Source organism: Streptosporangium sp. H16 (assembly GCF_051918855.1).
Taxonomy (GTDB): domain Bacteria; phylum Actinomycetota; class Actinomycetes; order Streptosporangiales; family Streptosporangiaceae; genus Streptosporangium.
Window position 1 is genome coordinate 54,930 of sequence record NZ_JBPXMD010000012.1, and the last position, 115,343, is coordinate 170,272.

Below are 115,343 nucleotides of genomic sequence, written 5' to 3' on the forward strand. Positions count from 1 at the left end.
ATGTTTCAGAAGGGACCATCCCAGCTTGACCGGTTTGGTGGGATCCGGACAGCATGATCCGCCCCCCTCGTTCGGCCCGGAAGGAACTGGCGTGCGCCGCCGCACAAAAGCATTCGCTCTCTGCATCATCCTCCTGACGACCTGCGGCGTCACGGTCGGTACCGCGGAGGCGAGGGAGGCGAAACGCACCGCCGAGTGCCAGGGCGACTGGCTGCCCGCCACGCCGACATCGACGGACATCATGAACGGCGAGGTCGACTTCCTCGACCTCGCCCCGGTGAAGGTCGGCAAGAACGTCGACTGGCGCACCGACCCCTACCGCAACCGCTCGTGGAGCATGGTCTTCCACTCGCTGCGCTGGATGGGCCGTCTCGTCGCCGACTACGAGACGAACGGCAACGAGGCGTACCTGACGCGGGCCGTCGAGATCGCCAAGGACTGGGTGGCCGACAACCCCCGCGGCGGCGCGAAGACCAGCCCGTACGCCTGGCAGGAGCACCCGATCGCGCTGCGCGCCCCCGCGCTGGTCTGCCTCAGCAAGCACGTCGGCGGCTCGTGGCTCTCCGGCAGCCTGGCCGAGCACGCGAAGATGCTCTCCGACCCCAGGCTGTACGAGAAGGGCCACAACCACGGCATCGACCAGGACATCGCGCTGCTCGGCATCGGCTGCCGCTACGGCCGCGACCAGTGGTCCAGCCTCGCGATCAGGCGGCTCACCGAGACCGTGAAGCTCGACGTCGACTCCCAGGGGGTGCTGCGCGAGCAGGCCCCGCGCTACGCGCTCTACGTCCACGACCGCCTGAAGGTCGCGATGGACAACATCAGGGCGTGCGAGCGGAAGGTGCCCGACGACATCTCCCGGCGCTGGGAGTCGCTGGAGGACTTCATCTCCCACTCCACCCAGCCCGACGGGTTCATGGTCCCGATCGGCGACGGCGGCGCGGACGTGCGGCCGGTCGGCTACAGCCACCCGAAGCAGACCGTGCGGGTGTTCGGCGGCGGCTACGTCTACGGGCGCACCGCCTGGGACAAGCCCGAGTCGGCCTTCTACTCCATCCGTTTCGGGCCCGGCATGAAGTACCACGGCCACGAGGACCACCTGGGCGTGACCTACTACGCCCAGGGCCGTGACGTCCTGGTCGACGCCGGCTTCGACTCGTACGAGAACAGCGGCTACCGCAACTGGACGATCTCCCCCGAGGCGCACAACACGTCGATGGTGGCCGGAGCGAGGTTCCGCGGCAAGACCGCCACCGCGCTGAGCAAGTCGTCGATCGGGCAGGACCGGCAGAGCTACCGGCTGACCGACAGGGCCTACGGCGTGCCCAGGACCCGCTCGGTGCTCGTCAACCACCGCCAGGACGTGATGGCCGTGCTGGACACGGTCCCCAAGGGCTCGAAGGTCCGCAACGTCTGGCACTTCTCCCGTGACCTGTCCACCGTCTCCAGCGGTGGCGGCCAGGTCGTGGTGAAGGACAAGGCTGGCTGGAAGGCGACGCTCGCCCAGGTCTCGATGCCGTCCTGCCGGCCGGTCTCCGGGCTGAAGGTGGTCCGCGGCCAGAAGAACCCGTACCAGGGCTGGGTCTCCTCCGCCTACCTGCAGAGACACCCCGCCCCCGCGGTCGTCGCACCCGCCTCGGGCGACTCCGTGCTGACCGTGGTGGTCCCCGGCAGCGGGAAGCCGTCGCTCTCCTGCTCCGGCGGCAAGGTCAGCCTGGAGACCTCCGAGGGCCAGGTGAGCTTCCGCGTCAGCGGCGCCGACCTCTCCTGACGGGCTCGTCCCCCCGGCTCTCGCCGAGGGGCTCTCCGTCCGTCTCCCAGGCGGTGCGCTCCGGCGGGGGGACGGCCGGCGGCCTGGCGATGGGCCGGGGCGGGTGGGTCAGGCGGTGTGGCCCGCGCGCAGGAGACCGTAGGTGACGGCCTGCTCCAGCGCCTGCCAGGAGGCCTCGATGATGTTCTCGTCGACACCGACCGTGGACCACTCCCCAGCCGCGTCGCTGGAGGTGATCAGCACGCGCGTGACGGCGTCGGTGCCGTGCGTGCCCTCCAGGATGCGCACCTTGAAGTCGATCAGCTCGACCCCCGCCAGCTCGGGGTAGAGCCGCTCCAGCCCCAGCCGTACGGCCCGGTCGAGGGCGTTGACCGGGCCGTTGCCCTCGCCGGTGGCGACGATCCGCTCCCCCTTGGCGTGCAGCTTCACGGTGGCCTCGCTGACGACCTCGCCACCCCGTGCCCGCTCGACGATCACCCTCCAGGACTCGACCTGGAAGTGGCGCCTGCGCTCGCCCGCGACGGTGTCGCGCAGCAGCAGCTCGAAGGAGGCGTCGGCGGCCTCGAAGGTGTAGCCCTTCGACTCCATCTCCTTGACCCGGTTCACCAGCTCCCGCGAGGTGTCGGAGGCCAGCTCGTAGCCCAGCTCGCGGCCCTTGAGCTCCACCGAGGCGCGTCCGGCCATGTCGGAGACGAGCATGCGCATGTCGTTGCCGACCTCGGCGGGGTCGATGTGCTGGTAGAGGTTGGGGTCGACCTTGATCGCGCTGGCGTGCAGCCCCGCCTTGTGGGCGAAGGCGGAGACGCCCACGTAGGGGGCGTGGGAGTTGGGGGTGACGTTGGTGACCTCGGTGATCGCGTGGGCGATCCTGGTCATGTCGGCCAGCGCCTCCCGCGGCACGAGATCGAACCCCCGCTTGAGCTGCAGGTTGGCCACCACGGTGAACAGGTTCGCGTTACCCGAGCGCTCACCGTAGCCGTTGGCGCAGCCCTGCACGTGGGTGGCGCCGGCCTTCACCGCGGCCAGGGAGTTGGCGACCGCGCAGCCGGTGTCGTCGTGGCAGTGGATGCCGATCCTGGCCGACGTCCCGACCGCCGCGTGCACGACCTCGGCCAGCTCGTCGGGGAGCATGCCCCCGTTGGTGTCGCACAGCGCGATGACCGAGGCTCCCGCCTCGGCGGCGGTGCGCAGCACCTCCAGCGCGTAGTCCGGGTTGGACTTGTAGCCGTCGAAGAAGTGCTCGGCGTCGAGGAAGACCCTCTGTCCCTCCGCACGAAGGTGGGAGACCGTGTCGCGGATCATCGCGAGGTTCTCCTGGAGGGTCGTGCGAAGGGCCAGCTCCACGTGCCGGTCGTGACTCTTGGCGACAAGGGTCACGACCGGCGCGCCGGATTCGCGCAGCGCGGCCACCAACGGGTCGTCGGCCGCCTTCACACCTGCCCGGCGGGTCGCGCCGAACGCGGCGAGCTGCGCGTGCTTCAGGTCGAGCTCTGTTTGGGCGCGCCTGAAGAATTCCGTGTCCTTGGGGTTGGCGCCGGGCCAGCCTCCCTCGATGAAGCCGACGCCCAGGCCGTCCAGGTGACGCGCGATGGCCAGCTTGTCGGCCACCGTGAGGTTGAGCCCCTCCTGCTGGGCACCGTCACGGAGAGTCGTGTCGTACACGTGGAAGCGATCGTCGGCCATGTCGTTCTCCTTCGCGGGTTCGATGATTCGCCGCGCGCTCATCCGGCTTCTGGAAACAAAAATGACCCCTCACGGACGTGAGAGGTCTGCGCGCCGGCGGTGTCCCTTTTCAGCCAGCGCGCCTGCCGATAATGAGCAGACCGTAGAACATGATGCTTCGGAGTCTGCCATACGCCGACACCATCTGACACATCGATCTCAGGATCCGAGACCTGCGGCGTGTCCGCGCGACCCGGGCACAGGCCGGGCGGGACCCCGGGCACCGGCGCACGCCCGGGCCGGAACGGGCCGGACAGGGCCCGGACACGACCTCGAATCACCCTCCGCCGCCGTCCGGCACCGGCGAGAATGGGCCCCATGAAGGCGACTTATCTCGACCCCACCGTGGGGCAGTATCTGCTCGCGCACACCACCCAGCCCGACGACGTCCTCGACGCGCTCGCGCTCGAGACCCGCGAGCTGACCGGCAACAACGCGTCGATGCAGATCTCCCCCGACCAGGGGCGCTTCCTCACCATGATCGCCCAGCTCGGCGGCGCCAGGAACGCGGTGGAGGTGGGCACCTTCACCGGCTACTCCTCCATCTGCCTGGCCCGCGGGCTCGCCCCGGGCGGCGGGCTCACCTGCTTCGACGTGAGCGAGGAGTGGACGGCGATCGCCCGGAGTTACTGGGACAAGGCACGGGTCGCCGACCGCATCGAGCTGAGGATCGGCCCCGCGGCCGAGCGGCTGCGCGAGCTTCCCGAACACCCGGCCGTCGATCTGGCGTTCATCGACGCCGACAAGATCAACTATCCCGTCTACTACGAGATCCTCATGTCACGCCTGGCCCCCGGCGGGGTGATCCTCGTCGACAACACCCTGTGGAGCGGCCACGTCGCCGATCCCAGCAGGGACGACGAGACCGTCAGGCACATCCGCGAGTTCAACGACATGGTCAGCGCCGACGAGCGGGTCACCTCGATCATGCTCCCCATCGCCGACGGCCTCACCATGATTCGAAAGCACTGACGATAACTTTCCCGGATCGCGGGCGCGCGGAAATCTTTTCGATTACTTTAAGTGATGTGACCAACACGTTGCGCCCACCCGCCTGGAGGGAAGGATGACCGCATGGGAATGCTCACGGAGAGATCGATCGCCTACCAGATCACAGACCAGGAAGAGCTCGAACGGCTCTATCTGGAACTCGCCGAACGATTCGAGAAGCATCGAATCGAGATCGTCAACGGTCGGATCGTGGTGAGGGAGATGCCCACGATCGCCCATGCCGATGTCGTTTACCACCTGATGGCACAGCTCATACCATTCTCGATGGAGAGAGGATGGCGCGTCTACCCGGAAGCCAAGCTCCTCCTGCAGATACAAGCGGATCGCTTCGAGCCCGACCTCATCGTCGTTCCGCCAAATCCGCCCCTCTGGGATCCCAGCCACGTGTACGCCAACGCCACGCTGCTGGTCGCCGAGGTCGTCTCCCCGAGCAGCGTTCACGATGACCATGTGGTCAAGCCCCGGGCCTGCGCGCTCGCGGGAGTTCCGCTCTACCTGGTCATCGACACCTTTGCGAACCGGTTCAGGTTGCTCAGCCGACCGGGTCCGGAGGGTTATGCCGACGAGATCACCGAGTCGCTGGGCAAGCCCCTTGAGCTCCCCGCGCCCTGGGACCTCACGATCGACACCGGCAAGCTGATCGAGGGATAGATCCGCCAGGCAGGAGGCCGGGCCTCCACCGCACGGGACCGGCCGCCCTTTCGGCCGACCGGTCCCCGCGGATCTCCTTCGTGCGGGACTAGCAGATCTTGTGGACCCAGCTGTGCGGGTCGGGACGGGATCCGTACTGGATGCCCACGAGTTCCTCGCGGATCTTCGAGGTGACGGGCCCCTGGGTGCCGTCACCGATCGTCCAGGCGCGGTCGGCGCCCTTGACCGAGCCGACCGGGGTGACCACCGCGGCGGTGCCGCAGGCGAAGACCTCGGTGAGCTCGCCCGTCTCGCAGCCCCGCTGCCACTCCTCGACCGACAGGCGCCCCTCCTCGGACTGGAGGCCGAGGCCGGAGGCGAGGGAGAGGATCGAGTCGCGGGTGATTCCGGGCAGGAGCGTGCCGGTGAGCGCCGGGGTCAGCAGACGGTCGCCGTAGACGAAGAACAGGTTCATCCCGCCCATCTCCTCGACGTAGCGGTGCTCGCCCGCGTCGAGCCAGACCACCTGGTCGCAGCCCTGCTCGACGGCCTGGCGCTGGGCGACGAAGGCCGCCGCGTAGTTTCCGCCGCACTTGGCGAAGCCGGTCCCGCCGGGGGCCGCGCGGGTGTACTCGGTGGAGAGCCAGACCGTAACGGTCTTGCCCCCGCCGAAGTAGGCCGCCGCAGGGGAGGCGATGACCATGTACTTGTAGGTCCTGGACGGGTAGTTGACTCCGAGCGCCGGCTGCGTCGCGATCATGAAGGGGCGCAGGTAGAGGCTGTGTCCCGGCGTGGTCGGCACCCACTCGCGGTCGGTCTGGACGAGCAGTTCCAGCGACTCGACGAACGTCTCCTCGGGCAGTTCGGGCATGGCCATCCGCGCCGCGGAGGTGTTGAAGCGAGCGGCGTTCGCCTCGGGCCGGAAGGTCACGATCGTGCCGTTCTCCTGGCGGTAGGCCTTGAGCCCCTCGAAAAGCTCCTGCGCGTAGTGGAAGACCGACGTCGCGGGGTCGAGGCTGAGCGGGCCGTACGGCATGAGCCTGGCGTCGTGCCAGCCCCGCCCCTCGGTGTAGTCGATCGAGATCATGTGGTCGGTGAAGACCTGACCGAACCCGGGGCTCGCCATTACCTGCTCGCGCTCTGCCGCGGTGCGAGCGTGGTCGGAGAGCTGCACGTCGAAGCTGAGCTTCTGAGCGGTGGTCATCGCACGGATCCTTCTCTTGGTGTCTGGCTTACCCTTGGGTCCATTCTGCGTCGGACCGGGTAACGGGAAACTACTCCATCCATGCCGAAAACCGGCAGTGCTGGAGAAACAAAAACGCACCTGGCGGCTCGGGTGAGCCGCCAGGCGCGTCGGGGTCGAGGAGGGCGGCTTCCTCAGCCGGCTACTCGGGCGGTGATGTCGTCGCCGATCTCGTGGGTGGCCCGGCCGGCCCGGCCGCCCGGCCGCCCGGCCAGGTCGTCGGCGACGGCCCGCTCGACCCTGGCGGCCTCGGCGGCCATGCCCAGGTGGTCGAGGAGCATGGCGACCGACAGGATCGTGGCGGTCGGGTCGGCCTTGCCCTGGCCCGCGATGTCGGGGGCGCTGCCGTGGACCGGCTCGAACATGCTCGGCGCGGTGCGGTCGGGGTTGACGTTGCCGCTGGCCGCCAGGCCGATGCCACCGGCGATCGCCGCGCCGATGTCGGTGAGGATGTCGCCGAAGAGGTTGTCGGTGACGATCACGTCGAAGCGCTCCGGCTGGCTGACGAAGAACATCGAGGCCGCGTCGACGTGGCAGTAGTCGGTCCGGACGTCGGGATACTCCAGGCCGACGCGGTCGAAGGTGCGGGCCCAGAGGTCGCCGGCGTAGGTGAGCACGTTGGTCTTGTGGACCAGCGTCAGCTTCCTGCGGGGGCGGCCCAGCGCCTTGTCGAAGGCGTAGCGCACGACGCGCTCGACGCCGTGGGCGGTGTTCAGCGACTCCTGGGTGGCGATCTCGTGCGGCGTGCCCCGGCGCATGACGCCGCCCGCACCGGCGTACGGGCCCTCGGTGCCCTCGCGGACGACGACCATGTCGATGTCCTCGGGACGGGCCTTGCCCAGCGGCGTCTCGACGCCGGGGAAGAGCTTGACCGGGCGGAGGTTCACGTAGTGGTCGAGCTGGAAGCGGAGCTTGAGCAGCAGGTCGCGCTCCAGGACGCCCGGGGGCACGCTGGGGTCGCCGACCGCGCCGAGCAGGATCGCGTCGTATCCGCGCAGTTCGTCGAGGACCGGGTCGGGCAGGGTCTCGCCGGTCTCGTGGTAGCGCTTGGCCCCGAGGTCGTAGGTGGTGGTCTCCACCTTCGTGCCGACCGCTTCGAGGACCTTCAGACCCTCGGTGACGACCTCGACTCCGATTCCGTCCCCGGGGATGACCGCCAGGCGAATGTTACGCGAATCCATGCAGGCACCTTACCGGTCCGTCTCGGTGATCGAACACCGGTCTCATCCTCCGGACACACTCGTCCGGCGGGACCCCTGATCGTTTTGTCCGCCTTTGCTTGGTATTGACCGTTTCGTGAGGTTTCGTTATGGTCCTCCCATTCACGTCAATGCCTAATCCGTACGGGCCATCCCCTTACCGGGCCCGCACGGAGCCGGGGAACCACTCTTTACGGGATCTACCGGACCCCGGGCACCCCGCTCCTCCCCCGGAGCGCGTTCCCGGCCGTCATCAGGTGGATTCCTTGGGGCGAATCAGCGCGTTCTCGCGCCGTAGGGCGGCCTCCACGCCCGAGCCCGACAGCTCACCCGGCCGGCCTTATGGAAGGAATCATCCTGTCCGGCACAGTTCTCCCCCGTGTCCTGTCCATCTCCGCCTCCATGATCGTCGCCGGCGCCGCGGTGTGCGCGACCTCGACCGCCGCCCTGGCCGCCTCCCCGCCCCCCGCCCCCGGGCCCGCCGCGCTCAACACCCCCGCGCTGAAGGACGCGCTGAAGGCCACGGCCGTCAAGCCCGCCTGGCAGAAAGCCGTGAAGTGGGCCATGTCCAAGCGCGGAACGCCCTACGTCTGGGGCGGCACCGGCCACGGCGGCTTCGACTGCTCAGGCCTGGTGCTCCGCGCCTACGGCGCAGCCGGGATCAAGCTCCCCCGCGTCACCAACGACCAGTACGCCGCCTTCTCCAAGAAGATCACCTGGGAGAATCTCAAGCCTGGTGACCTGGCCTTCTTCAGCGGCCTCGGCCACGTCGGCATGATCACAAAGCCCGGCTACATGGTTCACGCCCCGCGGACCGGCGACGTGGTCAAGGAGGAGAAACTCGACTCCTGGCGCCGCGAATCCTTCGTCGGCGCGGTGCGTCCCGACCCGCAGGGGGTTCAGCTGGCCAAGCGGGTCGAGCTCGCGACCGAAGCCGTGACCGGCGGATGAGACACGCCGGCGGATCACCGCCGGGAGGCCGTGGAGACCCCGGCGGCGGAGAGAACGGGTTCAGCGGGTGGGAGCACCGCCGTTGTCCCTGCGGTCCAGAGCGGTCTGGAGCGCGTCGACGGCCTCGTCCTCGGTCTCCTCGGGACGGTTCCAGGGATACATGTCGTACATGGCGAATCTCGTCTCGGTCGCATACCGGCAAGGAAGGTGGTCGAGACTCCGGTCGGGACTCCGACCAGGCCTGATGTCGCGGGTCCGGATCACGGACCGGCGGCGGGGGCTTGGAGCCGGCACGCGCCACGACACCGCGGCGAGTCGCCGGCCCGCCCCTGTCAGGCCTCGCCGCGGCAGGTAGGAATTACGAGAACCTGGCGCATTTGACTCCAGGTTACCCGGCCGCGGGAAAACCGTCTCGCCCGGCGTACACACTTCTCACATGCTGAGACGAGATGTGGCCGCCGCCCCGGTCTCCGGGGCGGCGGCCACATCGGCGGTACGGCTAGTCGGCCAGGTCGACCGAGCGGCCGCTGTCGGCGCCGATCTCCGAGCCGATCTGGTCGATCACCTCGGCCGGGATGGCGGTGTCGACGGTGAGCGCGATGAGCGCCTTGCCGCCCTTGGCGTCACGGGCCACCTGCATCGAGGCGATGTTGATCGAGTGGTCGCCGAGGATGCGGCCGACCACGCCGACGATGCCGGGGCGGTCGGTGTAGGTGAAGAACGACAGGTGGTCGGTCGGCTCGATCTCCATCTGGTAGCCGTTGACCTCGACGATCTTCGTGATCTGCCTCGGCCCGGACAGGGTGCCGGAGACCGAGACCGCGCGGCCGTCGGCCAGGACGCCCCGGACCGTCACGACGTTGCGCCAGTCGGGGCTGTCGGAGCTGGTGATCAGCTCGACCGACACGCCGCGGTCCTTGGCCAGCAGCGGGGCGTTGACATAGGTGACCGAGTCCTCGACCACGTCGGTGAAGACGCCCTTGAGCGCGGCCAGCTCCAGTACGCGGACGTCGTGGGAGGCGATCTCACCGCGCACCTCGACGTCGAGCTTGGTGGCGACCTCGCCCGCGAGGGCGGTGAACACCCGGCCGAGCTTCTCGGCCAGCGGCAGGCCCGGCTTGACGTCCTCGGCGACGGCGCCGCCCTGGACGTTGACCGCGTCCGGCACGAACTCCCCGGCGAGCGCGAGCTTCACGCTGCGCGCGACCTGGGTGCCGGCCTTCTCCTGGGCCTCGTGGGTGGAGGCGCCCAGGTGCGGGGTGACGACGACCTGGTCGAGCTCGAAGAGCGGGCTGTCGGTGACCGGCTCCTTCGGGAACACGTCGATGCCGGCGCCGGCGACGCGGCCCTCCTTGATCGCGGAGTAGAGGGCGTTCTCGTCGATGATGCCGCCGCGGGCGACGTTGATGAGGCGGACGTTCGGCTTGACCGTGTGGAGCTCCCTGTCACCGATGAGACCGATGGTCTCCTTGGACTTGGGCAGGTGCACGGTGATGAAGTCGGCCTCGCTCAGCGCCTCCTCCAGCGAGACCAGCCGGACGCCCATCTGCGCGGCGCGGGCCGGCTGCAGGTAGGGGTCGTAGGCGATCAGCTCGACGCCGAACGGCTGGAGGCGCTGCGCGACCAGCTGGCCGATCTTGCCGAGGCCGAGGATCGCGACGACCTTCTCGTCGAGCTCCACGCCGGTGTACTTCGAGCGCTTCCACTCGCCGCCCTTGAGCGCGGAGTGCGCCTGGGCGACGTTGCGGGCGGAGGCGAGGATGAGGGCGACGGTGTGCTCGGCGGCACTGGTGATGTTGGAGGTGGGCGCGTTGACGACCATGACTCCGGCCTTGGTGGCGGCCTCCACATCGACGTTGTCCAGGCCGACGCCGGCGCGGGCGACGACACGGAGCCTGGGAGCGTTGGCGATCGCCTCGGCGTCGACCTGCGTGGCGCTGCGCACGATGAGCGCGTCCACGTCGGCGAGGGCGGGCAGGAACTGGGCACGGTCGGCGCCGTCGGTGTGGCGGACTTCGAAGTCCGCGCCCAGAACCGCGAGACCGGCCTCGGAAAGTTCCTCAGCGACCAGTACGACAGGCTTGTTCACAGGCTGGATCCTTACTAGGCGGTGAGGGGTGCACGGACCTCACGTAGTCTATCGGCGCTTGTGAACGCGTTCACGAGTGTCCCGCGATCCGAGACGCCCCACGCTGTCCCGGGTGCCTTCCGGTACCTTCCGGAAGCCCCTGGGAGGCTCGCGGGACGCGAGAGGGCTCCGCGACCCATGAGGCGGTTACCCGTCCTTGACAGATCTCATGCACCCAAAATTCAAGTTGGTATTGATCCCAAGAAAACTTCGCGATTACCCTGATAAGCCGTGGTCCACTACCTATCGTTCCTCATATGAGCATCGGGAACCCCGCTCTCGGCAACGTGCTCGCGCAGCACGGCGATCCGCACCGGCTGCTTGCGGCGCTGGCCGAATGGGGACTCCTGGTTGCCGTGCGACCCGACCGCTCCGTCGTGCTCGGCACGACCCAGGCCGGTGATCGTGTCCTGCTCGGTTACACCTCGGCGGACACCTACGCGCGGCACCGTGGCAGCCACTCGCTGTCGGCGTGCGACGCCGACACCATCCTCGACATCCAGCGCGTCACCGGCGTGCGGGAGATCGTGATCGACGCGGCGGGCCCCGCGGCCGCGGCCGTGCCGATCGAGGATCTCCAGCGCTACCTGCTCTCGACGCGCAGCGGCCCCACGCCCGCGCTGTCGAGCGCGGCGCCGACGGCGTACGCGACCGGGGCGATGGCCACGGTCTCGCGTCCCGCGCCCGCGCGCCCGCCGAGAGCGCCGGTGCCCGCCGCGCCCTCCCAGCCGTGGATCCCGGCGCCCCGGCCGCACCTGTCGGGCCCGATGCAGATGGTGGACCCGGGATACCGCCGGTGCGACCACCCGATCCTGCCCGCGCTGCGCGCCGCGATCTCGCAGCTGCTCGTCGACTATCCGCTCGTCCACCACGTGTGGATCTCCGAGGCCAGCACCTCCTCGGGCGCGCCGGGAATCATGCTGCACGTGAAGGTGCACATGTCGGCCGCCGAGGACGTGGTCAGGGACATCCATCGCGGGGTGCGCGCCCGGCTGCCGCAGCTCGCCGCGAGCGAGGCGCCGATCCTGATGGCCAGGGTCGCCGACGCGCGCAGCGAGCAGCGGATGGTCGAGCTGGGCGCTCACGTGGTCTGCGCCGACGTCACCGACTGAGCGCCCCGACCGGCCGGGCGGTGGTGGGCCGGGGCGTGCCGATGGGGAGGTCCCGCGATCCGGCCTGATCACCGCCATCCGGATCCCGCGTACGCGCGCCGATGCCCGGCCGTCCCCGAAGTGCCGGGCGGCGGCCGGGTGCGGCCCGGAACGGCGGGTCAGGTCAGGCGGCGGGTGAGCACCACCCTCGTCCGGACGCACAGCCCGGCCAGCAGCGCGGTCAGCAGTGGCAGGCCGACCAGCACGCCCGCCACCAGGAGCCAGGGCACGTCGATCACGAGAGTGACCAGGTCGGACGACACGTCGTTCACCGTTCCGATCCCGGAGGCCCGGGCGCGATGGAACCCGCTGAAGACGCTCGCCACCCCGGCGACCAGCCCGACGAACGTCCCCGCCCCCACCCCCAGGCCGGAGACGAACGCGGCCTGTCCGGCGACGAGAAGGCGCTGGACGCGGCCCGCCGCCCCCACCGCCGCCAGCGTGGCGCGGTCGGGACGGCCCTCCGCCACGGCCAGGCCGGTCGCCGCGAACGTGCCCCCGAGAACGAGGACCGACGCGCCGACGGCGAAGGCGAGGAGCGTCGCCATGTCGTCGCCACGGAAACCCCGCTCGACCTCGGCGGCGGTGGTGGAGTCGACCTCCCGGACGGCGGCGTTCAGCCGCTCCTCCTGCTGCGGCGTCGTACTCACCGCGGCGGGATCGGCGACGAGGGTGTCGTGGCGGACGGCGAGGCCCAGCTCGGCCGCCAACGAGACGGGTAGTACCGCGGTCACCAGCGGCTCGCCCGGGGGCCGCCGGACGACGGCGGGCACCGAGTGCGTGACGCGTTTCGTGATCTCGGTCGTGAAGACCAGCTTCCCGTCGCGCAACACCCTCGGGTCGAACACCACCGCCTTGCCCGCGGCGAGAGCGGTCTCGGCGACGGGATCGGGACCACGCAGGAAATAGCGGACCAGGTCGGCGCCGCCTATCGGTGGGGGCCGGAACAGCGCGCGGGAGAGGAACGCCCCGCAATCCCTCGCGCAGCCGGGCTGGACCACGACGTTGACAGGTCGCGAGCCGGGCCCGGCGAACTTTCCCGCCTCGATCAACGGCACTCCGGGCAGGGCGGAGGCGACGACTTTCTTGATCTCCCGCCAGATCGCGGGATTGGCCGCGTAGGAGGACACGACGGTGCTTCCCCCCACGTACTGGGGCGTGTAGCGCTCCCGATCCCGGGCGGTCTGGCTGGAAACTATCACCGCCACAGTGGCGAAGACGGCGGTCGCGACGAGCACCGCGGCCACGGCGGGGGCCGTGCGGCCACGGTTGCGCGCGGCGTCCCTGGCGGCCATCCGGAACGGCAGCGGCAGCCGCGCGGCCAGGCGCGCGGCGACGCCGACCAGCCACGGCGTCAGCAGGATCAGCCCGAACTGCCCGAGCACCGCGCCCAGCAGCATGCTGATCGGCTGCCACGGCACGCGCTGATCCCACCGTTGCAGGAAGGTGGCGCCGAGAAGGATGACCGCCATCGCCACCGCCAGGAGCACCACTCCCAGCACCGGCAGGCCACGGCGTTCCCTCGCCCGGCTCCGGCGACCGGCCAGCACCTCCGCCACGTCGGCCCGTGACGCCTGGACGGCGGGGACGACCGCCGCGAGCAGCGCGCTCACCACCCCAAGAAGCACGGCGAGCGCGACCAGGCCGGCAGGTACCTCCAGGGGGCCGCGGTGGACGAACGGCGCGGCGGCCGCGCCGATCCCGATCCCGCCCGCGGCTCCGAGCAGGGAGGCCGTGAGCCCGAGGGTGAGCCCGTCCGCGAGGACGACGCCGCGCAGGTGGCGGGGAGAGCCGCCCTGCGCGGCGATCAGCGCGAGTTCGCGCCGGCGTCGCCGGATGCCGACGGCGAACGCCGGTCCGGCCAGGAAGACGACCTCCAACACGACGACGACCGCGCCCAGGACGGTCATCACGACGTCGGAGGTCCGCACCGACACGTGGGGGACCGGATCCTCCGGACCGTTCCCCGCGGGAGGCGGATCGTTGACCACCGCTCGCGAGAGGACCTTGACACCGTGCTGGTTGATCTCGCGAACCCGCTGCCAGGAGACCGGGGCGGAGGTATCGACAAGCCAGCTCGTAGCGGCCTCCCGGGTGTCGTCGGGCGCGGTTCCCGGGGGCGCGACGATCTCGAGGCTTTCGGGCTCGCTCTGGGACTCGACGACGCCGACCACGCTGACGACGGTGCTCATACCGGTCAGGGTCAGGGTTCTCCCCTCTTGCAACCCCAGCCCGGCGCCTGCCGCGACCTCCCCCGCCACCCGCGGCAGGCGCCCTGACCGGAGCGTGTACATGCCCGTGGTGATCGGGTCGTGCAGGTCGATCTCCCGGAGTTCGGCCTCCCGGTAGGCGCCGGCCGCCTCGTAGCCGGTCCAGAGGCCGCGCAGGGGGACCGCGCGACTGCCCGGCCCGAAGAGAGCGAGGACCTCCTGTTCGGTGAGCGTCCGCTGCTTGACGCCGCGGCCCGCCGTGTGGGAGATCTCGGCGCCGGCGCTCTGCCGCACCGGCCTGTCGAAGGCCATACCCCGCACGTGCGCGTCGGCCGTGCCGATGTTCCAGTCCAGCCCTTCCCTGAGCGTGACGTCCCCGGTGGCCTGCCAGGTCAGTCCCGCCGCGAGCAGCAGGACCGGCAGGCCGATCATGACCATGATGAGCGCGCTGCGCCCCCTGGCCCGGCCGATTTCCCGGCGGGAGAGGCGCAGGGCGGCGATGATCGCGCTCATGCGGCCACCCCCGCCCGCCGCGGGCCCGTGAACGCGCCCCGCGCGTCCGGTCGCTCGCTCATCGGGCGCTCTCCAGGGGGGTGGCGGTGGAGTCGGCGATCTCGCCGTCGCGCAGGAAGATCACTCGGTCGGCCCAGGCGGCGTAGCGGGGTTCGTGGGTGACGAGCAGTACGGCGGTTCCCGCGTCGCAGCGGGTGCGCAGGAGCTGGAGGATGTCGTCGCCGGTCGGAGTGTCGAGCGCGCCGGTGGGCTCGTCGGCCAGGATCAGCCGCCGCTCCCCCGCCAGCGCGCGGGCGATGGCGACCCGCTGGCGCTGGCCGCCGGAGATCTCGTCGGGGAAGCGGTCGGCGACCTCGCCGAGACCGACCTCGGTGAGCACCTCCATCGCCTCGCGGCGGGCGTTCCTGAAGGCGATCCCGTCCAGCTCGCGCGGAAGGGTCACGTTCTCCAGCGCGGTGAGCGAGGGGATCAGGTTGAGGTCCTGGAAGACGTAGCCCACGTGCCTGCGCCGGAGCCCGGCCAGTTCCCTGGCCGGCAGGCTCGCCAGCGGCGTGCCCTCCACGACCACGGAGCCGGAGGTGGGCAGGTCGAGGCCCCCGGCGAGGTTGAGCAGGGTGGACTTGCCGGACCCCGAGGGGCCCATCACCGCGACGAGCTCCCCGGCGCCGACGTCGAGGCTCACACCGCGCAGCGCCGCCACGCTCTGCGGCCCGTCGCCGTGCGTGCGGGTCACGTCCGTGAGCCGGACGACCGGGTCCAAGGTCATCTGGGTCCCCCCGGTGTGCGGATCCCTGGCTGTGGTTGTGGAAAAGAGGTCAACTGTCCGTCTCCTACGTCTGGGGATCACGCGTCGGGAGATCACACGCGTGGGGATCCCGTGTCCGAGGGCTCCGTGTCCAAGGGCTCCGTGTCCGGGACCTCCGCGTTCGGGTGTTCCGCGTCCGCGGGCCTCCGTGGCCGGGGGGAGGCCGCGAGCACGGCCTCGCAGTGGTCGAGCCAGCGTTGCTCGGCCTCGGCCTGGAAGATCATCGAGTCGAGCACCAGCCGCTGGGCGGGGCTCTCGACGCTCGCGCGCCTGGCCTGGACGAACGCCTGCAGCGTGCGCATGGTCGCGGTGCGCTGGGCCTGGATGATCGGCCGCACGTCCGCGGCGGCGGTGACCGCCAGGGCGAGCTTGATGACCAGCTCGTCCCGGGGCCGGTCCGACTGGGCGACGGGGGTGCCGAACCATCGCCCCATCTCGGCCAGACCGGCCTCGGTGATCGAGTAGACGACCCGGCCCTGCTCGTCCTGCTCGCCGGGGCTCACCAGGCCGTCGCGTTCCAGGCGCGAGAGCGTCGTGTAGACCTGGCCGATGTTGAGCGGCCAGGTCGCCCCTGTCGACGCCTCGAACTCGGCACGCAACTGGTAGCCGTAACGAGGCCCCTGACTCAGCAGGGCCAGGAGCCCCTGTCGGATCGCCATGGATACTGAGTATGCATACGCAGTATCCATGGGGCAAGAGATCTGCATATTCTGGACAGGTTCCGCCCCTGGGGCCGATACTCGGAGGATGAGCTCGACGCATCCCCCGGCCCGCGCCTCCGACGGGGACCGCGATCGCGCGATCAACGAGCTGCGTGACCGTGCCGTCGAGGGGCGCCTGTCGCACGACACCTTCCTCGGCCGCGTCGACATGGCCCTGCGTGCGCGCAACCAGGGTGAGCTCGACAACCTGGTCGCCGACCTGCCGCAACGTGGCCGGTTCCGCCGCATGGTCACCGAGGCCGTCGCCTCCGCCTCCGACTTCACCAAGCGTGTCGAGTCGGCCTGGCGACGCCCCAGGCTGCCCCGGCTCGCGCTGCCCGGTGACGGCAGGACCCGCTACGTGGTGGGCCGGGGCTCCGCCTGCGACCTGGTTCTCGCCGACCTAACCGTCTCCCGGGTGCACGCCGAGCTGCGCCGCGACGAGGAGGGCTGGGTCCTGGTCGATCTCGGCTCGCTGAACGGCACCCGGCTGAACGACTGGCGCCTGGTCGGCCCGGCCAAGGTCCGGCCGGGCGACGTCGTCTCCTTCGGGGACTGCGGCTTCCTGATGATCACACCCCAGATGCTCTGACCGGCCGCGCCCAGGCCGTCCCGGGCCGCACACCGGCCCCGGGCCGCACCACGATCACCCCGGGCCGCGCCACGATCACTTCGGACCATGGCGCGGTCACCTCGGACCGTGGCGCGGGCTCCGGGCGGAAACAGCCTCAGCCCTCCTGTGCCTCAACGGTGCCGGCCGGGGTCTCGGCGGCGTCCTGGGCCTCCTTGATCCTCGCGGCCGTCAGGGTGTAGCGCATGGTCAGCAGGATGCTGATCCCCATCAGGATCGCGGGCAGCAGCGTCGAGCCGTACAGAGCCGCCGTGGTCGCCGACTCGGGCTGCGCGACCGGCGTCGAGGGGTCGGACTCGACGAACCCGGTCGCGGCCAGCAGCCAGCCGAGCACGAGCGCGCCGAACGCGAAGACCACGGTCTCCGCGGCCGTCCAGAGCCCGGTGAACACCCCGGCCCGGCGCTTGCCGGTGACCAGGGCGTCGTGGACGATCACGTCGGAGAGCATCGAGAACTGCAGCAGCTGGAACCCCGCGTAGCCGATGCCGACGAGGAGCACGCACGCGTGCGCGTACGCCGAACCGAGCGGGCCGGAGAAGGCCATCCCGGCGGCGCCCGCCAGGAACAGCGCCGACGACAGGACCATCGCGCCGCGCTTGTCGTAGCGCTTGGACAGCCAGACCCAGAGCGGCATGGTGATCAGCAGCGGGCCGACGATGCCCAGGAAGAGCGTGGTGGTCGCCGCCGGGTCGCCCAGCGTGTAGGTGGCGAAGTACGGGGCGCCGGCCAGCATGACACCGGCCGCGAACATCTGGGCACAGCTGAAGCCGAGCAGCACCATGAACGTCTTGTTCGAGCGGGCGGCGGCGAACTGGGCGGCGATCGACGGCTCCGCCTCGGCCCGCCCGATCACCGGGGCGCGGGCCGTGCCGAAGAAGGCGGCGAGCATCGACACCAGCAGCACGGCGCCGATGAGCAGCCCCATGGTCCGGTGGCCGGAGACGTCGGTGCCCGCGATCGCCGGCGCGCCGGCCCCGGAGAGCAGGATCCCCAGGCCGACGAAGACCATCTTCCACTGCAGGAGCGAGGAGCGCTCGTGGTAGTCGTCGGTCATCTCCGCCGGCATCGCCTTGTACGGGACCTCGTAGAAGGCGTAGGCCGTCGCGGTGAGGAAGTAGAAGAAGGCGACGTACAGGGCGGCCTGGACACCGGTGAGCGGGGGGCCCGCGAAGGTGAGGGCGAACGTCACCGGCAGGGTGACCGCACCCAGGAGCATCCAGGGGCGGCGGGCGCCGAAGCGGGAGACCGTCCGGTCGGAGCGCTGGCCCACCCAGGGGTTGATGAACATGTCCCAGAGCTTGGGCAGGAAGACCACGACGCCGGCGATCCAGGCGGGAACCGCGAGCACGTTCGTCATGTAGAACAGCAGCAGCAGTCCGGGGACCGTGGAGAAGGTGGCGGTGCAGACGGAGCCGACACCGTAGCCGACGCGCACGCCGCGCGACACGGTGACGACGGCGGGGGAGGGCGCCGGGGAGACCATGCCACATTCAATCGCAGCGAGTGGGCGCCCGGTAGGTCCCGAGGCGGGGCGCTCCGCGAAAGGCGAGGATATTTCGGCTCCGCCCGGCCGGGGGGTGCCGGGCGGCGGGACCGCCGTCCGTCCCGCGCGATCCGGCGGCAGGCCCCCCACCCACGTGGCATACATCCAGCTCAGGCTGCCCATAAACGGAAATATCGGGATTAAGTGGGCTGGAGAGCGACCCGAGCACCATCGACCCCCGACGCCTCTGCCACCACTCTGGTTTACCTGGGGCCCACAGTTAATGTCCGGAATTTGCTGACAAGAGCGATCCGTCCCCGACAGAATGCGGAGTCCATCCAGCGCCTAACCAACTGGAGGAACCGACATGCGCAGACCGCTAGGGGCACTTCTCTGCCTCGGGAGCCTGGCGGCCCTCAGCACGCCGATCGCCACGGCTCACGCCGCGGCCGCTCCCCAGGCCGAGTGCCGTGTGTACGCCGCCAAGCCGCACGTCAACGCCGCCGGACGGATCCAGGCCTCCGCCGCGCGGCTGGGCTGCGACGACACCGCCCTGGTCCGCATCCGCATCAAGCGCGCCGTCCCCGGAACCGACCCGATCGTCAAGAGCGCGTCCCGGCAGGGGACCAACGGGCGGGTGACGGTGAAGCTGCGCTGTGCCCCCGGCGTCTACTACGCCGTCGTCACCGACTACCGGGGCAACAGCGGCCGTTCCAGGCCCGTCAGGCTCAGCTGCTCCCCCACCGGCACCCCCACCCCCACGCCGACCGGCACCACCAAGCCGACTCCGGCGCCGACCCCCTCGTCCGGCACCACCCCCACCACGGCGCCCAGCTCCGCGCCGGGCTCCTCCCTGTCCGAGGAAGTGGTGCGCCTGACCAACGTCGAGCGGCAGAAGAACGGTTGCGGTCCGCTCGTCTCCGACCCGCAGCTGCGCTCGGCCGCGCAGGGCCACTCGGACGACATGGCGGCCAAGAACTACTTCAGCCACACCTCGCAGGACGGCCGCGACATGACCGCCCGGATCAGGGCGAGCGGGTTCAGCCCGATGCGGGCCTGGGCCGAGAACATCGCGATGGGCCAGCGCACCCCGGCCGAGGTGGTAACCGCCTGGATGAACAGCTCCGGCCACCGGGCCAACATCGTGAACTGCGCCTACACCCACCTCGGGGTGGGCGTGGCCAACAGCTCCCGGGGCATCTACTGGACCCAGAACTTCGCCAGGCACTAGGCATCTTCCGGTTCCCGGAAAAACCTGGAAGGCACCCGGTGCGAAACGGCCCGTGCCCCCCGCGACGTGAACTCGTCGCGGGGGGGCACGGGCCGTTGCTCTCCCCGAGCGCGGCCACCTGACCGCGGTGACCTGAACGCTGCGAATCGGGCGTGTGAACCCGAGCGCGGTGAGACCGGGCGCCGTTACTTGAGCCAGCTCATCATCGGGCGGAGCTTGGCGCCGGTCTTCTCGATCGGGTGCTCGGCGATCTCCTCGCGGTAGGCGGTGAACTTCTTCTGCCCGCCGTCGAACTCCTCCACCAGCTCCTTGGCGAACTCGCCGGACTGGATCTCGGCGAGGATGCGCTGCATCTCCTTCTTCGTCTCCGGCGTCACGATGCGCGGGCCGCGGGAGTAGCCGCCGTACTCGGCGGTGTCGGAGACCGACCAGTACATCTTGGAGATGCCGCCCTCGTACATCAGGTCGACGATCAGCTTCATCTCGTGCAGGCACTCGAAGTAGGCGACCTCGGGCTGGTAGCCCGCCTCGATCAGGGTCTCGAAACCGACCTTGATCAGCTCGGACACACCGCCGCAGAGCACGGCCTGCTCACCGAACAGGTCGGTCTCGGTCTCCTCCTTGAAGGTCGTCTTCAGCGCGCCGGCGCGGGTGCCGCCGATGCCCTTGGCGTACGACAGCGCGAGCTCCAGGGCGTTTCCGCTGGCGTCCTTCTCCACCGCGACGAGACACGGCACGCCGCGACCCGCCGTGTACTGGCGGCGCACGAGGTGACCGGGACCCTTGGGAGCGACCATGGCCACGTCCACGCCCTCGGGAGCCTCGATGAGGCCGTAGCGGATGTTGAGGCCGTGCCCGAAGAAGAGCGCGTCGCCCTCGACCAGGTTCGGGGCCACGTGGTCGGCGTACAGGTGGCGCTGGATGTGGTCCGGCGCGAGGATCATGGTCAGGTCGGCCTCTTCGACGGCCTCCGAGGGGGTGAGCACGCGCAGGCCGTCGGCCTCCGCCTTCTCCCGGCTCTTGGAACCCTCGGGCAGGCCCACCCGGACGTCCACGCCGGAGTCGCGCAGCGAGAGCGCGTGGGCGTGGCCCTGGCTGCCGTACCCCAGAACGGCGACGTGCCGGCCCTGGATGATCGACAGGTCGGCCTGGTCGTCGTAGAAGATCTCAGTCACTTGCTTAACCTTTCGGGTTTCTCGTACGCGTTACGCGGTCCGGTCCAGGGCCCGGAGAGAACGGTCGGTGATGGAACGGGCTCCGCGGCCGATGGCCACCATGCCCGACTGGACAAGCTCCTTGATGCCGAACGGCTCCAGGACCTTGATGAAGGCCTGCAGCTTGTCCGGCGTGCCGGTGACCTCGATGGTCACCGCGTCCGAGGAGACGTCGACGCAACGTGCCCGGAACAGGTTGACCAGCTCCAGCACGCTGGACCGGTTCTCCGCGTCGGCCCGCACCTTGATCAGGGTGAGCTCGCGCTGCACCGACTGCGCCGGGTCGAGCTCCACGATCTTCAGCACGTTGACGAGCTTGTTGAGCTGCTTGGTGACCTGCTCCAGCGGCAGGTCGGCGACGTTGACCACGATGGTCATCCTGGAGATGTCCGCGTGCTCGGTCGGCCCGACCGCCAGCGAGTCGATGTTGAACCCCCTGCGGCTGAACAGTGACGCGACGCGTGCGAGCACGCCCGGCTTGTTCTCCACCAGCACGGAGAGCGTGTGCCTGCTCATGCCTAGTCCTCGCTGTCCCAGACGGGCGCCATGTCGCGCGCGAACTTGATCTCGTCGTTACTGGTCCCGGCGGCGACCATCGGCCACACCATGGCGTCCTGGTGCACCACGAAGTCGATGACCACCGGCACGTCGTTGATCTCCATGGCCTTCTTGATCGTCGCGTCCACGTCCTCCGGGCGCTCGCACCGCAGCCCCACGCAACCGTACGCCTCGGCGAGCTTGACGAAGTCGGGGATCCGGCGGACCGTCTGCAGGTCGGTGTTGGAGTAACGCTGGTTGTAGAACAGCGTCTGCCACTGCCTGACCATGCCCAGGTTACCGTTGTTGATGATCGCGACCTTGATCGGCACGCCCTCGATGGTGCAGGTGGCGAGCTCCTGGTTGGTCATCTGGAAGCAGCCGTCGCCGTCGATGGCCCAGACCGTGGTGTCGGGGCGGCCCATCTTGGCGCCCATCGCCGCAGGCAGGGCGAAGCCCATCGTGCCCGCGCCGCCGGAGTTGATGAACGTGCCGGGGTTCTCGTAGCCGATGAACTGCGCGGCCCACATCTGGTGCTGGCCGACGCCCGCGGTGTAGATCGCGTCCGGGCCGACGAGCGCGCCCAGCCGCTCCATGACGTACTGCGGGGCGAGGGAGCCGTCCTCGAACTCGGTGTAGCCCAGCGGGTAGGTCGCCTTGTAGGCGTTGAGCGCCGTCCACCAGTCGGCGTAGTCGCCCTTGCGCTCCTCGTTGCGCACCACGTTGATCAGGTCGGAGAGGACCTCCTTGCAGTCGCCCACGATCGGGACGTCCGCGTGCCGGTTCTTGGAGATCTCCGCCGGGTCGATGTCCGCGTGGACGACCTTCGCGTGCGGCGCGAAGCTGGACAGCTGGCCGGTGACCCGGTCGTCGAAGCGGACACCGAGCCCGATGATCAGGTCGGACCTCTGCAGCGCGCCGACCGCCGACACCGAGCCGTGCATGCCGGGCATCCCCATGTGCTGCGGGTGGCTGTCGGGGAAGGTGCCCCGGGCCATCAGGGTGGTGACCACCGGGATGCCGGTCAGCTCGGCGAACTCCAGCAGCTGCGCCGACGCGCCCGCTCTGTGCACGCCGCCGCCGACGTAGAGGACGGGCCGCCTGGCCTCGACGATCAGCTTCGCCGCCTCGCGGATCTGCTTGGAGTGCGGCCGGGTCACCGGGCGGTAGCCGGGCAGCTGCATGACGACCGGCCACTCGAACGTCATCATCGCCTGGAGCGTGTCTTTGGCGATGTCGACCAGCACCGGCCCCGGCCGCCCGGTCGAGGCGATGTGGAAGGCCTCGACGATCGTCCTGGGGATGTCGTTCGGGTCGGTGACCAGGAAGTTGTGCTTCGTGATCGGCATGGTGATGCCGGAGATGTCGGCTTCCTGGAAGGCGTCCGTGCCGATGGCGCCGCTCGGCACCTGGCCGGTGATCGCGACCATCGGAACCGAGTCCATGTACGCGTCGGCGATCGGGGTGACCAGGTTGGTCGCGCCGGGACCGCTGGTGGCCATGCAGACGCCGACCCTGCCGGTGGCCTGCGCGTAGCCCTGGGCCGCGTGACCCGCGCCCTGCTCGTGCCGTACAAGCACGTGCCGGACCTTGACCGAGTCGTAGAGCGGATCGTAGGCGGGGAGAATCGCGCCGCCCGGGATCCCGAACACGGTGTCGACCCCGACGTGCTCCAGCGCCCTCACGAGGGCCTGGGCTCCTGTCATCTGTTCGGTCATCGGCTCGTTCCTTGTGGCTGAGCATGCGTAATGGCATAAAAAATGCCCCATTCCGCCTGGTCGGCGGAGCTGGGGCGGCGCGCAGGTCGTAGTGCTTCGGCTATCGGCCCGCGCGCCGGCGAAGTACTACGAGAATCCCACGGTGAAGCTGCATGGCTCCACCATGGCCGACGCGGCACCCCCGCGTCAAATTCATGGGACACATATCTCAGAGTCCGAGATGCGAGGTCACGCGGGAGTGCCGAGGCTGGAGAGGCTGGTGCGCATCAGCGAGTCGACGCCGCGCGCGGCCATCGGGCGCGCCACCAGGAACCCCTGGCCGCGGGTGCAGCCCATCTCGCGCAGCAGTTCCAGCTGCTCGGGCCGCTCGATGCCCTCTGCGACGACGATCAGCCCCAGGTCGTGACCGAGCCGCACGATCGTGCGGGTCAGCAGGGTCAGCGTCTCGTCACGGCCGAGCCCGGACACGAAGGACGGGTCGATCTTGATCATGTCGACCGGAAGCTGCCGTAGGAACGCCAGCGAGGCGTACCCGGTGCCGAAGTCGTCGATGGCGAGCCGGACCCCGAGGGTGCGCAGCTCGGAGAGCCGGGTGATGGTCTCCTCCGCGTCCTCGACCAGCATCTCCTCGATGACCTCCAGGGTCAGCGCGCTGGGCGGCAGCCCGCTCTCGACCAGGGCAGCCTCGACGGTCTCCACGAAGCGCGGCGCCATGATCTGCCGGGCCGACAGGTTGAGCGAGAGCCCGATCTCCCAGGCGGAGGCGCGCCAGGCGGCCACCTCCCGGCAGGACTCGCGCAGGATCCACTCGCTCAGCGGGACGATCAGGCCGGTGTCCTCGGCCGGGCCGAGGAACTGCTCCGGCGGGACGAACTCGCCGCCCCGGCACCAGCGCACCAGCGCCTCGACGGCGGTGACGCGCGAGGTGGCCAGGTCGACGACCGGCTGGTACTCGATCGCGAACTGGTTCTCCAGCAGGGCCCGCTGCAGGTCGGCGGCGAGCTCCAGGCGCCGCACCACGTCGGCGTGCATGTGCGCGGCGAACACCTCCACCCGGCGCCCGCCCAGCTCCTTCGCCCTCGCCATCGCCACGTCGGCGTTGCGGATCAGGTCGGCGGAGGAGACGTCGTCGGCGGCGAAGGCCACCCCGACGCTCGCGGTCAGCGCGACGTCGCGGTCGGCCACCCGGAACGGCTCGGACGAGACCGTGCGGACCAGCAGCTCGGCCAGGTCGACCGCCGTCTGGGCGTCGACCGGCGCCTCCAGCAGCACCGCGAACTCGTCACCGCCCCAGCGCGCCAGGGTGTCGTCGGTCCGTACGGCGGCGCGCAGCCTGCGGGCCGCCTGGCCGAGCAGGTAGTCGCCGCTGGCGTGACCCACCGAGTCGTTCACCGCGGTGAAGCCGTCCAGGTCCAGGAAGACCACCGCGACGTTGCACGCGCCCGGACGGGCCAGCACCTCCCGGGTGCGCTCCTCGAAGTAGGCCCGGTTGGGCAGGCCGGTGATGCCGTCGTGGAAGGTGAGGTGTGCGACCTGGCTGCGCAGGGCCTCCTGGTCGCTGATGTCGCGGGTGGTGACGAGCAGCAGGTCCTCGCCGCGCACGTGCCGGGTGGCCACCGACTCGGCCGGCCGCCAGGTCCCGTCGGAGGCCCGGACCCGGCAGGCGACCATGCACGCGCCCGGCCCCTCCTCGGCCTCCTCCTCCAGGCTCATCGCGCTCAGCGCCGCCTGGATTCCCGGCACGTCCTCGGGGTGGATGTAGTCGAAGATCCTCCCGCCGACCAGGTCGTCGGGGCGGTAGCCGTACGTGATCTCGACGCCCTCGCCGATCTGCCGCACCACACCGTCGTAGTCGCACAGCAAGACCACGTCCCCCGCGCTCTCGGCGAGGTCGTGCAGCTGCCGCTCGCCGAGGTGGAGCAGGCTCCGCAGCCGCCCGGTCTCCAGCAGCGTCACGAACAGGCGTACCAGCAGGACGGCGACGATCGACGCGCACACCGAGGCCAGGACCGCCGGAGGTCCCTGCACCCCGCCGCTGATCACGTGGAGGAGCACCACGACGGTGGCCACGCCGACGAGGAACAGCGGCACGGCCGCGATCAGCGACGACGTGCTCTCGCGGACGGACGGCTCGTCGTTCGCGGGCTCGGGCGGCCGGGTCGCGGGCCCGCTCCACGGGACCGCGGCGAGCACCAGGAACGCGGCGGGGGCGAGCCACACCCAGGTCAGGGAGGGCGTGTCGCCGCTCACCCGGGCGAGCGCGGTGATCGTCTCAGAGGTCGCGACGGCGGCGAGCACGGCCAGCGCGGCCAGGCCGACCGGCCAGGCCGACCGCCGGATCGGCACCACCGCGGGGCCCACGACGCAGGCGAGGATCAGGCAGAACAGCGGCGAGGCGAAGCTGACCGCGGCGTCGCCCGCGTCACCGGCGTCGCCGTAGACCGGGCCCACCAGCCACACCCAGAGGATCACCAGGATGGCGGCGGCGCACACGTAGGAGTCGGCGAGGTCGCGCAGCAGGGCGTGCCCGCGCGCGGGCCTGGCCGCCGACAGCGCGGTGCCGACCGCGATCATGGCCGTACCGGCCAGGAGCACCAGGTCGGCGAAGGTCACCACGAAGGGCGCGCCGTCCGCGATCGGCCGCACCCCCACCCCGGCCAGCCAGGTGAGCGAGCCCCCGGCCAGCCAGCGCCAGGCCAGCGCCCTGCGCCGGTCGATCACCTTGGAGGCGGCGGCGAACAGCGAGCCCGCGGCGGCCGCGGCGGTGACGACGCCCGCCACCGCCTCGACGACCACTGCGGGAGCGCCGCTGACCAGAGCGGCAACGAGCCCCACCACGCCTATGGCGGCGGTCAGCGGTACCCGGGGGTCACGCCAGCGGATCAATGTCGTCTGCCCATCAGTGTCGTTTGGTGTGTCTCGTCGATGTGTTTCGCTTTCGCAGCATCCCTTGCTCGCCGCACTCGCGCTGCCGGCGTGAGCGCGTCGTCCTTCGTCCTCGGCGCTCGCACCGGCACAGGGCCAGTGTGTGCCGTCCGGTCCGCGCGAGGGGCGACAACGCCGTAGTCGTCACCGATCTGATAACCGCGCGAGCCCCGGAGATCACTTTTAACCGACGGTACGCACCGCAGGTCACGAGGCAGCCACGGTCCGGATTCCTTTGCCGGTCAGTACGAACCCGTGATCACATTTTTGAGCGGCTCGCCCGCGAGGTAGCGCAGCAGCTGGGAGCGGAGCAGCTTCAGCGTGCGCCGTACCGAGGCCGGATTGCTGCCCGCGACGTGCGGGGTGATGAGAACTCCCGGCGCCGTCCACAGCGGGTGGTCCGCGGGCAGGGGTTCGGGGGCGGTGACGTCGAGCGCGGCGAGGATCCGGCCGCCCCGCAGCTCGGCGACGAGCGCGTCCGTGTCGACCACCGGGCCCCTGGCCGCGTTCACCAGGAGGGCGCCGTCCTTCATCGCGGCCAGGAACCCGGCGTCCACCATGCCGGTGGTCTCGGGTGTCGAGGGAACGAGCAGCACCACCACGTCCGCCCCGGGCAGCAGGCCGGGCAGCTCGTCCAGGCCGTGCACACCGGGCCTGGCGGTCCTGGCCACCCGGACGACGTCGACCTCGAAGCCGTCGAGCCGCCGTTCCAGCGCCTCGCCGATCGAGCCGTAGCCGACGACCAGGACCGTGGAGTCGGCCAGCACCCCGGTGTGGTGATAGGTCCACTCGCCCCGGAGCTGGGCACGGACGAACCCGGGGAACTCCCTGAGCACGGAGATCATCGCTCCCACCACCCACTCGGCGGTGCCCGCGTCGTGCACGCCCCTGGCGTTGCACAACGTCACCCCCTCCCGCAGGTGCGGCCGGTAGGCGTCGACTCCCGCCGTGACGGTCTGCAGCAGCCGCAGGCCGGTCATCCGGGCGAGCAGCCCGGGGAGGTCCGCCACCGGCATCAGCGGCGGGATCCACACCTCGGCCTCGTGCGCGCCCTCGGGCACCGGCTCCGTGCCGTCGTAGACGACGCACTCCACTTCAGGGAGGTCGCACAGGACATCGGCCGCGGCTTTGGAAGGGACCCAGATCTTCATGGACGCATTATCCAGCCGCACATCCGTGCCGCCGCCCCGCCGGCCACTCCGGAGACCGGATGGAGGAAAGGAGAGGCGTGGTGAGGAGCGGACGCGGCCCCGTTACTCGGGCACGCACTTCAGGTTGAGCTCGGGGCGGTAGACCGTGGTCTTCTTGACGCGCTTGATCTCCTTGCCGTCCTGCTTGAAGACGCGCCAGACGTCGATCGTGAAACCGTTCTGGCCGACCATCTCGATGCAGTCGGGACCGCTGTCGGTCTCGTCCTTGAACGGGGTGATGTTGTATCTCTCGGACGAGATCGACTCGATCTCGTAGCGCTTGGTGCTCCAGAAGGCGACGGTCACCCCGGTGTCGCTGGTGGAGGTCTTCACCAGCACGCCGTACGGCGAGTCGTTCTTCCAGCGGAAGTCGGGCTCGGGCCAGGAGACCGTGGACTCGCGCCCGGCCGGGTAGCGGGAGATGTAGAACTCGTGCGCCACGTGCTGGACGTCCTCGAGACCGCCGAAGAACACCGCGTTGTACATGGTGGTGACGAACTGGGAGATGCCGCCGCCGACCGAGTCGACCAGCCTGCCGCCCTGGATCATGGGGGCGGGGACGAAGCCGCGGGCCGTGTCGCGCTGGCCGATGACGCCGTTGAGCGAGAAGGTCTCGCCCGGCTTCACCAGGTAGCCGTCCAGGAGCCTGGCGATCGTCTTGATGTTGGTGACCCGGGGCACGCAGCACGCGTAGGGCGTGGTGAACTGGCTGATCCGCTCCTTGATGCCGAGCTTGCGCGCCTCGGCGTCGGACATCCGCGGCTTGACGGTGGTCAGGAGCACCGGGATCGTCCGGTCGCCGTCGCCGGCGATCATCTCGGCCACGTCGGAGGCGAGCTTCTCGTCGTTGATGCCCTTCCCCCTGCGGCCGGGCACCAGCTTCGGCTTTCCCCCGACGATCTGGAACGTGGGGTCGCGCGGGGCCAGGACCGGGTCGACGAGGTCGCCCTCCACGGAGGCGACCGCGCTCCTGGCGTCGAACTCCGGCTCCATGCCGCCGGAGCCGTCCGGCTTGAAGGACAGGTGGGCGGCGAGGGTCTCCGCCGGCAGCTGGGCCTGCTTGCCGGCGAAGGTCAGGGTGACCGGCCCGGACAGGGCCCTGCCGGCGTCGGCCGCGGCCTTCTCGACCGCCTCCCGCCCGGCCATCGGCTTGATCACCGAGACCGGCAGGCGGACCTCCTTCGACGGGCCGAGGAAGGCGTTCGTGATCGCGGTGACCGCGGCCTCCCGCTCCAGCTCCCTGCCGTCGCGGGGCCTCACGACGACGGGCTTGACGCCCTCGAACGTGACCGAACCCTCGCGGACCTTGAGGTCGATCTTCCTGGCCAGGCTCGCGACCGCGGTCCGCAGGCTCTCGGAGTCGGCGGAGACCTTGGGCTCCAGCTCGGTGGTGCCGGTGAAGGCCCGCCAGACCTGGGAGGGGCTGGGGAAGCCGCTGGGTGCCTGGTTGATGGTGGCGACCACGTCGAACTCCAGCCCGGCCTTGCCGGGGTCGAAGTCGTAGCGCTTGCCCGCGGCCAGGAGGGTCATCTCCCCGGAGGCCTCGCCCGCCAGGCGGTCCCTGAGCTTGTCGGCCGCCTCGGTCGCGGTCAGGCCGCCGATGTCGATGCCCCGCACCGTGGTGCCCGGCAGCATCCTGCCGGACATGATGACCGCGGGCACCGCGTAGGCGAGCCCGACGACGAACAGCACGGTGAGGACGATCAGGAAGAACCTGCGGGCCCCGCGGCGGCGCGGGGGCGGCTCCTCGTAGCGGAGCCCGCCGGGTTGCGGGAACCCTCCGTCGCCGCCGGGGACGAGCGTGGGCTCGTCACGCTGGAAGGGGCGTTCCGGCGGGGAGGCCATCTGCCAGGGCTGCGGGGGGCGGGGGGCGGGAGGGAGCGTCGTCCCGCGGGCCGGTGCGGCGGGGCCTCCGGGACCGGGAGGACCGCCGAGACCGGGAGATCCTCCGGCCCCGGTGGGGCCGAAGATGTCGGGTGAGACCCCCGGCGGAAGGCCGGGGCCGCCCTGGGAACGGGCTCCCTGCACGCCGGGAGGGAGCCGCGGGTCGCGGGCGCCCGGCGGGACGGGGCCCGAGGGAAGGGGCATTGCCTCAAAGGGGTCAGGTGGCGGGTTCACAGACGCTCCGGCGTTCCGCACGGCCTCCGCATCCTCCTGCTTCGCAGCTTCCACCTCCGGCAACCTTAAACCACATTGGTCAACCGCCGTCCCAAAAGGAGTAACAAATCAGCCTGTCCAGCGGTAACGGTGTTCCGGCCTTCCCGCGGTGCCGTACTTCGGGCGGAGTTCCGCCTGGCCCGCCGCGCACAGGTGTTCCAGGTACCGGCGGGCGCTGACCCTGGAGAGACCGGTGATCGTCGCCGCCTCGGCCGCGGACAGGTCGCCGCCGCTCTCCCTGAGCGCCGCGGCGACCAGGGAGCACGTGGTGCCGGACAGTCCCTTGGGAAGCGGCGGCGGCACCCCCCTGACCGCGCCGAAGAGCCGGTCGATCTCGTCCTGGCGGGCCTCGTCCCCGAGGGTGGCGAGCTGCCTGCGGATCTCGGCGTACTGTCCGAGGCGCTCGGCCAGGGCGCGCGCGGTGAAGGGTTTGATCAGGTAGTTGACCGCGCCGCCGCGCATCGCCGCCCGGACCGTGGCCACGTCCCGCGCGGCGGTGATCACCAGGATGTCCACCGGGTGCACGGCCTTCCTGAGCTTCGCGAGGACGTCGAGTCCCGACATGTCCGGCAGGTAGATGTCGAGCAGGACCAGGTCGGGCCTGCGCACCGCGGCCGACGCGATCGCGGCGCCCCCGGTGTGGACGACGTCGGCGACCGTGAAGCCGGGCGTCCTGGCGACGTAGCCGCCGTGGATCCTGGCCACCATGAAGTCGTCGTCCACGACCAGGACGCGGATCTCCCCCATGTGCCCGTTCCCGGTCACCTCGGCACCTTCCGTTCGGCGGACCCCCCGGCGGGGGGCGGCGCGGGTTCACCGGTGCGGGACGGACCGGTGCGGGACGAGGAAGGCTCTCCGGCGGGCGGGACGGAGGGCTCGCCGGTGGGCAGGAGCGCGGTGAAGACGGCTCCGCCCGCGTTGTGCACCCGCACCCAGCCGCCCCGGCGCGCGCACGCCTGGCGGGTCAGGGCCAGGCCCAGGCCGCGCGGCCCGGCGTGGGCGGCCTTGGTGGTGAAGCCCTCCCTGAACACCTCGTGGACCAGGCCCGGGGTGATTCCCGGACCGGAGTCGCCGACCCGGACGCGCAGGCCGTCCGCCTCGGTACGGACCGAGACCTCCACCGTCCCCCCGGTCTCCTGCAGCGCGTCGAGGGCGTTGGCGACCAGGTTGCCGACGACCAGGACCGCGTCGTGCGGGTCGCCGAGCATGCCCGCCTCCACCCGGGAGTCGTCGGACAGCACCAGGGTGGCGCCCCGCTCGGCCGCCTCGGCCGACTTGGCCAGCAGCAGGGCGGCCAGCGTCGGGTCGGCGACCTTCTCCCTGATGCCCGAGGCGTGCCTGCTGTAGGCCTCGGTGGTCTGGGTGATGTAGCTGACGGCCGTCTCGTGCTCGCCGAGTTCCAGCAGGCCGACCACCGTGTGCATCCGGTTGGCGAACTCGTGGGCCTGCGCGCGCAGCGCGCCGGTCGTGGTGCTGGCCTGGTCGAGCTCGCGTGCCAGCCGCACCAGCTCGGTGCGGTCCCGCAGGGTGACCACCCAGCCGCTCTGCCGCTCCCGTACCGCCACCGGGGTCCGGTTGAGCACCAGCACCCGGTCTCGGTGGAGCACCACCCGGTCGTCGCCGGAGTCCACGCCGTCCAGCACGTCCCGCATCCGGTCGGACAGGGGCATCTCCCGCAGGCTCCGGCCGACGTCGTGCTGGGAGAGTCCGAGCAGGTCGCGTGCCGCGTCGTTGACCAGCGTCACCCGCCCCTGGAGGTCGAGGGCGAGCACCCCCTCCTTGACGCCGTGCAGCACGCCCTCGCGCTGTTCGAGCAGGGCCGCGATCTCCCCCGGTTCCAGGCCGAACGTCTGGCGGCGTACCCGCCGGGCTATCAGCGCGGCGGCGGCCGACCCGGCGACGAGGACCGCGAGGACCGTCCACAGCAGCGGCGGGAGCGCCTCGCCGAGCTGGTCGGCGACGGTCCCCTCCAGGATCCCGACCGAGGCCAGGCCGATGACCTGCCCCGAGGAGTCGAAGATCGGGGCCTTGCCGCGTACCGAACGGCCGAGGGTGCCCGTCTGGACACCGGTCCAGTGCCGCCCGTTCGTCATCACCTCCGAGCCGTCGGTGGACAGCCTCCTGCCGATCAGGGCCGCGTTGGGGTGGGCGTAACGGATCTGGTCGCGATTCGCGATCACCACGTAGTCGGCGCCGGTGGCCGCCTGCACCCCGAGCGCGATCGGCTGCAGGCTCAGCTCGGGCCGGGGCCGGCCGAACGCCTCACGCACCTGGGGAAGCCCCGCCACCGACTCGGCGATCGCCAGGGCGCGCTGCTGGTACTGGCGGTCCAGCAGGACGCGGGTGTGCTCCATCCAGACGCCCGCCGTACCGCCGACCGCGAGGAACACGATCACGGTCTGCAACGCGAAAAGCTGGGTGCCGAGCGAGGCGTTGAGTAAGCGTCGCACGAGTCAACTCCCTGGTCAGGGCCTCGATGAAAGCAGCCTGAGATAACGGCGAGGTCGCGAGGAGGTGTGACCAATATGACCGATACGACGGCAACCACGCAAAGGATCGACAGGGCTGCCTCCTGAGGTCACGATCCTCACCACGCTTTCTTCACGTTTGTTTGGAGCTGACCATGCGTCTTCGGAGACTGGCCGCCCTCGCGGCGCTGTCCCTCGCCGCCCTCACCGCCTGCGGTTCCGGCGGCGGCTCAGGTACGAGCGCGCTGAGAATCATGGCGCCGGCCTCACCGGGAGGCGGCTGGGACCAGACCTCCCGCGTCGCCGGGGAGGCGCTCAAGGCCGCCGAGCCGTCCCGCAAGGTCGAGGTCTACAACGTGCCCGGTGCGGGCGGCACCATCGGCCTGGCCCAGCTCGCGGGCGAGAAGGGCAACGGAGACCTGTTGATGACCATGGGCCTGGTCATGGTCGGCGCGGTCGAGCAGAACAAGTCGAAGGTCACCCTGGCCGACACCACGCCGATCGCGAAGCTCACCGAGGAGTACGAGATCGTCGTGGTTCCCGCGGGATCGCCGTACCAGACGCTGGGCGACCTGGTGACGGCGTGGAAGGCGGACCCGACGAAGATCGCCATCGCGGGCGGCTCCGCCGGGGGCACCGACCACATCGTGGCGGGCCTGATGGCCAAGGCCGCGGGTATCGATCCCAAGCAGGTCAACTACATCGCCCACTCCGGCGGCGGCGAGGCGCTCAACGCGCTGCTCGGCGAGAAGGTCGCGATGGGGATCTCCGGCATCGGCGAGTTCGCCGAGCACGTGAAGTCCGGCAAGCTGCGCGCCCTCGGCGTCAGCTCTCCCGAGCGGCTCGGCAACGTGGACGCCCCCACCATCAAGGAGGCGGGTCTGGACGTGGAGCTGGCCAACTGGCGGGGTTTCGTCGCGCCCAGCGGGCTGGACGACGAGAAGAAGAAGGCCCTCACCGACCTGGTCACCAAGATGCACGACTCCCCGGCGTGGAAGGACGCGGTGATGAAGAACGGCTGGACCGACGTCTTCCAGACCGGGCAGCCGTTCGCCGACTTCCTCGCGGCGGAGCAGACCAAGGTCAAGGCCGTCATCGCGGAGATGGGCCTCGTCTCCTGATGGCTCCCGCAGAAGACCCGTCCGGTCCCACCGGCACCGACACCGGCGCCACCGGCACGGCTCCCGAGGGCGAGACCGGGTGGTCGTGGCGGCGGCCGGAGCTGGGGCTGGCGGTGCTGGTCCTCGCGCTGGGCGCGTTCGTGATCGCCGGCACCGCCGACGTGACCGCCGCCGGCTCCGCCCTCGGTCTCGGACCCCGGTTCTTCCCGGCCCTGGTCGGGGGCGCGATGCTGCTGATCGGGCTGTTCTACGTGGTCGACGTGCTCAGGGGAGGCCACGGCGACCCCGAGGCCGCCGAGGACGCCGAGGACATCGACTCCGGCGCGCGGGCCGACTGGCGGACGGTCGCGCTGGTCAGCGTGATCTTCCTCGCCTTCGCCGGGCTGCTCGACCTGCTCGGCTGGGTCATCGCGGGCGCGCTGCTCTTCTTCGGCCTGTCCGTGACGCTCGGGGCGGCCCACCGGCTGCGCGCGGGCGTCATCGCGATCGTGCTGTCCACTCTCACCTACCTGATGTTCGTCAGGGGCCTCGGCGTGACGCTGCCGGCCGGGCTGCTGTCCGGGGTGATCTGAGTGGAGTCCTTCCAGCTGTTGATGGACGGCTTCGCGACCGCCCTCACCCCGGTCAACCTGCTCTACGCGCTGGTGGGCGTCACGCTGGGCACGCTGGTGGGCGTGCTGCCCGGCATCGGCCCGGCCATGACCGTGGCGCTGCTGCTGCCGATCACGTTCACCGTCCCCCCGGCGAGCGCGTTCATCATGTTCGCGGGCATCTACTACGGCGGCATGTACGGCGGGTCGACCACCTCGATCCTGCTCAACACGCCCGGTGAGAGCTCCTCGATGATCACCGCGCTCGAGGGCAACAAGATGGCCAAACGCGGCCGGGCGGCCCAGGCGCTGGCGACGGCCGCGATCGGCTCGTTCGTCGCGGGCACCATCGCCACCGGGCTGCTGGTCGTCGCGGCGCCCCTGGTGGTTGACTTCGCGATCTCCTTCGGTCCCGAGGACTACTTCGCGCTGGCCGTCCTGGCCTTCACCGCGGTGTCGTCGGTGCTGTCCCGCTCCGTCGTACGAGGGCTGGCCTCGCTGGGTCTCGGCCTGGTCATCGGGCTGGTCGGCATCGACCAGCAAACCGGGCAGGCCAGGCTGACCCTGGGCATCCCGCAACTGCTCGACGGCATCGACGTGGTGATCGTCGCGGTCGGGCTGTTCGCCCTGGGCGAGGTGCTCTACGTCGCCTCGCGGCTGCGGCGCGGCCGGCCCGAGGTGATCCCGGTCGGCCGGGCGTTCCTCGGCCGCTCCGACTGGTCGCGTTCCTGGCGGCCGTGGCTGCGCGGCACCGCGCTCGGCTTCCCGTTCGGCGCCCTGCCCGGTGGCGGAGCGGAGATCCCCACGTTCCTGTCGTACTCGATCGAGAAGCGCCTGGCGCGCGGGATCGCCCGCGAGGAGTACGGCAAGGGCGCCATCGAGGGGGTCGCCGGTCCCGAGGCCGCGAACAACGCCTCGGCGGCGGGCACGCTCGTCCCGCTGCTCACGCTGGGCCTGCCCACCTCGGCGACGGCCGCGATCCTGCTGGCGGCCTTCCAGCAGTACGGGCTGCAGCCGGGCCCGCAGCTGTTCGACCACAACCCGGCGCTGGTCTGGGGCATGATCGCCTCGCTGTTCGTGGGCAACACCATGCTGCTGGTGCTCAACCTGCCGCTGGCCCCGCTCTGGGCCCGGGTGCTGCGGATCCCCCGGCCCTACCTCTACTCGGGGATCGTGCTGTTCGCGGCGCTCGGCGTCTACGCGCTGAACTCCTCCTGGGTGGAGCTGGTCATCCTCTACATCCTGGGCCTGCTCGGTTTCGCGATGCGCCGCTTCGGCCTGCCGGTGGCCCCGGCGGTGATCGGCCTGATCCTGGGCCCGATGGCCGAGATCCAGCTCCGCCGGGCCCTGGCCATCGGCGCGGGCGACGTGACGGTGCTGGTCAAGAGCCCGATCGCGGCGACGCTGCTGGTCGTCTCGCTCCTGGCGCTGTGCACGCCTCTCATCAGGAAGGCGGCCGCCCGTCGTCGCGGCGCCTGACCGGAACCCGGCTGCACCCGGACGCGGAACGCGACACCGGGACGCCACAACGCGGAGCGGCCGCCCGGCCGTGGGGAGCCGGGCGGCCGGGCTCATCCCGGGAAGGGGGCTATTCCTGCAGGGTGTCGACGGCCGGGCCGTTGAATTTCCAGCCGTCCTCCGTGGCCAGATAGGTGCAAGAAACCCATCCCGTGGTGCCCGAGGGCAGCCCCGAGGCCGACCTGCCGCCCAGCCGGAACCTGCACCAACCGCCCGACGAGCTGAGAAGCTGCCCGTAATCGCCGTAGTAGAGGTAGCCGATGACCGTCGATCCTCCGGCACTCGACCGCAGGCGCACCCCGTCGGCGATGATCACCGCGTCCACGGCGGAGGCCGCCGACAGGGCGGAAGCGCCGTTCACCGGAGCCGCCTGAGCGGGGACGGCCGCGACGGCTGTTCCCGCGGCGGCCGTCAACGTCACGGCGGCGAGTGTCAGAAACCTTTTCATTGGACGTTCTTCCGATCGTGAGGTCAGGTCATGTCGGAGTGAAAGGCGGGACTGCAGTGATTACTGTGCAAGGCACCAAGAATTCCGTCAATAGCTATTCATATTCAGAAATGGGAATTACCACATAAAAAAGGCCGCTCCGATCACCGGAATCCATGCGACCGATAAGGACTTCCGGCCTCCGCCACCCGGCCGGAGGCGCCCGGACTCCCCGGCGAGCCCGTGATGCGACCGGCGCGATCCCCAGGCCCGGCCCCGGACGGGTCCGGATGATTCCGGCGGTCGCGACCACGGTCGCCCCGGACGCGGAAGACGCCGGCGGACGACCGCCGACGCGGGCGGCGATTCGCGCCGGGGCGGGGACGACATGCCCGCACCACGCCCCCAACAGGCCTTTCCCTCCAGGACGGGCGCCACGAGACCATCCATACAAGGTGTCTATACATAGTGTATGGTCTGCGTGTACGACGTCATCGGCCGAGGCCGCCTCCGGCGCGCACCACCTCTGCGCGGGCGATCGCCCCACCGGGATGGAGCGGCCGTGGCCCCCCATGCCGTACCGCCGGGTGCGCAGGGCGGCCACGTTCTCTCCGGCATGGGCCACCGAACAAGGAGATCTCTTGCAGGAAATCGCGAACCGCGCCACGTTCCTTCTCGTGCACGGGGGCCATCACGGACCGTGGAGCTGGGAGAGGTTGCAGGGCGTGCTGGACGAAAGAGGCTGGACGAGCCGTACGGTGAGCCTGCCCAGCGCCGTCGAGGACGAGCCCGGCGCCGAGCCGCTCCCCGGCATGTACGACGATGCCGAGGTCATTCGGAAAGCCATTGACGACATCACCGGACCGGTGATCGTCGTGGCTCATTCGTACGGTGGCGTACCGGCCACCGAGGCCGTCGCCGGGGCGGCCGACGTCGCGCACATCGTTTACGTGGCCGCTTACATGCTGGACGTCGGGGAAGGCATGTTCCAGACGCACGGAGTCCCCGTTCCGGAGTCTCTGGCCGGCCTGCGGCCCGCGGAGAATCCCGATCTCAACCTGCCCGCCGCCTTCTACGACGGCGATGCGACGAACCCGGAGACCGCCGAGGCGATTTCCCGTCTGGTCCCGCAGACCGTGCGCGCCGACTTCGAGGTGGTGACACGGGCCGGCTGGCGCACGACGCCGAACAGCTATGTCATTCCGGAAAAAGATGTCTCTCTCACCGGAAGTATCGCGGAGCAAATGGCGGCGCGCGCCGAAACCGTCTACCGCTGCCCGGGACATCACGCGCCGTTCTATTCGAATCCCAGGGAATTCGCCGACATCCTCGTGGACGTCGCCATGCGGTCGTCCTCGGCCGGGTAGGCCGTCCACCCGCGACCGGCCGGCACCGGCGCCGAGGCGACTCCGCAGGCCATGACGCCCGCCGGGGCGCGACCCATGCCGGCCCCGGTGGCCCGGCCCTAGTATGTGGTCATGACCTCTGTGACTCGTAGGCGCAAGGACGGTGCCGAGCGACCGGCTCCCGCCGAAGCGCAACTACTGGCCGCGGTCGAGCGGCTCCTCAAAAGGGGAGAGGTCTTCACGGAAATCAGCGTGCGACAGATCATCGAGGAGGCGGGCCTGTCGCGCGCCACCTTCTACGCCCATTTCCGGGACAAGTCCCAGCTGCTCATCCGGCTCTCGGACACGCTGAGGGGCAGCCTGGTGGAATTGGCCAGGAAATGGGATCCGAGTGCGGGAGAGGACGGCGCGGCCAGATACGCGAAATTCTTCGAGGAGGTCATCGCGATACACCGGGAGAATTTCGCGACACTGTCCGCGTTGAGAGAACTGGCCACCTACGACCCGACCGTGCGTGACTTCTACTCCGCCGATCTCGAGGAATTCGACGAGGCCGTTCACAAAACACTCGTCGACGAACAGGAGTCGGGCTCGACACCTGCCGACCTGGACACCGTGGCGGCGAGCCGGGTGATCGTCTGGGGGGGCGCGCAGGCGATCGCCCGGCACATCAGCGTCGACGACGGAAGTGGTGACGTGGCCTTCGCACGCGAGCTCGGCAAGATCTGGTGGCACGGCGCCTATCGCCGCCCCGGCGAACAGCCCGCCGCGAACTGACCCTGCGGGAGGCGGACGCGCTCCGGCCACCGGCACGCACCATCCCGCACCGTCCCGCACCACGGCACACTCACCAGGCGGCCCGAGCCTCACCTCCCGCCTGCCCTCCGGTGGCCACGACGCCCGATCCCGCGCGTCACAAGCAGGGCACAAGTGGTCCACAAGTGATCATTCCTAGATTCCTCCCCATGACCGGGGATCGAAGGCGGGAACCCGTGGCCGGCTCTCGACACCGAGGCCGAGAGGCCGCGGGAGCCTCGACGACGCGGCCCGCTCCTCCCTCGGCGGGTGGCCAGGGCCGGCTCGTCTACCGGGAGGAGGCGATGCGCCGGCATGTCGAGGCCCGCGCCGCCGCCCGGATGCCGCTGGTGATCGGCGGCCCGTCGTTCCCGCTGCTGTGGATCGTGGCGGCCGCCGTCCTGGCGGCCGGTGCCACGCTCGTCACCCTCGCGCTCGGAGCGGGCGGATGAGGAACCGCGTCCCGGTCCTGCTGCAGAACACCACCACCGAGTGCGGCGCGGCGTGCCTGGCCATGGTGCTCTGCCACCACGGCCACCGCACCACGCTGCACCAGGTGTCCGAACGGCTCCAGGTCGGCAGGGACGGCCTGAGCGCCAAGGCCATCGTGGAGGGCGCCCGCGAGCACGGCCTGAAGGCACGCGCCTTCTCCCTCGCGCCCGAGGACCTGGCGCGCGTGCCGCTCCCCGCGGTCGCGCACTGGGAGTTCAACCACTTCGTGGTGGTCGAGCGCTGGTCACCCGACCGGGTGGACCTCGTCGATCCCGGCCGGGGCCGCCGCCGCCTGACACCGGAGGAGTTCGGCGCCGGGTTCACCGGCGTGCTGCTGGTCTTCGAACCCGGTGAGGGGTTCCACCGCGGCACGTCCTCGATGGCGAGCGCCTGGCGGCGCGAGTTCGTCCGCACCCTGTTCCGGCGCCGCCGCGGCCTGCTCGCGCAGGTCATCGCGGCCTCGCTGCTGCTGCAACTGCTGGGGCTGGCCCTGCCCCTTTTCTCCCAGCTGCTGATCGACGAGGTCGTCCCGTCGCGGGGAGCGGACCTGCTGCCCCTGCTGGGCGGCGCCGTGCTCCTGGCCGGGGTGGCCCAGTTCGTGATCGGCTACCTGCGGGCGGCGCTGCTGGTGGCCGTACGGGCCCGTGCCGACCAGGAACTCACCGAGGGGGTGATCGGTCACCTGGTGGCGCTGCCGTACCGGTACTTCGCGCAGCGCGGCAAGGGCGACCTGCTCACCCGGGCCGCCGGCGTCTCCACGCTGCGCGACATCCTCACCGGCCAGATCGTGGCGGCGCTGCTGGACGGCCCACTGGCCGTCGGCTACCTCGTGCTCGTGTACGTATGGGATCCCGTCTTCGGGCTGGCGCTGACCGGGGTGGTCGTCGCCCAGGGGCTCCTGGTGCTGGCCACCACCCGCCGGATCAACCTGCTCACCCAGCAGGAGCTCTCCGCCTTCTCCGCGTCGCAGAGCAGCCTCATCCAAACGATCACCGGCATCGAGACGCTCAAGGCCTCCGGGGCCGAGCACCGGGCGGTGGAGCAGTGGTCGGCCCACTTCACCCGGCAGCTCAACGCCGACGTGCGCAGCGGCCTCACCCAGGGTCTGGTGGAGGCCGCGCTGTCCGCGATCCGGGTGGTCGCCCCGCTCGGCCTGCTGTGGCTCGGCACCTGGCGGGTCCTCGACGGGGAACTGACCGTGGGCGCGCTGATCGCGCTCAACGCCATCGCGCTCGGCGCCCTGGTCCCGCTGGGCTCGCTGATGACCGGCCTGCAGAGCCTGCAGCAGGCGGGCGCGCACTTCGACCGCCTGGCCGACATCCTCGCCTCGGAACCCGAGCCCGGCGACGGCATCGAGGTGCTGCGGCTGCGCGGCGCGGTGGAACTGCGCGGCGTGGGCTTCCGGCACGACCCCCGTGGCCCGTGGGTGGTGCGGGACGTCTCGGTCTCCATCCGACCGGGGCAGAAGGTCGCCCTGGTGGGCGCCTCGGGGTCGGGCAAGAGCACGCTGGCCAGGCTGCTGCTGACCCTGCACACCCCGGTGGAGGGCGAGATCCTGTACGACGGCGTCCCGGCCTCCGAGCTCAACCTGCGCACCCTGCGCCGCCAGTTCGGCGTGGTCGGCCAGGATCCCTCCCTGTTCAGCGGCTCGATCCGGGAGAACATCGCGCTGAACTCCCCCGACGCGCCCCTGGATCGGGTGGTCGCCGCGGCCCAGGTGGCGGCGCTGCACGAGGACATCATGGCCATGCCGATGGGGTACGAGACGATGCTGACCGACGGCGGTGGTCTCTCCGGCGGCCAGCGCCAGCGGCTCTCCCTGGCCCGCGCCCTCCTGTCGCGGCCGAAGATCCTGCTGCTCGACGAGGCCACCAGCAACCTGGACAGCGCCACCGAGGCCGCCATCGAGTCCAACCTGTTCTGGCTCACCCAGACCCGCATCGTGATCGCCCACCGGCTGAGCACGATCCGGGACGCCGACCTGATCCTGGTGATCGACTCCGGGCGCGTCGTCGAACGCGGCACCCACGACGAGCTGATGGCCACCGGCGGCAGGTACGCGAACCTCGTCGCCGCCCAGGCCACCCCCGCCTGACCCGGTTGTCCCTGGGCTCACTCCACGTGACATAAAACCGGGGCAAATTAGCTAAAACCCTGCAGAGACGGAATCAATTCATGACACTTGGCGACCTGCATACAAATAGCTAATCACACGACATTCACAAAAAGACCAGAAGAATCGCGGATCGCGTCATCCGAGCGGACATCCAGGGCGTCCCCTATGCACCCTCTGTCCCAGGAGCACCAATGGCGAATCAGTACGGCCCACAGGATCCGCACCAGCGACCGTACGGGCAGCCACCACCCCCGCAGAACGGTTACTCCCAGCAGTACCAGCAGCCCTACGGCCAGCCTTACCCACCACCCGGTCACGGATACGAGCAGCCCTACGGCCAGCCTTGCCCACCACCCGGCCATGGGTACGGCGAGCCACCACGCAAGCCGGGTAAGGGAGCCGCATTCTGGCTGCTCGTCGCCTGCGCGCCCATCCTGCTGCTGTTCGGATGCGTCGCGGCGGTCGTCAGCGTCAGCGACGACACCACGGTGACGACACGGAAAGACCAGCCGACCGCCGCGCAGTCGGCTCCCATCGCGGAAGCCGAGGAGGCGCCGACCCAGGAGCCGGAATCCAGGCCTTCCGCCGCGGCCGTAGGTGGCACCATCACCCTGAGAGGCATCGAATCCGATCTCCAGATCGCCGTGACCCTCGAAAAGGTCGTCGAGAACGCGACGCCGAAGGTCGACTTTCTCAAGCCGAAAGACGGAAGTCGTTTCTTCGCGATCCAGCTGACCCTCAAGAACACGGGCCGGCAGGTCTACAGCGACAGTCCGTCCAACGGCGCCCTGTTGATCGACACCGAGGGCCAGCAATACCGATCAACGTTCGGTGACATACAGGAAGGCGTCTCGTTCGCCGGGTCGGTCACGATGGGCAGTGGTGACAGCCGTAAGGGGGTCATCGTCTTCGAGGTCCCCAAGACCACGAAAATCGAAAAGCTTCAGTTCTCACTGAACAGTGGATTCGCCGACCACAAGGGCGAGTGGCTGACCAAATAACAATATGTCCACAATGTGCCGATCCTGCAGAAAAATCCTCCTGGCGGGATTGGCGCGCTCACCGAGGCGCCGTCGGCGCGGGAAACGGTTGTCCGCGTTTCTCACCGTTGGCCAGGGTGGGGAGGCCCGTGATTGCGGTCCGGACTCCCGATAGGTCATCATGGCGGGCATGACCTACAGGAAGGGCGGCCACCGCCCCAGCCGGTGAACCCCGGCACGTGGAAGCTGGGCGACGATCCTCTTGACGATCGCCCCACCTTCCTCGCTCACGCACTCGCGATGTCCCTGCGCTACGGACCCGGCCCATGGCCCGAGGACGCCCACCGGCTCCCCGATGATCCGCCTCGCCCCACCGGTGACGAGCCGTTCATCAGCAGCGTCGTCATGGACGGCATCCAGACCCATCACTTCGGCGTCAAACCCGACGACGACGCCGTCATCGAGATCACCGACCTGCTCGGCAGGCTCGTCACCGACGATCCCGCCCACGACGATCTCCTGCGGCTGCACGATCGGCTCGGCACCGTGTCAGCGCTCGGTATCGCCGACGGCCTCGTCGACCAGATCCGGCGACGACGGCTCCCCAGGGACAGGATCGGCGCGGTCGGACGGCATCTGGCCGAGTACGGCACCCGCCGTGACGCCGTCAAGATCGGCCTTGTGCTGCTCGGCGCCTGCGGGGACGAGCGGAACCGGGAGCTGCTGCTCCTACTCGGCACGCTGGAGGAGCTCACCCTGTACGCGGTGGTCGCCCTGCGGCGCACCCAGCCCGACCGCCAGCGTGCCACCTACGAACTGGCCCGCCGGGTGCGGGACTGGGGGCGCGTCCACGCGGTGGAACGACTCAAGGGATGCGACGATCCACAGATCAAGGACTGGCTGCTCCGCGACGGTTTCCGCAACGGGATCATGAACGAGTACCTGGCCCACCTCGCGGCCACGACCGGCGACCTGTACTCGGCCCTGCTGGAACCGGACATCGACGACGCCCTGCTCGACGGCGCCGCGGACATCCTGGCCGCCCTGGCGCTGGGCGGTCCGGCCGAGGACATGAGCGACTACGCCGACGCCGTACCGGCCATGCATCGCCTCGCCGACCTTCTCGTCGGCGGGCGGGCCACGCTCGGCAGGCTGGACGCCGCACTGAGAATCCAGGCCTTCCTGCGCGAGCCCGGCGACGCTTCGCCCTGGCCGCCCGACATGATCGCGCAGCTCCGCCACCGCTACGAGGAACTCGTCGTTCAACCCCGGTGGCACGACCTCGTACTGGAGTGCCTGGCCGATCCGAACCACGCCGATTTCGGCCACGCGATGTGGACCGCCGACGAACTCAACCTGCCGGTGGTCCCGCAGATCATCGCCCGCCTGAAGACCGATCCGCTGGACGAGTCCGCATGGCACCACGCCATCAGGCTCGCCACCGCCGAGGAGGTCGAACAGCTCAGCGACCTGGCCGAACGGCTACTTCCCCTGGCCGATCTGGCCAACGGACCAGGGGACCACCTCGGCATCGGCAAGGATTACGGGCCGGATCGAGCGCTGGAGTCCGTCGTAGGCGGGCTGGAGGACTTCCCTGGCATCGGGCTGGCACTGATCGACGTGGCACTGCGCAACCGGGTCACCAGGATCCGGCGCGCGGCCCTGACCGCGCTGACCACCTGGCCGGCCTCAGCCGTACCGGACGAGGCGAGAAACCGGGTGAGGCGGGCGGCATCGGTGGAACCGCACGAGGAGACCAGGACCGAGATGATCGATTTCCTCCGACGTCACCCCTGACCAGCTGTTCCCATGACATGCGAAGGCCCCGGACGTAGCCTGAGGTCGTCGAGACCATTACGGAAACGTGCGGGGCCTGCTCATGCGTGACAACGGTGCGAACACCCCCGCCGAAGAGCGAATCGGGCGGCGGATCGCCCAGGCCCGCAAGCTGCGCGGCCTGACGCAGCAGCAGCTCGCCGATCGCGTGCCCTGCTCCAAGAGCCTGATCGCCCAGGTCGAACGGGGGCACAAACCGGCCACGCAGGCTCTCGTCACCGCCGTGGCCCGAACTCTGCGGATCGGACTCGGCGAGCTGACAGGCCAGCCGTATCTCGATCCCGAGGCGCGCGAGAACCTGGTCCACCAGTGCGTTCCCGAGATCCGGCGCGCGCTCCTCACGTGGGATCTGCCCGACGAGGACATCTCGCCGCCGTCGATGGAGCGGCTTCGGGCGGGCGTTCGCCGCGCGTCCGCACTGGGCAGGCAGGCCCGGTACACCCAGCTTGGAGAGATGCTTCCGGGTCTCCTGGAGGAATTGACGCGAGCCGCGCACGTCAGCGAGGGCGCGCGGCGCGACGAACTCTTCGGGCTGCTGTCCGAGGCGTACACCGGGGTGACGGCGATCGCCTACACGCTGGGCTACTTCGACCTGCGAAGCTCCGCCATGGATCGTGTGGCGTGGGCGGCCCAGGCGTCTCAGGACCCGCTGCGCGTCGCCCGCACGCAGTGGCAGCGTTCGACCCTGTTCCTGGCGACGGCCACCTACGGCAAGGGCCTGATGCTTCTGGAGCGGGTTCGGCGGAACATCGGTGAGGACCTCGGCCGCCTGGCTCCCGCTGAACTGAGCGTGTACGGCGCCGCTCACCTCCGGTCCGCGATCTTCGCCGCCCGCGCGGCGGACCGGCAGACCGCGTTCGACCACATCGAGCACGCGCGCGAGGCCGCCCGCGTGCTGGGCGGGGACGCGAACCACTACGGTCTCGAATTCGGGCCCTCCAACGTGATCATGCATGAGGTCGCTGTCGCCGTGGAGATGTACGACGGTGGCGAGGCGGTTCGTCGCGCCCGGCTCGCCAGGCTCCCCCCGACGGTCGCGCCGGTCCGTCTCGGCCACCACTACATCGACCTGGCGCGCGGCTGGCTCTACCACGGCGATCGCCAGAAGTCCCTGGAGACGCTGCTGGCCGCCCGCCGTGTCGCACCCCAGCAGACGCGCAACCATCCGATGGTCCGTGAAACCGTCCGGATGCTGGTCGACCTGGAACGGCGCCGCTCCCGGAGCCTCAGCGGCTTCGCGAGCTGGCTCGGCCTGCCGTAGCAAGGGCGGGTTTCACAACCCGTGATACTTCGCCACCCCTCGCGGCGGTGACGCTTCGTACATGCATCGGAACACGGAATCACCACATGCGCCGGACGTCGAGGATCCGCCCCCGCTGACCGCGAACCAGGCCGACGCGCTCGCCCACGCGTTCCCGTCCTGGAGGATCTGGCAGGCCAACGGAATCTGGTACGCCACCGGTCCGTGCCCGGTGCCGGGCTGCGTCTGCACCCGTACCCTGCACGCTCCTACCCCGAGCGGCCTGTACAGCCAGCTCGACGAGCACGAGCGGCAGGCCCGAACCCGGCGGGAGGCTTCGCGATGACGAGCCGGGAGAACCCCGCCCTGCGAGGAGCGCAGTTCTCCGAGGAGGCGGCGGAACTGGCCGAACTCCGGCTCGCCCCGCTCCGGCGAGCCTACCCCGGCTGGGAGATCGTCTGCGTGACCGACCTCAGCGTCCCCGTCTGGTACGCCGCCCTGCGCGCCACCGTCACCCAGCGGCAGAGACAGGCCGGGGTCCGGGAGACGTTCATGCGCTTCTCCCCCGAGGCGCTCGCCTCGGAACTGTCCGTCCAGGTCGAAGCGCTGCACGGAACGCAGACCCGGCACACCTTCACCGCCCCCTGAACGGCCGCGACGGCACGGACTCCTCCGTGTCGTCGTACCGAACTCCCGCGAGCGGTGGTGCGGACGACCAGGGACCGCTCGCGGGTCATGCGCGACCGGACGGCGCTCCGGGTCTGGCGCCGTCATGCACCGGTCGCGGCGGTGCCCCCGTCTGGAGGGGCGGGGGCACCGTTCGCGTCGCCCTGCCGAAGTGGTGGAACGGGCGGGTCAGCCGGAGACGCCGAGGCGCTCCAGGATGAGCTCGCGGGCGCGGCCCGCGTCGGCCTTGCCCCTGCTGGCCTTCATCACGCCGCCGACCAGGGCGCCGACGGCAGCGACCTTGCCGTTGCGCACCTTGTCGGCCGCGTCGGCGTTGCTCGCCAGGACCTGGTCGATGATCTCCATCAGCTCGCCCTCGTCGTTGACGATCTGCAGGCCGCGGGCGGCCACCACCTCGTCGGGGGAGCCCTCGCCGTTCAGCACGCCTTCGAGCACCTGGCGGGCCAGCTTGTCGTTCAGCGCTCCCCCGGCGACCATCGCGCACACCCTGGCGATCTGGTCGGGGGTGATGCTCAGCGCGCTCAGCGGGAGACCGGCCTCGTTGGCGCGGCGGGCCAGCTCGCCCATCCACCACTTGCGGGCGTCCGCGGGCGGGGCGCCCGCCGCGACCGTCGCCTCGACCAGGGAGATGGCGTCGGCGTTGTGCATGGCCGCCATGTCCAGGTCGGACACGCCCCACTCCTGCTGGAGCCGCTTGCGCCGCGCGCCCGGCAGCTCGGGCAGGGCGGCCTTGAGCTCGGCGACCCACGCCGGGTCGGGGGCGATCGGCACCAGGTCGGGCTCCGGGAAGTAGCGGTAGTCCTGCGCCTCCTCCTTGGACCGTCCCGAGGTGGTGGTGCCGGTGTTCTCGTGGAAGTGGCGGGTCTCCTGGATGATCCGGCCGCCGCCGGCCAGGATCGCGGCCTGGCGCTCGATCTCACCCCGCACCGAGCGCTCGACGCTGCGCAGCGAGTTGACGTTCTTGGTCTCGGTGCGGGTGCCCCACTCCGAGGAGCCGCGCGGCATGAGGGAGACGTTCACGTCGAAGCGCATGGAGCCCTCCTCCATGCGCACGTCCGAGACGCCGAGGCCGCGCACCAGCTCGCGCAGCTCGATGCCGTAGGCGCGGGCGACCTCGGGGGCGAGCCTGTCGGTCCCCGGGATCGGCTTGGTGACGATCTCCACCAGCGGGATGCCCGCCCGGTTGTAGTCGACGATCGAGTAGTCGGCGCCGTGGATGCGGCCGGTCGCGCCACCGACGTGGGTGGACTTGCCGGTGTCCTCCTCCAGGTGGACGCGCTCGATCTCGATCCTGACGGTCTTGCCGTCGACCTCGACGTCGAGGTAGCCGTCGAAGCAGAGCGGCTCGTCGTACTGGCTGATCTGGTAGTTCTTCGGCATGTCCGGATAGAAGTAGTTCTTCCGGGCGAAGCGGCACCACTCGGCGATGGAGCAGTTGAGCGCCAGGCCGATGCGGATGGTCGCCTCGATCGCCGCGGCGTTCGCCGTCGGCAGCGAGCCGGGCAGCGCCAGGCAGACCGGGCAGACGTGCGTGTTCGGCGGGGCGCCGAACGTGGTCGGGCAGCCGCAGAACATCTTCGACGCCGTGCCCAGCTCGACGTGCGTCTCCAGGCCCAGCACCGGCTCGAAGCGCTCCAGCGCCTCGTCGTACGGCATCAACGTCTCAGCGCCGCTCACTGTCGTTCACCACTTCCTGCTCCATAGAAAACGTCATAGATAACCAAGTCCCTTCAACGCGTTCCTCGTCTCGGCCACCCAGTTCGCGTAGGCGGGCACCTGGGCCAGAACGGCGAGATCGATGTTGCGTCCTATGTACTCGAAGTAGTCGCGGGCAGGCTTGCCGCGCCGGGGGACGGTCGTGGCCAGCACCCCGGCGGGGTCGGAGATCCGCTCGACGTCGCGGGGCCGCGCGGGCAGCCTGCTGAGGTCGCTGCCCTCCAGTTTCGCCCACGCGGCGGGGTCGGCGAGCAGCCAGCCCTCCGTCTCTCCCAGTCCGATCACCGGCACCAGGTAGTGCGAGTGGTAGCGGACGCCGTCCCTGCGGCGGCGCTCCCGCTCGTCGTCGTGCGTGAAGAGCAGGTGGCAGTCGGCCGCGAGCTCCTGCAGCGCGGTGACCATGTGCTCCCGGTCGCAGGAGACGACCTCCGTCGCCTCGACGTCGACGGCGTACGGCGACATCCAGGTGAGCTCGCGCAGCTGCCTGGAGATCACGATGCCGAGGAAGCCCTCGTCGGCCTCCCCCTCCGCGATGAGTCCCGGAACCAGCGGGCGGCTGCTCATGCCGCCGCGCCCAGGTATTTGCGGACCTGCCGGGGCGAGACGAACGTGCCCGGCTCGCCGTCCGGCTGGATCGGTTTCGCCACGGTCACCCGCGACACCCGATCGTTGTCGGGATCGACGCGGACCGCGGTGTCGAGGAACGTCAGCGCGTCCGGCTCGGTCCTGAAGACCTCCGCGACGACGATCGGGGACTGGCTGGTGAGGATGAGCTGCCGCAGCGGCTCGGGACCCCCCGGCGCGGTGATCCGGCGGCGCACCCGCCGGAGCAGCTCGCCGAGACGGGCCGGATGGACGCCGTTCTCGATCTCCTCCACCAGCAGCGTGCCCGGATGGTCGGGGTCGTGCAGGGCGGCGAGCAGGCCGAGGATGCGCAGGGTGCCGTCGGACAGCAGCGCCGCCGGGACCACTCCCTGGCCGTCGACGATCAGCTCGAAGGAGCACTCCCCGCGCTCGACGCGCGGCACCAGCCCGACGATGTCGGGGACCACCCCCGCGAGATCGGCCGCGAGATCGGCCAGCGCCTCCGTACCCGCCATCCGCCCGAGCACCGCGGCCAGGTTCGAACCGTCGGCCACGAGCGGCCCCCGGTTCGCCGAGGGACAGCGGCGGCGCATCGCCGCCGGCGACGGCGAGTATCGGCGCCACGACTGGACCGTACGGCGAGGCGTGTTCTCCGGGTCGGGGTCCTCGACCATGAGCTCCAGCAGCTCCTCGGGGATCCGCTGGGCGACATGGCTGACGACGGCACCGCTGGATCTGGGGATCTTCAGCACCATCTCCGCGCCCACGTCGAACCTGATCGGCACCACGGAGCCGGGCTCCGGGGTGACGAGCGCCTCCACCGAGACGACGAATCCCGGCACCGCCGAGCCGTGGGCGACCCGGTGGAACTGCTCGCCCGGCAGCCCGCGGGCCGCCCCGAGCAGCCCGCCGGAACCCTCGATCTCGGCCGCCACGAACCCCACGGCGTCGAAGAGGTTCGACTTTCCGCTCGCGTTGGGGCCGACCAGCGCGAGGAAGGGCGGCACATCGAGATCGAAGCTCAAGAAGGACTTGAACCCGTCGATCTCGATCCGAGTGATCATGCCGCCGTACTCCCTGTCACCTGTCGCCCCCTCGCCCTCGTCCCACGATCCCGGAAAAGCCCTACAGCTCCGGGGCTCTGGACAGCAGGCCGCCGCCCCACCGGCTCTCGAGGGCCTTCTCGACCGCGGCGCCGACCCGGTAGCAGCGGTCGTCGCCGAGCACCGGGGCCATGATCTGCAGACCGACCGGCAGGCCGTCCTCGTCGGCCAGTCCGCACGGCACGGAGATGGCCGCGTTGCCCGCCAGGTTGCTCGGGATGGTGCACAGGTCGGCCAGGTACATCGCCATGGGGTCGTCGGCGCGCTCGCCGATCGGGAACGCCGTGGTGGGCGTCGTCGGCGAGATGAGCACGTCCACCTGCTGGAAGGCGGCCTCGAAGTCGCGCGCGATGAGCGTGCGGACCTTCTGCGCCTGCCCGTAGTAGGCGTCGTAGTAACCGCTGGACAGCGCGTACGTGCCCAGGATGATGCGGCGCTTGACCTCGGGGCCGAAGCCCTGTGCCCGGGTGAGGGCCATGACCTCCTCGGCGCTGCGGGTGCCGTCGTCGCCGACGCGCAGGCCGTAGCGCATGGCGTCGAAGCGGGCCAGGTTGGAGGAGCACTCCGAGGGGGCGATGAGGTAGTACGCGGGGAGGGCGGTGGTGAACGACGGGCAGGAGACCTCGAAGACCTTCGCGCCCAGCGACTCCAGCAGCTCCACGCTCTCGTGGAAGCGCGCGAGCACGCCCGCCTGGTAGCCGTCGCCGCCGAACTCCTTGACCACGCCGATGCGCAGCCCCGCCACGTCGCCGTTGCGGGCCGCCTCGACGACCGAGGGCACCGGGGCGTCGACGGAGGTGGAGTCCATGACGTCGTGCCCGGAGAACGCCTCGTGCAGCAGCGCCGCGTCGAGCACGTTGCGGGCGAAGGGGCCCGGGGTGTCGAGCGAGCTGGCGAAGGCGATCAGGCCATAGCGGGACGAGCCGCCGTAGGTCGGCTTCATGCCCACGATGCCGGTGACCGCGGCGGGCTGGCGGATCGAGCCACCGGTGTCGGTGCCGGTGGACAGCGGGGCCTCGTACGCGGCGACCGCGGCGGAGGAGCCGCCGGAGGAGCCGCCGGGGATGCGCGACAGGTCCCACGGGTTGTGGGTGGGGCCGTACGCCGAGTTCTCGGTGGAGGAGCCCATCGCGAACTCGTCGAGGTTGGTCTTGCCGAGGATCACCAGCCCGGACTCGCGCAGGCGGCGGGTCACGGTCGCGTCGTACGGCGGCTTCCACCCTTCAAGGATCTTCGATCCGGCCGTGGTCGGCATGTCCCTGGTGGTGAAGACGTCCTTGTGCGCGATCGGCACCCCGGCCAGCGGGCCGAGCTCCTCGCCGGCGGCCCTGCGGGCGTCGACGGCGCGCGCCTGCTCCAGGGTCGTCTCGGCGTCGACGTGCAGGAAGGCGTTCACCTTCGGCTCGACGGCGGCCATCCGGTCGAGGTGGGCCTGGGCGACCTCGACGGCGGAGACCTCGCCGCTCGCGATCAGCGCGCCCAGGTCTGCGGCGGACTTGCGGATGAGGCTCATGCTTCCTCCCCGAGGATGCGCGGGACGCGGAAGCGGCCGTCCTCGACCGCGGGGGCGCCCGACAGCGCCTCTTCCGGCGTCAGACTGGGTCGTACCTCGTCGGGGCGGTAGACGTTGGTGAGCGGGAGCGCGTGCGAGGACGGCGGGATGTCGTCGGCCGCCACCTCGGCGACGCGGGCGACCGCACCGATGATCACATCGAGCTGGGCGGCGAAGTGGTCGAGCTCCTCGTCGGCCAGCGCCAGCCGGGACAGCCGGGCGAGGTGAGCGACCTCGTCGCGGGTTATGGCGGACATGAGTCGTTGAACCCGTTTCGTGGAATGGCAATTGGACACTGTCATCCTATGGCTCGCGACCTGAGGGTCCCGACTCATTAACACTGCCGCAACCAAGCGAAGATCTCTTGTTCCCGGCGGTCAGACCGCCCGGCCCTCCGGACCCGGAGGAAACGGCTCCGGATCTTCCCGGCCCCGAAGCCTGAAGGAGATCGCGGACTTCACCGCGACCGCCGAGGCACATAGGAGCGTACTTCTTAGAAGTACGCTCCTATGTTCACTGGAGATACTATCGCTGGCGATAGTATCTCCAGCAGTAGTATCGCTAGCGATAGTATTGGAGACGCATGGGCGAGTTCATCGGCAGGGAGCATGAGCTGACGGTTCTCGGATCTCTGCTCGACCGTGTCCGGGCGGAGGCGACGACCGGACGTCCCGGGCAGTGCGTGCTGATCCGGGGACGCAGGCGGATCGGCAAATCGGCCCTGGCCGAGGAGTTCATCGGCCGCAGCGGCCTGCCGTCGCTCTTCTACACCTCGGCGCGGGCGGATGCCCAGAGCGAGCTCCACCAGTTCACGGCCGATGTCACGACGTCGGACCTGCCGGGCCGGGACGCTTTCTCCGAGGCGGCGCCCGGCACCTGGAACGGAGCACTGCAGTTGCTGGCGGACACGCTTCCCGATGACAGCCCGTCCATCGTCGTAATCGACGAAGTCCCCTATCTCATGGACCGCGTGGACGCCTTCGAGGGACTGCTCCAGCGCGCCTGGGACCGGTTCCTCAGCCGCAAGCCCGTTCTGCTGATCCTCATCGGATCCGACCTGTCCATGATGGAGGCGCTGAACAGTTATGAGCGCCCCTTCCACCAGCGTGGCACCGAAATGATCGTCGGGCCGCTCAACCCCCGTGAGATCCAGCAGATGCTCCGTCTCACGGCCGCCGACGCGTTCGACGCGGCCCTCGTCACCGGCGGGCTCCCGCTCGTCTGCGGGGAGTGGCCTCGCGGGGCGTCACTCTGGGAATACCTGCACGCCGCGCTGACGAACCCGGTCTCGGCCCTCCTGGTGTCCGCCGAACGCTCCCTCGCGGCCGAGTTCCCCTCCGGCGCCCAAGCGAGCGAGGTGCTGGGGGCCATCGGCAGCGGCGAGCGCACGTTCACCAACATCGCCAGAAGCGCGGGCGGGATCTCGCACAGCACTCTCTCCCGGGCGGCCGAGCTTCTGACCTCCAAAGGGCTCGTGGCCGGTGAGCTGCCGCTGTCCACCCGCCCCTCGAAGGATCGCCGATACCGCGTGACCGACGCCTACCTGCGTTTCTGGCTCCACTTCATCCGGCCGCACATGCCCGAGATCGAGCGCCGCAGGGGTGACCTGACCATGCGGCGGGTCGCCGCGCAGTGGAGCACCTGGCAGGGCCGGGCCGTGGAACCCCTCGTCCGCGAATCGCTGGCCCGGCTGCTCCCCGACGACAGGTTGCCGGTGGCACCCGCGATCGGCTCCTACTGGACCAGGAGCAACGACGTGGAGATCGACATCGTGGGCGCGGACAGGGGGCCGATCGCCCGGCGGCTGTACTTCCTGGGGTCGATCAAGTGGCTGGAGAACGCCTCGTTCGACGATCGCGACCTCGCCGCGCTGGCCAGACACAGGGCGGCCCTGACGGACGAGCTGGTCCCGCTCGTCGCGGTATCGCGCGGCGGGGTCTCCTGCTCCGGCCTCACCGCCGCGTACGGCCCCGACGATCTCATCCGGGCGTGGAACTAGCCGGCGCCGGGATCTACGCCGCCGACAAGGACCGCGACGGTCGCGGGCGGATCAATCCCTCGGCGACCCGCGCGGAGCCGTCCGAGGGCGTGGACGTCTCCGACGCCAGGAGGCCGGAACCCGAGGCCGGGCTAAGCCCTCTGGGGATCGAGGATCTCGGTGTGGCGCAGGAAGCCCAGGTCGTGCGTGGTGAGGGCCCGGTGTTTGCGCAACCATACGGTCGCGTCGGCGGCGGACATGGGTTCGGCGAACAGCCAGCCCTGGCCGAGGTCGCAGCCCATGTCGGCCAGGCGTTTGGCCACCTCCGCCGACTCGACGCCCTCGGCGACCGAGCGCAGGCCGAGGGAGCGGACCAGGTCGACGATGGAGCGGACGATCCGCTCGTCGTCCTTGGACTCGCCCATGCGGCGGACGAACGAGGAGTCGATCTTGACCTCGGCGACCGGAAGGCGCTGCAGGCGGACCAGCGAGGAGTAGCCGGTACCGAAGTCGTCCAGCGCGAGCGGCACCCCCAGCGCGGTCAGGGCCCGGACGGCGCCGTCGGTGTAGGCCTGGTCGGTCATCAGGATGCGCTCGGTGACCTCCAGCTGGATCGCCTTGGGCGGCAGCCGGTAGCGCGCCAGCCCCTCTCCCAGCTGGTCGGAGAGGGCGCAGTCGAGAAGGTCGCGGGCCGAGACGTTGACGGAGATCTGCTCGTGCAGACCGGTGTGCCACCAGTGGGCGGCCTGCTCCAGCGCGGCGTCGATGACGTATCCGGTGAGGTGGCGCATCAGGTACGACTGCTCGGCCATCGGCACGAACTCGCCGGGGGAGATCATTCCCCGCTCCGGGTGGCGCCACCGCAGCAGCGCCTCCACCCCCCGCACCTGCCCTCCGGCCAGGTCGAGCTTGGGCTGGTAGTGCAGCCGCAGCTCGGAGCGGTCGATGGCCCTGCGCAGGTCGCCGAGGAGGTTGATCCGCTCGGGACTGTTCCGGTCCTTGTCGGCGGCGTAGATCTCGACCCCGGTCCTGCCCTCCTTCGCGAGATACATCGCCACGTCCGAGCGCTGCAGGAGCATCTCGAAGTCGGGCGCGTGGTCGGGGTAGATCGCGATGCCGAACGAGGCGTCCAGGTCGAAGCTCATGCCCTCCAGCCGGACCGGCTCGGTGATCGCCACCCGCAGGCGCGCCGCCACCTCCCTGGCCGCCGCGGCGTCCCTGACCGAGGGCAGCAGGACGGCGAACTCGTCGCCGCCGAGCCTGGCCACGACGTCGCCGGGACGGACGCTGTGGGTGAGCCGGTGCGCGACCAGTTGCAGGAGCCGGTCGCCGACCGGGTGCCCGAGGGTGTCGTTGATCTCCTTGAACCGGTCGAGGTCGAGCAGGAACAGGCCGACCCGCTCACCGTCCCGCGCCTCGGCGAGCGCCTCCTCCGTGCTGAGCACGAGCATCTTGCGGTTGGGCAGCCCGGTCAGCACGTCGTGCATCGCCTGGTGGTCGCGGCGGACCGACATGGTGGCGGTGAAGTAGACCGCCAGCATCGGCGCCAGGAACAGCGGCACCAGGGCCGGCGAGTGGTTCATCACCACCACGACGAGCGGGGCCAGGCCGAGCAGCCCGGCGTAGACGAGGCTCTGGTGGCCGATCGTGGTCTTGATCACCCGGTGGATCGACCTGCGCTCGTGCAGCGCCACCGCGCCGGAGACCAGCAGGGCCCTGACCACGAAGTAGGTGAGCCCGGCCAGCCCGATCGCCAGCAGGTCCGAGCCGTCCGGCACCCAGGAGGCCCCCGTGACGGACCGGTCGCCGAACAGCCCGAGCACCAGCCCGGCCGCGGTGCAGGCCAGCGTCACCTGCGCGATGTTGAACATGACCCGGTGGCTCGCCTTGCGGGTGACGGCCCCGTTGACGACCATGGCGACCGCCTGCAGCAGCACGGCGACCGGCAGGCCGTAGTGGAGCAGCGCGGCGAAGGTGAACATGGTCGACGGGTAGGTGCCGCCCACCGTCATCGACGACGACAGCACCACCGGCCGTAGCTCGCCCAGCACGACCAGGGCCGCGAGCATCCAGAACAGCGGGCTGCGGACGAGCTCCGCGGCCCCGGCCACATCTATGCGCAGCAGGGACAGGACGAGGGCGGTGAACCCGATCGTGATGACGGCGGCGAGATAGGCCCACAGGGGCGTTCCCGGTCGCGGTCCGGTGTCGCGAGTGTCGGTTGGGTCGGCCATGAGTAACAAAACCCCCATTAGTTCATTATGGGAGAGTACGGCCTGCGGGCCACTTCGCGGAACCGATTGCGCACGTTCCGTCACGAGCAATTCGCACGTTTTCAAGACACAGCACTTCGAGACACCGGTGAGACGACCCCTACTCCTCGGGTCTCACCGTCATCTCCGACGCCGCCTCGGGCCCCTCCGCCAGCAGAACCCGCAGGCCGGCCTCGTCGAGGATCGGCACGCCGAGCTTGACCGCCTTGTCGAACTTGGAACCGGCGTTCTCCCCCACCACCACGAAGGAGGTCTTCTTCGACACCGACGCCGAGACCTTGCCGCCCCGGCCGGCGAGGGCCTCGCCCGCCTCGTCGCGGGTGAAGTCGGCGAGCGTGCCGGTCACCACGAAGGTCAGGCCGGCCAGGGTCTGCGGGAGCTGGTCGGCCGGGGGGTCGTCGACCATCCGGACCCCGGCGGCCGCCCACCGGTCGACGATCTCCCGATGCCAGTCGACCGTAAACCAGTCGTGGATCGCCGCGGCCACGCGCGGTCCGACGCCCTCGACGGCGGCCAGCTCCTCCTCGGAGGCCTTCGCGATCGCGGGGATCGAGCGGAACTCGTCGGCGATCGCCTGGGCCGTCGGTGGGCCGACGTGCCGGATGGAGAGCGCGACGAGCACCCGCCAGACCGGCTGGTCCTTGGCCTTCTCCAGCTGCTCCAGCATCTTCTCGGCGTTCTTGCTCGGCTCGCCGCTCTGGTTGGCGAAGAAGGTGACGACCTTCTGCTCGCCGCTCTCCGGATCGGTCTTCGGCAGGCCGGTGTCGGGGTCGCGGACCACCGACCTGATCGGCAGCAGCTGCTCCATCGTCAGGTCGAACAGGTCCGCCTCGGTGCGGACCGGCGGCTCCTGCGGCGGCAGCGGCTGGGTCAGCGCGGTGGCCGCCACGTAGCCCAGCCCCTCGATGTCGAACGCCCTGCGCCCGGCCGCGAAGAAGATGCGCTCGCGGAGCTGGGCGGGGCACGCCCTGGTGTTGGGGCAGCGCAGGTCGGCGTCGCCCTCCTTCTCGTACGCCAGCTCGGTGTCGCACTCCGGGCAGCGCTCCGGCATCACGAACTCGCGCTCGGTGCCGTCGCGCAGGTCGGCGACCGGGCCGACGATCTCGGGAATGACGTCGCCCGCCTTGCGCAGCACCACGGTGTCGCCGATCAGCACGCCCTTGCGCGCCACCTCGGAGGCGTTGTGCAGGGTGGCCCTCTCGACCGTCGAGCCCGCCACGACGATCGGCTCCATCACGCCGTACGGCGTGACCCGGCCGGTGCGGCCCACCGCGACCTGGATGTCGTGGAGCTTGGTGTTGACCTCCTCCGGCGGGTATTTGTAGGCGATCGCCCAGCGCGGGGCCCGGCTGGTGGAGCCCAGGTTGTTCTGCAGCTCGATGCGGTCGACCTTGACCACGACGCCGTCGATCTCGTAGGCCGGGTCGTGGCGGTGCTCGCGGTAGAACTCGATGAAGTCGTTGATGCCGTCGAGGTCGTCGACGACCTTGTAGAGGTCGCTGACCGGCAGGCCGAACCCCTTCAGCCGCTCGTAGACCTCCGACTGGGTGCGGGGCGCGGTGGCGCCCTCCCACCTGCCGACCCCGTGAACGATCATGTACAGCGGCCGCTGCGCGGTGACGCGCGGGTCCTTCTGCCGCAGGGAGCCCGCGGCGGAGTTGCGCGGGTTGGCGAACGGCGCCTTGCCCGCCTCGACCAGCTGCTCGTTGAGCTTCTCGAACTCCTCGACGGGAATGTAGACCTCGCCCCTGACCTCCACCACGTCGGGCACGTCGTCGCCGGTCAGGCGGTGCGGGACGTTGGCGATCGTGCGGACGTTGGCCGTCACGTCGTCGCCGACGCGGCCGTCGCCCCTGGTCGCACCCCTGGTCAGGCGGCCCTTCTCGTAGAGCAGCGCGATCGCCAGGCCGTCGATCTTCAGCTCGCACAGGTAGGGCGCGGGGTCGCGCTCGGCCAGCCGCTCGGCCCTCGCCTGCCAGGAGGCGAGGTCGTCGGCGTTGAAGGCGTTGTCGAGGCTCTCCATCCGCTGCAGGTGCTTGACCGGGGTGAAGTCGCTGGAGATCGGCGCGCCGATCTTCTGGGTGGGCGAGTCGGGCGTGCGGAGGGTCGGACTCTCCTCCTCCAGCTCGCGCAGCTCGCGCATCCACCCGTCGTACTGGGCGTCGCTCACGGTGGGCGAGTCGAGGACGTGGTAACGCCAGTTGGCCTCCTCGACCAGCTCGGTCAGCTCCGCGTGCCGCTCCAGCGCCGACACCGGCACACCTTCGACCTCAGCGCCCATCGCCCGTCTCTCCCATCGTCGTGGCCCAGGACAAACGTATCTTCGAGCACCGACAATGTGATCCCGCCATTGCTCCGAGTTGGGCAAGCCCTCGCCGCTCCCGTACGGCACCGGCCCCACGCGGTACGAGCACCGCGTGGGGGTCGTAGGTGATCACTCGCCGGGGTCGTCCTGCAGGACGCGGGCGGCCTTGCGGCAGGTGGCCAGGGCCGTCCTGGCGTAGGCGGGCGAGGCGCCGGCCAGGCCGCAGGCGGGGGTGAGCACGACCTGCGAGGCCAGGGTCGAGGCGGGGAAGCCGAGGCGGCGCCAGAGCCCGACGGCGGGCTCGGCGACCACGTCGACGTCCGGGAGCCTGGTGTCCGCTCCCGGCACGACACCGAGGAACAGGGCGGTACCGGCCTCGACGGTCTCGCCGATCGCGTCCTCGTCGCGCCTCCTCATGAGGTGGGCGTCCAGCGAGACGCCTCCCACGCCCGCCGTGCGCAGCACCCCGAAGGGCACCCCGGGGGCGCAGCAGTGCACGACCGTGAACGTCCCCTCGGGGAGCACCGCCCCGAGCCGGTCGGCGACGATCTGGCGGTCGACGGCGGCGAGCCGCCCGAAGCCCGAGGCGGTCGGCACCGTGCCCATGAGGACGCCAGGCAGCCCCGGCTCGTCGATCTGGACCACGATCCGCGAGGCGCCGGGCACCCTGCGGCGCACGTCGGCGACGTGCGCGGCGAGCCCCTCGGTCAGGGAGTCCACCAGGTCGCGCACCGCGCCCGGATCGGCGAGCGTCTTGTCGCCGTACCGGAGCTCGATCGCCCCCGCCAGCGTCCACGGCCCGCACACCTGGATCTTGAAGGGCCCCTCGTACCCCTGGGCCACCTCCTCCAGCCCGTCGAGGTCGCGGACGAGATGGTCGCGGGCGCGCTTGAAGTCGCGGCCCGGCCTGTCGGCGAACCGCCAGCCCGACGGCTGCACCTCGACGGGCAGCTCCAGCAGGAGTGACGCGGTGCGCCCGATCATGTCGGCGCCGACGCCGCGGGCGGGAAGCTCGGGCAGGTACGGCAGCGCGGGCGACTCGCCGAAGGCGACCCTGACCGCCTCCGCGTGGTCCTCCCCCGGATGCGACCCGATGCCGGTCGCGGTCGCCTCGCCCCATGGGTACTGGCTCAAGCCTGCTCCTGGTCTCACATCGGTTCGCGTCGGTTCGCGTCGGTTCGCGTCGGGACGTGGGCGGGACCCACCGGCGCCTGTCCGGCTCGCCCGCCCACGCCAGCTTATGACCGCCGGGTCGCGCCTCCGTCCGGGAGAATCCCGCCGCGCCGTGACGGCACGCGATCAAGCTGAGTAGGGTGCTGCCCGGTATTCACCCGTTTCTGGGGTCTTCTCGCTCCGGAGGCGTCTCGGCGTGGGGGCCGTTTCGCTCGGGGACCGTTTGTTCCGGGTCGTTCTGGGGGCGTTTCGTGATCGGTCGGATGCTCGTCACGGTGCTGGTGCTCGCGGCGATCGCGGCACCACCGGCCGTGGCCAAGGTGGAGGCGCGAGCGGAGACGGGCTCGGGGACCTCGGGAACCGTCTCGACGGTGAACGCGGGAAGCGCGGGAAGCGCCTCGACGGTGAAGGCGGGCGCAGCGGGGACGGGCACAGCGCCGGTCAGGTGCAATCCCGGGCGCGGCACGACCAGCATCGGGGAGTCCTGGGCCCAGCGGCGGCTCAGCCTCCCCGAGGTGTGGGAGCTGACCAAGGGGGCCGGGGTGACCGTCGCGGTCGTCGACAGCGGGGTGGACACCACGCACCCCCAGCTGAGAAGGACCCGGTCGATCGACCTGACCGCCACCGGAGCCCGCGACTGCCTCGGCCACGGTACGGCGGTGGCGGGCATCATCGCGGCGGCCGAGATGAAGGGGGTGCCCTTCACCGGGGTCGCGCCGCAGGCGAGGTTGATCTCCATCAAGCAGACCTCGGACGGCACCGGCGACGTGGGCCGGCTGGCCCTGGCCATCGTGCGGGCCGTCGAGCTGGGCGCCGACGTGATCAACGTGTCGGTCGAGGCGCGCGACCATGCCGACCTGCGCGACGCGGTCACCTACGCCCTCGCCATGGACGCGGTCGTGGTGGCCGCGGCCGGCAACGTGCAGAAGGAGGACGGCACCCCCGGGCCCGCCTACCCGGCCGCCTACGAGGGGGTCCTCTCGGTCGGGGCCGCCGGTCCCGACGGGGCGAGGGCCGACTCGTCCAACGCCGTAACCCCCGTCTCCGTCCTGGCCCCCGGCCGGAACGTCACGAGCACCTGGGCCGGGCGGGCCTACCGGGAGAACCTGGAGGGCACCAGCTTCGCCGCCCCGTACGTGGCCGGGGTGGTCGCGCTGGTCCGCGCCCGCCACCCGGGGCTGGACAACGTGCGGGTACGGCGGCGCGTCGAGCTGACCGCCAACGGCGGCTCGGGGGCGGGCACCGGGGCGGGAATGGTCAACCCGCTGCTGGCGGTCTCGGCGATCCTGCCGTCCGAGCAGGTGGCGCTCGCGCCGCGCCAGGCGGCCCCGCTGCCGGGGAACGCGGTGCGGCCGGCGCCTCCCGAGGATTCCCGGGCCATCTCGATCTCGCTCTGGGTCGCGCTGGGATCGCTCGTCGTGGGCGTCCTGGTCACCGTGGCGGGCGTCGCCGTCCCGATGGGGCGCCGGAGGGGCTGGCGGCCCGGCTCTACCGAGAACCAAACATGACAAACGTATTAAAAACACGATCTAGTGCGTCAAATTTGGTTGGATGGTGCCCGATTAGCTTAAAGCGGCTTTATTGACAGCTGTGCTGGAAGGAATGCAATGGGGTATTTGCACCCATTACTGCCTGAAGATCCTAAGCGTATCGGTGTGTACATCCTGGCCGGCCGGCTCGACCCGGATCCAGGACACGCCGTCTACCTGGGACATCTTCCCGACGACGACACCATCCGCGTCATCCGCCTCCTGGCCGCCGAGCCGGAGGCCCCCGACCCCCGGGTGCGGGAGCGGATCACGAACGAGCTGCACGCCGCCAAGCGCGCCTCCGGGGCGCACACCGCCAGGCTGCTGGAGGTCGGCTGGTTCGACGACCGCCCGTACGTGGTCCGCGAGCACGTCGAGGGACCCACGCTGCGGCAGGCGGTCGCCGAGGGCGGGCCGCTCACCGGTGACGCGCTGGAGCGGTTCGCCGTCGGCACGCTCACCGCGCTGACCGCCCTCCACCTGTCCGGCCTCGCCCACGGGTCGCTCACCCCGGACACCGTGCTGCTCGGCCCGGGCGGTCCCCGCGTCTTCGACATCGGGCTCGACCCCGTCACGGGCGAGCGGGAGCCGGACTACCGCGCTCCCGAGCACATCCGCGAGGAAGTCGCCTCCTCCACCCCCGCCGTCCCCTCGGCGCCGGAGGCGAGCAGGCCCGCGGACCTCTTCGCCTGGGCGGCCACGGTCGTCTACGCCGCGACCGGGCGGCCGCCCTTCGGCGGCCGGCCGGAGAGGGTCCTGGAAGGCCCCGCCGACCTGACCGGCCTGCCCGCGGAGCTCCGGCCCGTCCTCGTCTCCTGCCTGGACAAGCGATCGCAGGAGCGCCCGGACGCCAAGGCCGCCATGCTGCGCCTGCTCGGTGATCCCGAGGCGCCGGACGCGCCGGCTCCCCTCCCCGGCGCCGCCGCCGATCCCGCGCCCCTTCCCCTCCCCGGCCTCGTCTCCGGTACCGGAACGGACATCGGGGCGGGTGGCGGCGTGGAGGCGCGGCCGGGTAAGGACGTCACGGGGGCCACGCGCGGGGACGGCTCCCCGCCGGACGGGAACGCCCCCGGCGCGGCCGTACCGCGACAGGCGGAGCCCGCGACGTCGGTCTGGGGAGCCCCGCAGCTTCCCCGAGGCGCGTCCCCCGCTCCCGAAACCCCGGCCCCGGCGCCCGCGAAGGCCGCCGGGAACCGTCCGAGGACGGGCAACTTCTCGATGGCGCTGGCCGCCTGCGTCGGCGTGATCGTCCTGCTCTCCGGACTGGGGCTGTGGGCCGCCGGGCGGTACACCGCCCTGAGCGAGCTGGAGCGGGCCTCCGCCAACGGCGCGATGCCCGAGGTCTCGCTCGGGCTGGCGGACCAGTCACGGGACGAGCCGCAGGGGCAGGACCCGGTGCAGAACACCGGGGACGACCCCTCGGGCAAGGTGACCGTGCCCTGGGGGACGACGCCCGACCCCCAGGTCGCGGAGGTGGGGCCGCTGCAGCTGCCCAGCGACGCCCCCACCGGCCTGCCCCAGGTCCCGACCATCGGCGCGTACACCAGCACTCCGGTGCCGGTGCCGACGGCGCCGCTCACCACGGTTCCGACCGCGCCCGCGGTGCCGACGCCCACGGCCGGGGTACCCTCCGCCGCGGCGTCGTCCACGTCGGCGGTCCAGCCGACGCCGACGCCGTCCCCGTCCCCGTCCCTGACCGTCGAGCCCGAGCAGCCTCCGACCGGGACGCCGACCCCGGTCCCGAGCCCCACCCCCACCCCGGGCCCGCCGGGCACCCCGGGGCCGACTCCGACCCCCACGCCGACCCTGCCCCAGGGAACTCCCGGCCTGACTCCCACCCCGACTCCGGTCAGACCGTCCGTCAAGCCCACGCAGACGGTCAGGCCCACGCAGACGGTCAGACCCACGCAGACGAGCAGGCCCACGCAGACGGTCAGACCCACGCAGACGAGCAAGCCCACGCAGACGGTCAGACCCACGCAGACGAGCAAGCCGACAGTGCGGCCCACCACGCCCAGGCCGACGTTCGCGCGGCCCTCGTCGTCCCCGCCGCCGGTACAGCGCACCAACCCCTACACCCCGGAGAAGGTCTGCGGGCTGAACTACTCGGTGCAGCGACAGGTCCCGTTCAAGGGCGGCACCGTCTACCAGCTCTTCAACAGAGTCACGAAGAACACCTGCGTGGTCACCATGAAGAGCGCGGACGTGGGTGTCGCGTCCCCGCTCTGGGCCACCCTCGAGGTGCAGGGTGGTCCGTCCAAGAGCGACCGCGGCAACTACGAGTACTACGCGGGCCCGGTCGTCCTGTCGGCCCAGGGCAAGTGCGTGCGCTTCAACGGTGGCAGCCCCAGCGGTTCCTCCTCCATCGACTGGGGGAGTTGCAAGTAATGCGCGGCGATCGGGAGAGCGTGCCGGGCATGTCCGGCGGGCCGTAATCACCGACCGGTGATCCGGAGACGGACCGGCTTCTCGCGGTGATCGAGGAGCAGACGACCCGGATGGAGGAGGTCGGCCAGAGCCTGGCCGAGGCCAGGGGGCGCGGCGAGTCGGCCGGCGGCCACGTGTCGGTGGAGGTACTGGCCAGCGGCGCGCTGGCGGCTCTCCGCATCGACCCGCGCGCCCTCCGCCTGGGCTCCGAGGCCCTCGCGGAGGCGATCCTGGAGGCCTCGGGCGAGGCCACCAGGGACGCGGCCGAGCAGACCGGCGCGTTGCTGAACTCGCTCCTGGAGGACTCCTTCAGGAGCTGACCGCCGGCCGGTTCACCGGCCGGCCCCGACGACGGGGTCCGGCCCCGGGCAAAGGCCCGGGGCCGGACTTCCGGAGGTACGGGAAAGGGGTACGGGAAGTGCGCCGCCCCGGTCAGGCAGGCGGCTTGGCCGTGCGGGAGCCGTGCACGATGATCTTGGAGATCCACTGCTCCCAGGTGGGGAGGGCGGGATCTCCCTGGAGGGTGTTGTCCGCCACGGTGTACATCCCCGAGCCGACCAGCCGGGACATCAGGTTGCCCGCCGCATCGCTGGGAAACGCCTTGCCCCAGGGGCCGATCTTGGTCAGGTCGTAGGCGCCGTTGAAGGCCATGTTGCTGGCGAAGCCCCGGCCGAACTGCTTGAAGTTCTCGCCCGCGCCGGTGACGTCGTTGCCGGTGAGGTCCTTCTTGACCCCGGCGAGCTCGAAGATGCTCCACTGGAGCGCCTGCTGGCCGCCCGCGTAGGCCAGGCTGTCGCCAAGGTAGTAGAACGAGTTATAGATGATCTTCTCGACGCTGATCTTGAAGATCTTCATCTGCAGGATCGCGCGGCCCTTGAGGAACCTGTCCATGATCTGCTTCTGCACGGCCGCCCCGATGCCCGCGGTGGCCCAGACCCAGGCCACCGTGTAGACCATGTTCACTTCTCGGGCTCGGGCTGGGCGACGAACGCGGTCTGGATGAGACGCACGCCGTTCCTCCGGTCGGAGAGATAGGCGCGTCCCGGCGGCAGCGCGTGCGGGCGCACCCCGAACAGCACGCCCTCGTCTTTGTGGCCCGACATCATGACGGCCGGGGTGGCCATGTCCTTGAGCCGCTGGAGCACCGGGTCGAACATGGCCCGTCCCGCGCCGCCCATCGCGCGGGCCAGCACCAGGTGCAGGCCGATGTCGCGGGCCTGGGGCAGCAGGTCGAGCAGCGCGCCGAGCGGGTTGGCGCCCGAGGCCACCACGTCGTAGTCGTCGACCACGATGTAGATGTCCGCCCCCTTCCACCAGCCGCGCGACCGCAGTTCCTCGGGCGAGAGGTTCCCCGGGGGGAGCCTCTTGATCAGTGACTCCCTGATCTCGCCGATGAACTCGGTGGCGGCGGTCGAGGAGGCCGCGTACCCGATGCGGTGCTCGGTGTAGGCGGCGTCCAGCAGCGAGCGGCGGTAGTCGATGACGACGAGGCGTGCCTGCGAGGGCTCGTGGCGGGCCACGACGCCCTCGGCCACCAGGCGCAGCAGGTTGGACTTGCCGCTCTCGTTGTCGCCGATGATGACCAGGTGGGGATCGGCGTCGAAGTCGGCGAGCACCGGCGAGAGGGTGCTCTCGTCGATGCCCAGCGGGATGCGCGCGCCGGTCTCCTCGGGGCCCGGCAGGCTCTCCGGCGCGAGGACGGCGGGCAGCAGCCGCACCCTGGGGGCGGGCGGGCCCTGCCAGGCGGTGGCGACGGACTCGACCATCGCCCGCGTGGCGACGGCTAGGTCGTCGCTCTGGTCGCCGCCGTCGACGCGGGGCAGCGCGCTCAGGAAGTGCAGGCCGTCGCGGGTCAGGCCGCGCCCCGGCACGCCCTCGGGAACCGCCATCGCGGTCCTGCGGTTCACCTCGGACTCGTAGGCGTCGCCCAGCCTCAGCTCCACCCGGGAGCCGAACAGGTCGCGGATGGACGGCCGGAACTCCGACCACTTGTTGGTCGCCGCGACCACGTGGATGCCGTAGCTGAGGCCGCGGGCGGCCAGCTCGGTGATCGTGGGCTCCAGCGACTCGAACTCCTGGCGGACCGTGAGCCAGCCGTCGACCACGAGGAAGACGTCCCCGAAGCCGCCGGGGTCCACGGTCCCCGCGGCGATCTGGCGCCGGTAGGTGGTGATCGAGTCGATGCCCCGCTCGGCGAACTCGCGCTCTCGCCGCGCGAGCAGCGTGGTGACCTCGGCGACGGTACGGCGGACCCTGTCGGTGTCCAGCCGGTTGGCCACCCCGCCGACGTGCGGCAGGCCCTCCAGCGAGGCGAGGGCGCCGCCGCCGAAGTCCAGGCAGTAGAACTGCACCTCGGCGGGGGTGTGGGTGAGGGCGAGACCGGCGATCAGCGTGCGCAGCACGGTGCTCTTGCCGCTCTGCGGGCCGCCGGCCACGGCCAGGTGCCCGGCGGCGCCCGACAGGTCGAGCCAGTACGGGTCGCGCCGCTGCTCGAAGGGACGGTCGACGACGCCGAGCAGCGCGTGCAGCCCCCCGCGTCCCTGCCAGTGCGCGGTCGTCAGCCCGTGCTGCGGGGTGACGGACAGGGGCGGCAGGAGCTGGTCCAGCGAGGGCGGCTCGGCCAGCGGCGGCAGCCAGATCCGGTGCGCGGGCGGGCCCTGCCCGCCCAGCCTGCGGACCACGACGTCGAGCAGCGTGTCGCGCCCCGCGCTGACGGTCTCCGGCTCCTCCTCGGGCTCTGCCTGGACGGGAGGCGCGATGTAGGCGGGACCGTACGGGACGATCTGCCGCCCCTCGGCCCGCTCGTGCCGCACGACCCGCCGCTCGGGGGTGTAGGGCCCGGAGACGTACGCGGCCTTGAAGCGGACCATGCCGGTGGTGTCGAACTTCAGGAAGGCGTTGCCCGGCGCCGAGGGCAGCTCGTAGGCGTCGGTCACGCCGAGCACCACCCGGCTCTCCATCGCCGAGAAGGTCCGCAGGCCGATCCGGTACGACAGGTGGGTGTCCAGGCCGCGCAACCTGCCCTCCTCCAGCCGCTGCGAGGCCAGCAGCAGGTGCACCCCCAGGGACCTGCCGAGACGGCCGATCATCACGAAGAGCTCGATGAACTCGGGCTTGGCCGACAGCAGCTCGCTGAACTCGTCCAGCACCACGAAGAGGGTGGGCATCGGGCGCAGGTCGGCCCCCTGTTCCCTGGCCTGCTCGTAGTCGCGCAACGAGGCGTAGTTCCCGGCGGCGCGGAGCAGCTCCTGGCGCCGTACCATCTCGCCGTGCAGGGCGGCGTGCATGCGGTCGACCAGCGGCAGCTCGTCGGCGAGGTTGGTGATGACGGCCGAGACGTGCGGCAGGGAGTCCATGCCCAGGAAGGTCGCGCCGCCCTTGAAGTCGACGAGCACGAAGTTCAGGACCTCCGACGAGTGCGCGACGGCGAGCCCGAGCACCAGCGTGCGCAGCAGCTCGCTCTTGCCGGAGCCGGTGGCGCCGATGACCAGGCCGTGCGGGCCCATGCCGCCCTGCGCCGACTCCTTGATGTCCAGCTCGACCGGGCGCCCGTCGGTCCCGACGCCGATCGGCACCCGCAGCCGGTTGCGCGGCGCCCTGGGACGCCAGAGCAGCGCCGGGTCCAGCCCCGCGGCGTCGCCAAGCCCCAGCAGCTCGGCCAGCGTGGTGTCGGCGGCGAGCGCGTCACCGCCCCCGGCTCCGGCCGGGGAGCCGCGCAGCGGGGCCAGCCGCCTGGCGAGCCCGTCGGCCTGCAGGTACGAGAACCGGTCGGGCCTGCCGAGCGGCGTGACGACCTCCTTGCCCGCCTGGTCGGTGGTGACCCGGCTGAACAGGTCCTCGGTGACGCGCAGCCTGAGCATCGTCTTCTCGCCCGCCGGGGTGGTGGTCCCGTCGAGGTCGATGAGGGTGACCCCCTCGATCGCGTCGGCGCCCAGCGGGGAGTCCTGCGGGACGTGCCCGCCGTCGATGATCACGACGTGGTACGGGAGCGCCTCGGCGGAGACACCCGGCTTGAACCGGGCCCGGTTCTTGAAGTCGGCGCCCAGCAGCCGGTCGAGCTCGCCCAGGTCGTCGGTCATGAGGCGGACGGGCCCCGCGGCGTCGGCCTCGTGCGGGTGCAGGGCGTGCGGGAGCCACTTGATCCACTCCCAGTGGGCCATCCACTCCTTGGACGCGCACACCGCGATCCTGAGCTCGTCCGGCGAGTGGAAGACGGCCAGCTGGCCGACGAGCGCCCTGACCATGTCGCGGACGGCCGACTCCGGGCCGGTGGGCCTGATCCTGGCGAAGGAGTGCAGGGAGATGGCGATGGGCAGGTCCGCCACCGTCGAATGGGCGCGGACGAAGCGGCGCAGCGCCCCGGCGGACATGGCGTCCAGGTCCTCGACCGGCTTGGACTCCGGCGGTATGAGCTGGACGGCCAGGCGCTGGGAGCCGGTGCCTACCCGGACGGCGCCGAAGTCGGCGTCCGAGGGCCGCCGCTCCCACAGGCGGGCGCTCAGCGCGATCGCCCAGAGGGCGTCGGGGTCGGGGCCGTTCCAGTTGAGCGCCTCGCGCTGCCTGGCCGCCGCGCGCCTGACCTTGGCGCGGGTCTGGGACAGGTAGCGGAAGTAGTCGCGGCGCAGGCCGTTGAGCCGCTGCTTGCGCTCCCCGCCCGCCCGGCCCATCTGGCCGACGGTCATGCCGACCATGGAGAGCGCGAACATGCCGCTGGCCACGTACATGATCGGGTTCCCGCCGCCGCCACCGGCGAACATCAGCCCCATCGCGGCGCCGCCGGCCACCATCGGCAGGTACATGAGCACCTGCGTGAACCCCGCCGAGGTGGTCTCCGGGATCTCGGGCGGCGACTCCAGGAGGATCTCACCGCGCGGCGCCGCCGGAGGTGGACGCCGCTCGGGACGCCGGACGACCACGATGCCCACTTCGCCCCCGATGTGAGTTAAGCAAATATTGTCCAGTCCGGAGTACCGTAGCGAAACCGTCCCCCGGGTTCGACGGAATCTTCGAGAACGCCTCGGGACCGATACCGGGTGATCGCGGAGGTGGATCCCCGCGCCCCGCTGACCGGATGAGCGCCGGGTGATCGCGCGGTGAACGCCATGCACGTCGGACCGGATGAGCGCCGGGTGATCGCGCGGTGAACGCCATGCACCTCGGACCGGATGAGCGCCGGGTGATCGCGCGGTGAACGCCATGCACCTCGGACCGGATGAGCGCCGGGTGATCGCGCGGTGAACGCCATGCACCTCGGACCGGATGAGCGCCGGGTGATCGCGCGGTGAACGCCATGCACCTCGGACCGGATGAGCGCCGGGTGATCGCGCGGTGAACACCGTGCGCCTCGCGACCCCGACGGGTGCCGGGTGATCGCGGGGGTGGCTACCATGCGCCCTGTGAACCAGGTGACCGCAATCCCCCTGTGCCGCATCACCGTCGTCACCCCGCGCCGCCGGGTCGACCTGGCGGTGCCCGCGGACCTCCCCCTCTCCCACCTGCTGCCCGATCTGCTCGCCGCCACCGGCGAGAGCGCCGAGCAGATCGCGCCCGCCGGCGGCTGGGGGCTCCAGCGGATCGGCGCGGCCCCCATGCCCTCGGGCGCGAGCCTGTCCGAGCTGGGCATCAGGGACGGCGAGGTCCTCTACCTGCTTCCCCTCTCGTCCCAGCTGCCCGAGGCGATCTTCGACGACGTCGCCGACACCGTGGCGACCGGCGTCAAGGAGCGGAGCGGCCGCTGGGGGGCCGCGCACACCAGGGGCGTGGGGCTGGGCACCGCGGCGCTGTCGATGGTCGCCGCGTTCGCGGTGCTCGTGGCGAGCGGGCCGCCCTGGGGGCCGGTCGTCGCCTTCGCCGGGGCGTGCGCGATCCTCGCCGTCGTGGCGAGCGCCGTGCTCTCCAGGGCCGTGGGCGACGGCCGGGCCGGTGCGACCATCGGCTACACCGCGCTGCCGCACGCCTTCCTGGCCGGGGCCTGCGTACCGGCTCCCCCCGCCGGTCCCGCCGTGTTCGGGGCGCCCAACCTGCTGGCCGGGTTCGCGGTGACCGCGCTGGTCGCCACCGTGACCGGCTGGGTCGTCGCCGAGGGACTGCCCAACTTCTTCGGCGTCGGGCTGGCCGCGGTGATCGGGACGATCTGCTCGGCGGTCGTCATGTTCACCGGGGCGCCCGCCGCCGGGGTGGCCGCGCTGGCCGCCGCGGTGACCCTGGCCTGCGCCCCCCTCATCCCGACGACGTCTTTCCGGCTGGCGCGGCTCCCGCTGCCCACGCTGCCCGCCAACGCCGAGGAACTGCGCGGCGACACCGACGACATCGACGGCGCGGACATCCGGCGGCGCGCGACGGAGGCCGAGCGGTTCGCGACCGGCCTGACCGCGGGCGTCGCCCTGGTGGCGCTGGGCACGCTGCCGGTCCTGCTCACCGCGAGCGGGTGGACCGCCCCCGCGACCCTGGTCACGCTCTCGCTGGCGCTGCTGATGCGCGCCCGCGTCTTCCAGGGGACCGGTCAGCGCCTCTGGTTGCTCGGCTCGGGACTGGCCGGGCTGCTGGCGCTGACCCTGGGCGTGGCGTTCACCGTGCCCGACTCGGCCTTCGCGGTGACGATCGGCCTGGTGTGCGCGGCGGCGCTGGCGGGCGGGATGGCGCTGTTCCTCCCGCAGCGGCGCCCCTCCCCGTTCTGGGGACGCGCGGGGGACATCGTGGAGTTCTGCCTGATCCTGGCCCTGCTCCCGCTCGCGCTCGGGGTGATGGACGTGTACGCGGCCGTCAGGGGCCTGTCGGGCTGACCGGGGTCCCCCGGTCAGGAGCCCGTGCCGTCCGGGTCCCGCCCGGACGGCACGGTCAGTCTCGTCCCAGGTCGTCCAGGGTGCGGACCAGATCCTGGCCGATGTCCTCGAAACGGCGCCGGGCGTCGGCCATGTCCAGCGGGAGCGGGTCGCCACCGGTGGCGGCGCGGAGCAGTTCCTCGTTCGCGCGCCCGGCGGCCTCCTGGGCGGCGCGGACCGCCTCGGTCACCGCCTCGGCGACGGCCTGGCTGTCCAGGCGCATGATGCGCGGCTCAAGGGTGATCTCCTTGATCCGCCCGGCGCCGTCCACCAGGGCACGGGCCAGGCCATTGGCGCCGGACCCCTCGCCGGTGACGGTCTCCAGCTCGCCGAAGACCCCGCCGAGCCGCCGCAGCGTCTCCTCGCTCTGCCGTACGACGGCGTCCAGGTCCTCCAGGCGCAGGTTCTCGGGGTTTCCCAGGTGCGGGTTCTCGGGGATGAGGTCGCTCACTTGTACGGCTCCGGCATCTCTTTCTTGGGGGACAGCCACTCGAACGTCCCGCCCTTGGGCAACTGCGGCGCCTGGCCGGGGGCGACGGCGGGCTCCTGCCGGTACGGCAGGAGCGAGGGGTCGATCCTCGCCTTCGTGAAGTCGACCTTGGCCGAGCCGGTGGGCTCCAGGTTGAACGACTGGACCCACGCCTTGCCGGAGAAGTACACCGACATGCTCCCTGCCACCGAGGCGACGAGCTTGCCCAGCGCCCCGGTCGAGACGGCGATGACCTGGCTGGCCAGGGTGCCCAGCATCTTCAGGTTGACCATGGCGTTGGCCGCGTACGGGGTCGCCAGCATGGCCGCCGCGATCGTGGCGAGGACCAGCAGGGTGGCCGCGATCTTGGCGATGGCGAGCCAGTACGCGCGGTAGGCGTCCCCCAGCTCGTCGACGATCCCGGCGACGTTCTTGACGTAGGCGCGCAGGCTCTCCAGGGCCTCCTGCATTCGCTGGACGGCGTCGTCGAACGCCTCCCTGTCGTCGGCGATCCAGCCCTCCTTCTCCTTGGTGAGCAGGATGGCGACGTAGCTCTTCACCGCGGTGTCCAGGCGCGAGTGAACGGACTCCCAGTTGTTGTAGGCGTCGGCCATGCCCGGCACGTTCGCCACGGCGGTGCTCGCGATCGCCACGCCCGCCCAGGCCGTGGGCGCCAGCCTGGCACCGCCCTTGAGGGTGGACAGGACCTTGGTGGAGTTCGTGATCACCCCCTTGGCGCTCCTGCCCGCCGTCAGCGGGCTCGGCCTCCCACCCGGTCTCGCGGTCATCTCGGCTCCCCCTGGTTCACTGACAACCGGCTCACTGGTACACGACGGTGCTGTCGTCCTCCGCGGTCCGCCAGTTGACGCGGGCGGTGGTCAGCGCGACCGTCCACGACTCCAGCACCTCCACCGCGTCGTCGAACTTCTCCCCGACGTCCCGCTGGACCTCCCGGTAGCGCATCCCGACCGCGAGCTCGCCGACCGCTCCCCAGCCGGGAAATCCGACCGTCGTGTCGCCCAGCATCGCACGCAGCTCCCTGATCCTCGGGATGACGTCCTCCTCGATCTCCTTGCGAATGCTCTCGATCGCCTTGGAGGTGACGTACTTCTCCTGGGTCATCCGGCCTCCGTGATCACGTGTTCCCGGACATCTCCTACCATCCCGATCCGGTCCTCCCCTCCCCCTCGAAAGCCTGTTCACGGGGTCGCCGACGGCCGGAAACGTTCGGTATCACCGCCGTTCACCATCGGCGTCCCGTGCACCGCCCGGCGATCACGCTTCTATGCTGTCGGCGACCGAGCATCCGGCGAGGCGGAGGTGGGATGCAGACCCGTCGTGATCTCTATCAGGCGCACCGGCTGATGACCCAGCGCCTGGGCATGGCCCTGCTCCAGGGCGAACCCGACGTGCCCGAGTCGCCGATGCGCAGGCACAACGTCGCGACGTTCTGCGGTGTGCTGGTCGCGGTGCTGGTGGCGGTGGCGTTCGGCATCTACGGCCTGCTGAAGCCCGGCGGCGCCACCGCGCTCACCGCGCCGGGGACGGTGATCGTCGAGGAGGAGTCGGGCGCGACCTTCGTCTACAGCGCGACGCGGGGCCAGATGATCCCGGTCGCCAACGTCACCTCGGCCCGGCTGCTGCTCGGCGGCGGGCAGGGCGTGGCGGTCCGCACGGTCTCCACGGCGTCGCTCACGCGCTTCCCGCGCGGGCTCCTGGTCGGCATCCCCGGTGCCCCCGAGTCCCTGCCGCCCCGCGGGCGGCTGGTCCGCGCCCCCTGGTCGGCCTGCGTGGTCGAGGGCGTGGACGCCGCCGGGACGCGCACCCCGCACACCTCGCTGATCGGCGGGTTCGCGGTCGGCGGCACCCCGATCGGGCGGGACACCGCGATGGTCGTGGAGGAGGGCTCGCAGGCCTGGCTGCTCTGGTCGGACCAGCGGATGCGGGTGCCGCAGGAGAGCCTGCGGGCGCTGACCGAGGAACAACCCCGGCAGGTTCCCGCGGCCTGGCTCAACGCGCTGCCCATCGGCCCCGACTTCCGCGCCCCGGCGCTCGCCGCCCGCGGCAGGGTGGTACGCGGCCCCGACGGCAGGCGTTCCGTCGCGGGCCGGATCTACACCGTGCGCGCGATGTCGGGCGGCGCGGCCAAGTGGTACGTCCTGCTCCCCGACGGCCTGGCCGCGCTCACGACCGCCCAGGCCGAGCTCCTGCTCCAGGACCCGGCCAGCAAGAAGGCGTACGGCAGGGCGCCGGTGCGCGCCGTGGAGATCGACGCGGCGACCGCGAACGGGATGCGGCGCTCGGCCACCCGCTTCGATCCGGCGGGGCTTCCCACGGCCATGCCGCGGGTCATCGCCCCCGACCCCGCCTCGCCGGTGTGCGCGGTCTACGCCGACACCGAGCGCGGATCGACCCGGGCGCGGCTGACCGTGGGCAGCACCATGCGCATTCCCGCGCCGCCGACCGGCCGGTTCGACCAGGACGCGGTGGACCAGGTCGTGCTCCCGCCGGGCACCGCGTCACTGGTGGGCGTGCTGCCGGGGAACGGCAGGCTGGACGCGGTCACCTCGGTCTTCCTGATCAGCGACCAGGGGCGGCGGCACGCGATCACCGCGACGGAGTCGCTGGCGAGCCTCGGGTACACCGCCGCCGACGTCGCGCCGCTGCCGGCGCACATCGTGCATCTGATCCCGCAGGGCCCGGCGCTCAGCCGGTCGGCGGCGGGAATGCCGGTGCCCGTGGGGCAACCGTGATCCTCGTTACCAACGGTATATCTGTTCGTTATTGGTGAGAGATGCGACGGCTGTCCACTTTGTAATGATCGAAACTCCTATGCCAGTCGAGCACCATGGAGGTGTCACGTGGTTCAGAAGACCTCCGCGTACCATTCGCGGCTTGGCGAGGCGTCACAGAAGACCGACGACGCCAAGACCACGATCAACCAGATCAAGACCCAGCTCGAAGGCCACCGTGGCGAGCTGCGCTCCGGCTGGGACGGCCAGTCCGCGGTCTCCTTCGACGGCGTGTTCAACGCCTGGAGCACCGAGATGACCAACATCCTGCGCGAGCTTGAGGGCCTGTCCGTCAAGCTCAAGAACATCCAGAAGAACTACGAGACCGCCCAGGAGAACCAGACCGCCGTGTCGAGGCGGCTCGGGGCCGACATCAACAGCTGACGGATTCGGAACGGGGATCACCATGGCTAGCGACTTCGACCGCACTCTTGTCGACTTCGGCCAGATGGACCGCTCTGCCGGCGACTTCGCCCGGCAGTGGCAGATGCTGGAAGGCACCCTCCAGAACCTGGAAGGGGACCTCGACCGGTTGCTCGGTGACTGGGAGGGCGACGCGCGCACGGCCTACTACGGCGCCCGCGCCCAGTGGGACGCGGCGTCCGGCCGGATGGCCGCGCTGCTCCAGCGCCTCGGTGGCGTCATCGAGATCGGCAGGGAGAACTTCGCGATGACCGAGAAGGTCAACGTCACGATGTTCGACGGACGCTGATCCCAGAAACCGGGTGGGCCACGGCGGTGCCGCGGCCCTCTCCGCGACGGGGAGAACCGATCGGGTCGCGGCGCGGTGCCGCGGCCCCTCAGTAACGGGGAGAAGAGGCATGCCACCTCCCGAGGAAGAAGGTCCGGTCTGGCCAGGCCTCAACAAGGACCGCCCGACCGTCGACCTCAAGCGCGACCGGATCAAGAAACTGCTCCAGGCCCTCGAGGAGGACCTCGAACGCCTGGAGAGCTCGAACGAGGGATCGCTGCAGGACATGCGGTCCCTGACCAACCTGACCGAGGCCCAGATCGGCACCTGGGACACCGCCAAGGACGTCGCCAGGGTCACGCAGAAGGCCCACCTGAAAATCGGCACCGTCTATCAGGACACGATCGTCAAGTACCGGGCGGCGCTCCACCTGCTGCGGGTCGCCGCCTACAACTACGAGGACGCCGAGCAGGCCAGCACCACGAACAAGGCGGGGTGAGACGCGATGGGCAACGACCACGCGATTCACCACATCAAGTTCGACGGGGAGAGCGCCCCGGGGATCGGCAGCCGGGACCACTACCGCGACTACAGCGCGACCGAGATCAGGGAGCTGCTGAAGTCCACCAACCCGCGGGCCATCGAGGACGCGGGACACGCCTACAACTCCGCGACGACCATGCTGGACGGCAGTCGCAGCCTGATCAAAGAGGTCGCCGGAGAGCTGGCGAAGGTATGGAGCGGTGACGCCTCGATCGAGGCGCAGAAGGCGCTCCAGCTCGTCCACAAGACGGTCAACGAGCTGGCACGCCGCTGCGGCCAGCTCGGCCCCCCGCTGATCTACTACGGCAAGGAGATCCTTCCCTCCTACATCGACAACGCGGCCAGGAGCGGCTGGTTCGAGTTCGACGACGGGCTGGACATCATGCCCGGCGACAACTACAACCTGGGGACGTTCGGCGGGATCATCTTCACCGACAAGTCGGAGAACGATCTCGCCCGCGAGGACCTGATGGCGCTCAACGAGGAGCTGATCGTCCTCTACGACAAAATCCCCGCGACCGTGGAGAAGGACCTGCCCCGGCTGAGCGAACCGACCACTCCCCCGCTCACCACCCAAAATTATCCCAACGGCGGCGGGGGTTACCCGGGCGGCGGGGGAGGGTTCCCCGGTGGAGGCGGCTACCCCGGCGGGGGTGGTTACCCCGGAGGGGGTGGTTACCCCGGAGGGGGTGGTTACCCCGGAGGGGGTGCCGGTTACCCCGGCACCGGAACCCTGCCCGGCTTCCCTGGCGTCGGCTACCCGGGAGGCCCGGGTACGGGCGATCCGGGTACGGGCGGTCCGGGTACGGGTACGGGCGGTCCGGGTACGGGTACGGGCGGTCCGGGTACGGGTACGGGCGGCGGCTACCCGGACATCTCCAACCCCGCCTATCCGGGCGGTCCCGGTACGGGTGGCCCCGGCACGGGGCCCGGCACCATCCCGCCCGGCTTCACCGACCCGACGGGCCTGAACCCGAACAACCAGAACGTGGGCCTGGACCCGAACGATCCGCGCAACACCAAGCTGGCCGGTTTCGAGCCCACCGTGCCGGGCGGTCCCGGCACGGGGCCCGGCACCGGTCTCGGCCCCGGCACGGGACTCGGTCCCGGGATCGGCACCGGCACCGGCACCGGCACCGGCCTGCCTACCTACTCCGGGGGCGGCGGAGGGGGCGCGGGCCCCACCACGTTCGGCCAGAACGGCCCCGCCGGGCCGACTTCCTGGGTCGGCGCCGGTGGCACCACCGGGACCGGCGGCGGATTCGGCGCCGCCGGTGGCCCGCGGGTCGACGGCCGCGGCGGCATGGGCATGGGCGGCATGCCGTTCATGCCCATGGGCGGCGCGGCGGGCGAGGGGAACCAGGACCGCGAACGCTCCACCTGGCTCACCGAGGACGAGGACGTGTGGGGTGGTGACGGCAGTACCGCACCGCCTGTGATCACCTGACCGGACCGCGCGGGGGGCGGCGCCTTCCCGGCAGCCTCCCGCGCGTGTCCCGCCCCCGCGGCACCGTGATCCGCCCCGCCCATAAAGTGAAGAGTTGACTTCCTCCCCCTCGTAAACGAGGGGGATTCCCACGGTCGCCCATGAGGGTTCCTGCTTCATCGCCGGTCGCCCGCCAGAAAAGGACTCTCCGTGAGGTCTTACACCAGCTCCACAGGCGTTTCACCTCTCCGCCAGCCCGGCGGCGAGGATGCTTCTGATCGGGTGAACAGCGGCTTGGTTGTCGCCACCGTCGAATAGGTTACCGAATCGAGCGGTACCGCGCCGCGTTTCCTCCCCGGCCTGAAGTTCGGGGTATCCACGCTGGAGGTATCTGATGAAACTCACGAAGTTCGGGCACGCGTGTGTCCGGCTGGAGAAGGACGACTCCGTCCTCGTGATCGACCCGGGCTCCTTCAGCGAGGAGTCCGCGCTCGACGGGGCACGGGCGGTGCTCATCACCCACGAACACTTCGACCACGTGGACGCCGACCGGCTGCGCCGGGCCGCCGAGGCCGACCCGTCCCTGCGGATCTGGACCAACGAGGGCGTGGCCGCCATGCTCGCCGACGTCCCCGCCAAGATCCAGGTCGTACGGCACGGCGACACCTTCGACACGGCCGGTTTCGGGGTGAGGGTCGTCGGCGAGTGGCACGCCCCCAACCACCCGGACCTGCCGATCGTGCGCAACGTCGGCTTCCTGGTGGACGAGGAGGTCTTCTACCCCGGTGACGCGTTCACCCCGCCGGGTGTCGAGGTGCCCACGCTCCTGGTGCCGACCAACGCTCCGTGGATGAAGGCGTCGGAGATGGTCGAATATCTCCGCCAGGTCCGCCCCGCCCGTGCCTTCTCCACCCACGACGGCCTGCTCAACGACATCGGGCTCCGCCTGGTCGACATGTGGCTGGAGATGGAGTCCGACAAGCAGAAGGCCGAGATGCGCCGCCTCACGTCAGGCGAGTCGGTCACCCTGCCCTAGGGCTGCCCTGGGACTGCCCTGGGACTGCCCTGGGACGCGCTCGGCGGGCGGGCTCAGGAGGCCGAGGCGATGGTGGCCGAGCCGATCACGGTGTCGCCGAGGTAGAGCACGGCCGCCTGGCCCGCCGCGACCCCGGTGGCCGGGCTGTCCAGCGTGATGTGGACCTCCCCGCCGGAGAGCTGGGCGCGGCAGCCGTACACCTCGCCGTGAGCGCGGAGCTGGACCGTGCAAGCCAGCGGCTCGCGCGGCTCCTCCACCGGGCCGTTCCAGACCGGCCGCTCCGCGACGATGGTCGTGACCTCGAGGGACGAGCGCGGGCCGACGGTGACCGTGTTGGAGACCGGCTCGATGGACAGCACATAACGCGGGCGACCGTCGGGGGCCGGACGGTCGATGCGCAGGCCCTTGCGCTGGCCGACGGTGAAGCCGTAGGCGCCCTCGTGGCCGCCCACCACCTCGCCGGACTCGTCGACGATCGGGCCCCGCTCCGCACCGAGGCGGTCGGCGAGGAAGCCCCGGGTGTCGCCGTCGGCGATGAAGCAGATGTCATGGCTGTCGGGCTTGTCGGCCACCATGAGGCCGCGCCGCGCGGCCTCCTCGCGCACCTGGGCCTTGGTGGAGTCGCCCAGCGGGAAGATCGCGTGACCGAGTTGCTCCCTGGTGAGCACGCCCAGGACGTACGACTGGTCCTTGCCCTGGTCGGGGCTGCGGCTCAGGACGCCGTCCGCGACGCGCGCGTGGTGCCCGGTGGCCACCGCGTCGAAGCCCAGCGCGAGGGCCCGGTCGAGCACCGCCTCGAACTTGATCTTCTCGTTGCAGCGCAGGCACGGGTTGGGCGTGCGCCCGGCGGCGTACTCGCTGACGAAGTCCTCGACCACGTCACGTTGGAAGCGCTCGGCCATGTCCCAGATGTAGAAGGGGATGCCGATCACGTCGGCGGCCCTGCGGGCGTCTCGCGAGTCCTCGACCGTGCAGCACCCGCGGGCGCCGGTCCGGTAGGACTGGGGGTTGGCGGAGAGGGCGAGGTGGACACCGGTGACGTCATGGCCCGCCTCGGCGATGCGGGCGGCCGCCACGGCGGAGTCGACGCCACCGGACATGGCGGCAAGCACACGAAGACTCATAACCCCCTGAGCGTACCCGCGCCGGCGCCCACCTCGTCGGGCCGGGAGGCCCTAAGGCCGTGCGAAGGACACCCGTACGGCACCGATCAGCTCAGGCCCGCGCGGCGGGCGCGCTCGACGACGAGGCCGATGACATCGGCCAGCCGGTCCACGTCCGCCTCGGTCGAGGTGTGACCGAGGGAGAAGCGCAGCGAGCCACGCGCCCGGAACCCGTCGGCGCCCATCGCGAGCAGCACGTGGGAGGGCTGCGCCACCCCCGCCGAGCAGGCCGAGCCCGTCGAGCACTCCACGCCCTTGGCGTCCAGGAGCATGAGCAGGGCGTCGCCCTCGCAGCCGGGGAAGGAGAAGTGGGCGTTGCCGGGAAGGCGGTTCACCGGATCGCCGTTGAGGATCACGTCGGGCACCGCCTGGCGGACCCGGCGGATGAGGTCGTCGCGGAGCCCGGTCAGCCGGGCCGCGTTCTCGGCCTGCCGGGCCACCGCGGCCCGCACCGCCGTGGCGAAGCCGGCGACGGAGGGGGCGTCGAGCGTGCCGGAGCGGACGTCGCGTTCCTGGCCGCCGCCGTGCAGCACCGGCACCGGGTCGACACCCCGGGCGAGCAGCAGGGCACCGACGCCCATCGGGCCGCCGACCTTGTGCCCGGAGAGCGTCAGCGCGTCGACCCCCGAGTCGGCGAAGACCACGGGGAGCTGGCCGACGGCCTGGACCGCGTCGGTGTGGAAGGGGATGTCGTACTCCCCGGCGATCGCGGCGAGCTCGTGGACCGGCTGGACGGTGCCGACCTCGTTGTTGGCCCACATGACGCTGACCAGGGCGACGCCGTCAGGGTCGCGCTCGATGGCGTTGCGGAGGGTCTGCGGGTGCACCCGGCCGAACTCGTCGACGCCGAGCGGCTCGACGGTCGCGCCCTGGTGGGCGCTCAGCCAGTGCGCGGGGTCCAGGGCGGCGTGGTGCTCCACCGCGCTGATCAGGATCCTGTCGGCCCCCCCGGCACGGCGGGCCCAGTACAGGCCCTTGACGGCGAGGTTGTCGGCCTCGGTGCCGCCCGCGGTGAAGACGACCTCGCTGGGCCTGGCGCCGAGCGCGGCGGCGATGGTCTCCCGCGCCTCCTCCACGACCCGGCGGGTGCGACGGCCGGCGGCGTGCAGGGAGGACGCGTTGCCGACCTGGCCGAGTTGGGCTGTCATCGCCTCGATCGCCTCGGGAAGCATCGGCGTGGTCGCCGCGTGATCGAGATAGGCGGACTTCACGGCCGCATTCCCCTCCCCAACTCGCTGTCAACCTTCCAAGCGTATCCGCGCCCGTGGAGGTCCTGATCCGCGGAGTTGACCACTGAACCGTCCAGACGGTACAGTAACTGCCATGAGACGGGAAGAGCTGTTGGACGCGGCAGAGGATCTGCTCTGCGACCAGGGCTCCCAGGCTCTCACCCTGGCGACCGTCGCGGAGCGCGCCGGATGCAGTAAGGGCGGCCTGCTCTACCACTTCGGCACGAAGGAAGCCCTGATCAAGGGCATGGTCGAGCGGCTGATCGAGGAGTTCGACGAGCTCGTCGCGACTCAGGGTCACGACACCTACACCAAGAACTATCTGGCGGCCACGTTCGCCGCCGTGCAGAGCGGCAGGCTGCGGCGCTGGGCCGTGGTGACCGGGGCCTCCGGCAACCTCTACCTTCTGGCCCCGCTTCGGGTGGCGATGGCCCGCTGGCACCGCGAGGGGCTCGACAGCGAGCCCGACCCGGAGGCGGCCCAGATCGTGCGCCTGGCCTGCGAGGGACTGTGGGACGTGGCGAGTCACGACCCCGACCTCTACGACGCCGAGCACATCGAGATCCTGAAACGACGTCTGCTGGCCCTGCTGCCCGCCTGACGGCCCTGCCCGCCTGATCACCCCGGCACCGCGACGCGCCGGTCGGCGGGCACCCGTCTGATCATTCACCTGACCAGGGGAAACACTCACAAAGATTGGTGGTCGCTTTCGCACGCGCGAAAGCGACCGACTTTGGTGTGCCCGCTCCCCGGTTTGTCAAAACATTTATTGAAGGGATTGAGTCATGACCCGCGACCTGAGAACGGCTCGAACCGGGGCGGTTCTCACATTCGTGCTCGCAGGCCTGCTGTGCGGATCGATGACCGTGCGCATTCCGGCGCTCTCCGACAAACTCGGGCTGTCCGCGGCATCGGTGGGCGCCACCCTCCTCGTGTGGGGGCTGGGAGCGCTCATCACCATGCAGTCGATGCGCGGGGTGATGACACGCTTCGGCAGCCGGAGCATCCTGCGGGTCGCGGCTCCCCTGACCGCGATCACCCTGGCGCTGCTCGCGGTGGCGCCGTCGTTCCCCCTCGCCCTGGCCGCGAGCGGCCTGTTCGGCATGGCGTTCGGCGCGGTGGACGTCGCGATGAACGCGCAGGGCTCGGTGGTCGAACGCGCCTACGGACGCCCGCTGATGAACGGCATGCACGCCGGCTGGTGCGTGGGAGCGATCGCCGCGGGCCTGCTGGGCACCGCGGCGATCGCGGCGGGACTCTCGATCACGGTCCATCTGATCCTGGTCGCCCTGCTCGCGCTCCCCGTGGCGGCGCTCGTCAGCCGTTCCTACCTGCCCGAGCCGGTGCGGGCTTCCCGCCGCCCGGCCGGGGGCCGGAGCACGGCACGGCGCCGGATGCCCCCGGTGGTCTACCTTCTCGGCGTGATCGCCTTCTGCGCGTTCATGGTGGAGGGTACGGTCGCCGACTGGAACGGCCTGTACCTGCGGAACGTGCTGGGCGCGCCGGAGGCGCTCGCCGCCCTGGGCTACCCGATCTTCGAGGCGGGCATGCTGGCCGGTCGCCTCACCGGTGACCGCGTCCGGGCCCGCTTCGGCGCCCGCGGCATGATGGTCGCCTCGGGCCTGGCCACCGCCGCGACCTTCGCCGTGGTCCTCACGGCCCCCACGGCGCCGATCGCCCTCTCGGCCATGCTGTTCGTGGGCGTGGCCGTGGCGACGGTCTCGCCGATGGCCATGTCCCTGGCGGGCGGCGCGACCGGCGATCCCGGACCGGCCATCGCCCAGACGGGCGCGATGGGCTACGCGGGACTGCTGCTCGGCCCCGTGATCATCGGTTTCCTCTCCGATCTGGTCACGCTCAGGGTGGGCCTCGGCATCGTGGTGGTGCTCGGCGTCCTGATCGCCGTGGTCGCGTGGTTCCTGCCCCGCTCCCGCGCGGTCACCGTCCCGCTGGAGACCCCCAGGCGCGAACTCTCCATGGCGGCCTGAGCCGCCACCGACGAGTACCCCGCGGGCCCACCGGCGGCCCGCGGGCCGCCGGTGGGCCGCCGGTGGGAGCCGGAACGTGGGAGGGCACCGCACGCGTCGTGCGGCGCCCTCCCCCGTTCCCGCCTACCGGTACGCAGTGCCCCTGCCGGTCACTTGCGCTTGGTGATCTCCTGGGTCAGCTGCGGGACGATCTGGTGCAGGTCGCCCACGACGCCGTAGTCGGCGAGCTCGAAGATCGGCGCCTCGGGGTCCTTGTTGATCGCGACGATCGTCTTGGCGGTCTGCATACCGGCCCGGTGCTGGATGGCCCCGGAGATGCCGGCCGCGATGTACAGCTGCGGCGAGACGGTCTTGCCGGTCTGGCCGACCTGGAACTGGTGCGGGTACCAGCCGGCGTCGGTGGCGGCGCGGGAGGCGCCGACGGCCGCGCCGAGCGAGTCGGCCAGGTCCTCGATGATCGAGAACTTCTCGGCCGAGCCGACGCCCCGGCCACCGGAGACCACGATCGCGGCCTCGGTGAGCTCCGGGCGCGCGCCCTTCTCCTCCTTGACCCGCTCCACGATCCTGGCGCCCTTGGCGGCGTCGGAGACGGTGAAGGCGACGCGCTCCTCGGTGCCCGCGCCCGCGGCGGCCTCGACCGGAGTGGCGTTGGGGCGTACCGCGACGATCGGGGTGCCCTTGGTCACGCGCGACCGGACGTTGATGCCGCCGCCGAAGATGGACTGGTCTGCGACCAGGCCGTCCTCGACGCCCACGACGTCGGTGAGCACACCGGAGTCGATCTTGATGGCGAGACGGCCGGCGATCTCCTTGGCCTCGGCCGTCGCGGCGACGAGCACCGCGATCGGCGCCTTCTCGCCCACCAGGTGGGCGAGCAGCTCCGCCTTGGGTGCCACGACGTAGTCGCTGACCTCGGCCGAGTCGGCCAGGTAGATCTTCTCCGCGCCGTACTCGGCCAGCCTGGCCTGGGCCTCGGGAGAGTAGCCCGCGCCCGTCCAGACCGCGGACGGGGTGCCCAGCTTCCTGGCGAGCGTCAGCAGCTCAAGGGTGACCTTCTTGACCTGGCCCTCGACGTGCTCGACCAGAACGAGAATCTCGGACATTCCAGCTAACCCCCGCTCTCAGACGAACTTCTTCGACGCGAGGAAGTCGGCGGCCTTCACGCCGCCGTCGCCCTCGTCCTTGACGACCGTGCCCGCCGCGCGCGGCGGGGCGACCGCGAAGTCTGCGACCTCGCTCCAGGAGTTGGCCAGGCCCACCTGGGAGGCGTCGATCTCGGCGTCGGCGACGCCGAGCTTCTCGACCGGCTTCTTCTTGGCGGCCATGATGCCCTTGAAGGACGGGTAGCGCGGCTCGTTGATCTTCTCCACGACGGAGACGACGGCGGGCAGCGAGGCCTCGACCCTGTCGAAGCCGTAGTCGGTGACGCGCTGGATGGAGATGGCGCCCCCGTCGACCTGAACCTGGTTGGCGAAGGTGAGCTGCGGCACGCCGAGGCGCTCGGCCAGCATGGCGGCGAGGACCCCGGTGCGGGCGTCCGTCGACTCCGAGCCGAGCACGACCAGATCGAAACCGATCTTCTTGAGGGTCTGTGCCAGGGCGTGGGAGGTGCCCAGGGCGTCCGAGCCGTGCAGCGCGTCGTCCACCAGGTGGACGGCCTTGTCGGCACCCATGGCCAGGGCCTTGCGAATGGTGTCGCTCGCCTTGGCGGGACCCATGGTGAGGACGGTCACCTCACCGCCGTGCGCCTCCTTCAGGCGCAGCGCCTCCTCGACCGCGTACTCGCACAGCTCGTTGATGACGCCGTCGGCGGCATCGCGGTCGAGCGTATTGTCATCGGACTTCAGCTTGCGCTCGGTCGCCGTGTCGGGGACCTGCTTCACGCAGACGACGATGTTCATGGCCGGTGGCCGACCTCCCGTGTTCGCCTGCGCCACCGCGTCGCTGCGGTTGACGCCGGATGCGGTACGTGCACGCGGGGTACGTGCACGCGCTGCCAAGACTGCCAGGTGCCCTCGGGCGGTGTGGCAGCGGGTGGCCCGGTCGGTACGTGCCCGTCCCGGCCCCCGTCATTATGTTACCCATCAGTAGCTTAGGTGCAAACCGCCAGGTTGCGCGGCCCGCACCGAGCGGCCGTAACCTTCCCCGAGGACCGCCACCCCTACCATACCGAACTATATTCCGGTATTCGCGTGCGGGTTCCGCGCCACGCCCGCGCTCCCGGCCCGCTCAGCTGGCCACCAGGATCGCGACCAGGACGAAGACGACGGTGCCCAGCACCAGCGCCAGGGTGAGCGTGCTGAAGAACGTGCTGAGGGCCGCTCCCAGCGCGACGGCCCCGGCCCCGGCCGCCAGGTCGAGGATCATCCGCCCGCGGTCCCGGCGGGCGAACAGGGCGATGCCCGCGTCGACGAGCATCACCGAGCCGTACCCGGTCAGGAGCAGCAGCGCCACCTCGGGCAGCGGTTCCCTCGCGGTCGCGGCCATCAGGGAGACAAGCAGGCCCGTGCCGACGACCCAGCGGCGGTGCAGGACGACCCTGCGGCGCGCGCGGGCCTCCTCCGGCGAGGGCCTGCCCGTCGCCGGGCGCGGCTGCCCCGGTCGCCACTCCCGGGTGCCGAGATCCTGCATCCCGGTGTCCGCCGTTTCCCTGGCGTCCCTGGCGTCCCTGGCGTCCCTGGTGTCCCGGGGCTGCCTGGCCTTCGGCACCGGGATGTCCAGGGGCCGGGGGTCCGGGAACGACGCGGGATCAGGAGCCACCACGGGCTCAGGAGACACCGCGGGATCCGGGAACGCCGGGGAGTCCGGGGAACCCGCTCTCGCGAACGGCGGGGGGTCGCGGAACGCGGCCGGCCGGTGTCGTGCGCCCTCGTTCCCGGCCTGGGCGGCCTTCCGGGCGCCGGCGGTGTCGCGGCGGTACCCGGCCGGGCCGACGACGGGGGTGACGGGAGCACCCCCCAGCCACGCCAGCAGCGCGTCCGCGCGCGGCCGGGCGGCGGGATCGCGCAGCAGGCACTCGCCGAGCGTCGGCTCCAGCCATCCGGGAACACCCTCGAGGTCGGGAGGGTGATGGACGACGCGGTAGCCGATCGCCGACGCCGGGCCGGTGCCGTAGGGGTGCCGCCCGGTGGACGCGTACGCCAGCGTCGCCCCGAAGGCGAAGACGTCGGCCTCGGGACCGGCCTCGGCGCCCTCCAGCACCTCGGGCGCCAGATAGCCGGGCGTGCCGAGCACGGCCCCCGAGGCGGTGACCGAGGGCGAGTCGAGCGCGGAGGCGATGCCGAAGTCGATGACGACCGGCTCTCCGTCGGTCAGGATCACGTTGGCGGGCTTGAGGTCGCGGTGCACCACCCCTGCGGCGTGCACGGTGGCCACGGCCTCGGCCAGGCCGCGCGCCAGCCGCACGAGAGCGGCGTCGACGACCGGCCCGTCGGCCGCGACGACCGCGCCGAGCGGGCGGCCCTGCACGTAACGGGTGACCAGATAGGGGCGGGCCCCCTCCAGGGAGGCGTCCAGGATCTCGGCGACCCGCGGGCCCTGGACCAGCCGCATGGTCTCGACCTCGCGGGCCAGCCTGGTCAGGGCCGTCTCGTCGGCCGCGACGTGGGGATGCAGGATCTTGACCGCCACCGTGCGCCCCTCGGGGTCCAGCGCCAGGTGGACCTCGCCGAAACCTCCGGCGCCCAGTCTCGACAGCAGGTGGTAGGGGCCAAGACGTTCACCGTCCGGCGCAACCATGCGACTCCTTCCGGCGGGTCCCCTCCATCGTGCCGCAGAGAGGGCGATCGCGCACCGGTCGGCGACCGGTAAAGCCCCGCCGGCGGCGCCGTTACCTCCAGAACGTGAGGAATCCGAGGCCGAGGCTCTTCATCAGGTCGTCGAAGAGACCGCCGACGAGGTCGAGCGCGCCCATCGCGCCCTCGTTCGCCGACTGCCGCCACTGCGCCGTGAGGTCGTCGACGACCTCGGTCGGAGGCTGCCACGGGGAGAAGGACGGGACCACGCTGAACGCCGCCATCACCGCGAAGAACGCCAGCGTGCCCAGCACGATCGTGGTCACCATGCCCGCGCCGGGGCTGCGGATGACCCCGCTCAGCGCGCGGGCGACGGCCTTGCGGGGCTTGCCGCCGCCGGGCAGCACGAACAGCCCGGCCACGAAGGCACCCGCGGCGTAGGCGGCCGCGAAGTTCTTGTTCATGTCCCCGGCGTAGACGAGGAACCCCCACACGCACATGCCGAACATCGCCGACAGCGCCCCGGTGACCAGCGTCCCGAACGCGGACCTGATCAGCGCCCACGGCGTGCCGAGCACCGCGAGCAGGGGGTCGCTGGCGCTGCTGCCCCGGATGGAGCGTCGCTGGACGAGGTCACCGAAGAGGTATTCGCCCACCCGCAGGCAGAGCGCGGCGGCCAGCGCGAACACGCTCACCACCACGGGCAGCATGCAGGCCAGCGCCACCAGGATGGTCAGCAGCAGCACCGAGGCCAGCGGGTGGGCGGCGCGGTAGCGCTCCTGCGGAGGGGTGCGGGGCGCGGGCGCGGGCCGGTCCTGGGTCGGGGCCTCACGCCGCGCCTGGACCGGCGGCGGGTAGGGGCGCGCCTGGCCGGTGGGCGGCGGCGCCGGATATCCGGCCACCCGCTGGTCGGCGAAGGGTGGCGGGGCCGCGGCCCTGACCTGCGCCGAGGGCGGCGCGGGAACGTAGGGCGGCGGCTTGGAGGCCGGGACGTACGGGGGCGGGGCCGTCGCGGCGGACCCCTGGCCCTGCTCCTGCCTGGGCCTGCGCTCACGCCGCTCCGGCTTGGCGTACTCGACCGGCGGGAGCAGGTCGGAGTAGGTGCCGTCCTGCGGCAGCGCGCGGGTGCCGTTCCGCGGCGGCGCGGGCGGCGGGGCCTGCGAGGACCGGGACGGCGGCGGGGACGACGAGGACGACGAGGCCGGGGCCTGGCCGTCCAGGACCCTGGTGCCGTCGGTGTTGAGGACCTTCGTCCCGCTGTCCAGGACGGAGGTGGGCGGCGTCTCCTGGAAGGCCGTCACCCTCGGGTCGAGGGCGCGGGCCATCCGATGCAGCTCCGTCGCGGACGGCCGGGCGACGGGGTCGACGGCCAGGGCACGCCGCAGCCAGCCCCGCAGCCACGCGGGGGCCAGGTCGATGTTGGCCCGGCCCTCCATGATGTTGAAGCAGACGACCTCGAAGCTGCCCGTGCCGAACGGCGGCTTGCCGGTCGCGCCGAAGAAGACCGTCGAGGCCAGCGCGTGCACGTCGGCCGCCTGGGTGATCTCGGAGTCGCGGATGATCTCCGGGGCGAGGTAGCCGGGGGTGCCGACGAACATGCCGGTCTGGGTCAGCCGGGTCGCGTTGACCAGGTGGGCGATGCCGAAGTCGATGACCAGCGGGTCACCGTTGACGATCATCACGTTGGACGGCTTGAAGTCGCGGTGGATGACGTCGGCGGCGTGGATGGCCACCAGCGCCGCGCACATGCCCTGCGCCAGCCGGATGATCTGGTCGTCGGAGAGCGGGCCGTCCTCCAGGACGGTCTCCTCCAGCGTGCGCCCAGGGGCGAAGCGGGTCACGATGTAGGGCTGCTTGGCCGTCAGCTCGGCGTCGAGCACCTCGGCGACGTGCTGGCTGCGCACCCGCCGCATGGTCTCCACCTCGCGGGTGAGCCGGTCGCGCGCCTTGAGGTCGGCGGCCACGTGCGGGTGCAGGACCTTGACGGCCACCTCACGCCCGTCCTCGTCGAGCCCGAGGTGGACGACGCCCATGCCGCCCTCGCCGATCTTCCTGAGCAGGCGGTACGGACCCAGCCTCTCGGGCGCCCGCGTGTCCCCGGTCATCACGCCGCCTTCTTTCGTAGGTCCTTCAGTTCGTGCACCACCGTTCCGACGTCGACCGGCGTCCACACCGCCCGTCGTGCTGTGTCTCCCACGGTGCCGATCGCCAGGAGGACCATCAGCGCCGCCGCCACCGCCAGCCCCGCGGCGACGATCATGGCCGCGCCGCGCGACGGCAGCAGTGATGCCAGCGTACGTCGCATCTGGCGGCTGGGGCCCTCCACGCCGGGTCCGGCGCAGAGGGTCCAGAGCGCGACGGCCACCCCCCAGCTCAGCGCGTTGGTCTCCGGCATGCTCCCGACCAGCACCGCGAGCAGGAGCGTCACCGGCAGGCCGAGGATGAGCGCGTACGGCACGAGGGCGATGGTGATGCCGATCGACTTCAGCAGCGCGGCCGGCTGGCCGAGCACCCGGAGGACGTCGGCCGCCGCCTTGCCCGCGGCCCTTCTGGCGCTGAACGCGGGCTGGGCGATGTCGGCGGCGCGCAGCAGGATCGCCACCGGGATCACCAGCGCGGCGACGATCACCGGGGCGACGACCGCCGCGACCGTCATGACGACCAGCATCAGCACGCTCGCCACCCCGTACGCCTTGGAACGCTGCAACGCGTTTCCGGGACGCTGGCCGGGGTGGAGCGCCGCGGGCACGGGCTGCTGCGGCTGCTGGGCGTGCTGCTGCGGCTGGGGATGCGGGTAGGGGTAGGGGGGCGGCGTAGGGGTGCGGACCTGCGGGGTCCGCTGCTGGTCGAACGGGGCCTGCCGCTGCGGGTAGGGCGGCGGGGGCTGGCCGCCGGGCTGCGGCGACCGGCCCTGCTGACCCGGCGGGGACTGCCGGCCCGGCGGGGCCTGTTGACCGGACAGGCCCGGCCGGCCCTGCTGGTCGGTGTACTGGCGGATGTATTCCTGCAGGTCCTGAGGGCGGACCCGCTGGGTGGGAATGTCCCCGTCGGAGACCGGCGCCGTGGCGCCGTCGTCGCCGGCCCGCGCCCCCTGCCGGTCGTGGGCGGGGGTGGACGGACCGGGCACCGGGCCGGGAACGGCGCCCGGGGTGCGGGTGGGGACGTCCTCGGGGGCGAGCATGCCGGTGGGCAGGTCGTGCGCGGCCTGCTGGGCCGCCGCGGCCTGACGCAGCTCCTCGGGCGTCACCCGGCGGGTGGGCCACGGGTCGGGCTGCTCCTCGCCGAGCAGCGAGACGTATTCCTGGGGCGGGGCCACGGGGGCGGGAGGCCAGGAGGTGGGCTGCTGGACCGCGGGGCGTGACGCCACCGGGGTCGGCACGTCGCCCGGCCCGTCGACCGCGGCGCCCTGGCGCCCGGGGACGCGCGGATTCGGGGCGGCGGGGACACTCGGGATCGGGGCGCCGGGACCACCGAGGCCACCGAACGCACCCGGGGCCCCGGGGCCGCGGGAGCCGGGGGCGCCGGGGGCGGGGTCGTCGAACTCCGCGACCGTGGTGACCTCGTCGGGCACCCGCGGCCTGCCGGTGCCGGGGCGGGGTAGCAGGCGCGCCACCTGGGCCGCCAGCTCGGCGGCGGCGGGCCGCCTGGCCGGGTCGCGCTGGAGCGCGGCCCGCAGGACCGGCTGGAGCGCCTGGGGGACGGCGTCGACGTTCGCCTTGCCCGCGGTGATGTTGTAGAAGATCATCTCCAGCGTGCCCTTGCCGAAGGGCGGCAGGCCGGTGGCGGCGAAGACCAGGGTCCCCGCCCAGGCGTGCACGTCGACCTCGGGCCCGGCCTCGTGTCCCTCGATGATCTCGGGGGCGAGGTAGCCGGGGGTGCCGATGAACATGCCGGTCTGGGTGAGCCGGGTGGCGTCGACGGCCTGCGCGATGCCGAAGTCGATGAGGACCGGCTCGCCGTCCAGGATGAGGACGTTGCCGGGCTTGAGGTCGCGGTGGATCACCCCGACCGAGTGGACGGCGGCCAGCGCCGAGGCCACCCCGTGCGCGACCCGCAGCAGCGCGGGCAGCTCCATCGGGCCGTCCTGCTTGACGACCTCGTCCAGCGGCCTGCCCGCGACGTAGCGCGTCACGATGTAGGGGCGGTGGCCGGTCACGTCGGCGTCGAGGACCTCCGCGATGTACTCGCTGCGCACCCGCCGCATCGTCTCGACCTCGCGCGAAAGACGGCGACGCGCGACGTCGTCGCCCGCCACCTCGGCGCGGAGGACCTTCACCGCCACCTGCCGGCCCTGCGGGTCGACGGCTAGATGGACCACGCCCATACCGCCCTCGCCGAGCCGCCGCAGCAGCCGGTAAGGACCCAACCGGTCGTCCTGATTCATGGCATGAAGCACCATATCGGCTTAGACCTCGCCCACGAGATGAACCATCGGGCCACATTTTCCGACTGAATAACGTTCACAGAACCCCGACGGTTTCCCGATTCCCGCTCTCACTTAATCTCATTTCCGCTTCAGTTCGCCAGGTGGAGAACCTGCGCCGTCTTCAATCCGGCCAGCAGGGAGCCGGACACGGCCAGCTTGGAGCGGCGGACGCCGCTGCCGATCACGACCTCCGGATGGGCCGCCACCGCCTCGTCGACGAGCACCGGCCAGTCCTCGGGCAGCCCGAGCGGGGTGATCCCGCCGTACTCCATGCCGGTCAGCGCGACCGCGTCGTCCATCGGCGCGAACGAGATCTTCCGCGCGTCCAGATGGCGCCGGATCACCCCGTTGACGTCGGCCCTGGTGGTGGCGAGCACCATGCACGCCGCGTAGCGGGTCTCCCCCGCGCGCCGGGCCGCCACGATCACGCAGTTGGCCGACTCGCCCATGCCCACGCCGTAGCGCTCGCAGAAGGCCGCCGTGTCGGCCAGCTCCGGGTCGATCTCGGCGACAGTGATCCCGCCGAGCCCGCCGAGCCCGCCGAGCCCGCCGAGCCCGCCGAGTTCCCCGAGCCCGCCGATCGCCCGCGCCACCGGCTCGGCCAGCAGGTCCGGCCGCTCCGCGGCGCTCGTCCAGTCCAGCGTCCCGATCGCCATCGCCGTCTCGCCTCCCTAGGAATTCCTTTGGAGATTCTCTCGCACCGAAGACTTTACGGCGGCGGGGTGACACTCAGGAGGTCGTCTGGAGCACCCGGCGGTGCAGATCGGTGACCGCCCTCCTCGCGGATTCCATGGCCCCGGCCTGCCAGGCGGTCAGGTGCGTGAGCCAGTCGCCGGCGAAGTAGACCCGGCCCGCCGGGCGCTGCAGCAGGGCGAAGCCGCCCTCGTAGGAGGGCCAGCTCGCCCAGCCGCCCTCGATGTACGGCTGGCGCCCCCAGGCGATCGAGATGCTGGAGCGCAGCTCGGCACGGTACTTCTCCCCGTGGATCTTCTTGCCCTGGGTGAGCGCGCGGTTCCGTCGTTCGCGGTGGGAGAGACCGGTGTACACGTCGGCGTTCTCCTCGGTGTTGTAGTAGCCGACCACCAGGCCGCCGCGGGAGTGGTAGCCGTAGGAGGGGTACCAGATGTGGGTGATGTCCAGGTCCGTCTCGGTGGCGCCGCCGTAGATGCGGTCGTCGATCTCCCACCAGCGCCTCCCGTACTCCAGCCCGATCTTGCCGGCGGAGACGGGTACGGGCGTGCGGAGCGCGGCGGTGACCGGGGTGCCGAGGTTGTGCGGCAGGCGCGCGAACAGGTGGGGCGGCAGGGTCGCGACGCAGTAGTCGGCGCGGACGACGCCGGTCCCCGTGCCGTCCCGGTGCGTGACCTCCACGCCGTCGGGCAGGTTCCTGACCCCGGTGACCGGCGTGCCCGTCCTGATCCGGTCGCGGCCGACCGCGTCGGCGAGCGCGTCGGTGATCGTGTCCATGCCGCCCACCGGCTGGAACATGGGCATGACCTGGTCGTAGCCGAAGTCCATGGTGACGTACCTGCCGGTGCCCGCGGCGAGCACGTCGCGCAGCGAGGAGGCCGTGCCCACGGAGACGCCCTCGCCCACCCCGGGGTAGGTCTCGAACCCCCGCCGCCGGGAGTCCCGCCGGTAGGCGAGGTCGGGGCCGAGGTCGCCGAAACGCCGCAGGAACTCCTCCAGCCGCTCGCGGTCGTCCGCGGTGAGACGGCGGTCCAGCGCGCCCGCGTTGCTCGCCTTGGCCAGCAGCTCCCCGACGTAGCCGTACAGGTCCGCGCGGGCCGTGCGCGCCCGGGCCGGGGCGGTCATGCCGCGCGTGTAGACGTACGCCGAGGCGTTGTTGTTGACGAAGATCTCGACTGGGACGCCCAGCTCGCGGCAGTAGTCCATGGTGACCATCCAGGCCGCGATCCGCGCGGCCCCGGCGTTGAAGTAGACGCCCTCCTCGAACCCCGCGGTCTGCGTCTCGCCGCCCAGCTCGTCCAGCCGGTCACCCGCGCGCAGCGTGAGGTTCCTGCCGCCCACCCGGCCGGACGCCTCCAGGACCGTGCAGTCGTACCCGGCCTTGCCCAGCTCGTAGGCGCAGGTCAGCCCGGCGATGCCCGCGCCGAGGACGACCACCTTGGCCGCTCCCCTGCCGGTGAGGGAGAAGTCGGAGCGCTGCGGAGGGGTGAAGTCCCTGTCCTGGGACTCCGGGGCGAGTCCGAGGGCACCCATCGCCGCGAACATGGCCCCGGCTCCTCCGGCCGCGCCCACGCCGACCAGCAGCGCCCTGCGCGTCAGGCCCGCTCCCGCGGCGGGCGCGGCCTTGGCGGCGGGGGTCACCGCGGCAGGGGTCTCAGCAGGGGTCTCAGCAGGGGTCTCGGCGGGGCTCTCGGCGGCGGGTGGCGCCGCGGCGGAGGCGGCGTCGGGCCGCGCGGGGCCCGTCTCGTCACTCATGGGGGTCGTCAGGGGACATCGGGCACCGTCGGGTCGAGGGGAATCGCGGGGTCGAGGGGATCGAGGGGAATCGCGGGGTCGAAGGGATCGCCGGGATCGAGGGGGACCGCCGGGTCGCGGGGGATCGCGCGTCGCAGGCTATCCGGATCGGGGGAAGCCTCGGGCGAAGGGGGGTCGAAAAGGACATCGGGGGGTGTCGGAAGGGTCAGCCGTACGCGCCGCTGCCGCAGGCGACGTGGCCGCCGATCATGGCGAAGATCCCCAGCAGGGACATGATCTGCGAGAAGTCGTCGGTGGTGAACTCCGTGTGGCGCGGGCCCGCCGCCGTCACCCCGGGGATGATCGCGCATCCGGCGGCGATGGCGGTGGAGTTCCACTCGACCCCGAGGGTGAAGGGCGGCTCGGGGGCGCAGAGGCGGAAGTCGGCCACCCGGTCGAGCGCGCGGGCCGCGGCCTCGCGGATGCGGGCGTGGGCGACGGCGGGCGGCAGGAGCTCGGCGGCGAACCTGTCGACGCCCTTCTTGACAGCGACGGTCTCCACGTCGCCGAGCAGCTCCCTGGCCTCCTCGCAGACGGCCTCGTCCCCGGTCACCAGGACCACCGGCACACCGAGCGTCCCGGCGAAGGAGGCGACGAGACGGGTCTCCCCGCAGACCTCGCCGTTGAGGTAGATGTTGTGGATCTCCTTGCCCATCCAGGTGTGGTTGAGCACGCCGTGCTGGACACCGGCCCGCGCGTGGTAGCCGACGAAGCAGGCCGCCCGGTGGCTCGCGTCCAGCCCCTGTCCCATCCGCAGCGGCTTGCCGGGGCCCCGCAGCAGGGTCGCCCGCTCGTCGAGCAGGTCGATCCTGAGGTTCTTGGTCGAGCCGTGGGCGTCGTTGACGCGCACGGCGGTGGCCCCGGCGTCGAACACCCCCTCGACGACCGCGTTGGCGTCGCCGGTCATCAGCTCGCAGCCGCGCTCGTAGCCCCGGCCCCCGGCGTGCATCTCCTCGGGGTCGGTCAGCCCGGTGACACCTTCCATGTCGACCGAGAGATAGACCTTCACGTCATCCCCCATGTCTCGACGCGCCGCGCCTCTTCCTCGCTCATGAAACCGATCTCCCCGTCCACGAAGTCGTGAACCTGCTTGCGCCACGGTTCGGGAATCTCCGCGACCGCGGGCGGGTAGCAGCGGTCCAGCCAGGCGGTGGACGACTCGGTCGCGCGGAGGTACCGGGCCGCCGCGGCGAAGACCGTGTCCTCGATGCCGGGCACCCGGGCGCAGCCGTACTCGATCATCTCCTGGCCCCCGTACGGGGGCGGCTGCTGCCACTTGCGGGCGACCGGGCGGCCCGCGGTGATCGTGGTGCGGAGCGGGCGACGCTCGACGGCAGCCTGGATGAGCTCCTTGTACAGGCACTTGCCGCAGGTCCCGCAGGGGCCGCCCACCCCGCGCAGGCACCAGCGGAGCTGCCCGCGCAGCTCGGAGTTCAGGGCGAGCCGCATCGTGACGGCCTCGCTCACCCCGCCCACCGGGAGCACGATGTGCAGCCCGGCGGCGGCGAACGCCCGTCCCCAGGCGCCGTGCGGGGCCCACATCAGGTTGTCGGGCGTGTAGCGGTGGATGTAGCGGGCGCCCCCCAGCCAGCGTGACCCCAGCTCGTAGCCGAAGGCCAGGCCGCCCAGGTCGAGCTCGTCGGCCATCAGCAGCGCGCCCGCGGCGACCGCGTGGTGCTCGGGGTAGCCGGGACGGGGCTCGGCGAGGGTGAACTCCAGGTCGGAGCGGACGACGGTCAGCTCGCGGCCGGTCTTCTCGGCCAGCGAGGCCAGGACGTCCGAGCGGTAGTGGGTCCACCGGTTGGGCACGCGCGGGTGGGAGACCCGCTGGAAGTGCACGAACGGCGCGTCGGGCAGCATCGCGGCCACCGCGACCGAGTCGGCCCCGCCGCTGTAGGAGATCGCCAGCCTGCCGCCGGACCTCGGCTGTGCCCCCGTAGGACCGGCGGGACCGGCGGGACCCGCATGGACCCCCCAGCCGTCGCCGATCGCCTCGGCGAACTCCGGCGAGATCGGCCGGTCGAAGGTGACGCGGCGCCGGGTCCACGGCGCGACCACGGTCCACGCGGCGAGGGCGAGCAGGTCCGGGTGGATGTCACGGAGCGCCCGCGGCAGCTCGACCCTGAAGGTGTTCGTGGCCAGCTTCAGCGGCGCGCCGTCGGCGCAGTGGCCGGTGACGCCGTCCTCGGGGTCCAGCCGGAACTCCAGGTGCCAGGTGCCGCCGTCGGCCGTCCAGGCCACTCTCACGCGCCGCTCCCCCTGCCCGCCGTGCCCCTGATGTCCGCCGTGTCTCCGATGTCCGCCGTTCCTCCGGTGGCGCGGTCCACGGCCTGCCAGAGCAGCACCTCGTTCCGGAGCACCCCGTCCAGCGCGGCGGCGGTCTCCTGGGCCAGCCGGTGGGCGTCGTCCCAGCGCTCGGCCCGCGCCGGGTCGAGTTTGACCCCGGCCACCTGCGCGCGCAGCTCGACGACCTCCGCGCGCAGCGAGGTGACCTCCCTGGCCAGCGTCTGGACCTCCCAGAGCGCGTCCTTGACGTCCTGCCGGTGGTCGGCCCTGGAGATGTACCGGGAGTCGAACCAGCCGAGAACCGCCCGCCGCAGCGGGGCGGGCACCAGCGCACGCTTCACCAACCGCACCATAACTCGGCACGATACCGGCAATTCCTGATCAGCCAGGACCAATCCCTACAAGCTCCATCCGGCCCGGCGGGCCGGTCAGCGGCCGGTGAACTCGGCCTTCGACCTCTCGGAGAAGGCTCGCATGCCGATCCCCGCGTCGTCGGTGGCGAACAGCCCGGAAAACTGCAGGCGCTCGATCTCCAGGCCGGTGTCGAGGTCGGTCTCCAGGCCGCGGTCCACGGCCTTCTTGGCGGCGCGCAGCGCCAGGGCGGGACCTCCCGCGAACCGGGCGGCGTACGCGAGGGCCTCGGTGTACGTGTCGTCGTCGGGGACGACCCGGTCCACCAGGCCGATGCTCAGCGCCTCGGCGGCGGACACGTGGCGCCCGGTGAAGATGAGGTCCTTGGCCCTGGCCGGGCCGACCAGCCGGGGCAGCCTCTGGGTGCCGCCCGCCCCGGGGATGATGCCCAGCAGGATCTCGGGCTGGCCCAGCTTGGCCGACTCCCCGGCGATCCTGACGTCGGCGCACAGCGCCAGCTCGCAGCCGCCGCCGAGCGCGTAGCCGGTCACGGCCGCGACGACCGGCTTGCCGATCCTCGCGACGGCGGTGAAGCAGTCCTGCAGGACCTGCGAGTGGACCGCCATGTCGGCGTACGACATGCCGGCCATCTCCTTGATGTCGGCCCCGGCCGCGAAGACCTTCCCCCCGTAGAGGACCACGGCGTACACGTCGTCGTCGGCGTCCACCTGCCGGGCGCACTCGGCGATCTCCAGCTGGACCTGCCGGTTGAGCGCGTTCATCTTCGGCCGGTCGAGCCTGATCGTCGCGACCCCGTCGGCCGCCTCCACCCGCGCGAACTCACCCATGGACGTCCTCCCGCCTTCCGCCGGGACCCGCGGGCCGCGCCGGGGTCCGCCGCGCCGCGATCCCCGTCGATCACGGCGCCGCGAACCACCTTAGGGCGCGTCTCAGTTGACGGGCATGGCCAGGTCCCTGCTCTCCCCGGCGTTCCTGTCCGAGTCCTCCCTGTCCTCCCTGTCCTCCCTCGCCCGCCTCGGCAGCCCGGCGATCGTCCTGCGGTAGATCGCCTCGTACGCGCGGGCCATCACCTCCACGCCGAAGAAGCGCTCCACGCGGGAACGGCAGGCACGCGGGTCGATCGTGCCCGCCGCCTCGATCCCGGCGGGGAGCTCCGAGGGGTCGCTCCGGATGAATCCGGTGACCCCGTCCACGACCACCTCGGGCACGGCCCCCCTGCAGAGGGCGACCACGGGCGTGCCGCAGGCCATGGCCTCGATCATGACCATGCCGAACGGCTCCTCCCAGACGATCGGGAAGATCAGGCACCTGGCCGCCGCCAGCAGCTCGTGTTTGCGCGTGGTGTCGGCCTCGCCGACGTACTCGGCGTCGGCGCCGAGCCGGGGCCTGACGTACTCGTCGAAGTAGTCGTACTCGATCTTCTCGGTGAGCTTGCCGGCGAGCAGGATGCGCCGTCCCGCGGCGCGGGCGGCGTCGATGGCCAGGTGGGCGCCCTTGTCCTCGTTGAACCGGCCCAGCCACAGCGCCCAGTCCTCCTTGCGCTCCCTGAAGGGGAAGGCCGTGACGTCGACCGCGTTGTGGACCACCCCCGCCCAGTTCAGGTCGGGGGCGATGCGCCGCTGGGCCTCGGAGATGGCGACCATCGACACGGCGGTGCCGAGCACCCGGTAGTACTCGCCGAACTCGCCCCCCACCTCCCCGTGACAGGTGATCACCGTCGGGACGGTCTGCGCGGACGCGGTCAGCGGGCCGGCCAGGGTGTGGTCGTGGATCACGTCCACCACGAGCTTCGAGGTCATCGCGTACGCCTTGGCGGCGTGCAGGACCTCGGGCAGCGGCTCACCGATCCGCTCGGAGGGCGCCCGCCCGTAGGTGCTCAGGAAGCGCGCGGAGGTCCCCGCCCGGCCCGCCCCGATCAGCGTGATGTCGTGCCCGCGCCGGGTCAGCCCGGCGACGAGCCCGGCCACCATCGACTCGATGCCCCCGTAGCCCAGGGGCGGCACGTCGTACCAGGGCGGCGCGACCATCAGAATGCGCATGCCCTCCGACCATTCCGGAACATCTCTCGAAGAAACCATGGCCACCTCACAGAAAAGACACGGAACCGAAGAAGACCGGAACCTGGAAGAACGCGGAATCGGAAAAAGGCGCGGCCCAGGAAGGACGCGAGAGAAACGATCAGTGGACCTGCCGCAGAGCGGCGGTGAGCGGGCTGCGCGGCTCGTTGATCAAGGTGATCCCCTCGGGCAGCCCGGCCACGGCGGCACCGTCCGGGCCGACCTCGATCGTGACCCGGGAGCCCGCGAGCGGCAGTCCCTGGATCCGCAGGCCCTCCAGGCCGACGGGATCCAGCCACACCCGCCCGTACGGGATCCACGGCTCGAAGCGCAGCAGGCTCCTGACGAGCTGGATGGGACTCGCCGCGGCCCACGCCTGCGGGGAGCAGGAGGTGGGGTACGGCACCGGCCAGGTGAACTCGGCCCGGTCGAACCCGCAGAACAGCTCGGGCAGCCGCCAGCCGAAGACCTCGGCCGCGTCCAGCAGGCCGAAGGCGATCCGCTGGGCCTCGCCCGTGAAGCCGTAGCGCATCAGCCCGGCCGCGATCAGGGCGTTGTCGTGCGGCCAGACCGAGCCGTTGTGGTAGCTCATCGGGTTGTAGGCGCCCATGGTGGTGGCGAGGGTCCGCACCCCGTACCCGGTGAACATCTCCGGCGAGAGCAGCCGCTCGGCGACCTGGGTGGCCCGGTCCTCGTCGACGATGCCGGTCCACAGGCAGTGCCCCATGTTGGAGGCGAGGCTGTCGATGGCGCGTCCCGCGCCGTCGAGGCCGATGGCGTAGTAGCCCCGGTCCGGCAGCCAGAAGCGCTCGTTGAAGGCGTCCCTGATGCGTTCCGCGCGGACCGTCCACTGCCCCTCCAGGGCGCTGTCGCCCACCTCGTGGGCGAAGTGGGCGCGGGCGATGTATGCGGCGTAGACGTAGCCCTGGACCTCGGCCAGGGCGATGGGAGGAGCGGCGATGGTGCCGTCTGCGAAGTTGACGCCGTCGAAGGAGTCCTTCCACCCCTGGTTGATCAGCCCGTGGTCGGTCTTGCGCCGGTAGGACAGGAACGGGTCGGAGGATCTGCGGATCCAGTCGAGGGCCGCGTCGACGTGCGGCATGAGCTCCTCGACGGCGTCCTCGTACATGCCCCACCTGCGCAGCTCGCCCATGACCATCACGAACAGCGGGGTCGAGTCCACCGAGCCGTAGTAGGCCCGGCCCGCGTGCGGCGAGGCGCCGGTCTGCGTGCCGAACCGGAGCTCGTGCAGGATCTTGCCCGGCTCCTCCTCGGTCAGCGGGTCGTCGGCGGTGCCCTGCAACCCGGCCAGGCGCCTCAGGGTGCCCAGTGCCAGGCACTGGTCCATCGAGAGCGCCATCCACGAGGTCAGCAGCGAGTCGCGGCCGAACAGGGTCATGAACCACGGCGCGCCCGCGGCGATCGTCGGCGCCTCGTCCGGCTTGCCGGGCTCGAAGAGCCGCAGCGCGCCGAGATCCGCCTTGGAACGCTCCAGAACCTTGGTCAGGACACGGTCGGAGGTGACGATGATCGGGCTGAGGCGCTCCCAGTCGGCGCGCCGCCTGGCGGGCTCCGCGTGCTCCAGCGGACGGTGGGTGGAGAACCACGCGGGCGACTCCTCGCCCTCCAGGATCGGGTTGACCTGCAGGCTGGCGCTCCACTCACCCCGCGCGGGCACGACGACGCGGAAGATGAGCACCCCGGGCACGGCGAACGGCGACGGCTCGGCCACCACCCTGGTGCCGCGCGAGCGGCAGGTGGAGAAGATCAGCAGTCCCGTCCTGTCGGCCGTCATCTCCACGTCGGTCACGTGCCGGATCCGGCCGGCCTTCACCTCGAACAGGTCGGCCACGTCGGAGGCGACGTGGATGTCGACCACGCATCCCGCGGGCTCCCCGGACAGGTTGCGCAGGGTCAGGTCCTCGCGCAGGCCGCCCCCGACGTAGCGGTCCCTGATCACGAGCAGGCTGCCCTCGGCCCGCCCAGGGCGGGGGGCGGCCCTGCCGAGGAACATCGCGTGGTAGGGCTCGGCCGGAAGCACCCTGAGCGCCTCCACGGGCAGCTCGTCCACCCTCAGCTCCCAGCGCGACAGGATCCTGGTGTCGGCGTGGTAGACACCCTGTGCCCCGCCGGGAAGGATGTCGCCGTTACGGGCGCACACGCAGAAGGAACCGCCCTCGACCAGCGTGACCGTGGTGTCGCCCAGCGCGCCCGGCTGGCCCTCGAACGTCCATGCGTTCACTGTTCTCTCCCGGGTGTACGAGATGTCGGCTATATAGCCATTCCCGCCACGAACAAGAAAGAACTATGTAAAAGAAGTATGTTGTCGTACTTTGCCGCATAAGAGGGACTTTGTCCGAGTCGATCCGGTACCCGTCCCCCGAGGCCGCCCACCGGCGGAACCGCACACCCCTCCCAGGCGGGCCCGCATTCCCTCCAAGGAGGGGCGCGCACTCCCCATACGACAAAAGCCGCGAAAGACGGATCCTGCACGACCGGTTGGAGTCACAACCACAAAGACCCTGGCATACCTGAACTTGAACCGATAGTAGTCATTCAATTACTTACAGTGACTACGAAAGGGAGGGTGTCGTGCCAGGGATGAACCGGCGAGGATTCGCCAGGTTGGCCGGGCTGGGCGCCGTGGGAGCGATGGGCTCGGCCGTGGAACCGGCGGTCGCGGCGGCGGTCTCGCTCACGGACCCGGCTCCCGCGCGCACCGGGCGGGAGCCGCGCGACGCGGGGCGCTGGGAGACCTGCACCCGGGTGGCCCGGGATCTGCTGCTCGTCGGCGAGGACGGCTCGGACCTCAAGCTCGAATACCTCAAGGTGCTGATCGACAAGGGCCTGCCCAGGACCCGCTCCCCCAAGAAGATCCTCGTCGTCGGCGCCGGGATCGCCGGGCTGGTGGCCGCGACGCTGCTGAAGCGGGCCGGGCACCGGGTCACCGTCATCGAGGCCAACGGCAACCGGATCGGCGGCCGGATCAAGACCTTCCAGACCGGTTTCGCCGACCGGCGGCAGTACGCCGAGGCGGGGGCGATGCGCATCCCCGACTTCCACCCGCTCACCCTGGCCCTGATCGACAAGCTCGGCATCTCCCGGCGCCTGTTCTACAACGTCGACGTGCGGCCGGGCGACGCGGCGAGCGGCCCGACACCGCCCGTCGTCTACACCCCGCGCCGCGGCCCGGTCTGGCGCTCCGGCCCGTCCCGGGGGGAGTTCACCGCGCCGGAGCGGGCGAACCACACCCTGATCCGGGTCAACGGCATCACCCAGCGCCGCGACGAGTACGCCAGGAACCCGCGCGAGATCAACGCCTCGTTCGGGCTGCGGGACGGCAGGACCGCGGGGAGGATCCTGGACGACGCGCTCGACCCGGTCAGGGACTACTTCTCCGTCGTCCGCGGCGCGACGCGGGTCGACAAGCCGCTGCCGGAGCTGATCGAGGGCTGGGCCCGCGTCCTGTACGACTTCGACGACCACTCCATGAACCGCTTCCTGCGTGAGCACGCCCGGCTGAGCGACGCGGCGATCGACGCCATCGGCACCCTGGAGAACCTGACCTCCCGGCTGCCGCTGTCGTTCATGCACACCTTCCTGACCCGGAGCCTGGTCAATCCTTCGGCGACCTACTGGGAGATGGAGGGAGGCAGCCGGGAGCTGCCGTACCGGCTGGCGCCGGGGCTGCGCGGCGACATCCGGATGGACCGGCGGGCCGTGCGGATCCAGCACACCGCGCGGGGCGTCCGCGTCGAGACGGTCACCGAGACGGGCAGCACCGAGTCCGCCTCCAGGCCGCAGGGCAGGGGCGAGACGTTCGAGGGAGACCTCGCGATCATCACGATCCCGTTCTCCGCGCTGCGCCACGTGGAGATCACCCCGGCCCTGCCGTACCCGAAGCGGCGCGCGGTGATCGAGCTGCACTACGACTCCGCGACCAAGGTGCTGCTGGAGTTCCGCAGGCGCTGGTGGGAGTTCGACGAGCGGGACTGGCGGCGCGAGCTCGGCTCCCGCTACCGCCCGGGGCCCGCGGCCCACGTGACGGGCGGCGGATCGGTCACCGACAACGCCAACAGGTTCGTCTACTTCCCCTCCCATCCGGTGCGCGGCAGCGAGGGCGGCGTCGTGCTGGCCAGCTACGCGTGGGCCGACGACGCCTCCCGCTGGGACTCCATGGACGACGCCGAGCGCTACGCTCACGCGCTGCGCGGGCTGCAGGAGGTGCACGGGGAGCGCGTCTCCGAGTTCTACACCGGCCACGGCAGGACCCAGAGCTGGCTGCGCAACCGCTACGCCTTCGGCGAGGCCGCCGTCTTCACGCCGGGCCAGATGACCGAGATCCACCCCGCCATCGCCGCCCCCGTGGGGCGGCTGCACTTCGCGGGTGAGCACACCTCGCTGAAGCACTCCTGGATCGAGGGCGCCCTGGAGTCGGCGGTCCGCACCGCCCTGGAAGCCAACGCCTGACCCCTCACCCCTCACCCCTCGCCCCTTCGCCACGGGGGGTCTCTCCGCGTGGCCCGCGGCACCGACCTCCGCGGGCCACGCGCCACCGGGGCGCCGTACGATCGGGCGCGCTCCGGGGTCACGGCGCCGGGAACCTCTCTCGGGCGCCAGGGATCGAGTGCTCAACCCTACCCACCTCACCACGCAACGTGTCGGCACGAGGACACTTCCGGAAAGCGCGGGTGTCGCGACGCCGTCCGTGAACGCCGTCCGTGGACGTCGTGCGCGAAGACCGTGTGCGAGACCCCGCAGGGCCGCTCACCCCCCTCACCCCGCTCACCCCCCCTGACCCCTCGGGAACGCGAAGACCCCCGTGCCCCTCGCCGGAAACCGGGAGGAGCACGGGGGCCCCGCCGTCCGGCGCGCGCCGGACGGTCACGTGATCAGCGCAGGGTGCCGTTGGTCATGCCGACGGGCTCCTCGGGCACCGCGACCAGGCCGAGCTCCGAGGTCGACGCCACCAGCGGGTGGTCGGGAACGACCCGGACGGTGTAGCCGAAGGGCCCGGTGCGGTCGAGGGGGATGGTCCCGGCGAAGACGGCCCTGCCGTCGTCACCCTCGGACTCGACGGTCAGGTCGGCGTAGGAGGGGGCCGCCAGGTCGTCGTGGTCGCCGACCCGGCCGTAGGCCGCCTGGACCCGGATGTCCCCGGGCTCCAGCTCGCCGAGGGCGATGGTGGCCTTCAGCTCCACGGACGTCCCGAGCTCCGGGGTGCTGTCGCCCAGGCCCGAGGCCTCCACGTGCTCGACCCGCACGCCCGGCCAGGCCCTGCCGACCTTGAGCTTCCACGCCGCGAAGCTCCTGGCCTGCTCGTACCCCTCCCCTGAGAGGGCGCGGGCGGACCTGGCGGCCGGGGCGTAGAGGTCGACCACGTAGTCGCGGAGCATCCGTCCGGCGAGCACCTTGGGGCCGAGCGAGGTCAGGGTGTGCCTGACCATCTCCAGCCAGCGCCGGGGCAGCCCGTCGGCCCGGTCGTAGAACCGGTCGGCCACCTCGTGCTCGATCAGGTCGTACAGGGCGGCGGCCTCGAGCTCGTCACGGCGGTCGGGGTCGGCGACGCCGTCGGCGGTGGGGATGGCCCAGCCGTTGGTGCCGTCGTACCACTCGTCCCACCAGCCGTCCCGGATGGACAGGTTGAGCCCGCCGTTGAGCGCGGCCTTCATCCCGGACGTGCCGCACGCCTCCAGCGGGCGCAGCGGGTTGTTCATCCACACGTCGCAGCCCTGGACGAGCAGCTGGCCCAGGGCCATGTCGTAGTCGGGCAGGAAGACGATGCGGTGCCGCACGTCCTCGGAGTCGGCGAACTTCACGATCTGCTGGATGAGCTTCTTGCCGCCCTCGTCGGCCGGGTGGGCCTTGCCCGCGATCACGATCTGCACCGGCCTGGCGGGGTCGAGCAGCAGCGCGCGGAGCCGGTCGGGGTCGGACAGCATCAGGGTGAGCCGCTTGTAGGAGGGCACCCGGCGGGCGAAGCCGATGGTGAGCACCTCGGGGTCGAGGGCGTCGTCGATCCAGCCGAGCTCGGCCTGCGAGGCGCCCCGGTTGATCCACGACTGGCGGAGCCGCGCGCGGGCCGCGACGACCAGCTTCTCGCGCAACCGGCCCCTGATGCCCCAGACGTCCCCGTCGGAGATCTTGCCGATGCTCTCCCAGCCCTGGGCGCGGTCGACCAGGGTGGGCAGCTCCCTGCCGGCCAGCTCCATGATCTCCCGGCCGACCCAGGTGGGGGCGTGCACGCCGTTGGTGATGAACCCGATCGGGACCTCTTCGGTGTCGAAGCCCGGCCACAGGCTCTGGAACATCTCCCGGCTCACGGCGCCGTGCAGCTCCGAGACGCCGTTGACCCGCTGGGCCAGCCGCATGCCCATCGCGGCCATGTTGAACTTGCCCGGCTCCTCCTCGGCGCCCAGCGCGAGGATACGGTCGACGGGGACCGTGGGCCACGCGTTCTCGCCGCCGAACTGGCGGCCGATCATCTCCGCGGGGAAGCGGTCGATCCCGGCGGGCACGGGGGTGTGCGTGGTGAAGACGGTCCCGGCCCGCACCGCCTCCAGGGCCTCGTCGAAGGAGAGCCTGGCCTCGGTGAGCTCGCGGATGCGCTCCAGGCCGAGGAAGCCGGCGTGGCCCTCGTTGGTGTGGAACACCTCGGGCTCGGCGTGCCCGGTGACCCGGCAGTAGGCGCGGATGGCACGGACGCCGCCGACGCCGAGCAGCAGCTCCTGGAGCAGCCGGTGGTCGCCGCCGCCGCCGTACAGGCGGTCGGTGACGTCGCGGGCGGCGGTGTCGTTCTCGGCCACGTCGGAGTCGAGCAGCAGCAGCGGCACCCTGCCGACCTGGAGCACCCAGACCTGGGCGTGCAGCGTGCGGTGCTCGGGGAGGCTGATCTTGATGCGTACCGGGGTGCCGTCCTCCTCCCGCAGGAGGGTGAGCGGCAGGCCGCCGGGGTCGAGGGAGGGGTAGTGCTCCAGCTGCCAGCCCTCGGGCGACAGGGACTGGGTGAAGTAGCCGTGCCGGTACAGCAGGCCGACGGCCAGGATGGGCACGCCGAGGTCGCTCGCGGCCTTGAGGTGGTCACCGGCGAGGATGCCGAGCCCGCCCGAGTACTGCGGCAGGGCGGCGGCGATGCCGTACTCGGGGGAGAAGTAGGCGATGGCCTTGGGGGCGTCGGACATGGTCTGGTACCACCGGGGGGCGGTCATGTACTCGCGGAGATCGTCGGCGGCGTCGGCCAGTCGCCTCAGGAAGCGGCGGTCGGCGGCCAGCTCGCGGAGCCGGTCGGCCTGCACGGCGCCCAGCAGGGCGACGGGGTCGTACCCGACACGCCCCCAGACGGCCGGATCGACCTCGCCGAACAGATCCAATGTCTCCGGGTGCCACGACCAGCGCAAATTGAGGACGAGCTCGCCGAGGGAGGCCAGCTCCGGCGGCAGGACGGTGCGGACGGTAAACCTGCGGATTGCTCTCACGGTGCCAGACCCTAGTTACTCAGCGCCACGAGGGCGACCCCAACACTCACGCGTCTCCCTCTCACCGCTATCAATCCACCCCAAACACATCAAAGGCAGGTGATCGACTGTTAGGGCGACTCGCGGAAGAGTAAGAGGTGCCGCACTCTATCCAGAGGGACGCATGAAGCTGGACTATTGGGGCACCGGACATACGAGCCAGAACATGCCACCCTCGGGAACCGGCCGTCCCATCAGGGCATGCTCCCGCTTGCCCCGAGACCGGCCGCCCGGGAATGCTTGAAAAAACGAAGATCCTTCCTTGCTGACTTCTCCGGCGGTACCGGGCGTGCCGCCGCTACCTTGAGACGCGATGATCGGACGAATCCCAATCCAGGACATCCACCCCACGGTCGACTGCGGGCGCCGCCCCGCCAAGGCCGCCGCGGGTGAGACCTTCGAGATCTCCGCGACCGTGTTCCGCGAGGGACACGACGCGGTCGCGGCCGGGGCCGTGTTCACCGGCCCCGGCGGCGTGCGCGGTCCCCTGCTGCCCATGCGCGAGCTCGCCCCCGGCACCGACCGGTGGGGCGTGGAGGTGACGCTGCCCACCGAGGGTGAGTGGCGTTTCCGGGTGGAGGCGTGGGGTGATCCCATGGCCACCTGGTTGCACGACGCGGGCATCAAGATCCCACGTGACCTGGACGCCGACCTGATGTGCGAGGAGGGCGCCCGTCTCTTCGACCGCGCGGCGAGGGCGGTGCGGGCCGCCGAGTGCGGGCCGGCGGCCGTCCCCGCCACCGGCCTGGTGGCGACCGGCAGGCCGGTGGGCGGCAGGACCCCGGCGGCGAAAACGGCCAGGGGCGCCAAGGTGACGCAGCAGCACGTCTGCGGGCACCGGGCCGCGCTCCAGGCCGTCGCGGCGAGGCTGCGCGACACCGAGATCGACCCGCGCGCCCGGTTCGCCGTGGCCCAGATGCCGGAGACGGCGGCGATGCTGCGCGCCCACCCGCTGCGCGACCTGGTGACGAGATCGGCCCCGCGCACGGTCCTGGTGCACCGCCGCAGGGCGCTGTTCGGGTCGTGGTACGAGTTCTTCCCGCGTTCCGAGGGCGCGATCATCGAGCAGGGAGTCGCCCCCAAGTCCGGGACCTTCCAGACCGCCGCCAAGCGGCTGCCGGCCGTGGCGAAGATGGGCTTCGACGTCGTCTACCTGCCGCCGATCCACCCGATCGGGCACAGCTTCCGCAAGGGCCGCAACAACACCCTGACGCCCGAGCCGTACGACCCCGGCTCACCCTGGGCGATCGGCTCCGAGGAGGGCGGCCACGACGCCATCCACCCCGATCTGGGCACGTTCGAGGACTTCGACGCCTTCGTGGCCAAGACCCGCGAGCTGGGCATGGAGGTCGCCATCGACCTCGCCCTGCAGTGCGCGCCCGACCACCCGTGGGTCAGGGAGCACCCGGAGTGGTTCAACATCCGCGCCGACGGCTCGATCGCGTACGCGGAGAACCCACCGAAGAAGTACCAGGACATCTACCCGCTGAACTTCGACAGGGATCCCAAGGGGATCTACGAGGAGATCAGGCGGGTCGTGCGGCTCTGGATGGACCACGGCGTGCGGATCTTCCGGGTGGACAACCCGCACACCAAGCCGGTGGCCTTCTGGGAGAAGCTGCTGGCCGACGTCCACACCACCGACCCTGACGTATTGTTCCTGGCGGAGGCCTTCACCCGCCCCGCGATGATGCGGACGCTGGCCAAGGTGGGTTTCCACCAGTCGTACACGTACTACACGTGGAAGAACTCGCGCTCGGACGTCGAGGACTACCTGAGCGAGCTCTCCCACGAGACGTCGCACTACATGCGACCCAACGTGTTCGTCAATACTCCGGACATTCTCCACGAATACCTTCAACACGGGGGAGTCCCGGCATTTTATATCAGAGCAGTACTCGCAGCCACGGCGATGCCGACGTGGGGCGTGTACGCCGGATATGAACTTGCGGAGAATGTGCCGGTTAGACCGGGTAGCGAAGAATACCTTGATAGCGAGAAATATCAATACAAACCCCGCGATTGGGTAGAGGCCGAGCGAGAAGGCCGTAGCCTCGCCCCGTTCATTACACAACTCAATTTGTTCCGAAGAGCACACCCGGCACTCCAGGAACTGCGTAATCTACGGTTTCACAGCGTCAACAACCCGGATGTGATCTGCTTCTCCAAGCGGTTGCCCGGCGCCTACGACACGGCCACACGACGGCACGGCCTGGGCGACGTTGTCCTCGTCGTCGTGAACCTGGATCCGCACCACACCCACGAGGCGACGGTGTCGCTGGACATGCCCGCCCTCGGGCTCGACTGGCAAGCCGAGTTCGTCGTGGACGACGAACTGTCGGGCGAGTCGTATCGCTGGCGGCAGGACAACTACGTGCGTCTCGATCCCCACATCCACCCAGCGCACGTCTTCACTCTGCGTGCCGCGGCGGCGAACCAGCGGTGAGCCGGCCGGGTACGCCTATACCGGCAGAACAGCGGGGAGTCACTGGTGAGTCAGCTACCTGAGCCAATTCCTAACACCTTCGACGAGGAAAAGCCGCGCGACCCGTACTGGTTCAAGCGAGCTGTCTTCTACGAGGTTCTCATCCGGGGCTTCGCCGATTCCAACGGCGACGGCACCGGAGACATCCGCGGTCTCATCCAGAAACTGGACTATCTCCAGTGGCTCGGTGTCGACTGCCTCTGGCTGCTCCCGCTGTACGAGTCGCCGCTGCGCGACGGCGGGTACGACATCGCCGACTTCATGAAGATCCTTCCTGATTTCGGCGACCTCGGAGACTTCGTGAAACTGGTCGACGAGGCGCACAAACGCGGCATGCGGGTCATCGCCGACCTGGTGATGAACCACACCAGCGACCAGCACCCGTGGTTCCAGGCCTCCCGCCACGACCCCGAGGGGCCGTTCGGCGACTTCTACGTCTGGAACGACCACGACGAGCTCTACAAGGACGCCCGGGTCATCTTCATCGACACCGAGACGTCCAACTGGTCCCACGACCCGGTCCGGGGCCAGTACTACTGGCACCGCTTCTTCTCGCACCAGCCGGACCTCAACTACGAGAACCCGGACGTGCAGGACGCGATGCTGGAGGTGCTGCGCTTCTGGCTGGACCTGGGCATCGACGGCTTCCGGATGGACGCCATCCCGTACCTCTTCGAGCAGGACGGCACCAACTGCGAGAACCTGCCCCGCACCCACGAGTACCTGAAGCGGGTCAGGGCGGAGGTCGACCGCCTCTACCCCGACCGGGTGCTGCTGGCCGAGGCCAACCAGTGGCCCGCCGACGTGGTCGAGTACTTCGGCGACCCCGCCACCGGGGGCGACGAGTGCCACATGGCGTTCCACTTCCCGCTGATGCCGCGCATCTTCATGGCGGTCAGGCGGGAGTCGCGCTACCCCATCTCCGAGATCATGGCCCAGACGCCGAAGATCCCGGAGAACTGCCAGTGGGGCATCTTCCTGCGCAACCACGACGAGCTCACGCTCGAGATGGTCACGGACGACGAGCGCGACTACATGTACTCGGAGTATGCCAAGGACCCCCGCATGCGCGCCAACGTCGGCATCCGGCGGCGGCTCGCCCCGCTGCTGGAGAACGATCGCAACCAGATTGAGCTGTTCACGGCGTTGCTGCTCTCCCTTCCGGGATCTCCCGTGCTGTACTACGGCGATGAGATCGGGATGGGGGACAACATCTGGCTGGGCGACCGCGACGGTGTCCGTACCCCCATGCAGTGGAGCCCCGACCGCAACGCGGGATTCTCCGACTGCGACCCGGGCCGCCTGTATCTCCCGGTCATCATGGACCCGATCTACGGCTACCAGGCGCTCAACGTCGAGGCGCAGCAGCGCAGCGCGGGCTCGCTGCTGCACTGGACCAAGCGGATGATCGACATCCGCAAGCGGCACCCGGTCTTCGGCCTGGGCGAGTTCACCGAGCTGAACTCGTCCAACCCGAGCGTCCTCGCCTTCGTGCGCGAGCTCGGCGACGACCGGATGCTGTGCGTCAACAACCTGTCCCGGTTCCCGCAGCCGGTGGAGCTCGATCTCCGCCGCTTCGAGGGATCGGTCCCCGTGGAGACGATGGGCGGGGTTCCTTTCCCAGCGATTGGCGAGCTTCCGTATCTTTTGACTCTTCCTGGGCATGGGTTCTACTGGTTCACCCTGCCACCCGCATCCCAGGAGGCGTAAAGCCGTGTTGACGGAGCTCCTTACCGGTTGGATCACCCAGCAACGATGGTTCGCCGGTAAGGGGCGCCCGATCGACGACCTCGTCGTCGACTCGGACGTGGAGCTGTCACCACGCCTGCGCCACCTGATCATCTCCGTTCACCAGTCGGGGGCCCGCGACCGCTACCAGCTGCTGCTCGGCAGCGAGGCGCCGGAGTGGGCCCGCTTCAAACCGGCCCACATCGGCGGCGGCTACTACGACGCCGCCTACGACGCCGACCTCACCGGCACCCTGCTCGAGGGCATGGCCTCCGGCCGCGACCTGGGCGCGCTCCGCTTCCGCCACCTCGACGGGGTGGAGATCGACATCTCCAAACGCAGCCTGGTCCTCGGCGCCGAGCAGTCCAACACCTCTCTGGTGTACGGCGACACCTACATCTGCAAGCTGTTTCGCCGCCTGACCGCCGGGGTGAACCCCGAGCTGGAGATCGTCACCGCGCTGGCCCGCCGCGACGGCACGCACATCGCCCAGCCGTACGGCTGGATCGAGACCGACCTCGACGGCGAGACCACCACGCTGGCGATGACCCAGGAGTTCCTGTCGAACGCCAACGACGGCTGGGCCCTCGCCCTGGCCAGCGTCCGCGACCTGTACGGCTCCCTCGAGCCGTCGGCCTCCGACGCGGGCGGCGACTTCAGCTCCGAGGCCTACCGCCTCGGCGTCACCACCGCCACGGTCCACCAGGAGATGGCCGCCGCCTTCCCGACCGACGTGATCGAGTCGCAGGAGGTCAAGCGGATGGTCGAGGAGTTCCGCCGCCGCCTGGGCGTCGCGGTGGACGAGGTGCCCGCTCTCGGCGAGCACGCCCACGTCGCCGAGGAAGCCTACCAGCGGGTCTCCGACGTGGCCGGGGAGATGCCCGTCCAGCGCGTCCACGGCGACTACCACCTCGGCCAGGTGATGCGCACCACCAATGACTGGATCATCCTCGACTTCGAGGGCGAGCCCGGCCAGCCCATCGCCGAGCGCCGCGCCCTGTCCTCCCCGCTGCGGGACGTGGCCGGGATGCTCCGCTCCTTCGACTACGCCGCCCGCCACCTGCTGGCCGACCACTCCAATGCCGACGAGCTCCGCCCCCGCGCGGTGGAGTGGGCCGAGCTCAACCGCTCCTCCTTCCTGGCGGGCTACTCCGCCGGAGGCGGCCACCTCCGCGCCGAGGACGCCGTCCTGCTGCGCGCCCTGGAACTCGACAAGGCCGCGTACGAGGTGGTGTACGAGTCCCGCAACCGGCCGACCTGGCTGCACATCCCGATGTCGGCCTTCCAGCTGGGCCGCTGACGGTCCGCGAGATCGTCCGGCGCGCCGGCCGCGTCCTGGATCAGCGCGCCCCGGGTGACCACGGAGACGGTGTCGGCCGCACCGGCGAGGACCAGGCAGCCGAGGGCGAGCGGGCGTGGTCAGCCGACCGGCGTGACGGGGTGGTTGGCGTGGATCAGGTCGGTGGGGTCGTAGTCGGCCTTGATCCGCTGCAGCCTGATGTGGGTCTCGAGGCGGTCGAACCTCGGCCCGGACCGTTCGGTGAAGTTACGGAAGGCGGTCTCGGCCTTCCAGGGGGCGAGGGCGTCGCTCATCTCGTCGAGGACGGCGTGCGCGGCGGCCTCCACGCCCGCGTCCGGGACGATCCCGGTGGAGAACACGGCGAACGCGGCGTCCATGCCGGAGACCGCGCCGCCTCCCGGCCGCCCGGGGGCCAGCGCCCCGCCGAGATGGCGCAGCTCGACGGTGAGCAGCGGGACGTCCGCCTGCGGGCCCACGACGCGCAGCAGGGCCTCCAGGGCGGCGGGCGAGAATTCGGCCAGCTGGAAACCGTCGCCGGCGATCGGGGTCGGCTCCTGCGGGTCCATGTGCATCGCGCCGAGCTCGGTGATCGGGGTCGGGCTGACGGTGTCCAGCTCGGGGCCGAGCGCGCGCAGCGGGGCGAACAGAGGATCGGCCACGGTGGGGTCCAGCAGGCACGCGGCCTGGACGGCGACGAAGGAGCGTCCGCGCAGCGGCTCGGGGATCTGCGGTATCGGCGGAAACCACAGCAGCCTGCCCATCGAGGTCACCGTCTCCGGCACCGACCGAACCCACTCCCGCCAGGCACCCAGGACCTCGGCGGCGCGCTCGATCGGCCACAGCAGCGTGCCCGCGTGGACCTGAGTGATCGGGAACAGCCGGAACTCCAGGGCGGTGACCACCCCGAAGCTGCCTCCGCCGCCGCGGATGGCCCAGAACAGGGCGGCGTCGCGCGTCGCGTCGATCGTGCGCAGCTCGCCGTCGGCGGTGACGATGTCCGCCGACAGCACGTGGTTGGCCGCCAGGCCGTACAGACGGGCGAACCACGACAGCCCGCCGCCGAGGGTGTACCCGACGACCCCGACGTCCGGGGCCGTGCCGGCCAGCCCGGTCAGGCCGTGGGCACTCGCCGCCGCGGTGACGTCCGCCCACAGGGCGCCGGCCTCGACCCTGGCGATCTGGCGCTCGGCGTCGATCGTGACCCCTCGCATCGCCGACGTACGCAGCAGGATCGTCCCGTCGAGCGGCCCGAGGGGGGCTGCGTTGTGCCCGGTCGCCTGCGGTGCGACCCGCAGGCCGAGCCTGGCCGCCGCCTCGACGGTGGCCACGACGTCGCGCACGGAGGCCGCCCGCACCACGGCGACGGGCCGCTGGTCGACGGCCAGCTGCCAGGCGGCCCGTGCCGCGTCCCAGCCGGGTGAGGAGGGGCAGACCAGGACGCCGTCGAGAGTCTCTCTGAGCTTGTCGAGACCCATCACGGGTGACGAGGAGGACATGGTGAAGACTCTCCGTTTTAGATAGTTTTAAGGTGATTTAGAGCACAAACCCCGCGCTGCGGACATGCCGGTCGGACGCGGGGAGGACGGGCATGCCGGTACAGCACGTCCTGGGCGAGGGTCGACAGAGCCGGGAGGGCCGAGGGGATCGCCGTCGTCCATCAGTCTGTCCAGAGCCATGAAGCCCGCACATCCCTCAACCCGCTGGTCCGGGCGCTGCGGGGTCCCTCATTCGGGGGAGGCTCCCCTGTGACAGCATCGATGCATGACGACGTCCACCGAACGGTTCGGAGAGCGCCGTAAATCCGGCACGGCGGGTCGTGGCAGCGAGCTGTTCGCCGCGGCGTCGCAGCGGTTGCGCCGGGTGATGCCCTTCGACGCGGCGGTGTGGTTCGGCACCGACCCCACCACGATGCTGCCCATCTCACCGCTGCGGGCCGAGAACATCGAGCCCGATCACTGCGAGGGATACTTCCGCCGGGAGTACGGCACCGAGGACGTCCTGCTGTTCCGCGACGTCGCGCGCAGCCCCGGCGGCGGCGGCACCCTGGGCCTGGCCACCGGCGGTTTCCCCGGGCGCAGCCCGCGCTACCGCGAGTTCATGCGGCCCCAGGGCTACGGCGACAACCTGCGCGCGGCGTTCCGGATCGGTGAGCGCACCTGGGGTGTGGTGGACCTGTTCCGCGACACCGGCAGGCGGCCGTTCACCGAGCGTGACGTCAGGCACGTCACCGCGATGGGCCCCGAACTGGCCCTCGGGCTCGCCGGACTTGCCATCGCGACGCCCGAGGACGCACCGCCGGTCACCGCCGAGGCGCCGGGCACCGCGCTGTTCGACGAGTCCGGGCAGATCATCTCGCTGGACGCGCACGCCGAACGGTGGCTGAGCGAGCTCGCCGGACCACGGTGGGATCACCAGCAGACCCCGCTGCCGATGGTCACCGTGCAGTCGGTCGTGGCCCGCGCCCGATGCGTCGCGGCCGGTCGCGACTCCGGACCGGCGGCGGCCCGGCTGCGGGGCAGCTCTGGCCGCTGGCTCGCGGTGCACGCCTCGTGCCTGCGCAGCCCCAGCGGTATGCTCGGTCCGGTGGCGGTCGTCCTGGAACCGGCGAACTCCGCGCAGATCGCCCCGATCATCGTCGAGGCGTACTGCCTGACCCCGCGCGAGCAGCAGATCACCCAGTGCGTCGCGCGCGGGCTGTCGACCGCCGACATCGCCACGGAGCTGCACCTGTCCGCCCACACGGTGCGCCACCACCTCAAGGCGATCTTCACCAAGTTCGGCATCACCAGCCGGGGCGAGCTGGTCGCCAAGCTGTTCGCCGAGCACTACGGCCCCCTGATGCACGCCCCGAACGCCGACGTGGAGCACGTCCACAGCTGAGACGGGGCTCGCCGGACGTCCCGCCGAGAAGCGGGCGAAGAGCGCCGGGTCTCATCGGGTCATCGCCTCGCCCGTCTCCTCGCCTCCTGTCGCCGGGTACGCGGCGGATGCCGTCGGCGCGGACGCGGCGAGAGCGCGGTGAGCCAGGTAGGCCAGGTAGGCCAGATAGGCGAAGCCGGTCAGGACGGACAGGCGCTGGAACAGTCCGGCGGGGGCGGGCGACCAGAGGCCGGCGTGGTCCAGGCCGTTCAGCACGCCCGCCGCGAACCAGAGGGCGATCATCAGGCCGCCGGTGGCCAGCCCGTACCACCGGGCGAAGCGACGCGAGTAGATGACGGCCGCCGCCGCGACGGAGAGGAACATGACCGGTCCGGCGATGTCGTGCAGGATGCCGTGCCAGGTCGTCCCGGCCACGGTGCCGGGAGGGCGGTAGGTCCCCGGGTCGATCACGAAGAGGCCGGCGGCGAACAGGGCGACGCCGGCGGTGGTCACGACCCGCGGACCCCAGGTCGCCGCGGGGCCGCCGGTGAAGACGGCGCGCAGGCCGCGTCCGAAGACGGCGATCAGGGCGCCGCTGACCAGGAAGCCGGCGATCTGGATCCAGCCGCGACCGGACAGGGCGAGTTCGCTGATCCAACTGCGTATCGGGTCGTAACCCGGCCGGATCACCCCTTCGACCAGCCAGATCAGCGTGAACAGCGAGGTTCCGGCGATTCCGCACCACAGGGACCACCTACGAGCGTCCATTTATCTGCCTCTCTCATTATCTGCTCAATGCAGATAATGTTATGCGCAGAGTATGAGCATGTAAGGTAGACACATGTCAAGTGCCGAGCCGGCCGCCCGTCAGGCCCTGTTGGCGCACCTGCAGGCCGAGCTCACCCAGACGATCGCCGCCGGGATCCTGTTCCAGCAGGCGGTGGCCGACCGCCTGGGGCTCAGCCTGGGCGATTTCAAGAGCCTGACCGCGCTGACCGCGATCGAGCATGCGACCGCCGGGGACATCGCCGCCCAGACCGGCCTGACCACCGGCGCCGTCACCCGGATGATCGACCGGCTGGAGCGGGACGGCTGGGTCCGCCGCGAGCACGACCGGCAGGATCGCCGCCGCGTGCTCGTCCGGCCGGTCCCCGAGCGGCAGGCGGAGATCCGGCCGCTGTTCGAGGGCATGTCGGAGGCCTGGGCCCAGGCCCTCGCCGAATACGACGACGACCAGATCGCCATGGTGCTCGACCTGTTCGGCCGGATGCGCGAAGTCGCCCGCGAACAGGCCGCCCTCCTCCGCGAGCCGTCGCCGGACCCATGACGACAGCCTCACCGACGTCCGCGAAGGCCTCCCCACCCTGACGGCGATGGCCGCGGCTCACAGAGGACAGCGGGGGCGACAGACTCGTTCGCCTGCAGGGGCCGCTGGGGCATGTATCTCACTTTCCCCAGGTGGGGATCAGCCGGTCCCCGCGTGGTCGAGAGATCGGCATTCGCCTCATGAAACAGAAAAGCTCCTGGTAGCCGGGGTGATCGTTCCGATCACGCCCGGCACGCCCAGGAGCTTCAGGCGCCGTTCCACCGCGCCAGAGTCGATATGTCGTTTTCACTGCTGGACTTCGCGAGCCCGCCGAGCCGGCCGCGGCGCGTTCCCGCCCTCACGGCCTGACTCGTACGCGGTCCGATGACGCCGCGCCGTCCGCTCGCCGTCCGCTCGCCGGCCCTCGGACGCCGTCGAGTTACCAGCGGCCGCCCTTGGTGAGCTGGCCGCGGACCGCGCCGTCGGGGAACTGCTTGGTGTGCAGGTTGGCGTACCAGTTCCTCGGGTTGCTCTTGATGCCCCGCAGCAGGCTGGAGTCCTTGACGACGACGGAGCCGAAGCTCGTGTTGCCGCGGATCTTGCCGTTGGACAGCAGGTCGATGACGACGGGGCCGTTCTTGCCCGCCTTGCCCTTGTGGATGTGGAAGGCGCTGGGCTTGGCGGTCCGCTTCCACTGGACGAAGTAGTAGAAGCGGTTGCCGTGGATGCGGAACTTCGCGATCGCCACGCCGTCCCGGTCGTTGACCTTCTTGCCCGGCTCAGGGACCTCGTTCCTGCCCAGGAGCCCGGCGGCGAAGTAGTACTTCCTGGCCTGAGCGGTCTGGACGGACTGGGAGGCCTGCGAGGCCTGGGACACCTGGCCGGTCGCCGCGCCGGTGATCGAGGCGGTGATCGAGGCGGTGGGCGCGGCCGCCGCCTCGGCGGGCACCGCCAGCGCACCGGCGGCCAGCGCCACGGTCGCCGCGGCCACCGCCGCGCGGCTCATCGCGAGCTTCCAGGAGATACGTCCGTTGCCGAGCTGTTCACGAGCATTCATGAGGGCCTCCACCTTGTTTTTGTCGTTTTTGCCGTTTTTGCCGTGCCGTTTTTCCCTGACACCGCAGACCGTTTTTCTGGACACCGCAGACCCTAGGCAGTCAGCCGCCGTTGTTATGCGTACAAATCCGCACATGTCGCAAAGGTGGCCAAGGTCACACAATGTCCTCTAAATCCCCTCAAACCCACCCACCTCGGCCGACCGGGGCATCATGAAGCCGGACAGACCACGTGAAGGGGACGGTGTGGGCCGGATCTCCGGCGGCGGCGCGCCGCCCGCCGACGCCGGGACCCCGGGGGACGTTTTCGCAGGTCGGCTGGGACACTTGCCGGTGAGCCGCGTTCCTGTACGACGCTCTTACATCGCCTGTGGAACGCTCGGTGCAAAGCGAATGCTGAAGATCGGGTGGGGATCAGGTGTCATCAGGTAGCGGGGGATCCACATGGCGGCGTCCCGTCCGGGCGATCGCCTCGGCGGCAGGGGTCGTCGCGCTGGCGCTCGTCGCGGCGAGCTGTGCCTCCGGCGACACCGCCGGCCAGGCGGTTCCCGCCATACGGCAGTCGGCCGCCGCCTCACCGGCGGCGCCGGCCACCACGATCCAGAAGGCGCCGCCGGTCGACCCCGCGTGGCCCCGCTGGGGGTTCACCCACACGGGGGTGAGCGCCAACAACGTCACCGAGGAGTTCGAGCAGGTCGTGGCCGGGGCACTCGCGCAGACCCCGATGCTGCAGAACCAGCACATCATGGGGTTCGGGGCGCTCAACCCCCAGCCTCGCCCGCAGGAGTTCTACTGGGAGGACCTCGACAGCCGGACGAACCTCATGAGGAAGTCCGGCGGCACGCAGGTCATCACGCTCTGCTGCGCCCCCGACTGGATGAAGGGCGGCCCCGAGGGCCCGACCTCGGACGCGGGCTGGGACGAGCACCTCGAGGACGCCCCCTACCCCAAGCACTTCGACGACTTCGCCAAGCTGTCGGCGGCCGTCGCCACCAAGTACCGCGACGTCAAGTACTTCATGGTCTGGAACGAGTTCAAGGGCTTCTGGAAGGACCACTCCAAGCCCGCGGACTTCAAGGGCTACACCACGCTCTACAACAAGGTCTACGACGCGGTGAAGGCGGCCCGGCCCGACGCCCAGGTCGGCGGCCCCTACCTCGGCTTCGACAGCAACAGGACCGGCAAGTCCGAGCTGCGCGGGCCGTGGGGGGTCGTCAACCAGAACGCCCTGGACGCCTTCGAGTACTGGTTCGAGAACAAGAAGGGCGCCGACTTCGTCGTGGTCGACGGCGCCTCGCTGACCGACGCGCACGAGATGCTGCCGGACGCGTTCGGAGCGCTGGGCAAGTTCGGCGCGGTCACCACCTGGCTGCGGGAAAGGACCGGTGACATGCCGGTCTGGTGGGCGGAGTGGTACTTCGTCCCCGAGGACAAGACCACCTGGCCCGAGCCGCTGCGACTCGCCGTCCAGGCCGCCTCGATGATCGAGTTCGCCGAGAGCGGCGCCGCCACTGCGCTGTACTGGAACCCGCAGTCCGTGAAGGGCTGCCAGGGGTGCATGTGGGATCCGAAGACCGGCGCCATGCTCCCCACCGGCAAGCTGGTGAGCGACTTCACCACCTGGTTCCCGGCCGGAGCCGAGCTGGAGAAGGTCACCTCCTCCGCCCCCGGGATCCGGGTGCTGGCCCAGCCGAAGAAGCTGCTGATGGTCAACACCACCAAGGCGGAGACCACCACGACCGTGGACGGCAGGGAGTTCACCCTCCGGCCCTACGAGATCAGGTGGAGCGACCGCTGACCCCCTCGGCGGCCCGGCTCGACGGAGACGGCCGCCGACCGGATCTGGAAACTTTCATCGGAACATGCGGGGATGTCCCCGCCGGTTCCGGCATCGGCCGTGCCCTTCACCTGCGAGGAAACGGCACGGGGAGGAAGCAGGAGCCGGAACCGCTTCCGTACCCGTACGCCGGTGATTGAAAATTTCGGCGAACAACTTTAACTTTCGGCGACAGGTGTGAGGCGTCGAACGCCGGGCCACGACGGTCGGGGGGCCCGGCGATCGGCCGTGGCCGAGAGGAGATCGACGATGTCCGACAGCGATGTTCCACGCCGGGCCCGACCGGGACCGGGGAGCGGTCGGATGGGAACGGCCCTGCGCGTGGTGTGCGCGGTCCTTCCCCTCCTGCTCGGCCTGGCGCTGA

At 71.0% G+C, this 115,343-nt stretch carries 89 protein-coding genes and 1 riboswitch (1 of these 90 only partly in view); of the genes, 40 read left to right on the top strand and 49 right to left on the bottom strand.

Annotation, left to right across the window (positions count from 1 at the left end):
* Positions 1-91: 91 nt before the first annotated feature.
* Entirely contained in the window at positions 92-1,771 is a 1,680-nt protein-coding gene (locus tag ACTOQ2_RS21290) for a heparinase II/III family protein (RefSeq protein ID WP_440101593.1), read from the top strand.
* Between the two features lie 108 nt (positions 1,772-1,879).
* On the opposite strand, the gene cimA is transcribed toward ACTOQ2_RS21290, so the two are convergent.
* Complete coding sequence (gene cimA / locus ACTOQ2_RS21295; protein WP_440084585.1) at positions 1,880-3,454, bottom strand: citramalate synthase; 1,575 nt, start codon at positions 3,452-3,454, stop codon at positions 1,880-1,882.
* A 357-nt stretch (positions 3,455-3,811) separates the two neighbouring features.
* Between cimA and ACTOQ2_RS21300 the strand changes: the two genes are divergently transcribed.
* On the top strand, positions 3,812-4,465 hold the full coding sequence (locus tag ACTOQ2_RS21300) for an O-methyltransferase (RefSeq protein ID WP_440101595.1): 654 nt from the start codon (positions 3,812-3,814) through the stop codon (positions 4,463-4,465).
* 102 nt (positions 4,466-4,567) lie between these two features.
* Complete coding sequence (locus ACTOQ2_RS21305; protein WP_440101597.1) at positions 4,568-5,155, top strand: Uma2 family endonuclease; 588 nt, start codon at positions 4,568-4,570, stop codon at positions 5,153-5,155.
* Between the two features lie 88 nt (positions 5,156-5,243).
* On the opposite strand, the gene ACTOQ2_RS21310 is transcribed toward ACTOQ2_RS21305, so the two are convergent.
* Together ACTOQ2_RS21310 and ACTOQ2_RS21315 are read right to left on the bottom strand one after the other, a co-directional pair.
* Complete coding sequence (locus ACTOQ2_RS21310) at positions 5,244-6,338, bottom strand: branched-chain amino acid aminotransferase (RefSeq protein ID WP_440101599.1); 1,095 nt, start codon at positions 6,336-6,338, stop codon at positions 5,244-5,246.
* Between the two features lie 173 nt (positions 6,339-6,511).
* Positions 6,512-7,558, bottom strand: coding sequence for a 3-isopropylmalate dehydrogenase (locus ACTOQ2_RS21315; protein WP_440101601.1), 1,047 nt, complete (start codon positions 7,556-7,558; stop codon positions 6,512-6,514).
* A gap of 140 nt (positions 7,559-7,698) precedes the next feature.
* Positions 7,699-7,931: riboswitch (cyclic di-AMP (ydaO/yuaA leader) on the top strand.
* Here ACTOQ2_RS21315 and ACTOQ2_RS21320 point away from each other — a divergent pair.
* The gene (locus ACTOQ2_RS21320; protein ID WP_440101603.1) at positions 7,919-8,527 is read left to right on the top strand and encodes a C40 family peptidase; all 609 of its coding nucleotides are present in this window, start codon (positions 7,919-7,921) and stop codon (positions 8,525-8,527) included. It overlaps the preceding riboswitch by 13 nt.
* Positions 8,528-9,026: 499 nt before the next feature.
* On the opposite strand, the gene serA is transcribed toward ACTOQ2_RS21320, so the two are convergent.
* Positions 9,027-10,616 carry a phosphoglycerate dehydrogenase gene (gene serA / locus ACTOQ2_RS21325; RefSeq protein ID WP_362693732.1) on the bottom strand — a complete coding sequence of 530 codons (1,590 nt, stop codon included), beginning with the start codon at positions 10,614-10,616 and terminating at the stop codon, positions 9,027-9,029.
* Between the two features lie 296 nt (positions 10,617-10,912).
* Between serA and ACTOQ2_RS21330 the strand changes: the two genes are divergently transcribed.
* A complete protein-coding gene (locus ACTOQ2_RS21330) occupies positions 10,913-11,767 on the top strand; it encodes a hypothetical protein (protein ID WP_362693735.1) in 855 nt (284 codons plus the stop codon).
* Positions 11,768-11,925: 158 nt separating this feature from the next.
* On the opposite strand, the gene ACTOQ2_RS21335 is transcribed toward ACTOQ2_RS21330, so the two are convergent.
* The 3 genes from ACTOQ2_RS21335 to ACTOQ2_RS21345 all read right to left on the bottom strand — a co-directional run bounded on the left by ACTOQ2_RS21335 (position 11,926) and on the right by ACTOQ2_RS21345 (position 15,993).
* Positions 11,926-14,529 carry an FtsX-like permease family protein gene (locus tag ACTOQ2_RS21335; protein ID WP_440101606.1) on the bottom strand — a complete coding sequence of 868 codons (2,604 nt, stop codon included), beginning with the start codon at positions 14,527-14,529 and terminating at the stop codon, positions 11,926-11,928.
* Between the two features lie 58 nt (positions 14,530-14,587).
* Complete coding sequence (locus tag ACTOQ2_RS21340) at positions 14,588-15,295, bottom strand: ABC transporter ATP-binding protein (protein ID WP_440069098.1); 708 nt, start codon at positions 15,293-15,295, stop codon at positions 14,588-14,590.
* A 92-nt stretch (positions 15,296-15,387) separates the two neighbouring features.
* Positions 15,388-15,993 carry a PadR family transcriptional regulator gene (locus ACTOQ2_RS21345; protein ID WP_440069100.1) on the bottom strand — a complete coding sequence of 202 codons (606 nt, stop codon included), beginning with the start codon at positions 15,991-15,993 and terminating at the stop codon, positions 15,388-15,390.
* A gap of 88 nt (positions 15,994-16,081) precedes the next feature.
* Here ACTOQ2_RS21345 and ACTOQ2_RS21350 point away from each other — a divergent pair, with 88 nt between their 5' ends.
* Positions 16,082-16,627, top strand: coding sequence for a DUF1707 and FHA domain-containing protein (locus ACTOQ2_RS21350; RefSeq protein ID WP_362693750.1), 546 nt, complete (start codon positions 16,082-16,084; stop codon positions 16,625-16,627).
* Positions 16,628-16,763: 136 nt separating this feature from the next.
* Here the strand turns inward: ACTOQ2_RS21350 and ACTOQ2_RS21355 are convergent, their stop codons facing one another.
* Entirely contained in the window at positions 16,764-18,149 is a 1,386-nt protein-coding gene (locus tag ACTOQ2_RS21355) for an MFS transporter (protein WP_440101608.1), read from the bottom strand.
* Positions 18,150-18,516: 367 nt separating this feature from the next.
* Between ACTOQ2_RS21355 and ACTOQ2_RS21360 the strand changes: the two genes are divergently transcribed.
* On the top strand, positions 18,517-19,380 hold the full coding sequence (locus ACTOQ2_RS21360; protein WP_440101610.1) for a CAP domain-containing protein: 864 nt from the start codon (positions 18,517-18,519) through the stop codon (positions 19,378-19,380).
* Positions 19,381-19,565: 185 nt separating this feature from the next.
* Here ACTOQ2_RS21360 and ilvC read toward each other — a convergent pair whose 3' ends face one another.
* The 8 genes from ilvC to ACTOQ2_RS21400 all read right to left on the bottom strand — a co-directional run bounded on the left by ilvC (position 19,566) and on the right by ACTOQ2_RS21400 (position 31,571).
* Positions 19,566-20,546 carry a ketol-acid reductoisomerase gene (gene ilvC / locus ACTOQ2_RS21365; RefSeq protein ID WP_362693893.1) on the bottom strand — a complete coding sequence of 327 codons (981 nt, stop codon included), beginning with the start codon at positions 20,544-20,546 and terminating at the stop codon, positions 19,566-19,568.
* A gap of 39 nt (positions 20,547-20,585) precedes the next feature.
* Complete coding sequence (ilvN, locus tag ACTOQ2_RS21370) at positions 20,586-21,110, bottom strand: acetolactate synthase small subunit (RefSeq protein WP_362693759.1); 525 nt, start codon at positions 21,108-21,110, stop codon at positions 20,586-20,588.
* Positions 21,111-21,112: 2 nt separating this feature from the next.
* Positions 21,113-22,900: an acetolactate synthase large subunit gene (locus ACTOQ2_RS21375; protein WP_440069107.1), complete on the bottom strand. Its 1,788-nt coding sequence runs from the start codon at positions 22,898-22,900 to the stop codon at positions 21,113-21,115.
* A gap of 177 nt (positions 22,901-23,077) precedes the next feature.
* Positions 23,078-25,735 (bottom strand): putative bifunctional diguanylate cyclase/phosphodiesterase, encoded by a 2,658-nt coding sequence (locus ACTOQ2_RS21380; RefSeq protein ID WP_440101612.1) that lies wholly within the window; start codon positions 25,733-25,735, stop codon positions 23,078-23,080.
* A 281-nt stretch (positions 25,736-26,016) separates the two neighbouring features.
* On the bottom strand, positions 26,017-26,925 hold the full coding sequence (locus ACTOQ2_RS21385) for a 2-hydroxyacid dehydrogenase (protein ID WP_440069111.1): 909 nt from the start codon (positions 26,923-26,925) through the stop codon (positions 26,017-26,019).
* Positions 26,926-27,027: 102 nt separating this feature from the next.
* Positions 27,028-28,809 carry a VanW family protein gene (locus tag ACTOQ2_RS21390; RefSeq protein ID WP_440101614.1) on the bottom strand — a complete coding sequence of 594 codons (1,782 nt, stop codon included), beginning with the start codon at positions 28,807-28,809 and terminating at the stop codon, positions 27,028-27,030.
* A 381-nt stretch (positions 28,810-29,190) separates the two neighbouring features.
* Positions 29,191-29,868, bottom strand: a complete 678-nt coding sequence (locus tag ACTOQ2_RS21395; RefSeq protein ID WP_440101808.1) for a response regulator — start codon at positions 29,866-29,868, stop codon at positions 29,191-29,193.
* 14 nt (positions 29,869-29,882) lie between these two features.
* The gene (locus ACTOQ2_RS21400; RefSeq protein ID WP_440101615.1) at positions 29,883-31,571 is read right to left on the bottom strand and encodes an ATP-binding protein; all 1,689 of its coding nucleotides are present in this window, start codon (positions 31,569-31,571) and stop codon (positions 29,883-29,885) included.
* A gap of 173 nt (positions 31,572-31,744) precedes the next feature.
* On the opposite strand from ACTOQ2_RS21400, the gene ACTOQ2_RS21405 reads away from it, so the two are divergent.
* Genes ACTOQ2_RS21405 through ACTOQ2_RS21415 form a run of 3 tightly spaced genes read left to right on the top strand, consistent with a single transcriptional unit; the run spans position 31,745 to position 34,779 of the window.
* The gene (locus ACTOQ2_RS21405) at positions 31,745-32,710 is read left to right on the top strand and encodes a tripartite tricarboxylate transporter substrate binding protein (protein WP_440101617.1); all 966 of its coding nucleotides are present in this window, start codon (positions 31,745-31,747) and stop codon (positions 32,708-32,710) included.
* Entirely contained in the window at positions 32,710-33,282 is a 573-nt protein-coding gene (locus ACTOQ2_RS21410) for a tripartite tricarboxylate transporter TctB family protein (RefSeq protein ID WP_440101618.1), read from the top strand. The genes ACTOQ2_RS21405 and ACTOQ2_RS21410 overlap by 1 nt, the downstream gene beginning before the upstream one ends.
* A complete protein-coding gene (locus ACTOQ2_RS21415) occupies positions 33,283-34,779 on the top strand; it encodes a tripartite tricarboxylate transporter permease (protein WP_440101620.1) in 1,497 nt (498 codons plus the stop codon). It begins immediately after the preceding gene.
* A 109-nt stretch (positions 34,780-34,888) separates the two neighbouring features.
* Here the strand turns inward: ACTOQ2_RS21415 and ACTOQ2_RS21420 are convergent, their stop codons facing one another.
* Entirely contained in the window at positions 34,889-35,266 is a 378-nt protein-coding gene (locus ACTOQ2_RS21420) for an SH3 domain-containing protein (RefSeq protein WP_440101622.1), read from the bottom strand.
* Positions 35,267-35,886: 620 nt separating this feature from the next.
* Here ACTOQ2_RS21420 and ACTOQ2_RS21425 point away from each other — a divergent pair.
* From ACTOQ2_RS21425 to ACTOQ2_RS21465, 9 genes are all read left to right on the top strand, one after another.
* A complete protein-coding gene (locus tag ACTOQ2_RS21425) occupies positions 35,887-36,612 on the top strand; it encodes an alpha/beta hydrolase (protein WP_440101624.1) in 726 nt (241 codons plus the stop codon).
* 111 nt (positions 36,613-36,723) lie between these two features.
* On the top strand, positions 36,724-37,368 hold the full coding sequence (locus ACTOQ2_RS21430) for a TetR/AcrR family transcriptional regulator (RefSeq protein ID WP_440101625.1): 645 nt from the start codon (positions 36,724-36,726) through the stop codon (positions 37,366-37,368).
* Between the two features lie 215 nt (positions 37,369-37,583).
* Positions 37,584-37,838 carry a hypothetical protein gene (locus ACTOQ2_RS21435; RefSeq protein WP_440101627.1) on the top strand — a complete coding sequence of 85 codons (255 nt, stop codon included), beginning with the start codon at positions 37,584-37,586 and terminating at the stop codon, positions 37,836-37,838.
* The gene (locus tag ACTOQ2_RS21440) at positions 37,835-39,973 is read left to right on the top strand and encodes a peptidase domain-containing ABC transporter (RefSeq protein ID WP_440101629.1); all 2,139 of its coding nucleotides are present in this window, start codon (positions 37,835-37,837) and stop codon (positions 39,971-39,973) included. The genes ACTOQ2_RS21435 and ACTOQ2_RS21440 overlap by 4 nt, the downstream gene beginning before the upstream one ends.
* 212 nt (positions 39,974-40,185) lie before the next feature.
* A complete protein-coding gene (locus ACTOQ2_RS21445; RefSeq protein ID WP_440101630.1) occupies positions 40,186-40,995 on the top strand; it encodes a DUF4352 domain-containing protein in 810 nt (269 codons plus the stop codon).
* A 204-nt stretch (positions 40,996-41,199) separates the two neighbouring features.
* Entirely contained in the window at positions 41,200-42,771 is a 1,572-nt protein-coding gene (locus ACTOQ2_RS21450) for a hypothetical protein (RefSeq protein ID WP_440101632.1), read from the top strand.
* 82 nt (positions 42,772-42,853) lie between these two features.
* A complete protein-coding gene (locus ACTOQ2_RS21455) occupies positions 42,854-44,071 on the top strand; it encodes a helix-turn-helix domain-containing protein (RefSeq protein WP_440101634.1) in 1,218 nt (405 codons plus the stop codon).
* Between the two features lie 61 nt (positions 44,072-44,132).
* On the top strand, positions 44,133-44,396 hold the full coding sequence (locus tag ACTOQ2_RS21460; protein WP_440101636.1) for a hypothetical protein: 264 nt from the start codon (positions 44,133-44,135) through the stop codon (positions 44,394-44,396).
* Positions 44,393-44,698, top strand: coding sequence for a hypothetical protein (locus tag ACTOQ2_RS21465; RefSeq protein ID WP_440101638.1), 306 nt, complete (start codon positions 44,393-44,395; stop codon positions 44,696-44,698). Before ACTOQ2_RS21460 ends, ACTOQ2_RS21465 begins: the two co-directional genes overlap by 4 nt.
* A gap of 207 nt (positions 44,699-44,905) precedes the next feature.
* Here ACTOQ2_RS21465 and gatB read toward each other — a convergent pair whose 3' ends face one another.
* The 5 genes from gatB to gatC all read right to left on the bottom strand — a co-directional run bounded on the left by gatB (position 44,906) and on the right by gatC (position 49,950).
* A complete protein-coding gene (gene gatB / locus ACTOQ2_RS21470) occupies positions 44,906-46,393 on the bottom strand; it encodes an Asp-tRNA(Asn)/Glu-tRNA(Gln) amidotransferase subunit GatB (protein WP_440101810.1) in 1,488 nt (495 codons plus the stop codon).
* A 54-nt stretch (positions 46,394-46,447) separates the two neighbouring features.
* Entirely contained in the window at positions 46,448-47,017 is a 570-nt protein-coding gene (locus tag ACTOQ2_RS21475; RefSeq protein WP_362693804.1) for a hypothetical protein, read from the bottom strand.
* Complete coding sequence (locus ACTOQ2_RS21480) at positions 47,014-48,102, bottom strand: AAA family ATPase (protein WP_440101640.1); 1,089 nt, start codon at positions 48,100-48,102, stop codon at positions 47,014-47,016. The genes ACTOQ2_RS21475 and ACTOQ2_RS21480 overlap by 4 nt, the downstream gene beginning before the upstream one ends.
* Positions 48,103-48,163: 61 nt before the next feature.
* Complete coding sequence (gene gatA / locus ACTOQ2_RS21485; protein ID WP_440069143.1) at positions 48,164-49,654, bottom strand: Asp-tRNA(Asn)/Glu-tRNA(Gln) amidotransferase subunit GatA; 1,491 nt, start codon at positions 49,652-49,654, stop codon at positions 48,164-48,166.
* The gene (gene gatC, locus ACTOQ2_RS21490) at positions 49,651-49,950 is read right to left on the bottom strand and encodes an Asp-tRNA(Asn)/Glu-tRNA(Gln) amidotransferase subunit GatC (RefSeq protein WP_329085297.1); all 300 of its coding nucleotides are present in this window, start codon (positions 49,948-49,950) and stop codon (positions 49,651-49,653) included. The genes gatA and gatC overlap by 4 nt, the downstream gene beginning before the upstream one ends.
* Positions 49,951-50,276: 326 nt before the next feature.
* Here gatC and ACTOQ2_RS21495 point away from each other — a divergent pair, with 326 nt between their 5' ends.
* A complete protein-coding gene (locus ACTOQ2_RS21495) occupies positions 50,277-51,692 on the top strand; it encodes an ATP-binding protein (RefSeq protein WP_440101642.1) in 1,416 nt (471 codons plus the stop codon).
* Positions 51,693-51,823: 131 nt separating this feature from the next.
* Here the strand turns inward: ACTOQ2_RS21495 and ACTOQ2_RS21500 are convergent, their stop codons facing one another.
* The 3 genes from ACTOQ2_RS21500 to ACTOQ2_RS21510 form a co-directional block, all read right to left on the bottom strand.
* Positions 51,824-53,905, bottom strand: a complete 2,082-nt coding sequence (locus ACTOQ2_RS21500) for a putative bifunctional diguanylate cyclase/phosphodiesterase (protein ID WP_440101644.1) — start codon at positions 53,903-53,905, stop codon at positions 51,824-51,826.
* A gap of 139 nt (positions 53,906-54,044) precedes the next feature.
* Complete coding sequence (ligA, locus tag ACTOQ2_RS21505; protein ID WP_440101646.1) at positions 54,045-56,225, bottom strand: NAD-dependent DNA ligase LigA; 2,181 nt, start codon at positions 56,223-56,225, stop codon at positions 54,045-54,047.
* Between the two features lie 153 nt (positions 56,226-56,378).
* Complete coding sequence (locus ACTOQ2_RS21510) at positions 56,379-57,383, bottom strand: methionine synthase (protein WP_440069147.1); 1,005 nt, start codon at positions 57,381-57,383, stop codon at positions 56,379-56,381.
* A 290-nt stretch (positions 57,384-57,673) separates the two neighbouring features.
* Here ACTOQ2_RS21510 and ACTOQ2_RS21515 point away from each other — a divergent pair, with 290 nt between their 5' ends.
* The 3 genes from ACTOQ2_RS21515 (at position 57,674) to ACTOQ2_RS21525 (ending at position 61,698) form a co-directional block, all read left to right on the top strand.
* Complete coding sequence (locus ACTOQ2_RS21515) at positions 57,674-58,930, top strand: S8 family serine peptidase (protein ID WP_440101648.1); 1,257 nt, start codon at positions 57,674-57,676, stop codon at positions 58,928-58,930.
* A gap of 147 nt (positions 58,931-59,077) precedes the next feature.
* Positions 59,078-61,339: a protein kinase domain-containing protein gene (locus ACTOQ2_RS21520; protein WP_440101650.1), complete on the top strand. Its 2,262-nt coding sequence runs from the start codon at positions 59,078-59,080 to the stop codon at positions 61,337-61,339.
* A gap of 86 nt (positions 61,340-61,425) precedes the next feature.
* Positions 61,426-61,698 (top strand): YbaB/EbfC family nucleoid-associated protein, encoded by a 273-nt coding sequence (locus ACTOQ2_RS21525; RefSeq protein WP_440101652.1) that lies wholly within the window; start codon positions 61,426-61,428, stop codon positions 61,696-61,698.
* Positions 61,699-61,810: 112 nt separating this feature from the next.
* Here ACTOQ2_RS21525 and ACTOQ2_RS21530 read toward each other — a convergent pair whose 3' ends face one another.
* Both ACTOQ2_RS21530 and eccCa read right to left on the bottom strand, forming a co-directional pair.
* Positions 61,811-62,335 carry a hypothetical protein gene (locus ACTOQ2_RS21530; protein WP_440101654.1) on the bottom strand — a complete coding sequence of 175 codons (525 nt, stop codon included), beginning with the start codon at positions 62,333-62,335 and terminating at the stop codon, positions 61,811-61,813.
* A 2-nt stretch (positions 62,336-62,337) separates the two neighbouring features.
* Positions 62,338-66,303, bottom strand: a complete 3,966-nt coding sequence (eccCa, locus tag ACTOQ2_RS21535) for a type VII secretion protein EccCa (protein WP_440101656.1) — start codon at positions 66,301-66,303, stop codon at positions 62,338-62,340.
* A gap of 471 nt (positions 66,304-66,774) precedes the next feature.
* On the opposite strand from eccCa, the gene eccD reads away from it, so the two are divergent.
* A complete protein-coding gene (gene eccD / locus ACTOQ2_RS21540; protein WP_440101658.1) occupies positions 66,775-68,160 on the top strand; it encodes a type VII secretion integral membrane protein EccD in 1,386 nt (461 codons plus the stop codon).
* A 55-nt stretch (positions 68,161-68,215) separates the two neighbouring features.
* On the opposite strand, the gene ACTOQ2_RS21545 is transcribed toward eccD, so the two are convergent.
* The 3 genes from ACTOQ2_RS21545 to ACTOQ2_RS21555 are packed head-to-tail and all read right to left on the bottom strand — an operon-like array spanning position 68,216 to position 69,790.
* Positions 68,216-68,650 carry a YbaB/EbfC family nucleoid-associated protein gene (locus tag ACTOQ2_RS21545; RefSeq protein ID WP_440101660.1) on the bottom strand — a complete coding sequence of 145 codons (435 nt, stop codon included), beginning with the start codon at positions 68,648-68,650 and terminating at the stop codon, positions 68,216-68,218.
* A complete protein-coding gene (locus ACTOQ2_RS21550) occupies positions 68,647-69,456 on the bottom strand; it encodes a hypothetical protein (RefSeq protein ID WP_440101662.1) in 810 nt (269 codons plus the stop codon). The genes ACTOQ2_RS21545 and ACTOQ2_RS21550 overlap by 4 nt, the downstream gene beginning before the upstream one ends.
* Before the next feature lie 31 nt (positions 69,457-69,487).
* Complete coding sequence (locus ACTOQ2_RS21555) at positions 69,488-69,790, bottom strand: hypothetical protein (RefSeq protein ID WP_440069160.1); 303 nt, start codon at positions 69,788-69,790, stop codon at positions 69,488-69,490.
* A 203-nt stretch (positions 69,791-69,993) separates the two neighbouring features.
* On the opposite strand from ACTOQ2_RS21555, the gene eccB reads away from it, so the two are divergent.
* The 6 genes from eccB (at position 69,994) to ACTOQ2_RS21585 (ending at position 75,156) form a co-directional block, all read left to right on the top strand.
* On the top strand, positions 69,994-71,421 hold the full coding sequence (gene eccB / locus ACTOQ2_RS21560) for a type VII secretion protein EccB (protein WP_440101663.1): 1,428 nt from the start codon (positions 69,994-69,996) through the stop codon (positions 71,419-71,421).
* Positions 71,422-71,529: 108 nt separating this feature from the next.
* The gene (locus ACTOQ2_RS21565; RefSeq protein ID WP_362693859.1) at positions 71,530-71,844 is read left to right on the top strand and encodes a WXG100 family type VII secretion target; all 315 of its coding nucleotides are present in this window, start codon (positions 71,530-71,532) and stop codon (positions 71,842-71,844) included.
* Positions 71,845-71,866: 22 nt separating this feature from the next.
* The gene (locus ACTOQ2_RS21570; protein ID WP_344917995.1) at positions 71,867-72,172 is read left to right on the top strand and encodes a WXG100 family type VII secretion target; all 306 of its coding nucleotides are present in this window, start codon (positions 71,867-71,869) and stop codon (positions 72,170-72,172) included.
* Between the two features lie 109 nt (positions 72,173-72,281).
* Positions 72,282-72,650, top strand: coding sequence for a hypothetical protein (locus ACTOQ2_RS21575; RefSeq protein ID WP_440101665.1), 369 nt, complete (start codon positions 72,282-72,284; stop codon positions 72,648-72,650).
* Positions 72,651-72,656: 6 nt separating this feature from the next.
* Entirely contained in the window at positions 72,657-74,141 is a 1,485-nt protein-coding gene (locus tag ACTOQ2_RS21580) for a hypothetical protein (protein ID WP_440101666.1), read from the top strand.
* Between the two features lie 373 nt (positions 74,142-74,514).
* Positions 74,515-75,156 carry an MBL fold metallo-hydrolase gene (locus tag ACTOQ2_RS21585; RefSeq protein ID WP_440069165.1) on the top strand — a complete coding sequence of 214 codons (642 nt, stop codon included), beginning with the start codon at positions 74,515-74,517 and terminating at the stop codon, positions 75,154-75,156.
* 53 nt (positions 75,157-75,209) lie between these two features.
* Here the strand turns inward: ACTOQ2_RS21585 and mnmA are convergent, their stop codons facing one another.
* The gene (gene mnmA, locus ACTOQ2_RS21590; protein ID WP_440101668.1) at positions 75,210-76,280 is read right to left on the bottom strand and encodes a tRNA 2-thiouridine(34) synthase MnmA; all 1,071 of its coding nucleotides are present in this window, start codon (positions 76,278-76,280) and stop codon (positions 75,210-75,212) included.
* An 86-nt stretch (positions 76,281-76,366) separates the two neighbouring features.
* Positions 76,367-77,530 carry a cysteine desulfurase family protein gene (locus ACTOQ2_RS21595; protein ID WP_440101670.1) on the bottom strand — a complete coding sequence of 388 codons (1,164 nt, stop codon included), beginning with the start codon at positions 77,528-77,530 and terminating at the stop codon, positions 76,367-76,369.
* Positions 77,531-77,642: 112 nt separating this feature from the next.
* Between ACTOQ2_RS21595 and ACTOQ2_RS21600 the strand changes: the two genes are divergently transcribed.
* Together ACTOQ2_RS21600 and ACTOQ2_RS21605 are read left to right on the top strand one after the other, a co-directional pair.
* Complete coding sequence (locus ACTOQ2_RS21600) at positions 77,643-78,149, top strand: TetR/AcrR family transcriptional regulator (protein WP_440069171.1); 507 nt, start codon at positions 77,643-77,645, stop codon at positions 78,147-78,149.
* Positions 78,150-78,333: 184 nt separating this feature from the next.
* Positions 78,334-79,536 (top strand): MFS transporter, encoded by a 1,203-nt coding sequence (locus ACTOQ2_RS21605; RefSeq protein WP_440101672.1) that lies wholly within the window; start codon positions 78,334-78,336, stop codon positions 79,534-79,536.
* 149 nt (positions 79,537-79,685) lie between these two features.
* Here ACTOQ2_RS21605 and ACTOQ2_RS21610 read toward each other — a convergent pair whose 3' ends face one another.
* From ACTOQ2_RS21610 to ACTOQ2_RS21670, 13 genes are all read right to left on the bottom strand, one after another.
* Positions 79,686-80,639: an electron transfer flavoprotein subunit alpha/FixB family protein gene (locus ACTOQ2_RS21610; RefSeq protein WP_440101674.1), complete on the bottom strand. Its 954-nt coding sequence runs from the start codon at positions 80,637-80,639 to the stop codon at positions 79,686-79,688.
* An 18-nt stretch (positions 80,640-80,657) separates the two neighbouring features.
* Positions 80,658-81,437, bottom strand: a complete 780-nt coding sequence (locus ACTOQ2_RS21615) for an electron transfer flavoprotein subunit beta/FixA family protein (RefSeq protein ID WP_440069176.1) — start codon at positions 81,435-81,437, stop codon at positions 80,658-80,660.
* Positions 81,438-81,765: 328 nt separating this feature from the next.
* Complete coding sequence (locus tag ACTOQ2_RS21620; RefSeq protein WP_440101676.1) at positions 81,766-83,274, bottom strand: protein kinase domain-containing protein; 1,509 nt, start codon at positions 83,272-83,274, stop codon at positions 81,766-81,768.
* A 91-nt stretch (positions 83,275-83,365) separates the two neighbouring features.
* Positions 83,366-85,375: a protein kinase domain-containing protein gene (locus tag ACTOQ2_RS21625; RefSeq protein WP_440101677.1), complete on the bottom strand. Its 2,010-nt coding sequence runs from the start codon at positions 85,373-85,375 to the stop codon at positions 83,366-83,368.
* Positions 85,375-87,654: a protein kinase domain-containing protein gene (locus tag ACTOQ2_RS21630; protein ID WP_440101679.1), complete on the bottom strand. Its 2,280-nt coding sequence runs from the start codon at positions 87,652-87,654 to the stop codon at positions 85,375-85,377. Before ACTOQ2_RS21630 ends, ACTOQ2_RS21625 begins: the two co-directional genes overlap by 1 nt.
* Positions 87,655-87,785: 131 nt before the next feature.
* Positions 87,786-88,352, bottom strand: coding sequence for a YbaK/EbsC family protein (locus ACTOQ2_RS21635; RefSeq protein ID WP_440101680.1), 567 nt, complete (start codon positions 88,350-88,352; stop codon positions 87,786-87,788).
* Between the two features lie 73 nt (positions 88,353-88,425).
* Complete coding sequence (locus ACTOQ2_RS21640; protein ID WP_440101682.1) at positions 88,426-90,141, bottom strand: flavin monoamine oxidase family protein; 1,716 nt, start codon at positions 90,139-90,141, stop codon at positions 88,426-88,428.
* A gap of 205 nt (positions 90,142-90,346) precedes the next feature.
* Positions 90,347-91,189, bottom strand: coding sequence for a M55 family metallopeptidase (locus ACTOQ2_RS21645; RefSeq protein ID WP_440069187.1), 843 nt, complete (start codon positions 91,187-91,189; stop codon positions 90,347-90,349).
* Positions 91,186-92,427 (bottom strand): DUF6395 domain-containing protein, encoded by a 1,242-nt coding sequence (locus ACTOQ2_RS21650; protein ID WP_440101684.1) that lies wholly within the window; start codon positions 92,425-92,427, stop codon positions 91,186-91,188. The genes ACTOQ2_RS21645 and ACTOQ2_RS21650 overlap by 4 nt, the downstream gene beginning before the upstream one ends.
* A complete protein-coding gene (locus ACTOQ2_RS21655; protein WP_440101686.1) occupies positions 92,424-92,807 on the bottom strand; it encodes a hypothetical protein in 384 nt (127 codons plus the stop codon). Before ACTOQ2_RS21655 ends, ACTOQ2_RS21650 begins: the two co-directional genes overlap by 4 nt.
* Before the next feature lie 87 nt (positions 92,808-92,894).
* Positions 92,895-93,665, bottom strand: a complete 771-nt coding sequence (locus ACTOQ2_RS21660) for an enoyl-CoA hydratase/isomerase family protein (protein ID WP_440101687.1) — start codon at positions 93,663-93,665, stop codon at positions 92,895-92,897.
* Between the two features lie 102 nt (positions 93,666-93,767).
* Positions 93,768-94,877, bottom strand: coding sequence for a glycosyltransferase family 4 protein (locus ACTOQ2_RS21665; RefSeq protein WP_440101689.1), 1,110 nt, complete (start codon positions 94,875-94,877; stop codon positions 93,768-93,770).
* A 139-nt stretch (positions 94,878-95,016) separates the two neighbouring features.
* The gene (locus tag ACTOQ2_RS21670) at positions 95,017-97,137 is read right to left on the bottom strand and encodes an amylo-alpha-1,6-glucosidase (protein WP_440101690.1); all 2,121 of its coding nucleotides are present in this window, start codon (positions 97,135-97,137) and stop codon (positions 95,017-95,019) included.
* 359 nt (positions 97,138-97,496) lie between these two features.
* On the opposite strand from ACTOQ2_RS21670, the gene ACTOQ2_RS21675 reads away from it, so the two are divergent.
* On the top strand, positions 97,497-99,365 hold the full coding sequence (locus tag ACTOQ2_RS21675; protein ID WP_440101692.1) for an FAD-dependent oxidoreductase: 1,869 nt from the start codon (positions 97,497-97,499) through the stop codon (positions 99,363-99,365).
* 422 nt (positions 99,366-99,787) lie between these two features.
* Here ACTOQ2_RS21675 and glgP read toward each other — a convergent pair whose 3' ends face one another.
* A complete protein-coding gene (gene glgP, locus ACTOQ2_RS21680) occupies positions 99,788-102,370 on the bottom strand; it encodes an alpha-glucan family phosphorylase (RefSeq protein WP_440101694.1) in 2,583 nt (860 codons plus the stop codon).
* 352 nt (positions 102,371-102,722) lie between these two features.
* Between glgP and ACTOQ2_RS21685 the strand changes: the two genes are divergently transcribed.
* From ACTOQ2_RS21685 to ACTOQ2_RS21695, 3 genes are read left to right on the top strand one after another with little or no spacing between them, the layout of a single operon-like run.
* On the top strand, positions 102,723-104,855 hold the full coding sequence (locus ACTOQ2_RS21685; protein WP_440101696.1) for an alpha-1,4-glucan--maltose-1-phosphate maltosyltransferase: 2,133 nt from the start codon (positions 102,723-102,725) through the stop codon (positions 104,853-104,855).
* A 45-nt stretch (positions 104,856-104,900) separates the two neighbouring features.
* Complete coding sequence (treS, locus tag ACTOQ2_RS21690) at positions 104,901-106,604, top strand: maltose alpha-D-glucosyltransferase (protein WP_440069201.1); 1,704 nt, start codon at positions 104,901-104,903, stop codon at positions 106,602-106,604.
* Positions 106,605-106,608: 4 nt separating this feature from the next.
* Positions 106,609-107,922, top strand: a complete 1,314-nt coding sequence (locus ACTOQ2_RS21695; protein ID WP_440101698.1) for a maltokinase N-terminal cap-like domain-containing protein — start codon at positions 106,609-106,611, stop codon at positions 107,920-107,922.
* Between the two features lie 119 nt (positions 107,923-108,041).
* On the opposite strand, the gene ACTOQ2_RS21700 is transcribed toward ACTOQ2_RS21695, so the two are convergent.
* A complete protein-coding gene (locus tag ACTOQ2_RS21700) occupies positions 108,042-109,418 on the bottom strand; it encodes an FAD-binding oxidoreductase (protein ID WP_440101700.1) in 1,377 nt (458 codons plus the stop codon).
* A 265-nt stretch (positions 109,419-109,683) separates the two neighbouring features.
* Between ACTOQ2_RS21700 and ACTOQ2_RS21705 the strand changes: the two genes are divergently transcribed.
* Positions 109,684-110,802: a helix-turn-helix transcriptional regulator gene (locus ACTOQ2_RS21705; RefSeq protein WP_440101702.1), complete on the top strand. Its 1,119-nt coding sequence runs from the start codon at positions 109,684-109,686 to the stop codon at positions 110,800-110,802.
* Positions 110,803-110,853: 51 nt separating this feature from the next.
* Here ACTOQ2_RS21705 and ACTOQ2_RS21710 read toward each other — a convergent pair whose 3' ends face one another.
* Positions 110,854-111,549 carry a DUF998 domain-containing protein gene (locus ACTOQ2_RS21710; protein ID WP_440101704.1) on the bottom strand — a complete coding sequence of 232 codons (696 nt, stop codon included), beginning with the start codon at positions 111,547-111,549 and terminating at the stop codon, positions 110,854-110,856.
* A gap of 73 nt (positions 111,550-111,622) precedes the next feature.
* On the opposite strand from ACTOQ2_RS21710, the gene ACTOQ2_RS21715 reads away from it, so the two are divergent.
* Entirely contained in the window at positions 111,623-112,108 is a 486-nt protein-coding gene (locus ACTOQ2_RS21715; protein ID WP_440101706.1) for a MarR family winged helix-turn-helix transcriptional regulator, read from the top strand.
* A gap of 418 nt (positions 112,109-112,526) precedes the next feature.
* Here the strand turns inward: ACTOQ2_RS21715 and ACTOQ2_RS21720 are convergent, their stop codons facing one another.
* Complete coding sequence (locus ACTOQ2_RS21720) at positions 112,527-113,144, bottom strand: CHRD domain-containing protein (protein ID WP_440101708.1); 618 nt, start codon at positions 113,142-113,144, stop codon at positions 112,527-112,529.
* A gap of 416 nt (positions 113,145-113,560) precedes the next feature.
* Here ACTOQ2_RS21720 and ACTOQ2_RS21725 point away from each other — a divergent pair, with 416 nt between their 5' ends.
* Complete coding sequence (locus ACTOQ2_RS21725) at positions 113,561-114,940, top strand: xylan 1,4-beta-xylosidase (RefSeq protein ID WP_440101710.1); 1,380 nt, start codon at positions 113,561-113,563, stop codon at positions 114,938-114,940.
* A 342-nt stretch (positions 114,941-115,282) separates the two neighbouring features.
* Positions 115,283-115,343 carry the beginning of an extracellular catalytic domain type 1 short-chain-length polyhydroxyalkanoate depolymerase gene (locus tag ACTOQ2_RS21730; protein WP_440101712.1) on the top strand. The gene runs 1,280 nt beyond the window's last position, so only the first 61 of its 1,341 coding nucleotides appear in the window; it begins with the start codon at positions 115,283-115,285; the stop codon falls past the right edge of the window.

Bases quoted from the DNA above. Each gene is read 5' to 3' on its own strand.
- cimA (WP_440084585.1), bottom strand. From the start codon at position 3,454: ATGGCCGACGATCGCTTCCACGTGTACGACACGACTCTCCGTGACGGT.
- ACTOQ2_RS21300 (WP_440101595.1), top strand. From the start codon at position 3,812: ATGAAGGCGACTTATCTCGACCCCACCGTGGGGCAGTATCTGCTCGCG.
- ACTOQ2_RS21305 (WP_440101597.1), top strand. From the start codon at position 4,568: ATGGGAATGCTCACGGAGAGATCGATCGCCTACCAGATCACAGACCAG.
- ACTOQ2_RS21310 (WP_440101599.1), bottom strand. From the start codon at position 6,338: ATGACCACCGCTCAGAAGCTCAGCTTCGACGTGCAGCTCTCCGACCAC.
- ACTOQ2_RS21315 (WP_440101601.1), bottom strand. From the start codon at position 7,558: ATGGATTCGCGTAACATTCGCCTGGCGGTCATCCCCGGGGACGGAATC.
- ACTOQ2_RS21320 (WP_440101603.1), top strand. From the start codon at position 7,919: ATGGAAGGAATCATCCTGTCCGGCACAGTTCTCCCCCGTGTCCTGTCC.
- ACTOQ2_RS21330 (WP_362693735.1), top strand. From the start codon at position 10,913: ATGAGCATCGGGAACCCCGCTCTCGGCAACGTGCTCGCGCAGCACGGC.
- ACTOQ2_RS21335 (WP_440101606.1), bottom strand. From the start codon at position 14,529: ATGAGCGCGATCATCGCCGCCCTGCGCCTCTCCCGCCGGGAAATCGGC.
- ACTOQ2_RS21340 (WP_440069098.1), bottom strand. From the start codon at position 15,295: ATGACCTTGGACCCGGTCGTCCGGCTCACGGACGTGACCCGCACGCAC.
- ACTOQ2_RS21345 (WP_440069100.1), bottom strand. From the start codon at position 15,993: ATGGCGATCCGACAGGGGCTCCTGGCCCTGCTGAGTCAGGGGCCTCGT.
- ACTOQ2_RS21350 (WP_362693750.1), top strand. From the start codon at position 16,082: ATGAGCTCGACGCATCCCCCGGCCCGCGCCTCCGACGGGGACCGCGAT.
- ACTOQ2_RS21355 (WP_440101608.1), bottom strand. From the start codon at position 18,149: ATGGTCTCCCCGGCGCCCTCCCCCGCCGTCGTCACCGTGTCGCGCGGC.
- ACTOQ2_RS21360 (WP_440101610.1), top strand. From the start codon at position 18,517: ATGCGCAGACCGCTAGGGGCACTTCTCTGCCTCGGGAGCCTGGCGGCC.
- ilvN (WP_362693759.1), bottom strand. From the start codon at position 21,110: ATGAGCAGGCACACGCTCTCCGTGCTGGTGGAGAACAAGCCGGGCGTG.
- ACTOQ2_RS21375 (WP_440069107.1), bottom strand. From the start codon at position 22,900: ATGGGGCATTTTTTATGCCATTACGCATGCTCAGCCACAAGGAACGAG.
- ACTOQ2_RS21385 (WP_440069111.1), bottom strand. From the start codon at position 26,925: ATGAAGATCTGGGTCCCTTCCAAAGCCGCGGCCGATGTCCTGTGCGAC.
- ACTOQ2_RS21390 (WP_440101614.1), bottom strand. From the start codon at position 28,809: ATGGCCTCCCCGCCGGAACGCCCCTTCCAGCGTGACGAGCCCACGCTC.
- ACTOQ2_RS21395 (WP_440101808.1), bottom strand. From the start codon at position 29,868: ATGGGGGAGATCCGCGTCCTGGTCGTGGACGACGACTTCATGGTGGCC.
- ACTOQ2_RS21405 (WP_440101617.1), top strand. From the start codon at position 31,745: ATGCGTCTTCGGAGACTGGCCGCCCTCGCGGCGCTGTCCCTCGCCGCC.
- ACTOQ2_RS21410 (WP_440101618.1), top strand. From the start codon at position 32,710: ATGGCTCCCGCAGAAGACCCGTCCGGTCCCACCGGCACCGACACCGGC.
- ACTOQ2_RS21420 (WP_440101622.1), bottom strand. From the start codon at position 35,266: ATGAAAAGGTTTCTGACACTCGCCGCCGTGACGTTGACGGCCGCCGCG.
- ACTOQ2_RS21430 (WP_440101625.1), top strand. From the start codon at position 36,724: ATGACCTCTGTGACTCGTAGGCGCAAGGACGGTGCCGAGCGACCGGCT.
- ACTOQ2_RS21440 (WP_440101629.1), top strand. From the start codon at position 37,835: ATGAGGAACCGCGTCCCGGTCCTGCTGCAGAACACCACCACCGAGTGC.
- ACTOQ2_RS21445 (WP_440101630.1), top strand. From the start codon at position 40,186: ATGGCGAATCAGTACGGCCCACAGGATCCGCACCAGCGACCGTACGGG.
- ACTOQ2_RS21455 (WP_440101634.1), top strand. From the start codon at position 42,854: ATGCGTGACAACGGTGCGAACACCCCCGCCGAAGAGCGAATCGGGCGG.
- ACTOQ2_RS21460 (WP_440101636.1), top strand. From the start codon at position 44,133: ATGCATCGGAACACGGAATCACCACATGCGCCGGACGTCGAGGATCCG.
- ACTOQ2_RS21465 (WP_440101638.1), top strand. From the start codon at position 44,393: ATGACGAGCCGGGAGAACCCCGCCCTGCGAGGAGCGCAGTTCTCCGAG.
- gatB (WP_440101810.1), bottom strand. From the start codon at position 46,393: ATGCCGTACGACGAGGCGCTGGAGCGCTTCGAGCCGGTGCTGGGCCTG.
- ACTOQ2_RS21475 (WP_362693804.1), bottom strand. From the start codon at position 47,017: ATGAGCAGCCGCCCGCTGGTTCCGGGACTCATCGCGGAGGGGGAGGCC.
- ACTOQ2_RS21480 (WP_440101640.1), bottom strand. From the start codon at position 48,102: ATGATCACTCGGATCGAGATCGACGGGTTCAAGTCCTTCTTGAGCTTC.
- gatA (WP_440069143.1), bottom strand. From the start codon at position 49,654: ATGAGCCTCATCCGCAAGTCCGCCGCAGACCTGGGCGCGCTGATCGCG.
- gatC (WP_329085297.1), bottom strand. From the start codon at position 49,950: ATGTCCGCCATAACCCGCGACGAGGTCGCTCACCTCGCCCGGCTGTCC.
- ACTOQ2_RS21495 (WP_440101642.1), top strand. From the start codon at position 50,277: ATGGGCGAGTTCATCGGCAGGGAGCATGAGCTGACGGTTCTCGGATCT.
- ACTOQ2_RS21500 (WP_440101644.1), bottom strand. From the start codon at position 53,905: ATGGCCGACCCAACCGACACTCGCGACACCGGACCGCGACCGGGAACG.
- ligA (WP_440101646.1), bottom strand. From the start codon at position 56,225: ATGGGCGCTGAGGTCGAAGGTGTGCCGGTGTCGGCGCTGGAGCGGCAC.
- ACTOQ2_RS21530 (WP_440101654.1), bottom strand. From the start codon at position 62,335: ATGGTCTACACGGTGGCCTGGGTCTGGGCCACCGCGGGCATCGGGGCG.
- ACTOQ2_RS21550 (WP_440101662.1), bottom strand. From the start codon at position 69,456: ATGACCGCGAGACCGGGTGGGAGGCCGAGCCCGCTGACGGCGGGCAGG.
- ACTOQ2_RS21555 (WP_440069160.1), bottom strand. From the start codon at position 69,790: ATGACCCAGGAGAAGTACGTCACCTCCAAGGCGATCGAGAGCATTCGC.
- eccB (WP_440101663.1), top strand. From the start codon at position 69,994: ATGCAGACCCGTCGTGATCTCTATCAGGCGCACCGGCTGATGACCCAG.
- ACTOQ2_RS21570 (WP_344917995.1), top strand. From the start codon at position 71,867: ATGGCTAGCGACTTCGACCGCACTCTTGTCGACTTCGGCCAGATGGAC.
- ACTOQ2_RS21575 (WP_440101665.1), top strand. From the start codon at position 72,282: ATGCCACCTCCCGAGGAAGAAGGTCCGGTCTGGCCAGGCCTCAACAAG.
- ACTOQ2_RS21580 (WP_440101666.1), top strand. From the start codon at position 72,657: ATGGGCAACGACCACGCGATTCACCACATCAAGTTCGACGGGGAGAGC.
- ACTOQ2_RS21585 (WP_440069165.1), top strand. From the start codon at position 74,515: ATGAAACTCACGAAGTTCGGGCACGCGTGTGTCCGGCTGGAGAAGGAC.
- mnmA (WP_440101668.1), bottom strand. From the start codon at position 76,280: ATGAGTCTTCGTGTGCTTGCCGCCATGTCCGGTGGCGTCGACTCCGCC.
- ACTOQ2_RS21600 (WP_440069171.1), top strand. From the start codon at position 77,643: ATGAGACGGGAAGAGCTGTTGGACGCGGCAGAGGATCTGCTCTGCGAC.
- ACTOQ2_RS21605 (WP_440101672.1), top strand. From the start codon at position 78,334: ATGACCCGCGACCTGAGAACGGCTCGAACCGGGGCGGTTCTCACATTC.
- ACTOQ2_RS21610 (WP_440101674.1), bottom strand. From the start codon at position 80,639: ATGTCCGAGATTCTCGTTCTGGTCGAGCACGTCGAGGGCCAGGTCAAG.
- ACTOQ2_RS21615 (WP_440069176.1), bottom strand. From the start codon at position 81,437: ATGAACATCGTCGTCTGCGTGAAGCAGGTCCCCGACACGGCGACCGAG.
- ACTOQ2_RS21620 (WP_440101676.1), bottom strand. From the start codon at position 83,274: ATGGTTGCGCCGGACGGTGAACGTCTTGGCCCCTACCACCTGCTGTCG.
- ACTOQ2_RS21625 (WP_440101677.1), bottom strand. From the start codon at position 85,375: ATGACCGGGGACACGCGGGCGCCCGAGAGGCTGGGTCCGTACCGCCTG.
- ACTOQ2_RS21630 (WP_440101679.1), bottom strand. From the start codon at position 87,654: ATGAATCAGGACGACCGGTTGGGTCCTTACCGGCTGCTGCGGCGGCTC.
- ACTOQ2_RS21635 (WP_440101680.1), bottom strand. From the start codon at position 88,352: ATGGCGATCGGGACGCTGGACTGGACGAGCGCCGCGGAGCGGCCGGAC.
- ACTOQ2_RS21640 (WP_440101682.1), bottom strand. From the start codon at position 90,141: ATGAGTGACGAGACGGGCCCCGCGCGGCCCGACGCCGCCTCCGCCGCG.
- ACTOQ2_RS21660 (WP_440101687.1), bottom strand. From the start codon at position 93,665: ATGGGTGAGTTCGCGCGGGTGGAGGCGGCCGACGGGGTCGCGACGATC.
- ACTOQ2_RS21665 (WP_440101689.1), bottom strand. From the start codon at position 94,877: ATGCGCATTCTGATGGTCGCGCCGCCCTGGTACGACGTGCCGCCCCTG.
- ACTOQ2_RS21675 (WP_440101692.1), top strand. From the start codon at position 97,497: ATGAACCGGCGAGGATTCGCCAGGTTGGCCGGGCTGGGCGCCGTGGGA.
- ACTOQ2_RS21685 (WP_440101696.1), top strand. From the start codon at position 102,723: ATGATCGGACGAATCCCAATCCAGGACATCCACCCCACGGTCGACTGC.
- ACTOQ2_RS21700 (WP_440101700.1), bottom strand. From the start codon at position 109,418: ATGTCCTCCTCGTCACCCGTGATGGGTCTCGACAAGCTCAGAGAGACT.
- ACTOQ2_RS21705 (WP_440101702.1), top strand. From the start codon at position 109,684: ATGACGACGTCCACCGAACGGTTCGGAGAGCGCCGTAAATCCGGCACG.
- ACTOQ2_RS21710 (WP_440101704.1), bottom strand. From the start codon at position 111,549: ATGGACGCTCGTAGGTGGTCCCTGTGGTGCGGAATCGCCGGAACCTCG.
- ACTOQ2_RS21715 (WP_440101706.1), top strand. From the start codon at position 111,623: ATGTCAAGTGCCGAGCCGGCCGCCCGTCAGGCCCTGTTGGCGCACCTG.
- ACTOQ2_RS21720 (WP_440101708.1), bottom strand. From the start codon at position 113,144: ATGAATGCTCGTGAACAGCTCGGCAACGGACGTATCTCCTGGAAGCTC.